This window comes from Acidobacterium sp. S8 (genome assembly GCF_009765985.1).
In the GTDB taxonomy this organism is placed as follows: Bacteria; Acidobacteriota; Terriglobia; order Terriglobales; family Acidobacteriaceae; genus Alloacidobacterium.
Genome location: NZ_LMUM01000018.1, coordinates 30333 through 121577, shown reverse-complemented (window position 1 = coordinate 121577; position 91245 = coordinate 30333). Strand labels below are relative to the sequence as shown.

The window sequence follows — 91245 nt, the reverse complement described above, 5'->3', positions numbered from 1 at the left end:
TTGAAACTCCAGCGAGTAAACTCCAAGCCAGTGTTGCGTCCATCGGTTGAGACCGCCCGGCGTTTTCGGTAACTACAACCTGATAGAGATTTCAAATTGACACACTACTGAATTTGCCGCTGAGCGTGAACGCATATGGTGGCATAATAGCTGCAGCAAGCGCTTATCGCGCGGAGCCGCCTGAAGCGCTCCCAGTGAAAGAACCGCCAACACACTGCGAAACTCGGATTTAGGCAGCGACGCGCGGACAGAAAAGCCCTGAAGCGGTTCAGTAAAGAAAGGGAAAGCTGGGAAAGATCTCCCACAAAATCCCCCACATCTTGCCTTTTGAGCCCGATGTCGAAAATCTGGAAGCTACCGAAAGAATTGGAGGCGCGGGTCGGAATCGAACCGACGCATAAAGGTTTTGCAGACCTCTCCCTTACCGCTTGGGTACCGCGCCTTGGACAGATGATCTTACTTCAGCAGGCGGTGATGATGCCAATCTGCGTTGGCGGCTTTGAAATGCGCCGGGACCGCAGCTGACTGGAGCGGGAGACGGGATTTGAACCCGCGACCCTCGCCTTGGCAAGGCGATGCTCTACCACTGAGCTACTCCCGCAATTACTTGATTAGTATATCGGGTGGCGTGCAGGGGGTCAACGCGGGGCGGGGAATGATCTGCGGAGCCGAAAATCCCCGTTTCGTCCCTCGAATGCCCGGATCTGTCCCATAGCCGTTGCGGAAGGCGGACGGCACCTCCAGGATGAGTGCATGAAGACCTTCTTCCTTGCACTCTTTTTTCTTGCTGCCGGTTTGCCTGCGCTGCCGCAAGCCGGTGCTGTCCCGTCCTCGGACTGGTCGAGTTACGGCAATGATCCGGGTGGCATGCGGTATTCGAAGCTGACTGAGATCAATGCTGCCAATGTGAGCCAGCTGAAGGTGGCATGGGAGTTTCACACTGGTGATATCTCCGATGGAAAGGACGGCAGAAGGCGCAGCGGTCTTGAGACGACTCCGCTGATGGTGGATGGAACTCTCTACCTGACAACGGCATTCAATCGCGTGATTGCGCTCGATCCGGAGAGCGGGAAGCAGCGCTGGGCTTACGATCCGCATATCGATCAGGAGTGGGAGTCGGGAGATGGGCTCATCAATCGCGGTGCGGCGATATGGATCGATTCCAAGAGCGAGGGACAAGCGCCGTGCCACAGGCGAGTTTTTGAAGCAACGATTGATGCGCAGCTGGTTGCAGTAGATGCGGGAAGCGGAGCGCCGTGTGCCGGCTTTGGCAAAGATGGCAAGATCGGGCTGCGCGATGTTCCGGGATTTCGATCGGGGTGGTATCACATCACCTCGCCGCCTGCGGTGATTGACGACCTGGTGATTGTCGGCTCTGCGATTGACGACAACGGCCGCGCGGATATGCCGAGTGGGGTGGTGCGCGCCTTTGACGCACGGTCGGGGCAGCTGCGCTGGAGCTGGGACCCGATTCCGCCCAGCCGTTCGGCAGATCAGAAATGGCTTACGGGCGCGGCGAATGCGTGGTCGGTCATGGTGGTGGATCGAGAGCGCGACCTGGTGTTTGTTCCGACGGGAAGCGCCAGCCCTGATTATTATGGCGGCCTGCGTCCCGGAGACAACAAGTGGGCAAACTCGGTGGTGGCTTTGCATGCGAAGACGGGCGAAGTGGCGTGGGGCTTTCAGCTTGTGCATCACGATCTGTGGGATTACGACTCGGCCGCGCCGCCGCTGCTGGCAACGCTGCCGCATGAAGGCAGGAATGTTCCGGTTGTGATTCAGGGCAACAAGACGGGCTTCCTTTATGTGTTGAATCGAGATACGGGCAAGCCGGTTTTCCCGGTTGAGGAACGTCCTGTTCCGCAGAGCGATGTTCCGGGAGAAGTGACCTCGCCGACGCAGCCGATTCCTGTGGCTCCGCCGCCGCTGGCTCCGCAGCATGTGTCGGCAGACGATGCGTGGGGACTTACGCCGGAAGATCGCGATGCGTGCCGCACGTGGATACATGAGTTGCGTAATGAAGGCATCTTTACGCCGCCCAGCCTAAAGGGAACGCTCGCGATCCCGGGCAATGTTGGTGGCATGACATGGAGCGGCTACGCTTTCGATCCGGAACAGAATCTGCTGTTCGTGAATACAAATAATTTTCCGACGAAGGTGAAGTTGATTCCTCGCGCGGAATTTGTGCAGGAGATGCACAAAGGCGAGAAGGGCGAATACACCGCGCAGACAGGCGCGCCTTATGGAATGTTCCGGCGTCCGTTTCTTTCGCCGCAGGCACATCTGCCGTGTGTTCTTCCGCCATGGGGAATGCTGACGGCGGTCGACATGGCGAAGGGGACGATACGCTGGCAGGTTCCGCTTGGCAGCTTTGGCGGGCCTGCTCCGGCGGGAGCCCTGAGCCTTGGCGGCCCTATCGTAACGGCGGGCGGCCTCGTGTTCGTGGCGGGAACGTATGATCCTTACATTCGCGCATTCGATGCAAAGACGGGAAAGAAACTATGGGAGGCGAAGCTGCCGGCGAGCGGACACGCTATGCCGATGACCTACAGCGTGCACGGGAAGCAGTACCTGGTGATTGCCGCCGGAGGCCATGCGCATATTGATGAAGAGCCGCAGGGAGACGCGATTCTGGCGTTTGCCTTGCCATAATTGGTGCTGAAATGAAGCGCATTCGCCTTTACATCCTGCTGTATTTCACCTGCGTGCTTTGCATCAATGTGGCGTATCGCTCGCTCGACAATGTGGCGCGCGGCCGTGCGCCGCAGTGGACCGTGATCTCTATTGAGCAGGCGACGGGCGTTTATGGAATTGTGCTGTTGCTGCCGCTGGTCTTCTGGGGCGCGCGTCGCTTTCCGCTGCGGTTTTCGCCGCTGCGAATTTCCCAGCACGTCGCGGTGTTACTGGTTTTCTCGACGGTACACACGCTCTGGAATTGGGGATCGCGCGAGGTGGTTTTTCTGCTGCTTGGCATGGGGCACTATGACTATGGGCTAATGCGGGTTCGATTTTTCATGGAGTTTCCGAGCGATCTGCTTGTGTATGCGCTGTGCGTTTCCGGCTACATGATTTATCAGGACTGGCTGCGCAGCAGAGATGTGGAGCAGCAGCTGGCGGCTGCGCGACTTGAGAACCTGAGCCGTCAACTGCAGCCGCACTTTCTGTTCAATGCGCTCAATGCGGTTTCAGGCGTGATGTATGAAGATGTGGCGCGGGCTGATGAGATGCTGGCGCGCATCAGCGATTTTCTTCGGGCCACGCTGCGCCTGCCCGAGTCCCCGCTGATTGCCGTTTCATCGGAGCTGGATTTTACGCGGCGCTATCTCGATGTGATGCAGACGCGGCTTGAGAGTCGATTGCGCTTTGCTATCTCATGCGACCCGCAAGCAGAGGCGGTGCGCGTGCCTGCGCTCATTCTGCAGCCGCTGGTGGAGAATGCAGTGGAGCACGGAACGGAGCCGGAGTCGGGAAATCTGAATATTGAGATTGTTATTCAAAAAGCGGACGGGCTTGTCCGCATTACGATTCGCGATCATGGACCTGGCCCGGCGCGGAGCACTGGCGGACACGGCCTCGCGAATACAAGGCAGAGGCTGGCGACGGCTTATCGCGGAGAGGCGAGCCTGCGACTGGAGCGCCATCCTCTTGGCGGCGCAGTTGCGGAGATTCTGATACCGGCATGATGCGCGTTTTTCTTGTCGAAGACGAACCACCGGCGATGCGCAAGCTGCAGAGACTTGTGGCGGCGCAGCCTTCTCTCACTGTGTGCGGAACAGCGTCGACGTATCAGGAAGCTGTTGCTGGAATTGCGCAGGCTAAGCCGGACCTGCTGATTCTGGATATTCGGTTGCCGGACGGAACTGGTTTTGAAATTTTGCAGGCAGTGCCTGAAGGCAGCCGTATTCAGGTGATCTTTCTCACGGCTTATGACGACTATGCTCTTGCAGCCTTTGACGTTGCGGCTTTGGACTATCTGGTAAAGCCGGTGACGGAAGAACGCTTTGCCCAGGCGATTGAACGCGCGCGCGAACGGTTCACTCATTCGGTGGCGGCAGAAAACAGATATGCGAAGCGTTTTCTGGTGGAGAGGCTGCGAGCAGCCTTTCTACTGCCGGTGGAATCGATTGACTGGATTGCCGCCGAACGGAATTATGCGCTTCTCTACAGCGGGATGGGTGAGTTTGCTTTGCGTTCGACGATGGATTCGCTCGAACAGAGTTTAGATCCTGAACAATTCATCCGCCTCAGCCGAAGCGCGATTGTGCGTATTACGGCGATAGACCATATCGAGAACGATGGAGACGGCAACAGAGTGATTGTTCTTTCCTCGGGAGCGAGGATTGCAGCGTCGAAGCGTTACTGGTCGACGGCGCTTGCACGGTTGTTGTGAAGGTACGATCTCGATTTTCAGCGGGCAGCGTCTGCCAAGGGCGATCTTCCTTTGCCCTCTTCCACCCTTACGATTTCGCCGTCGCGCATGTGCAGAATGCGGTCTGCAATGGCTGCGGCTTCCGGGTTGTGGGTAATCATCAGCACTGTCTGTTTCAACTCGCGATTCGAGCGCAACAGCATGTCGAGGACAGCATCGGCATTCTTGCTGTCAAGATTTCCGGTTGGCTCATCCGCCAGAATGATGGCGGGATGCGTGATCAAAGCCCGGGCCATGGCTACGCGCTGCTGCTCGCCGCCGGAAAGCTCGGATGGGCGATGATTCAGGCGTCCGAAAATGCCGAGGAGGCGTGTGAGGTGCTCGAGGTAAGCCCGGTCCATGGGCTCTTTGCGGCCGGAGATCTCATACGCGATCTCGATATTCTGCATGGCAGTAAGGGTCGGGAGCAGGTTAAATCGCTGGAAAACAAAGCCGATCTTGCTTTTGCGCATGGCCGTGCGCTCGCTGTCGCTTAGAGCGCTGAAGTCTGTTCCACCGATCACAACGCGGCCTGATGTCGGACGGGTGAGCCCACCGAGAATATAGAAGAGAGTGGATTTGCCGCTGCCGGAGGGACCTACGATACTGACGAACTCGCCAGATTCGATGGTGAACGAAGCATTGGTCAGCGCCGGGACGTCGATCTTTCCAGTGCGATAAACCTTCGAGAGATGCTCTGCGATGATGATGGGCTGCACCCTTTGATTGTAAATGCAGCCTATACGCAGATGGTTACGCTATGGCGGCAGCAGGATGGCTGTCGGGAATGGGATGGTAGGGGCGCAGCACTTTCTTCGGTCCGCGCTTGCGGGCGATCATGATGCGGATGCGTTCGAGCAGTTCGAGCGGAGCGCATGCGCCCTTGGGCAGGAATGCATCGGCGTGGCTGGCGCGATCGAAAGCCTTGACGGTGCCGCTGAGAAGCAGCATGGGCACTTCGGGCGTGATCTCTTTCATGCGCCGCACCAATTCGTTTCCATCCAGTTGCGGCATCAGCAGATCGCTGACCACGAGGTCAATACCGCCGCTGCGGAAGGCTTCCAGTGCTTCTTCTCCGGAGAGCGCGGTAAGCACGCGGTAGCCGCGGGTTTCGAGAAGGAATTTGCGAACGGAGAGTGCTTGTTCGTTGTCGTCTACGCAAAGAATAACTTTTCTGGGCCTCATGGGTTCCTTAACGGCTTCGCACATTAGGGCGAAGCGGATGAGGGCAGACACACTTCAAGCGTGCGAGCCCGTGGGGGTGGTCGGGCCGCTGTCCGAATCGAAACGTGGCTCGGCTGTCCGCGCGGCGTGGAGGCTCTTTTTAGAAAAAGTATTGTCCTCCACGCTAGAAGCGCGGCGCCGCAGCTCCCGTTTCAACGCGGGATGCGGTTGAGCCAGAAGGCGGCATGGTTGCCGGCGCAACAACCAGGCAGCTTCTGCGATGCTTGCGCGTTTCTCGGGGAAAATTCCGGAAGGTGGCAGGCTTTGCAAAAGCGGCCGCAAGCGCACATGCCTGCGCACTCTGGCTCTCATTCAGTTGTCAGTAATCGGCGAAAGTCGCGTTTCACAATTCCGAAACGCTTGCCAAGAGTACGAAGGGCTGAGCCGCGTGTAAACGGGGAAGATGAAGCGAAGGAGACGTGAATTTTTCACTAGCGATTCACCGGATTTTGATTTGACGGCGTGGTTATTGGCGATTCGCGTGAACAGGCCTGTTGAAAGCATGTGAATCATTCAAGGAAAAAGCGTCCCTTTGCTACGAAAACAGTGCTGCCGGAGACACGCACTTCCCGAATTGAAACTCCATCACGTTTCGCGCGCACGCCGATATCGCTTGCACGACCCATTTCAATGCCCTGACGGATGTGCAACATCTCGTCTGAGCCGGCTACGCCGTGGTGCACAAGATAGGCGATAGCGCAGCCGGCCGCCGAACCGGTTGCAGGATCTTCGCCGTTGTAGAACTGCATGCGTGCTCTCCAGACGCCTCTGACTTCCGGCGCGACGCAATAAAAAAATTTCGCATCGCGATTTTCCAGATAATCGCTCGCAGTCGCAGCAGAGATGCGCAGCGTAGCCAGTCGATCCACAGAGCGAAACGGAACGATGCAGAACGGCAGGCCAGTGGATACTGTCTGAATTGGCATATCGGCGGACAAGTCGTCTACATGAATACCGATCGCGCGGGCGACGGCATCGCGATCGTGGATTTGTCCGAAAACGGGATCCGGCTGCGTCATCTCGCCATGGGGTGCTGCCTGGGGCGATCCGGAAAAGCGAACTTCGACTGCGCCTACATTCAATTCGAGGCGAATGAGTTCGTGATTGGCGTATTCGGGCAGAAACTGGCGGATGAAGCTGCTGGTGCCAAGCGTCGGATGCCCGGCGAAGGGCAGTTCTTCTTCGGTGGTGAAGATGCGAACGCGCACGCCGCGGAGACGCTCCATCTCCGACGCACGGCGAATGATGAAAGTGGTCTCGGAGAGATTCGTTTCACTTGCGAGCCGCTGCATCTCGGCAGGCGACAAATCTCCGGCATTCTCGAAAACCGCAAGCTGGTTGCCCTGAAAGGGTGTGCTCGTGAAAACATCGCAGAGGTGATAATCGAGTTCGCGCATAGTGATAAGTTTCGCAGAGTGGCAGCGTTATGGATGAGGGATTCGGTGTCGAACCTGCTCGTGCCAATGGTGGAAATTGGTTGCTATTCGCCGATAGCTGTTTGACACGCCTGCGGTCACGGACTATGCTTCTTTTTGAAGATGAATCACACCGCTCCAACCTGCATGTGTCTGTGCTGCTGCTGTCGCTGCTGCACTATGCGGGTGTGTTCCTAGAGCGAAGTCCAGAAGAAACAAGCTCAATCACCCACCCGCAAATGCCGAGGTGGGTTTTTCATTTACAGGAAGGATCGCGAATTAAAATGTCACTCCGCATCAACGATATTGCGCCGGATTTCACGGCTGAGACTACCCACGGGACGATTCATTTCCACGAGTGGATCGGTGATAACTGGGCGGTGCTCTTCTCCCACCCGAAGGATTTCACCCCTGTCTGCACCACCGAGCTGGGCGCTGTTGCCGGCCTCGAAAAGGATTTTGCCGCGCGGGGAGCCAAGGTGATTGGACTCAGTGTGGACAAGGTAAGCGATCACAGCAAGTGGCTCACGGACATTCAGGATGTGAGCGGCCATGCCGTCAACTACCCCATCATTGGAGACCCGGACCTGAAGATCGCCAAGTTGTATGACATGCTGGCGGCGGATGCGGGCGAGTCCTGCGAAGGGCGGACACCTGCGTTGAACGCGCCTGTGCGGACTGTCTTCGTCATCGGTCCTGACAAGCGCATCAAGCTGACACTGGCTTATCCCATGACGACGGGTCGCAACTTCGACGAGATCATCCGCGTGCTCGATTCGATTCAGCTCACGGCGAAGCATCGTGTGGCGACTCCGGCAAACTGGAAGCAGGGCGGCGACGTCATCATAACCGGGGCGGTTTCGAATGATGAAGCCGATAAGATTTTTCCCGGATACAAGACAGTGAAGCCTTATCTGCGTACTGTGTCGCAGCCTGAATAACGTATTCTTGAGATCATCCGCCGCGCACCTCGCATGGCGCGGCGGACAAAGAGCACCGGTGGCGAAGTGGCTAACGCGCTGGTCTGCAAAACCAGTATTCGCGGGTTCAATTCCCGCCCGGTGCTCCAATTGCGTCTGTTACCATCCGTCTTCAATGCCCATCCTGGAAACTCCCCAATATTCCGCAGGTCGTCGGTAGCGATCTGGATTCTGCCTCAAATTTCTGCGGACGGGCAGGCTACCAAAATCCTGAAATTGAATCTAACCATGCGTTGATCGAGTCGCCACTGGCATTGATGCAGCGGTTTGACAGCTGAATTTCGCTGGTGATACATCTTTTTCCTGTGCACAATCGGTTGCGCTAACTGATTGCAAATATAAAAACAGTACAGATCAGTAACTCTTGGAGGCAGTATGCAAGGACTCACCATTGGGCAAAAACATGTTGTTTTAGCGCCCAAATCACGCACTTTCGAGCGGTTTTTGTGCCTTTTCGCGGTCATTCTGATGCTCGGATTTGCGGGTACGGCGCAGGCGCAATACCGGGCGTCCATTCGCGGAAACGTGACCGATCCGTCGGGCGCAGTGATTCCGGGCGCGAAGGTCACGCTGACCAATACGGACACCGGCCAGAAACTGGTAAGCACGAGCGACGCGAGCGGCATTTACAACTTCAATGCCCTTCCGCCGGCGCACTTTTCGATGACGATCGAGAAGGACGGCTTCACGACCAAAGATCTGTCGCAGGTGCAGATCATCCCTGAGCAGCTGAATGCGATCAATGTTCAACTGGAACCGGGCGCGGTTCAAACGACGGTGACGGTATCGACCACTACTCTCGGGCTCGATTCGGAGACGGCTACGGTCAGCTCGACGATCAGCAGCAATCAGATTCAGCACCTGCCGTCGTTTAACCGCGATATCTTTCAGCTGGCGCAGCTGACGCCGGGAGTGTTCGGCGATGGCTCGCAGTCGGGCGGCGGCGGCGCACAAGCCCTGCCGGGGAACCAGGGCCCTGGTGGAACCGGCGGCGGTTCCGGCGGCATCTTCCAGACGGAGAATGGACCGCAGATTCAGACCCGTGGCGGCCAGTATGAGACGAACAGCATCACGGTCGACGGCATCAGCACGGTAAGCGCAGTGTGGGGCGGCACGTCGGTCATTACTCCGAGCGAAGATTCAGTCGATAACCTGAAGGTGACATCGAACAGCTATGACTCTGAGAATGGACGCTTCAGCGGCGCGCAAATCCAGGTCACATCGAAGAGCGGCACGAATAATTTCCATGGAAGTGCCTTCTTCAAAGCATCGCGACCGGGATTGAATGCGTATCAGCGGTGGAACGGTCCAGGTTCCAATATCTCGGGCACAGCGGCAGAGCGCGGAGTCAACAGGGACAATAACCGCTTCAACCAGTACGGTGGCAGCCTCGGCGGCCCGATCTGGAAGAACCGGCTCTTCGCATTCTTTAACTGGGAGACCAGCCCGCTCGATGCCACTTCTACTACGCAGGGCTGGTATGAGACTTCGCAGTTCGATTCGCTGGCAGGTATAGCGCCGATCGCAGCGACGTATCTTGCATTTCCGGGAGCTGCCGTAGCTGCCAACGGCATCGTTCAACGCACCTGCGCCTCGATTGGACTGAAGGAAGGCGTGAACTGCAATACCACTGGTCAGGGCCTTGATGTCGGATCGCCTCTCCGTAATGGAGTCGGGTTTCAGGATCCGACATATGGCGGAAGCATCAACAATCCGGGTGTAGGCAATGGCCTGGATGGCGTGGCCGATATGGCCTACTTCAATACGATTAACCCGACCACTACTTCGCAGTCGCAGTACAACGGCCGTCTGGACGCACAGGCGACGCAGAACGACCACATCAGCTTTACGATTTACTGGGTTCCCGTCAGCACCACCAACTTCCAGGGACCGGTTCGCACGGCGAATTTCTGGCATCACTCACAGGTCAACGATGCGATTTCGGTGATCTGGAACCATACTTTCTCACCCACGCTGTTGAACCAGGCGCGTGCTAACGCCGCTGGATGGCGCTGGAATGAAGTTTCCACCAATCCGCAAGCTGCTTTCGGTTTGCCGCAGGGCAATCTTGACAGCATTGGAACCATCGCCAATGACAATGGCTTTCAATACTTCGGTGCTCCGGGACCAAGCGATCTGAATCAGTGGACGTATAGCTACAACGACGTGCTGACAAAGATTCTCGGACGTCACAGTATCAAAGTAGGTGGCGAACTTACTCGTCTGTACTACCTAAACAATCCTGTTTACGCGGCGCGTCCGCAGTTCTTCTTCAATAACCTGTGGGATTTTGCGAATGACGCTCCTTACAAGGAAACCGGGTTCTTCGCTTCCGCCACTGGCGTTCCTTTCTCTAACCGGCAGGATGACCGCCAAAACCTGTGGGGCGCTTTTGTGCAGGACGATTTCAAGATTCGTCCGAACCTGACCTTAAACCTGGGCCTGCGCTGGTCTTATTTTGAATCGTTGTATGCGAAGCAGGACAACATGGATGTCTTCCGTTTTGGAACGAATGCGAGCAATCCGCTCGACGGGATCAACATCCGGGTTGGCGGCAGTCTCTACGAGCCGGGCAAGAACAACTGGGGACCGCAGGTAGGTTTTGCGTGGCTGCCAATGCAGAGCAATGGCAACCTCGTGATTCGCGGCGGTTTTGGAATGAACTACAACCAGAATGAAATCGCCATCACGGCCAACGTGAACAACAATCCTCCGAATGGCGTGAATGCGAACTTCGTTTGCGCTTATCCGTACACGACAAATCCGAACTGCGCCGGGACGGGCATTCAGTATGAAACCGCGAGTGATCCTCATTCCATCTTCGGGTATGCGCCCAATCCGAACGCCATTACCACCTTCGGAAGCGACAATCTTCCGGTCAGCGGATCCCCGATTGGTGTGACGTCTTATGAATCACACCCCAAAACGATTACCAACTACCACTACTCGCTCGACATGCAGTATCAAATGCCGTTCGACATCGTAGCGACGCTGGGATATCAGGGAAGCGAGACGCGGCACCTCTACATTCAGAACAACTGGAATGCAGTAGCTGCGGCGCGGGGACTTCCACTCGACCCCAGAATTCAGAGCCTGGATTTTTATCAAAACTCCGGCAATGGAAATTTCAACACGATGATCGCGACACTCGCGCATAACTTCAGCCACGGCTTCCAGACGCAGGTGCAGTACACCTGGGCAAAGGCGATGGATGAGAACTCCGGACCTTATTCAGAGGATCTATATCCATACGATACGCATGCGGCATATGGGCGCTCAGACTACAACGTGCAGGATGCGGTGAAGGTATTCGGTTTGTGGCAGCCGGTTTTTTTCCGCGGCGGCCATAACTGGGTTGAAAAGGTAGCAGGCGGATGGTCGGTGAGCGGCATCTGGAACTGGCATACAGGCTTCCCGTGGAACCCGGTCTATAACACCAACGGAAATACGTACTTCTCAGGCAGCGGTTATAGCCAGCTGCGGCCGACAACGATTGTGCAGGGGTACGGCAGGAACACCGGTAACAAGTCGTTCGAGTCCAGCAACCCGAACTTCGGTGGAGATGGAACGCAGTATTTCCTGCCTCCGTCGTATGTTCAGGGAGCGCCTTTTCCGGCTGCTTCGCCCGCTCCAGCGCCGGGGATCAAGCGCAACACTCTAAACAGCCCGGGTTACAACGATCTGGACGCAAGCTTGACGAAGGCTTTCGGGCTGCCGAAGATGCCGGTACTTGGCGAGAATGCCAGGTTCGAAATTCGCGCCGATTCTTACAATCTATTCAATAAGACGAATATCAAAACGAGCTCGATTGATAACGTCTTAGGCTCGGTTGCACCTGATGGCACGGCGAGTCCGAACGGGGACTTTGGAGTCGCTGCGAATGCTCTGGGCAGCAGGACGATTCAGCTGCAGGCGCGCTTCAGCTTCTAATTTTGCCTCCCTTGAGAGGGTGCGCTCTTCCACGGCGTACCCTCTTTTCTTTCGGATTGAGCGTCTGCGCTCGTAAAAAATTCTCGTGATCTTATTTCTGATATACGTGCCTTCTTAACCAGGAGTTCTCATTTTGCGATTGAAATACTTTTCCGCTGTGGTTCTTGCCTTCATGGGTTTCTGCTTACCCGACATTGCGCAACAACAGAAGATTGAAATTAATGCTCAGGGAGAGATGACGCCTTTTCCTCATTTCTGGGAGGAGATGTTCGGGTCGGGGCGCGCGAATCTTACTTTGCGCGAGAGCTACCGCAATGATCTGCGCGCGGTAAAGCAGGTTACGGACTTCCGATATGTGCGCTTCCACGGCATTCTTCACGACGAGAACGGCGTTTATAACGAAGATGAGCACGGCAATGCGGTTTACAACTTTGCTTATGTGGACCAGATTTACGATGGGCTGCTGAAGAACGGCGTTCGACCGGTAGTGGAAATCAGCTTCATGCCGAAGAAGCTCGCCTTCAATCCGGATGCGCTGCATCCCTTCTGGTACAAGCAGAATGTTTCGCCGCCGAAGAGCCTGGAGCGGTGGGATGACCTGATGACCCACTTCGCGCAGCACCTGGTGGATCGCTACGGCATTGAGGAAGTGTCGCAGTGGTACTTCGAAGTGTGGAACGAGCCGAATATCGATTTCTGGAATGGCATTCCTAGAGAGCAAAGCTATTTTGAGCTGTATGCGCATACGGCCCGCGATCTGAAGAGTGTGAGTCCGCGCCTGCGTGTGGGAGGGCCTGCGACGGCTGCGGCTTCATGGGTGGATGAGTTTTTGAAATATGCTGCTGATAACCATGTGCCGGTGGATTTCGTGACGAGCCACGGTTATGCGGATGACACACCGGAGAATCTGTTTGGGACAAAGGAAGATATTCCGATGGATGACCGCGTGTGCGGCGCGATTGGAAAGGTGAGAAAGCAGATTCAAGCGTCAGCGATGCCGAAGCTGCCGCTTTTCTGGACGGAGTGGAATGTGCAGGGCATGAACGAGTCGCGCGATACGGCGTTTGTGGGAACAGGGCTGGCGAATACGATTCGCGAATGCGATGGGCTGGTGGACATGATGTCGTTCTGGACCTTCTCCGATGTGTTTGAAGAGGGCGGCCCGATTGCGAAGCCTTTTGACGGCGAGTTTGGATTGCGGGCGAAGGGCGGCATCAACAAGCCCAGCTATTATGACTTTGCCTTGCTGCACCAGCTTGGCGACCGGCGTATTGCGAATCCTTCATCGGACGCGATCGTGACGAAGAGTGTGGATGGAAGCCTCGCGATTGCGCTGTGGAATATTGTCGATCCGGATAAGACGGGGACGACGAAGCGGGTGGAGCTTGATCTGCACGGCCTGGCTGGGGATGCTGCGGTTACGATCAGCCGTGTAGATGAGACGCACAGCAATACGCTGGCTGCTTATAAGAAAATGGGCAGCCCGCTTGATCCGACGGATGCGCAGGTGGAGCAGCTGAATCGCGAGACGGCGTTGGGTGATCCAGAGCAGCGGAAGTTAGAGAATGGCAAGCTGGATTTGACGTTGGGACCGAACGCTCTTTTGCTGATCAAGGTTGGCCGATGATGAGGCGGCATAGCGTTTGTTGCCGAAGTGCTTTTTGTCTGCTGGCGGCATTACTGATTTTGTCGTGCCATGCATTTGCCGATCAGAATTATTCTCAGCAGGTTTTCTTTGAGAACAGCCTCTCGCCTGGATTTTATTTTTACAGCTCGGGAACAGTCTCGAATCCGAGTGCGCTCAAGCTGGTGGACGGAAAATTACCGGTGGAAACGGCGGAGTTCGTCAGCGGACCCAATGCGCTTGCGCTTGAGTGGCAATCGATGGCTGGCGGTGGATGGGATGCGGAGATCGATCTTTATGCCTGGCGTAATCGCGATATCGATTTTCCCGGCGACAGCCTTTTTCTCTGGCTGTATTCGAAAGAAGGCATTCGCGCGCAGGACCTTCCGAAGATAGCGCTGCGCGATGTCGCGCGGAATTTTACTGGGCAGATTGCTCTCGGAGCATTCACGAGTGATCTGGCACCCGGTAGGTGGACTCGCGTTCGTATCCCACTGGATCGGTTTTCGACGGCGTCGCTGCATGCTTTCGAGCCGCGGCATTTAGGCGCCATTATTTTTGCGCAAGGCGCAGCCGATGGCGTTTCGCACGATCTTTTTATCGATGATGTGCGCATTGAGAGTGCTGAGAAGAGCAAGCATGTGCCGTCGACGCCGAAGCTGCTTGAGGCGAAAGGTTATGAGCGGCATGTCGATCTCAGATGGGAAGCATCGCCTGATCCAACGGTGGCGCAGTATGTAATTTATCGCTCGATGCAGGGCGGGCCGTATCGCGCTATTGGGGTGCAGCGATATGGGGTGAACCGTTATGCGGATTTTATTGGTGATCCGCATGCGACGGCTTCCTATAAGGTTTCTGCGCGAACTTCTTCGCTGCGGGAATCACCTCAGTCAGCGGCGATGACGGCTTCCACACGTCCGATGACGGATGATGAGCTGCTGACGATGGTGCAGGAGGCGTCGTTCCGTTACTACTGGGAGGCGGACGAGCCGAATTCTGGGATGGCGAGGGAGAATACTCCCGGCGACGATGATGTGATTGCGCTGGGGGCGAGCGGATTCGGAATCATGGCGATGGTGGTGGGCGCGGAGCGAGGCTTTGCACCGCGTGAGCAGGTGGCGGATCGCATGCTTCGCATCACCGAGTTTCTGGCGCGCGCAGATCGCTTTCACGGTGTGTGGCCGCACTTCCTTAGCGGCAAGACGGGGCATACGCTTCCTGTCTTCGGAATGTATGACGACGGCGCGGATCTGGTGGAGACCTCGTTCCTGATGCAGGGTCTGCTTACGGCGAGGCAGTACTTCAAGGAAGACAATGAGCAGGAGCGCAAGCTGCGCGATAACATCACGAACCTCTGGCAGGGAGTGGAGTGGGATTGGTTCAGAGCTACGCCGAATAAGGATGCGCTCTACTGGCACTGGTCGCCTGACTATGCTTTTCACATCGCCAATCGGCTGCAAGGCTGGAATGAGGTGATGATTACGTATCTGCTGGCGATTGCTTCGCCGACGCATTCGGTGCCTGCGAGTCTTTATCACACCGGCTACACGGCAGAGGGAACGGAGCACGCATATGGCGAGAAGCATACGTACTTCGGCATTCCGCTGAATATGAGTTACACGGCGGGGTCACCGGGGCCGCTCTTCTTCACGCAATATTCTTACCTGGGCTATGACCCTCACGGATGGCGCGACAAGTATGCTGACTACTTCGAGAACAATCGCAACGAAGCGCGGATCAGCCAGGCTTACAGCATCGCGAATCCTCTGCATATGAAGGGTTACGGCGCGGACTCATGGGGATTGACTGCTGTCGATGGGCCGAAGGGTTATCACGAATACAAACCATTCACTGGAGATGACGGCACGATTGCGCCGACGGGGGCTATCAGCAGCTACGCATATACACCGGAGGCGTCGATGCTGGCTCTCAAGCACTTCTATCGCGATCTGGGCGCACAGCTTTGGGATATCTATGGCTTTCGCGATGCCTTCAACCAGCAGGAGAACTGGTATGCGGGAATTACCATGGGATTGAACCAGGCACCGATGGCAGTGATGATTGAGAACGGCCGCAGCGGGCTGATCTGGAAGTGTTTCATGTCCAATCCGGAGCTGGCACGCGTGCAGCAGGAGATTGGACTGGAGAAGGTTGGAAGCAGATAGACGGCGCGATCCGCTGGCCTATTGAGCCGAGTTTGGAAAGGGAAAATCATGAGCGCGGAGGACGGAGAAGGCTCCTCGCACCAGAAGAATGTCAGGCCGGATTTGAAGGAATTGGCAAGGCATCTGGGTGTGTCGCAGACGACAGTTTCGCGCGTGCTAAATGGATCAGCAAAGCACTATCGCATTTCAGCGGAGACGCAGGAAAGAGTTTTAGAAGAAGCAGCCAAGCTGAATTACAAGGCGAACGTGCTGGCTCGCAGTTTGAGGAGCAAGCGGAGTCATACGATTGGCGTGATGGTGCCTGAGATCAGCGAAGGGTATTCGACGGCTGTGTTGGGGGGCATTGAGGATGTGCTGCTGCTTTCCGGATATTTTTACTTTGTGGTGAGCCATCGGCATCACGACGACAGGCTGCGCGAATATCCCTCGCTGCTGCTGTCGCGTGCCGTCGAGGGGATTATCGCTGTCGATACGCCGCTGCACGAAGACCTGCCGGTGCCCGTGGTCGCGGTTTCGGATCATCATCACCGGCCTGCGGTGGTCAATATCGAGCTGGATCATGTGCTGGCTGCGCGATATGCGCTGGAACATCTGCATGGATTGGGGCATCGGCAGATTGCTTTTATCAAGGGACAGAGTTTCAGCTCGGATACGCGGGCGCGGTGGCGTGCGATCTGTAAGGTGGCTGCTGATATGGATATTGAAGTGAATCCGAATTTAGTGACGCAGCTTGATGGCGATGGGCCTGGCATTGAGACGGGCAGGGTGGCTACTGCCACTTTGCTGGATCGTGGTGTGCCTTTCACTGCTATCTTTGCCTTCAACGATCTTGCCGCTATCGGCGCGATTACTGTTCTGCGCGAGGCGGGGATACAGGTGCCGGAGCAGGTTTCGGTTGTGGGATTCGATGATATTTTGAGCGCTGCGACCAATAACCCTCCGCTGACAACAGTGCGCCAGCCGCTGCATGAGATGGGTCGCGCGGCTGCGAGCACTTTGCTCGAGATGATCCACAAAGAGAAGTCAGAGTGGCCGAAACATCCTATTCGCATGCTCCCGGCGTTTGTGGAGCGGCAATCTACCCAGGAGAACCATGTTGTTTCTTAAAGTATGTGCTTCCTCTTCTGCAGCATCCACCGCCAGAAAGATGGCCGGGGTCGGCATCACCTTTGTTTTTCTCGCTGCTTCCGCAGTTGCACAAAAAGCTGCTGCGCCTTCGAATAAGCAGCTTGCGTCAGCTGCTATTGAGCGTAAGGTCGATTCATTGCTGAAGCAGATGACGCTGGAGGAGAAGATTGGCCAGCTGGTGCAGTACAACGACAGCGGCTACGCAGGCGCTGCCGATGCCGCACAGCTGGCGGCGAACCCCGAGGCTCGTAATGGGGTGAACTCCATGGAACTGGCGGCTTCCGGAAAGCTCGGCTCGATGCTGAACACGGTTGGTGCAGAGAAGACCAATGCCTTTCAGCACGCGGCTGTCGATAAAAGCCGGTTGCACATTCCGCTGCTGTTCGGGGCTGACATTATTCACGGCTATCGCACGATCTATCCGCAGCCGCTCGGACTTGGAGCCACTTTTGATCCGGAGCTGGTGAAGGATGTCGCTCACATGTCCGCGGTGGAGGCGACGACTGCTGGCGTGCGCTGGTTCTACTCGCCGATGGTGGACATTTCGCGCGATGCGCGGTGGGGCCGCACGACGGAAGGCGCGGGAGAAGACGCCTATCTAGGCGCAGCGATGGCGCGGGCTTACATACAGGGCTACCAGGGAGATGATCTTTCGAATCCGGAGAGCGTGGCCGCATCAGTGAAACATTTTGCCGCCTATGGCGCAGCCGAGGCCGGGCGCGAATACAACACGACGGACATGTCGGAGATTCGGCTGCGGCAGGATTATCTGCCGCCCTACAAGGCTGCCGTCGAAGCAGGCGCCGCGACGATTATGAGTGCGTTCAATGCGCTGAATGGCGTTCCGGCGACGGCGAATCCGTTTTTATTGCAGAAGGTTCTCCGCGACGAATGGGGCTTTGATGGGTTCGTGGTCAGCGATTACACGGCCATTATGGAACTGACGCATCACGGCATTGCTCTCGATCCCGCGACAGCGACGCGCAAGGCGTTTCTGGCCGGCGTGGATGTGGATATGATGTCGCACTACTACGACACGGAGCTTCCGGGGCTGATTCGCAGCGGGCAGGTTCCGATGAGCGTGGTGGATGAATCGGTACGAAGAGTGCTGCGGGTGAAGTTTGCGCTGGGACTTTTTGAGCATCCGTATGCGCGCGGCACGGAGATTACAGCAGCAGTTTCTGAGCATCGTCCGCTGGTGAGGAAGGCAGCAGAAGAATCGTTTGTGCTGCTCAAGAATGATGCTGTTCAAGGGAATCCTGTTCTCCCGTTATCATCGGGAGCGAAGAAGATTGCTCTGATTGGTCCGCTCGGCGATAACCCGGGCGAGATGCTGGGCTCGTGGAGTGGCGGACCGCAATTATCTGACGTTGTGACCATCAAAGCTGCGCTGGAAAGCCGCGCGAAGAAGAACGACGGATCGGTGGTTTTTGAAAAGGGCACGGAGTTTACCGGAACTTCCGACAGCGGTTTCGCAGGAGCGGTGCAGGCGGCGAAGCAGGCGGATGTTGCGGTTCTCGCGCTGGGCGAATCCGGCGTGATGAGCGGTGAAGCGGGCTCGCGGGCGCATCTTGATCTGCCAGGTAACCAGGAACAGCTTCTTGAAGCAGTTGCTGCTACCGGCAAGCCGATTGTGCTGCTGGTTTTCTCGGGACGTCCCCTGGTATTGACCTGGGCGGCGCAGCATGTAGCGGCGATTATGGAAGTCTGGTTCCCGGGAACGGAAGCCGGCTCTGCAATTGCGGATGTTCTTTACGGCGACGTTTCGCCGAGCGGCAAGCTGCCGATGAGCTTTCCCTGGGCTGTGGGACAGGAGCCACTTTACTACAACCAGTTTCCTACCGGGCGTCCGGCGACCGGGATTGATCTCATGCAGCCGCCGGGTGGAGATTCGCGATTCTTTTCGCGTTACATCGACGTGCCGAATCGAGCGCTCTTTCCTTTCGGGTTCGGCCTGACCTATACGCAGTTTTCTTATGGGAAGGTAAGTCTTTCGAGGACTGCCGTGCCGCTTCGCGAGGCGAATGTGCAGGGGGCGCGAAATCTGATGACGGCAACCGCGACGGTTACGAATGCAGGCAGCCGTGCAGCGACGGAGGTGGTGCAGTGTTATGTGGGAAACTTGGGAGCGAGTGTGGAGCAGCCGATTCGCAGCCTGCAGGGCTTTGCGAGGGTCACGCTGAAGCCGGGCGAGTCTCGACAGGTGTCATTTCCGCTGGGATTCGATGAGTTGTCGTTCTACAACAGTGAGAACCGAGCCGTGGTTGAGCCGACTCAATATACGGTGTGGGTCGGCGATAGTTCATTGGCGACGGATTCCGCAGAATTCAAGGTAAATCCTTAATAACCAATAATTTGAGGCGAAAAAGCGACGGGTGTCGATTTTGCGAAACTAGATTGACACCTGCCGGGTTCAATAAAAGGCAAATAGAATATAGATAGGCCTCCTGGAATCGTGACCATGGGGGCTGTTTTGTCCGAAATTGGCTTTTGGACCCACTTTCACGCGCGCATCTAAGGATTACGGCGAAAGAAATCTCTTCGCCTGCCAGAAAACATATGTGGAAACGATCTCGCCTTATAGCTGCTGTCCTGTTCTCGGTTACTCTGCTTGCCTTTGCAGATCCGGCCCCGTTTGATCTTGCTGGACCGACGATAGAAGTCCGCGTTTCGCGGAACGGCAAGACGCTGCCGATCTCGAAGGTGCCGAATCTTGTAGTGGGGGACAGGCTGTGGATTCACCCGGTCATGCCTCCGGGACAGTCCATCAAATACTTGCTGATTGTGGCCTTTCTGCGCGGATCCACGAATCCTCCGCCGGAAAGCTGGTTCACGAAGGCCGAAGCCTGGGACAAGAAAGTTCAGCAGGAAGGCATTTTTGTAAATGTGCCGAAGGATGCGCAGCAGGCGATCGTCTTTCTTGCTCCGTCTACCGGTGGCGATTACGGAGCGGTCCGGGACGCAGTGCATTCCCGTCCGGGCTCGTTTGTGCGCTCCTCGCAGGATCTGAATCAATTAAGTCTCGATAAGGCTCGCCTGGATGCTTATCTGGAAGCGGTTCGCGTGGTGAATGAAACGAATCCCGACAAGCTGAAAGAGGTTTCTCCACTGCTGGCGCGCAGCCTGAGCATCAAGCTGGACCAGGATTGTTTGCAGAAAGTGGTGGAAGAGCAGGCGTCGTGCCTGGTGCAGAAACAGAACGAGCTGGTGATGGACGATGGACACACTCTTTCTGTGACAGACGCACTGACGACGGGCGCGACCAGCGACCTCGCCATGCAGCTGAGCTATACCGCGCGAGCGGGCGCAGGGTACTACAGCCCATACATTGCTTCGGTGATTGACATTGCACACATCCTGGAGACGGTACATACAGCGCAGTACCAGTACATTCCGGCGCTGAATGCTTTCCACAATGACGAAATTAATCTGAAGCTGAATACGCCTCCCTCGTTTCGCAATCCGAAATCAGTGGTTGTAATGGCGCTTCCAGCTATTGATAACGGACACCAACCTCCGCTGCGGCTGGTGGATGAAAAGCAGGAATTCTGTATTGCGAAGGACAAGCTGGTGCTGCCCGTAGAGGGAGCGCCGCTGGCGTTTGCCACCAGCTATGCGCACGATATGGTGCTGCGCGTGAAAGATAAGAACGGCAAGGATGTCGATATTCCGGTGAAGGCCGATCCTTCGCAGGGCGGCTTTGTTGCGGATACACAGCCCTCGGTCATTGCCAATTTGAACAGCAGCATGACTGGCAGCCTGCACGGCATGTGGGGATTTGAAGCTTACAAGGGGCCGACATTCCACCTGCAAAATGTGCAATCGACAAAGTGGGAACTAGCTGCCACGGATACGCATGGCCTGGTGGTGGGACGCGAAGATACGCTGCACCTGACATCGGGAAATGCCACCTGCGTCGATTCGATTACGGTGAAGAATGACGCGGGCAAAGAGATCAAGACGGAGTGGAAGGCCAACCAGCCGGACCAGCTGGAAGTAAAAGTTCCGTTGAAGGACGAAAGCCCGGGCGCCCTGACTCTGCAGATCAAACAGGCCGGCGCAAAAGAGCCGCAGACGATTGCGCTGCACAGCTTATCGGAAGCGGGTAAGTATGTCAGCTTCAATGTCAACGCGGGCGATTCACAGGGCGTACTCGAAGGCAATCGTCTTGATGAGGTTGCAAGCCTGGAGCTGAAAGGCATTCAGTTCAAGCCGGGCAAGCTGAGTAATACGTCGAGCGGAGATGCGCTTACGCTGACTGCTGACGATACGAAAGCGACGGCACAACTGCATGCAGGAGACAAGGCGACAGCGCATGTGCAGCTCAAAGACGGCAGGACGCTCGATGTGGCAGCAAGTGTTGTCCAGTCGCGGCCCAAGGTGCAGTTGTTGAGCAAGAGCGTGCAGCTTTCAGAAGAGGCTCAGAATACGCACATCGCGTTGAGCGATACCAATGAAGTGCCACTGAACAGCAAGCTGGTGTTCTCAGTGAAGGCGGTTGTTCCCGAGACCTTCTCTCACGACCAGAAGATAGAAGTCGCGACGGAAGACGGGTCGTTCCATACTACGCTGAGTGTTGCGGACGGCAGCCTGACGCTGCAGGACGCGAAGATTGCACTGGGCACGATTGATCTGGCGAGAAGCTTTGGAACGTCGGCTTTTGGTCCGCTGCGTTTTCGCCCGGTCGAATCGGAGGGTGCGGCAGGAGACTGGCAGCCGCTGGCGAATCTGGTGCGCCTGCCGATGCTCGAGAGCCTGCAATGTGGTCGAAATAACGCGCAGCCCTGCACGCTGACGGGAACCAATCTCTTTCTGCTGGATGCGGTGGCTTCCGATGCGGGCTTTGGCCAGAGCATGCAGGTGCCGGATGGATTTGCAGGCAATACCTTGCAGGTTCCGCATCCTGTGGGCGGCTCGCTATTTGTGAAGCTGCGGGATGATCCTTCTGCGGTGAATACAGTAGTGCTGCCGGCGAAGGTGTTGCCGCAGCAGGCATCCGCACACGCTCCGACGCAGCCGGCTAAGCCTGCGGCTGGTGACGATACGCCGCCTGCTGCGACGCAGCCGGCAGCAGCGCAGCCAGCACCGGACCAGCCGCACTAATTCGCCGATTTCGACTTCAGAGAATTTTTTTCCCGAATGCTGACGAGATCAACTCGACGGCGAGATCTGCGGTGCGGTTGTGTTCGTCGATGACGGGATTCACTTCGACGACTTCGAGGCTAAGCATGCGTCCGTGGTCAGCGATGATTTCCATGGCCAGGTGTGCTTCGCGATACGTTGAGCCTCCACGTACGGGCGTGCCTACGCCGGGTGCATCTTCGGGATCGATCCAATCCATGTCGAGAGAGACGTGGTAGCCAGCCGTGCCGCGTCCGGCGGCGCGTAAAGCTTCTTCCATAACAGTGCGCATGCCACGCTCATCAATGTCACGCATGGTGTACACCTCGGTGAGACCGGCGCGCTTGATGTTTTCTTTTTCTGTAGCGTCGATATCGCGCACGCCAATGATGACGGTGTTCTCGGGCAGAACTTTCGGAGAGAAGTCGCAGATATTTTTCAGAGCATCCGGACCGAGGCCGAGCAGGGCGGCGAGCGGCATGCCGTGGACATTGCCGCTGGGCGAGGTCTCAGGCGTATTGAAGTCGGAGTGTGCGTCGATCCAGATGAGCCCGATCTTCTGATTCTGGCGGCGGTAGTACTCGGCGACTCCAGAGACACTGCCTGCGGCGACGGAGTGATCGCCGCCAAGGATGACGGGCGTCATGCCTTCTTCGAGAGCAGCGATGACTTCGTCAGCTGCACGTGCGCAAGTCTCGGTAATTTCTTTCAGGTAGCGGGCGTTTTCTTCGCCGAGGTGCTTGGTTTCGGCAATGGCTACGTTGATGTTGCCGCCGTCGGTGACATTATGGCCGAGAGCTTCGAGACGCGCTTCGAGTCCGGCGACGCGGACTGCGGATGGTCCCATGTCCACACCGCGACGGGCGGCGCCGAGATCGAGAGGCACGCCGATGATGCGGATTTTGCGCGGCGGGAGTGATTGCACTCCGCTCTTAATGGGTCCGACGTTGGAGCCGGTGATGGCGGATTTTTCGTTGGCTAGCGTTTCGCTGATCTTCGACATAGGAGCTTCCGATTACCTTGTTCTGTTCATGAAAATGCGCGGGTTGAAGAGAGTGTTGAAAAGTCCGAGCATTTTGCAGGAAACATACCTCATGGGCTAAAGCATTTTCGGCATGAGCGTGAGCAAAGCCGTTGTGCGATCCCACCCTTCGCTATGCTCAGAATGGGGCACCCAGTGTACGGGCTTAATTCGAAATGCTCTAAAAACCAATGATTTTGCATTCTTTATGGCACGGCTGAAGCCGTGCCCGTTCAAAACATTTCTTACGGTCCTACGGATAAATGCGGTTCAGCGTGCGGGCGAACGGGATTGTTTCGCGCACATGCTCAAGTCCGCAGATCCAGGCGACGGCGCGTTCAATACCCATGCCGAAGCCCGAGTGCGGAACAGAACCGTACTGCCGTAGATCGAGATACCACTTGAAGGCATCGAGTGGCAAGTTGTGTTCTTCAATGCGCTTCTTGAGCAGATCGTAGGAGGCGATACGCTGCGAGCCACCGATGATCTCGCCGTAGCCTTCTGGCGCAAGCACATCGACGCAGAGTGCGTATTTTGGGTTATCCGGGTCCGGCTCCATGTAGAAGGCTTTTACGGCAGCTGGATAGCGATGCACCATGACGGGGCGGTCGAACTGCGATGAGATATAAGTCTCATCGGGCGAGCCGAAGTCGTTTCCATATTCGAAGGGCTGTTCAAGCAGGCCTTTGGCATGCGCGTCGTTTAGCATCTGCACGGCTTCGTCGTAGCTGATGCGCGGGAAGGGCGCTTTGATCGCTTCGAGTTTGGCTGCATCGCGATTGATGACTTTCAAGTCGGCGGCACGTTTGGTGAGCACACGCTCGACGATGAAGCTGATGAACTGCTCGGCAAGCCCCATCAGGTCGTCGAGTCCGGCGTAGGCCCATTCGGGCTCGACCATCCAGAACTCGGTGAGATGACGGCGCGTCTTTGATTTTTCCGCGCGGAAGGTCGGGCCGAAGCTGTAGACCTTGCCAAGAGCGAGCGCGGTGCTCTCGATGTAAAGCTGGCCGCTCTGCGTGAGGTAGGCTTCATCGCCAAAGTATTCGACGGGAAATAATGTGCTGGTGCCTTCGCAGGCGGCGGGCGTCAGGATCGGCGGATCGGTGAGGATAAAGCCGTTGTCATCGAGGAAATCGCGCGCAGCTTTGATGATCTCGGCGCGAATGCGCAGGATGGCTGACTGGCGCGGCGTGCGAATCCAGAGATGGCGATGCTCCATCAGAAAATCGGTGCCATGCTCCTTGAGCGAGATGGGGAACGGATCGTCTTCTGGGACACGCTGGATGACTTCGACGTTTTCTACATCAAGCTCATAGCCGCCGGGAGCGCGCTTGTCGGCGCGGACTTTGCCGGTGACGATGATGCTCGATTCCTGCGTCAGCCCTTTGATGGTCTCGAAGACTTCAGGCGGTACGGCGGCCTTGGGCACGATGCCCTGGATGGTTCCGGAACCATCGCGAAAGATGGGAAAGAGCAGCTTGCCGCTCTCGCGCAGATTGTAGAGCCAGCCCTTAAGGGTGACGGATTTACCCTCGTGCTCGCCGATACGGGCGATGGTGGTTACGGGCGTTTCAGTTGCTGTTGTTACGGTTTCTTCTGACATAGAAATCTTTTCCAATTTCGGTCGATGGAATTGTTTTTCTGCACTGCCCGTCATTCTGACGACCGTAGGGAGGAAGAATCTCAGAGATACCAGCATCTCTGAGATTCTTCGCTGCGCTCAGAATGACGGACGTTTCTCTGTGCGCCCAAGACAAAAACAGAATAGTGTACTGCGGAATTCTGTTCATCTGCTTTAGGGGGCATTCTACAATCCGAACTTCTCGAAGGCGGCCTGGGCTTTGCTGATAACACTTTCCGGCGTTTCTTCGAGTGCGTAGTGAATCTCAAGCACTCCGGCCGGGGTTTGCGGCGCGGCTTTCAGCTCGGTGATGGTCTCGTCCCATGCTATGGTGCCTTCGCCGGGCCAGAGGTGCGAATCGCGATCGCCCTTGTTGTCGTGGATATGGCTGGAGCGGATGTGCGGGCGCAGCTCGGAGAATACGGTCGCTACGCCATCGCCCAAGTGAGCGTGGCCGGTATCGAAGCAGACGCCAATGTCTTTGAAGTGGCCAACGTTGAGAATCTCGAGGATGTTCCGCGGCCGCGTCACATCGTTTTGAATGTTTTCGACCAAAAGCTTTACGCCTAGCGGATTGGCGAAGGCGCGCAGGTGTTCGAGCGCGGTCAGCGAATTTTCGAGAGAGCGTGGGCTCCATGTGTCTTCGCGATCGCCCAGGTGCATGATGAGATAACGGAACGGGAGCTGCTCGGCGACTTCGAGGGCGCGCTTGATCTCGTCCATGGCGTCGATTCGCCGCGATTTTTCAGGGTGAATAACGTTGACCGCAGGTGCTCCGGCACGGCCCATTTCAAGGTCGGGAAACATGGGCGCGTGCATGGAAAATGCTTCGATGGAATTTGAGGTGAACCACTCGGCAATTTCGCGGATGTGGGGACGGCTGGTGTAGTCGAAGTGCTGGCGCGCAGCAAAAAGTTCAACACCTTGTGCACCGGTTTTGGCGAAGATATCGAGAAGACCGGGATGCAGACGGCTGCGCAGAAATACGTGAGTCGAAATGACTTTGAGCATAGATGGTTGGAACGAGTCCTGCTCTATCTTCTCATCCGGACTGGCGATCCGGGGAACGGGGCTTCGTGACCGGGATTCTTCTCGCTCTTTCCTTTGCCTCAAAGATGCTGTTCCTCATTTTTTGTGACACGACGAACAAGCTGAAAATGCAACGATCTGCTGACATTGCGATGACAACAGCCATGGATGGCCGCGCCTAGGATCACCTCGCACGACCGATTTACCCCCATTTTGAGGTGCATATGAAAAATCAGGAAAGCGTAATGAATCGTTCAGTGAATCGCCGCTCTTTTTTAAGGAGCAGCGCACTGGCAGGAGGCGCAGCAGCGATTGGCAGTGGATTGCTGGGCAGCAGACCGGTCCAGGCACAGGATGACGATGACCGGGATCGTAACAGGGGAGGACTTACTCGCGGCGACGTCGCAATTCTGCGATTTCTTGCCGCTGCCGAATTGATTGAGAGCGATCTATGGCAGCAGTACACCGAGCTGGGCGGCGTCAGCAGCGATGGATCCACCAATCCCTATCAGGCCGCGTTCGAGGTCCTTGATGGAGACGGCCCGCAGTACATCACCAGCAATACCACCGACGAAATCAGCCACGAAACCTTTCTGAATGCTTATCTTGAATCGAAGGGTGAAGAACCCGTCAATCTCGACGAGTTCCGTACCTTGCAGGGCAGTCAGGCAACCGGTGCTCAAAATATAGGGCGGCTGACCAATCTCATGAACCTTACAGTCGATACGAGCTGGTATATCCGGTATCGGAGCACCACAAATCCCGACTTCGGCGCAACCTATCCTCAGGCAATCACGCTCGCACACGTCACAGCGATTCCGAGAAACGACAATGATTTCAACAACCAGCAGCACATCCAGGCCATTGCAAACACGGCGGCCTTTCACTTTGGCATGATTGAGCAGGCTGGTTCCAGCCTGTATTCCGCTCTGGGGCAGAAGGCGACCAGCGCTGAAGTATTGGAGATCATCTTTGCTATCGGCGGAGATGAGGTGGCCCATTTCCTGGAATGGGTCGATTTTGCCGGGAACGGCGTCCAGCAGCCAGTCGCGCCATTTACTGATCCCACCAACGGGTTGACCTTCCCTGACTTCAATGCGAAGGGCGATCCCCTCTTTCAGACCAATTTGATCTTTCCCGTTCCCTGCGAATTCATCAGCCCAAAGCTCCCGAAGTGTGCCGTCATCCGCCCAGTCACTGACAGATTCGGGGGCGCCTTGGCGGCGGCCAACGGTCTGATCGGGTCAAACCTGTTCATGGGCCAATCGAAGAGATTTCTCAACACACTGAAGTTGATGGCGCTGGAAGCCGACGCAGCGCGGCGAGGACACTTTTAAGTAGATGGACCGTTCCCTATGAAATGCGTGTTGCGTGCGGGCCTGCCATTGCCATCGACAGGCCCGTAGAAGTCTTATGCCGCTTAATAGCCCGCGGCCTTTCCAAAGCTGTGCCGATGATCCTGTCCGCCTTCGAGATCGCCGGTCTGGGGATCGACCGCGATGCACTCGCCATCGCTCCAGTGACCTTTGCTGATTTTGACCTGATAGCCGAAAGCGCGTAGGCCCTCGACTGTGGAGTCAGGAAAGCCGGGTTCCAGCAGGAGAACATCAGGCAGGTACTGATGATGGAAACGAGGCGCGTCGACTGCGGCTTGAATATTGAGTCCCTGATCGGCAGCACTTATGAAGATATTGGCTACCGTGCTGATGATCATTCCGCCGCCGGGTGAGCCGAGGACCATGTTGACTTTGCCGTCTTTGAGCACGATCGTCGGCGTCATGCTTGAAAGCGGACGCTTGCCGGGTGCGATGGAGTTGGCCGGACCCTGGATCAGGCCGAACATATTCGGCGCTCCCTGCTTTGAGGAGAAGTCGTCCATTTCGTCATTGAGCAGGAAGCCGAGCTTTTCCGCAGTCACGTCTGAGCCAAAGCCGTTGTTCAGCGTGGTGGTGACGGCAACGGCGTTACCATCTGCATCGAGAACCGAGTAGTGCGTGGTCTGAGCCGATTCGTGGCGCACATCGGCCATGGTTGGCGGCGGTGGCAAAAAACCTTCCGGGCGCTTGAGGTCAGCCGAAGGCGTGGCCTGATCCTGCTTGATGCTGGAGCGCCAGGCGGCGGCATATTTCTTGTCGGCAAGCTGATTGATCGGAATCTTCACATAGTCCGGATCGCCCAGGTAATCGGAGCGGTCCATGTAGGCGCGGCGATAGGCTTCGGTGATGAGGTGCATCTCCGCGGGAGTGCGATCGCCGAGACGGCCAAGGTTATAGCCATCCAGAATATTGAGCGCCTCGATCAAGGCGATTCCGCCGGAGGACGGCGGGGGAGCGGCGATGATGCTGTAGTCCTTGTAAGTACTGGAGAGCGGCTCGCGCTCCTTCACGACGTAGGAGGCGAGGTCTTTCTCGGTGATAAGGCCGCCGCCCTTTTGCACGTCTTCAGCGAGCTGCTTCGCAATCTGCCCGTGATAGAAATCGTCGGGATCCCTGGCGATGCGGCGCAGGGTCTGCGCCAGTTCAGGCTGCTTGAAGAGATCTCCAGTCTGGTAGTAATTTCCATCGCGTTGAAAGATGTGCTTCGACTCGGGAAAACGTGCCAAGTCGGAATCATGCAGCTCTTTGGCTTCCTCTTCCGTCAGAACGAAGCCCTCGGATGCGAGGCGAATGGCAGGCTCCATGACCTTGGCCAGCGTCAGCTTGCCATATTTTTTCTCGGCATAGGCCATGCCGGCGACCGATCCGGGAACGCCGACGGCTTTGAATCCCACGATGCTCTGGTTGGGAATGACATTGCCCTTGTCGTCGAGATACATGTTGGCGGTGGCGGCCAGCGGGGCTTTTTCACGGTAGTCGATGAATGTGGATTTGCCGCTGTGCAGATGGATGAGCATGAATCCGCCGCCGCCGATATTGCCCGCGACCGGATGCACGACGGCTAACGCGAAGCCTGTGGCTACTGCCGCGTCTACGGCGTTGCCGCCTTCTTTCAGAGTTTCGACCCCGGCATCGGTTGCCAGATGCTGGATGCTGACGACCATGGCATGCCTGGTGCGGACGGGAGTTTCATTCTGTATCGCCAGCGAAGGGTTGACTGTCTGCTGGGCTGGCAGAGTGAGACAGGCAGAAAGGCAGAGAGTTGATGAAAAGGAAATTGACCGGAAAGTCATGGTTGGCGGTAGTTTAACCCGGTTCCCGGAAATCTCGATGAGACTTTACGGATGACCGCCCCAACACTGTAACGCTTGATGTTACACTGGCCACGTGATCAAGAGCTTCCGGCATCGCGGAGTCGAGAAGTTCTTTAAAACGGGTTCAAAGGCGGGAATTCAGCCAAAACATGCGCAGAAACTGCAGCTATTACTCACTGTACTGAATGCGGCAACCGAACCGGAGCAGATGAATGTTCCGGGTTGGGATGGGCATTCTCTGAAGGGTGAGTTGGTGAGACATTGGGCGGTGAAAGTGAATGGTAACTGGCGGTTAACTTTTACCTTTGAAGGTGCCGATGCCGTGTTGGTCGATTATCAGGATTACCACTGAAGAGGTTGCATCATGTATTCGCAAATGCACAACCCGGCGCATCCTGGCATGCTGGTGCGAGAGTATATTGGAGAGCGCTCCATCGGGGCGGTTGCAAAACATATTGGAGTAGCGCGAGCGACGCTGTCGCGCATTGTGAATGGAAGCTCTTCCATCACTGCCGATATGTCAATCCGTCTGTCGGAGGCATTTGGCGTTTCACCGGATTTGCTGCTTCGTATGCAGGCTCAGTACGACCTCTGGCAGGAATCGCAACGGACGCGCAGAAAGATCAAGCCGCTCGATCACGCGGCTTAGCTACAATCCATTCTGCATGTCTACGCGTATACGTTCGTTTTCGAAGATTAATTTAGGGTTGGCAATCGGTCCTTCGCGGCCGGATGGTTTCCATGGGCTGACGACCCTTTATCAGACGCTTGCTGCGCATGATCTGGTAACGGTTGAGGCGAGGCGAATTTCGGGCGGCAAGAGCCGCATCGTGCTTTCGACCAATGACGAGCGTGTGCCTACCGATAACCGCAATACGGTCTGGAAGATGCTTGAGCCGGCGATTGCGCTGAGCAAGTGGTCGGTTGAGGTGCATGCTCACATCGAAAAGCGCTTACCGGTGCAGGGCGGGATGGGCGCGGGTTCGGCGAATGCCGCCGCGGCGCTGATTGGTCTCCAACATGAGCTGGGAGAACGACTTGCGGCTGCGGATGGCCTGAAAATCGCGAGCGGAGTAGGCTCGGATGTGCCGCTTTTTCTGGTTGGCGGAGCAGTTCTGGGACTGGGACGTGGTGAGGCCGTATATCCGATGCCCGATTTACCCGAAACCCATTGCGTGGTGGCGCTGCCGGAGGTTGGTGTATCGACGCCGCAGGCCTTCCGCGACTGGGACGTTCTTTACGCAGAAAAATTGACCCACGGTCCATCCTCCGATAGACTTGAAGAGTTGAGTCGGGCTCTCTCTGCGTGTCTTTGCGAGCCACACTCCTCCGGTGTCTTCTCTTCAAGAGAAGACCGGCCCGGGAATCCACTTCTCGCGCTTGTCCGAACCGGGATAGAAAACGACTTTGAAGAGGTCGTCTTTCGTCAGCATCCCTCACTCGGTGACATCAAGCGTATTTTAGTGTGTTCTGCCCAGCCGGAGCAGTCGGCTCTTTATGCTGCGCTATCTGGTTCTGGATCGGCCGTTTTCGGTCTGTACGGATCAGAAAAGGCGGCAGAGGCAGCCGAAGAGCGTTTATCGGCCAAGGGTATTGCTTCTCTGCGGACAAAAACCTTGCCGCGTGGGGCATATTGGCGGACGATGATCGAGGGTCCACGAAGCAGCAGTAGTTATTGGGCGATCGACTAATGGTAGGTCAAGTGCCTTTGGAGCACTTTGTCTAGGTTCGAATCCTAGTCGCCCAGCCAGATTTAAGCTGTGTCATCTATAGGTAACGTCTTGTGATGGCATGGATGATGATCGAAGTTGCTGGCTATGCAGTCAGGCCAGCATAAGTGACAACCAACGCAAACCAGCTTGGGGGTTTCTTGTGAAAACAGAGACGATGACGGAAGTATTGACGCCGGAAGCAGCAACCGACGGGCGCGGCAAGCCAGCACCCGAGCGCAAACGGCAGCAGAGACTTAGCGAAGACAGGCGCTTCAAGATTTTCTCCGGAACGGCAAATCGCGTATTAGCGCAGGAGATTTGCAGGCACATTGGAGTGCCGCTGGGAGAAACCAAAACACAGCGCTTCGCTGATGGCGAGATTTACTTCCAGCTGCTTGAGAATGTTCGCGGCGTGGATGTTTTTATTGTGCAGCCGACCTGCAACCCGGTCGACCAGCACCTGGTGGAACTGCTGATTATGATTGACGCGCTGAAGCGCGCATCGGCCGGCAGGATCACCGTGGTTGTACCGTATTACGGCTACGCGCGGCAGGACAGAAAAGACCGTCCGCGTGTTGCGATTTCGTCGAAGCTGGTTGCAGATTTGCTGACGACGGCTGGCGCGAATCGCGCGTTGTTTATGGATTTGCACGCGGCGCAGATTCAGGGGTTCTTCAACATCCCGGTAGATCACCTGTTCGCAAGTCCAGTGATGGTGAGCTACTTCAGGGAGTTGAATCTTCCCAATCTGACCGTGGTTTCACCCGATGCGGGAGGCGTGGAAAGAGCGCGCTTCTTTGCAACAAAGATGGGAGCGCCGCTGGCGATTGTCGACAAGCGCCGGACGGACATTAACGTGACGGAAGTGATGCACGTGATCGGCGATGTGCAGGGTCAGACTTGCCTCATCATCGACGACATCATCGACACGGCCGGCACGTTGGTAAAGACAGTCGACGCGCTGCTTGAAAAGGGCGCCAAAAAAATTTATGCGGGAGCGTCGCATGCGGTGCTCTCGGGGCCGGCAGTCGAGCGTATTCGCAATTCGCGGCTGGAGGAGCTGATTGTTACCGACTCCATTCCGTTGAGCGAAGAGGCGCAGAAGCTGTCGAAGATTAAGGTGCGGTCGATTGCCGGCCTGTTAGGCGCGGCCATCGAAAGCATTCACATGGAGACGAGCGTCAGCACGCTGTTCAGCTGAAGCGGGTCTGTTTCATAAGTTCGCGATTAAGCCAGCTTGGTCGCCAAGCAAAGGGAGCGGAACGATCCGTGCCCGAAGGAAAAGGACAGAATGATTACTCAGGAAGTAGTAGCAGCAACACCTCGCGAAGGTAAGTTCAACAAGAACGCAGCGCGCCGCGTGCGCGTCGGCGGCAAAATTCCCGCCGTGGTTTATGGCGCGAATGAGCCTTCCGTGGCGGTCGAAGTCGATCCCAAGCAGATTCTCCGCATTCTGCACTCGGATGCAGGCCACAACTCGATCTTCGATCTCGAAGTGGGCGATGCCAAGGCAAAAGCCATGATCGTGGACTGGCAGTATGAGCCGATCAAGGGTTCGTTGTTGCACATCGATCTGAAGCGCATCGCGCTCGACAAGGCGATCAAGGTCGAAGTACCGATTCAGCTGCTGGGCATCGCGGTGGGCGTCAAGACGCAGGGCGGTATTCTCGATCAGGTGCTGCGCGAAGTCGAAATCGAGTGCTTGCCGGGCGATATCCCGAGCCACATTGACGTCGATGTTTCGAATCTAGAATTCGGTCAGGTGCTGCGCGTCTCTGACCTGCCGCATACCGGCAAGCTGAAGTTCCTGACGGACGAGAACAGCACTGTCGCGCACGTCGTCGCTATCAAGGAAGAAGCAGCACCGACGGTCGATGCCACTGCTGCAGCAGCGACGGCGACTCCGTCTGAGCCCGAGGTCGTCAAGAAGGGCAAGCAGGATGCACCTGAGGCCGCTCCGGCGAAGAAATAACGCTTGGCGGACGAAGCAAACAATCGCGGCGTGTTTCTGGTCGTCGGACTCGGCAACCCGGGAATCGAATATCAGTTCACGCCGCACAATGCGGGCTTTCTTGCGATTGACCGCATCGCCGATGACTACGGCGTGCAGGTAGCGAATCGCAGATGCCGGTCAGCAACGGCAACGATTCGGATGGCGGGCCGTGAAGTGGTTCTGGCCAAGCCGGAAACGTACATGAACCTCAGCGGGATTTCGGTCGAGGCTCTGGTGAACGAGTTCGAGGCTGATCCGGAACGGGACCTTGTAATTCTGTACGACGAGCTGGCCCTGCCGCTGGGCTCGCTTCGGGTAAGAACGGGCGGCAGCTCCGGAGGACATAACGGAGCGAAGTCGATCAACGGCGCGCTGCGGACGGAAGAATGGGCGCGCATCAGGATCGGCGTAGGACCGCAGCCGAGCGAGATGAGCGGACGGCGCGGAAAAGATTATCTGCTGGCGCAGATGCGCAAGGCAGACCTGGCCGAGCTGGATCCGGTGCTCGATAAAACGGCCAAGGCAGTAGAGATGATTGTGTCGCAGGGCATCAAGGCTGCGATGAACGAGTTTAACCGTCGTGAGCAAAACGGCCTGGCGGACTAAAGAATCTGTAACGGTCACGGGTGCAAACGGCAGCCGCGATGCGAGAGAAGAGAGAAGCGAATGCAACGTTTTTACGAAGTAATGTTTATCGTTCGTCCTGACACGCAGGATGAAGATGTGGACAAGCTGATCGCCGGCTTTGAGGCCACCGTGACCAACGGCGGCGGCAATATCCGTTCAACCGAGAAGCTGGGTCGCCGCAAGCTCGCCTACTTGGTGCGAAAGTTCAGCGAAGGCAACTACATTCTGATGACCATCGATGCCGACGGCAAGCTGGTTGCGGAACTCGAGCGCCGTCTGCGCGTCTCTGAGCCTGTGATCAAGTTCATCACGGTGCGCATGGATGAAGAGCAGAAGCGCATCGACAAGATCAAGGCGATCCGCGCCACGCGCAAGAAGCTGAGCGCGCAGCCCGTCGCAGCGCCCGTGGAAGCTCCTGTCGAAGCACCTGCAGAAGCGACGCCGGCAAGCGCATAACAGATTTCGAATCAAGAATGATGCCGCCGGCATGGTCTGGCGGAGAAGGAAAAAGAAATGGCTGACGAAACAACAACACCCCGAGCGCCCGAAGGCGCAGCTCCCTCAGGCGGACCCGGTGGCCCGCGTGGTCCCCGCAGTGGCGGACCCGGTGGCCCTGGCGGTCCCGGCGGACGCAAGTTCTTCCGCCGCAAGAAGGTCTGCAAGTTCTGCACGGAAAAGATCGATGCGATTCCGTACCGCGACGTGCGTTTGCTGCAGGGCTTTGTGGCCGAGCGTGGCAAGATCGTTCCCCGCCGCCTGACCGGCGTGTGCACGACTCACCAGCGCCGTTTGACGCGCGCGATCAAGCAGGCCCGCAATATCGCCCTGCTGCCGTTCGCTGCGCGCTACTAACCGACCGCTGTCATCCTGAGCGGAGCGCGTAGCGCGAAGTGGAAGGATCTGCTGTATCTATGTTTGGAAGATGGCGCGAAGCGCCCTTATTTGGAGATTGGCAATGGAAGTCATTCTGAAAGAAGACGTAAACAACCTGGGACACCGCGGCGACGTGGTGAAGGTGGCGGACGGCTACGGCCGCAACTACCTGCTGCCCAAAAAGCTCGCCATGGAAGCGACTGCAGCCAACAAGGCCGTCATCGAGCAGATGAAGGCGTCGGCTGTGCGCCGCTCGGCGAAGGAGAAGGGCGAAGCAGAACAGCTGGTCGCGCAGCTCAACGACGTAGCGCTGGTATTCGAGCGCAAGGTCGGCGAGAACGATCACCTCTTCGGCTCTGTCACCTCGGCAGACATCGCCCACGGACTCGAGTCCAAGGGCTTCAACATCGATCGCCGCAAGGTGAGCCTCGACGAGCCTCTGAAGTCGCTCGGCGAGTTTCTCATCCCTGTCAAGCTGCATCGCGAAGTCACCGCCCATATTAAGGTCACGGTGAAGGGCGAAGAAGCAGCAGCCTAGTCAGCGGTAGCAGCTTAAAAGCAAAAAACAATGCCTCCGGCGGCGGACTCCCCCGTCCGGGGTAAATGAAAAGCCCCAGTGTCTACTGGGGCCTTTTCATTTTGTAGGATATTCCCGCCCACCTGGAGAATTTCGGGATAGGCTCTCGAGATATAGCACAGTGCGCGCATAAAGCGGCCAGCTCGCACGCGCATATCCCGCTCGCCCTACTCTTCTTCATCCAGAAAATCCTCGAGACGGTCGAGTCTCCGTTCCCATGAGGAGCGATGATCGTTGATCCACTGCTGTAGCGCGGCGAAGCCTGCTGTGCCGATGCGGCAGGTGCGGACACGGCCCACCTTCTCGGTGTGTACCAGTCCGCACTCTTCCAATATCTGCAGGTGTTGCGCAACGGCGGTCACGGTGATGTTAAGCGGCGCCGCCAGACGCGAGACCGAGGCTGGGCCTTCGCTCAGCCGGTCGACAATGGCCCGGCGCGTAGCGTCACCGAGGGCGTGAAAGACGCGCTTGATGCTGACTTCTTTTCCGGCGCCCTCGCTCACTTTTCGTCCAGCTCCTTTGCCAGATGGTCGAACAGCGTGCGCCAGCCCTGTTCGCGAATCTGCGGACCGTCGGATCCTTCAAAAAAGGCGCCCTGATGGGTGCAGATCAGGTCGGTTCCCGTTTCTGTTGGCAACAGCTCAATCGTAACCAGGGCGACCGAGATGTGCCTGCCGCCGAATGTCATGGTCGAAGCCGTCACAATACGCTGGTTCGGCACGATGTCCTGAAAGCTTCCTTCCGTGGAGAGCTCGACGCCTGCGAATTGCGTATTTTCCTTAAAGCGATACCGGGTTCTCTCCACTCCTCCAACCCGGAAATCCATCTCGAAGGCTTCGATTTCGTGATGTTCGCCCTCAGCAAACCAGCGGCGTTTCTTGCCGGAATCAGCAAAAGCGGTGAAAACGCGCTCGACCGGCTTGGAAAAGCTGCGCTCAACAATGAAGGTGTTGTGAATAACAGATGGTTCGGTCATCGGAGTGTTCCTCTCTCGCTTAGTGAAGCGATGACTTCAGTATTAGACTATCCGAGTTAATTGTCAAGTGAATACTTCAGTATTGAGTGAAATGTGGAGAATCCCGCAATCCGAGCGAAATGAGTCCTCATACAGATAAAGGCAATTACCTCTTTTCCGTCTTAAATTCTGACTTCCGCGCTATGATTTGTTCGCTTCATATTCACTTTTGCCGCAACGATTGAGCGCTCTCCGATCCCTATTTCGGCAAAAACCCTGTGCGGAGTCTCGCTTATGTACCGGCAATTCGGTAATTCTGCACTCCTGTTGTTGCTCATAACCTCTGCGCTGTCCCATGTGGCGGGACCGGGGCGGTGGGGCGCGGTGAAAGATATGGCCCCTGGCGTTGCGAGCACGGCCTCTCCACCATCTGTGATTGAGACCGAGGAGCGAGCCTGCTACGTATTTGAGGCATTGCGGCATTTTCTAGGAGGCGCGCCGGCACCCGCTGGGGTCAGCGGAGGATCGGACTGCTCAGAAGCAAATTTCAACGCAATCTTTCCCTCCGGAATTGAAGGAATCGATGCTGCAAACAGCCAGGTGTTGATGGCTACGGTGCCGGATCCTCTGCAGTCGTCCGAGGCTCTCCAATTCGACCGCGACATAGCAGCTCTGCAGGAGGCGGCTTCAACCGCCGGATACGATTTCCAATGGATGAATGCGCCCTGGTACGCTTCCGATCTTGCGGCCGCGAAGGATTTCAAAGATGCGCGCGAGGTCGATCAGTATCGCGAGATTTTCGGTGACAAGCCCGGCGCCCTGCTCTTTCGTAAACGAACCCCCGCAGCGCAAGTACAGGAGGCAGGTTCACCGAGTGTCTTGCTGATTGTCCTGGTGCCGGAGTCTCCGGTGTACGGCTTGAATCTTGCCGCGGCGCGGGAAGGTTTGAATGCTGTTCGCACGCTGCTGAAGTATCACTTTCGGAGTGCGCCGGTAGGCGATGTGGACGATGCCGGGCGCGTGCGATGGATTGGGCCGAGCTATTCTGCGTCTGCTCCCGGGCTGCGACAGCTTAAGGCCGAGAGCCAGCCGCATCTCGCCTTTGACGCTCTCAGCGGAAGCATCAGTACCCCAGCAGCCAACAATTTTCTTTTACAACGTCACCCATTGGACAAGGAAAACGACGCCAAAGCCACGCTTAACGAAATGGATACAGATGCTTTGTGCTCGTTTCTAGGGCAGGAAACGCGGTCGAGCGTTCGATCTGACGTGCCAGTCGCCGTGGTGCAGGAAGATGAAACTGCATACGGCGGGAATATCGGGGATCCGTCAGGTTTCACCAGTCCGTGCAGCTCTCTGGGAGCGTCAGTGAGGCGCTTCAGCTTTCCGCGCGGCATCTCGCATGTACGCCGGATGTATGGCGAGACGCTTAAGAACGCGACGTCGGGCCAGCAGCAACCGCAGGCGCACACCGGCGACAGTACGAATATTCCGTTCAGCTTCCAAGATGAGCTGGACGACCCGGAGGACAGGGCGCCGGAGTTTGCACCACAATCTCCAGTCTCAAATGAGAGCGTTCTTGCCGCCATTGCTTCCGATATCAAAGGAATTCTTGCGCGGTCGATTATCATCCGCGCCAGCGACCCGCTGGATGAACTTTTTCTCGCCCGCTATTTCCGCAAGGAGTGTCCGGATAGCCGACTCGTCCTCTTCCATGCTGAACGATTGCTCACGCGTCTGCGGGGTGATTTCAATCTGGATGGCGTGCTGGTTGTTACGCGCTTTCCTCTTTTTCAGGCCGCGTACCTGCAGACACCGTTCCGTCGTGAATCGCGCCATCAACTCACGTTCACGAACAGTCGCGAAGAAGCGATTTTTCTCGCGGCACTCCTCCAGATCAAGCCCGGGCACCTGTCGATACTGCAATCTCCTTTTGGAGAAGAGCGATTCGAGATGGCTCCGTGGATTGGAGTGACAGCAGGAGGAGCGTTCTGGCCGGTTGCATATTTAGGAAAAAATCAGATTGGCGCCGGTGCGGCGAAGCAGAATAACGTGCTGCTTTTGACGGATCTGCCGCCGCAGCCATTGTCGGAGCTATGGACGCTGATTGCACTCGCAGTGCTTGTGATTTCCGTGCTTCACTTTCTTTTCTTTCTGGCAGGCACGCCGACCGGAGACGCCTGGCTGCGCGATAACCGAAGGGAGTGGGCTCGCAGGATTGCGCGTCATCGCATGCTCAGTTTCTACATCATGCCGATATCTCCGACATCGGAGCAGTTGCGCTTGTACACGGGGCAATGCTGGTGGCTGTTAAATGCGAGCACGCAACTGGTTTTGCTGCTCTCCTATCTGCTCTTTCCTGTTATCGCGTATCAAATCAAGGTGCAGCAAGTGCCCACGCGAACAGCCATCTTCGCCGGATCGACCTTCGTGGTACTCATGCTGCAGTGCTGCATGGCAGGGATTCTTTTTCTCCGGCTCATCAGACATTGTGTGCGACTGAGGCAGGGTTTTTTCGGGCGATTCGAGAATGGATTGTTACCCATCCTCTCGCTGTCGTGGGTCTTCCTCTCGCTCGGACTTTTATTGCGCCAGCTTACTGATGCGCAGACGGGATTTGCTTTTGCGTCACGCTGCCTGCGGATTTCTTCCGGGGTCTGTCCTGTTTTGCCCCTGATGCTGGGATCGCTCAGCTTCCTGATTGCCGCGGCGGTGAACCTGAACGCCCTGAGCATGGCTATCACGCGCAATCCCGGCCTGCCGATGCTTCGCTGGCCCTATCTCGATCTGGCCTCCTGGGAGGAAAAGCTCGGGGGCTACACCGAACTCTGGTATGGACTGCCCGGCGCGGACGGGAAGCTGCTTGCGATCGCAATCTTTCTAGGCTGTTTCCTGCTGCATCCACGGCGGCTCTTTGCGACATTCGACATGTCGATCATGAGCTGGCTCTACACGTTGAATTTTGTATTCGCTCTCTGGACGGTGCTCTGGCTTTGGGTTCGATTTATTCGTATCTGGGGAGCATTGCGCAGTGGGCTTGATAGCCTGGAAGGATCGCCGCTGCGCTTTGCATTCTCCCGTCTTCCTGCTGTTTTCTCGATCGATCCAATATGGTCGTACGCAGGGCTGCGCCGCGTGGTTGTGTTGCCGATGCGGTGGTTTGAATATTTCAAGATTTCTCCCAAGGCGTTATCGGTGGAACCCAGTGCGGTAGGCGATGCGATGCAGGCTTTGCGCATCATCCTGCAGGAGACGCGCGATGCGAAGTGGCTCGATAATGAGACCTATATAAGATTTAGCAAGATACAGAACGATGCGGCGGTCAAGCTATCGGAGACGACAGAGATTCAGCCGCATGGATGCGAGGCGGGCCGGACTGCAATCCATCCTGCGCTTCTTCTTCGGATGAGTCTGCTTCAGCAGAAGAGAAGGATGGCGGCAAAGGGAAGGCTGCATGCTCTCAATCTCGTGGGGACGTGCCTTCCCCATGCGGGACGGTATTTGGAAAAGATAATTGCATGGTGGAACTGGGCGACGAATTTATAGCGATGCGGATAGCTGCCTACATCCGCTACATCACATTGCAGATGAAAAATCTGATGACTTTCATGTCATTGGGCTTTCTTTTTATGCTGCTGGCAGCGATCAGCTATCCCTTTGACGAGCCGCAGATCATTGCTTGGTCGGCTACGCTTCTTCTGGCGGCGCTGCTCTTTTCTGTAGGTACTGTGCTGGCGCAAATGGATCGTGATGCCATCCTGAGCAGGATGAGCAACACGACTCCTGGCCAAGTGCGCTATACCGCGTTTTTGAAGCACATGGCCGCTGTGGGTGGATTGCCGCTGGTTACGATACTGGCGACGCTTTTTCCTTCGATCGGCAGCTTTCTTTTCTCGTGGGCGACGCCGATTCTGGAGAGCCTGCACTGAGAATCGCTATGATGCTCACATGAGTGCCCTGCTTGAGCTCGACCAGCTTTCGATTGCCTTTCAGAACCGCAACGCAGTGAACGAGCTTACGCTGCGCATTGAGCCAGGCGAATCTCTCGGACTGGTCGGCGAATCGGGATCGGGAAAATCAGTCACAGCGCTGGCAATACTTCGCTTGCTTGATCCGGCGGCGCGCATGCATGGCTCGATACGATTTGCCGGCCGCGATCTGCTCTCGCTATCGAGCGACGAGATGCGAAAGATTCGCGGGCGCGAAATCTCGATGATTTTTCAGGAACCGATGACGGCGCTGAATCCAGTGATGCCGATTGGGGAGCAGATTGCGGAAGCGATCCGGACGCATCAGCCTGAGCGATCGAGGCGCGAGGTGCGGGATGCGGTGATTGAAGCGATGACGGCGGTTGCGCTGCCCGAACCGGAAAGACGGTTGGGGGATTATCCGCACCAGTTTTCCGGCGGCCAGCGTCAGCGCATTCTTATTGCCATGGCGATCGTCAATCGTCCGCGACTGCTGATCGCCGATGAGCCAACCACGGCACTCGATGTAACGGTGCAGGCGCAGATTCTGGACCTGCTGGCTGATTTGCGCGAGCGCTATTCGCTGGCGATGCTATTCATCTCACATGATCTGGCTGTGGTGTCACAGGTTGCGGATCGTGTTGCTGTAATGCGGCATGGCCTGCTGCTCGAAGAAGGGCCGAAGACTGCTATTTTTCAGTCGCCGCAGCATGCGTATACGCGCAGTTTGCTGGGCGCGATTCCGACGCTGCGGACGGACAAAGATCGTCCGCTGGCTACGCTTGCCGGCGCTGCTCAGACCGATGGCGGCGAGTGGCGGCAATATGCCGACGGCCACTGGGTGCGCGGTTGAATCGCGACACTTGGAATCTGCGTCTTATAAGACTAGATTGAGAATTGGCTTTTTATGCGGGCGCTCGTACTTTCTGATATCCATGCCAATCTGGACGCACTGGACGCGGTGCTGGCTGCGGCGCCTGAGTACGACGTGGTGTGGAATCTTGGGGACGTTGTAGGCTACGGCGCGAATCCGAACGAAGTCATTGACCGGGCGCGCTCGTTGGGAAGCATCTTCGTTCGCGGCAACCATGACCGCGTGTGCAGCGGGCTGGGCAGTATGGAGGATTTCAATCCCATTGCCAGCAGGGCGGCGCGCTGGACGCAGTGTGTGCTTTCGGCCGAGCATATCTCCTGGCTTCGGCACATGGCGGTTGGGCCGATCATGCCGGATGGTCCGCAGGTGAGTTGCACGCATGGCTCGCCGCTCGATGAGGATGAATACATTCTCTCGATGCGAGACGCGTGGCAGCCTCTGCAGCGGGTCGCGACGGCTATTAATTTTTTCGGCCATACGCATCTGCAGGGTGGATTCGCCACGAACGGCGATGAGTCGTTCAAGATCGTTCCCGATTATGCAACGCACAACGAGCCGGAGGAGTATGAAGTCGTGCTGTGCGAGGGCGTGCGCTATTTGCTTAATCCGGGATCGGTCGGTCAGCCGCGGGATGGCGACTGGCGCTCGGCGTTTGCGATTTATGACGACGTGAAGCGGCTGGTTACGTTTTACCGCGTGCCTTACGATGTGCGGCTGGCGCAGATGCGCATCATTCGCGCCGGGTTACCGGATCGTCTGGCTACGCGGTTGAGGGATGGGCGCTGAGTTTGTCATTCTGAGCGCAGCGAAGAATCCACGGGGAGCTTCCGCCACAATCGTAGCTCAACTCTTTTCCGAGAGTCTTTGCGGAAAACCTGAAAAGTTCATTAGCTATTGAAGCTCTATCTGGATCCTTTGCTTTGCTCAGGATGACATCCTTAAAAACTAAACAGCCTTCATCACCTGTGCGGCGAAGCGCTCCATCTCTTCTAGTTGCGGGCTGCTTTGCAATAAGACCAGATCTACGCCGACTGCTGTGAACTCTTCCATACGTTCCGCGACTTGTTCCGGCGTGCCGACGAATCCGCTTCTCAGACCCCGGTTGGATACGGAGTAGTCTTCAAGAGAAATTTTTTGCTCGAGATTTGAGCCGGTGATCCATTGCTGGTAGTTGGCGTAACCGCGCGCGGATTGCTGTACGTCTGTAATGCGGGCCACTTCTTTTTTTGCTTCAGCTTTAGAGTCGCGCACGATGGCGTATCCGGCGACCCCGAAGGTCATGGGCGGCAGTCCGGCGGCCTCGCGGCGCTGGCGCATGTCGGCGATCTTTTTGCCTACGATCTCCGGTGGGTCACCGTGCATGAGGTAGGAATCGCATTTTGTTGCGATGAGATTTTTTGCCGTCTCGGATTCGCCACCTGCGTAGAGGGTTGGGCGCGGCTTGCTTACCGGCTTGGGCGAAAGGACGTTGTCAGCTACGCGATAATATTTGCCTTCGTAGGAGAAGCCCTGCTGGTTCCAGCAGCCGTTGACGACGTCGAGCCACTCGGAGGTGCGGGCATAGCGGTCGTCGTGCTGGTCGAACTGGATGCCGTATTTTGTCGCCTCGTCGGCCCACCAGCTGGAGACGACGTTCAGTGTGAGGCGGCCATTCGAGATGTGGTCGATGTTTGCGGCCTGCTTAGCGAGGAGCGCCGGGTTGTGAAAGGTAGGCCGGACGGCGACCATCAACTCCAGCTTCTTCGTGACGGCGGCGAGTGCTGCGGTGGTCGACCAGGCATCGAGCGACGGCGCATCGACGCCCTTGATGTCGTTGAGATTCAGCTCAGCGATCAAAGTGAGGTCGTAGCCGATCTCTTCTGCACGCTGGGCCAGCTTGCTCACATATTCCCAGCTTGGGGCCATCTGCTCATCTTCGACATTGCGCAGCCATCCGCCGAAAACGGGCAGCCAGAAACCGTAGCGCATCAGCGGACACCTACCGCTTCGGTTTCGTTTACCTTTGCTGCTTCTGCTTCGAGCCAGTCCACCAGCTTGGCGAAGGGATCGAAACCGATGACGCGCGGGCCATCGGCGACGAAATTGGAGAGGGCGTTGATGTCGTAGTAGAGGCGCTGACCGTCGCGGTCGTCGGTGATGTACTCGATGCCGCCGAGCTCGATGCCGGATTCGCGCATGATGCGTTCGACGTCGGCGACGACTTCCTGCGGGGGCTCGAATGCTTCGACGCTGATGCCGGATTTCGGCGCGTCGACGGGACAGGCTGCGCGGTTGAGCTCGACACCTGTCGGAGTGCGGCAGATATCTGCGGGGCAGAGGTCGAAGGTTTCGCCGGTGATGTGAACCTTGATGGCGTAGAGGAATTTGCCGTTCAACACTTCGCAGCGGACGATGTGGGAGTCGCGCGCGGGGATGAATTCCTGCACTAAAGCTGTGGAGTCGAGACCGAAGGCCAACTCGCCTGCGTCGGCCGCGGTCTGCAATGCTTCCTGCGTGTCGAAGCGTTTGACGCCTGCGCCGGAACCGCCGATGTTGGGCTTGACAACGATGGGCCAACGCAGTCCTTCGGTAGCGGGCACGGCCTGCGATGCGCGGTGGATGACGCGGGCCTTGGGATAGGGCAGGCCGAGCTCGTCGAGAAGCGAGAGCTGCGCTGCTTTCGACAGCTCGGTACGGAAGGCTTTGAGACCGTTAATGACGCGGACGCCGCGGCGTTCAAGATGATCGAGGAAGCCGAGGGTGTAGAAGATAGCGTCGCCGTGCTCGCGATTCCATGCCGATGGACTCATGCGGTTGATGACGAGCGCCCAGTGGGGCTCAGGATGCTCTTCGATGGCGTAGGCGTGGCCTATCGCGTCCAGTTTGACGTAATCGACGCCGCGGCGGTCGAGCTCGGCGAAGAGCGGCTTGAACCAGTGCTGCTGTTCGTAATAAATCGCGATGGGCTTGGGCATACCGATTTTCCCCTGCAACTTTACTGAGACGACCGGCGACGCATCTTCGATGCGTGGACACGCGGTTTCTTCAGTAAATATTTATGTTTCCGTTCTCTTGAAGGATATCAAGACGCAGTGACTGAACGTTACTCGCCGGACGGAGCTGCGGCTCCGGAAAGAATGATCGGCAAGGTAGGCGCGGTAGCGCCTTCGGCCTTTTCGACCGTGACGCCAAAGGCCTTTGCGGGAATGCCTTTAGGAAGCGGCGGTAACACTACGCTTGCGCTGCCGCTCGCATCAGGACGGAAGAGTCCTGCCGGAACGGGGCTCGTGCCGTTGGCGGGGATGATCCAAAGCTCATAGGTCTTGTCCGGATCAAGGCGGGCAAGGTCGTTCGCCTGGAAGATGAGGGCGCCACGCTCAGCCAGATACACTGCGCGTCCAGTGGGCACAGGCGGAGTCTTCGCGGGTGTCAGCACTACTCGTTGTGCGGCCGGCGCCGTGAGCACATCGAGCACTTCCTGCGCGTGTGCGTTGGCCATCGTCAATTCCGCGGCCCGATTGGATTCATCCTGCAGCTTTTCATTGAGCACATTGATCTTTGCGCCAAGCCATGCGGACACAATGATCAGCGCGGCGACCGCGGCCCAGGGAAGCCACGCAGCAGAGCGACGAGCCGTGGACGGAGGAACTGCGGTCAGCGGCAGGGGCGGCTTTGCGGCCGTCGATGGCAGTGTGGACACCGCATCCGCTGCAATCCTGTCGATGAAGCGCTTCCTGGCGCCTTCCGGCAGGGGATGTTGCTCGACACTGAGGGCCAGGAGCGCCATATCGCCGGAAAGTTCGGCGACTTCAGCGCGGCAGATGGCACACTCTTCCAGGTGCTGGCGTACCGTGGCAGACTCCTCGGCGGAGAGGTCCCGCATCGCATACAGGGCCAAGTCTTCCGGCGAAATGTGGATGCGGTCTGTCATGCCCGAATGGCCTTTCGTAAGCTGATCAACGCCAACCTGATCCTGGTTTTCACGGTCCCTAAGGGGTCGCCTGTTTGAGCCGCGATCTCTGAATGACTCAAACCTTCAAAAAATGCCAGTTCTACCGACTTCCGTTGTTCCGATGGCAGGTCATTCATCACTCCCCGGACCTTTTCCATCATCGTGTTCCGTTCCACCTCGGAGGCTAGATTTGTGCTCGAAAACAATACAACATCATCAGTTGAAGAGGTCGGCTTTCTGCGCCGGAGCGAATCGATCGCACGGTGTCTGGTGATGACGGCCAGCCATGCACCCAGCGATCCGCGCTCTCGCGCGAAGGCATAGGGTGATTTCCAGAGCTGGAAGAATATTTCCTGCATTACGTCTTCCGCCTGGCCCGAATCCTTGAGAACGCGCAGAGCGACGGAGTATACCGTGCTCCCGTAACGACCGAAGATTTCCGCCATGGCCTTCTGGTCACCGCCCTGTACGCGATTCAGTAACAGCTCATCGCTGGCGGGGGCCGCTGAGGTGCCGGAGGAAATTGGGTCTTCGTTGGGAGAACGATGCGGCGGCCTTATCGGATTGGAGGGATTTTCGGTCATCGATCAAGGCCAGCCCGTAATTTACCGACCGGGCCGCGCAAGCACAAGGGCTAAGATGAATGATTCATGGATTTAGTTGGGCATCAGCGATGAACGAGTGATGTGAAGTTCAGCCGCGATCGAATCACCTTATGAATAAACGTCCACTCATAGTTACGATCGTCAGCTGGATCTTCCTCGTTACAGGCGCGATCAGCGTTGTTTACCACTTCATGACGTTTCATCTCCATCAGGCATTTCTGGGAGAGAATGCTCTTCTCTCAGTCCGGCTCCTGGCAATTGTCTGTGGAGCGTTCATGTTTATGGGACGAAACTGGGCTCGTTGGCTCGCGCTGGCGTGGATGGCATTTCACGTTGCTCTGAGCTTCTTTCACTCCTTGCAGGAAGCGCTGGTGCATAGCGTGATTTTCCTGCTGATTGCCTATGCGCTGTTCCGTCCCGAAGCGAGGGCCTACTTTCGCCCTGCGTCCACGAGAGATGCTTAGACGAAATCTTAGATTTGTCGATTTTGAGCCGGATCTTCCCCTTGTCGAAATGCAGAAGTAAACCGATTCCGTGTAGAATTTCGCCGACTCGATTTTTATCTCAGAGGAGCATCCTTGCGCAGCTACCGGAACGCCATTCGCCTGTCTTCATTCCTCGTTCTATTGTTTTCATTCGCCTCACTCAGCCGTGCGCAGGATAGCCTGGTGGCACCGGCGCCCCACGCAAAGACAACCCACGTCAAGCACGTCCTGGTTATCGGCGAGACCAAGGGTTTCGAGCACGATTCCGTTCCCGACGCGATGGCGGCCATCTTTGAAATGGGCCAGCAGAGCGGTCTCTGGGACACGACGATACGCACCGACACCGAACTGCTGACCAAGAAGAAGCTCGACCGCAACGCTAAAAATCTCGACTACTTTGACGCCATCGTTTTTGCCAGCACCACCGGCGAGCTCGACATGGACGACAGCCAGAAGGCAGACATGATGTCTGCCATCAAGGAAGACGGCAAAGGCTTCGTGGGTATCCACGCCGCGCTCGACACGAATTACAAATGGCCCGAGTACGGCGAGATGATCGGCGGCTGGTTCGACCAGCACCCGTGGATGACCTTCAATGCGCCCATCATCAACGAAGACCCGAGCTTTCCGGCCGTCAGCCACTTTCCGCATGAGTTCGTGAAGTACGATGAGATCTATCAGCCGAAAGAATGGTCACGCGACAAGGTCCACGTGCTGCTCAGCCTTAATCCCTCGAAGCTCAATTACGAGAACAACCCGCGCATCCACCGTGAAGACCATGACTTCGCCGTTGCGTGGTCGAAAACGTACGGCAAAGGTCGCGTCTTTTACTCGACGCTGGGACATACGGAAGAAGCGTGGAGCGATCCGGACATTCGCAAAATGTACTTTGAAGCGATCAAGTGGGTCTTAGGCATGACCGAAGGCAGCACGGCATCGCATCCGCGTGTTTCGCAGCCATAATCGCGATCAGGACGAACCGGTTGCCCCATCCTTTTGCGTCGGTGCAAAAGGGTGGGGGCAACTGCCTGCCTGAACTTTTCTCAGTGGCGATCTGTTTCTTTCCTACATGAAACAGAGCATTCTAAGTACAGATATGCCGCCTCCCACCCCATCCACACTGTCAGTCCCATCCCACGGCGGTAAATATTTCACTGACAGTTACATTTTTCAGTGGCAGAACCAGACGTTCCGGGAAGATCTGTTCCTTCTGCTGCCGATCGCCTTTTGTCTCGGAACCGGCATCTGGCTCGGACATCCAGCGGCGGGAATGATCGCCGCGGGCGGAGCTGTCACTGTCGGCTTTGGCCGCAAGCAGAGCATCGACGAGTCACCGCTACTGCCCATGCTTTTCGTTCCCTTCGGCATGGCGCTCGCAGCCTTCCTCGGCGTTTTCATCGGCTACACAAATTTTCTGCTGGTGGGTATGGCTGCGCTTTTGGGCTTCGGCTACGGCATGCTGACTACGCGCGAGGCCGGATACAGCTGGGTCGGGCAACAATGCGTAATCACCTTCCTGGTTGCTTCCGCTTTTCCCGCTTCGTTGAAGGCGGCAGGAGACCGCGCGTTGTTGATCCTTGCCGGCGGGATCCTGCAACTTCTTTCGTGCGCCATTCTGCTTCACCTCTTCCATCAGCTCCGCGAGCATCTCGTTTCTCTTGCCCGATATGTTCGCGAAGAGGAGGCAGCACTGCGCGCCGCTGTACTTGAGACCACGCAATCTGTCCGGCAGCGACGCTTTCTGAATTCCGCATTACCCTACTCTCTGCGGCTCGCCTTTACACTTGGCCTGACCACGGAAATATATCGCCGCCTTCACTTCGCCAGCGGTTACTGGATTCCGATGACAGCCCTGCTGGTTCTGAAGCCCGGCATTACCGATACGGCGAACCGCGCCATAGCCCGCATGGTGGGTACGCTCGCCGGAGCCATCCTGGCCAGCTACTTCATTGCGCACATCAGCCTTTCTCCAATTACGCTTGCCGGATTAACTCTGCTCTTCGCATGGCTTGCCTATGGCACCGTCAACGTCAACTACGCGCTCTTCACCGTCTGCATCACCGGATACATCGTCTTCCTGCTTTCTCTCGCCAATACTCCCGGCCCGCTTATCGCACGGCGCCGGGCGACGTGTACCGTCATCGGCGGTTTTATCGCGCTGGCGGTGCGTCTCGTCGTGATCTCATATCGCAGGACTCAGCGCGAAAAGAGCGGAACTGCCACGGCGTTCACACCCTGATGACGAAGCGGTTCGCCTTTCCGGGTCATCGGCTCACAGCACAATGGCTTAGAACCCGCTTCAAACCGGTCGCAGCGACGGTATAATGGAAGGTTCAGAAGGAAAGGAGCACGCGCTTCACATGCCCATCGAGCCCACCAGCAAAATCTGGCACAACGGCAACCTCATCCCCTGGGATAAAGCCCAACTTCACGTCATGAGCCACGTGGTCCACTACGGCTCGTCCGTCTTCGAAGGCATCCGGTGCTACGGTCAGCCCCAGGGAGCCGCCGTTTTCCGGCTGCCCGAGCACATGCAGCGCCTTATTGACTCCGGCAAGATCTACCGCATGACGCTGCCCTATTCGCTCGATCAGCTGACCTCCGCTGTTGTCGAGCTGGTTGAGGCCAATGGCGTGGCACCGTGCTACATTCGCCCCATTGCGCTGCGCGGATACGGTGAAGTGGGCGTCAATCCCAAGAACTCGCCTATAGAGATCTACATCGCCAATTATCCCTGGGGCAAGTATGTCCCCGGAGATGACGGCGCTGATGTCTGCATCTCTTCGTGGAACCGTCTTGCGCCCAACACCATGCCGTCGCTGGCAAAGGCAGGCGCCAATTACATGAACTCGCAGCTTATCCGCATGGAAGCCGATATCAACGGCTACTCCGAGGGCATTGCGCTCGACGTCAACGGTTATCTGTCTGAGGGCTCTGGGGAAAATCTGTTTATCGTGCGGAACGGAGTCGTCTACACCTCGCCTCTGGCAAACTCGGTGCTCTCCGGCATTACGCGCGATTCGGTACTCACGCTGGCCCGGCATCTCGGTATTCCGGTTGTCGAGCAGTCGCTACCGCGTGAGTTGCTCTATATTGCCGACGAGGTTTTCTTCACCGGAACCGCGGCTGAAGTTACACCGATCCGCTCGGTCGATCGCATTACGGTAGCCGACGGAAAGACAGGCCCCATTACCAAGCAGCTGGCTGACGAGTTCTTCGGAATCGCCAATGGCCTGCGCCCTGACCGTTTCGGCTGGCTTACCCCGGTCAACGTCAACGTGGAGCAGACGGTCACGGTGTAAGTACAGATAAGCCTCCGCTTAGGCGGGCTGTCCGTAGAAACAAAAGCCCCAGGAAAACCTGGGGCTTTTTGTTTCTCTAAATCTCCTCGTCGCTTGTGTGATGGATGCCACTTCTCCGGATTTAAAGCCAGAAGCCGAGGAGGTGGAGGCTGAGCGGATCGGCCAGGCAGACAGCCATACTGTCTTTCCAGATTTTTTGATAATGAGCATCGGCGCCGTGCTGGGTTTCGCGATCGTAATGATGTTGCAATAAGCCCGCTCGAGTCACAAAGTGAAGCTGGATCGCCGCGTCATGAGCCTGCTGCAGGGCGGCGGCAGTCGGAGCGCGCAGCGCCATCAGAGATCGCGCGAGTGCGCGACCTGTAACAATGCCCACATCGTAGTGGAACTGCTCATGCGACAACAGGCCAGCGGTTTGGGGAGCGGACTGGAAGATCTCGGCGTTCGGCGTAATGATAATCGTCGCCGTGCCGGTGTATGCAAGCTGCCCGTCAACCGTACTGTAATCAAGGTCAGGAACGTCGTAGCTGAATGTCGTAAAGGCATCGACGGATGTCCCGTCACCTGGATCGACCGGTTTCGTCGCTGTCAGTCTGAAATCAGCCCAGGTCAGTAAATCGGGTTTGGCTGCAAGAGTGATTGCCATCTTCGAACTCTATTTCATAGTGCGAATGGCAATCCTGCCGTAGCACCATTTCCAGCCTTCGCGCGAAATTTCCGGGTCGGTCAGCCGATTGGACAAAGCGCGGCCCCATCGTAGCATCACCCGGGATCTGCTCGTGCTCGACACAGCCGCAACTCTGCCCTGCTCCAACCCTATGCACACATCGTGCATTTCTAAGACGTCGCGGCAGATCGGCGGAAAGCCGATATTAGAATGGCCACAGACTCGTTGAAGCCCATAAAACTCTTGCGGAGGAAGCAGCCCTGAATGGAGAAGCATGGAATTGCGGTGCGACTCGAGCGGTTCTGGCAACGCGTGACCGAAGGCATGCAGCTCAACGAGCTCTGGTCGCAGTTTCGCAGAGATGCGAATTCCAGCTATCGTTTGTATTCCAAAGAGGTCGATTCCACAAGGGTTGCGGGAATACCCCAGACGAAACACTTCTTCGGCGTGGCACGGCAATTTTTCTGGGCGATCATAGAGAAGCTCACGCCCGCTCGCCGCGTCCTGTTGCTTGTTGCCCTGGTGCTGGTTCTCGTTCCCGGTGGTGAATGGACATTGACCACACGCTCAAGCCAGATAAAAGTATTTGCACTGGACTTTCATTTTTTCGGCGGCCTGTTGATGTTCGCGCTGCTTATTCTGGAAATTGCCGACCGGGTGGTCATGAAACGCGATTTGCAGATTGCGAAAGAGATTCAGGAGTGGCTTCTTCCGGCCAATCCGCCAGAGGTGCCGGGTATCGATCTCGCATTCGCTACAAGGCCTGCGAACACGGTTGCCGGAGATTATTATGACGTGTTCGCGCGACCACGCTTAGATTCGGAAGCCGCCACATTTCTGATTGCAATCGCTGATGTCGCCGGCAAAAGTGTGCCGGCCGCCATGCTGATGGCGACGTTTCAGGCGAGCCTGAAGACTCTGAGCAGCACACCCGGATCGCTGCCCGAGTTAGTCAGCCGAATGAACCGTTACGCCTGCAGCAACAGCCAGAATGGCCGACGGTTTACCACCGCTTTTATTGCCGAATTCGATCCCGCATCGCGCCGGTTAACCTATGTCAACGCCGGGCACAACAATCCGATACTTCGCCGCCATTTAGGTCTGATCGAGCGGCTGGAAGCAGGAGGAATGCCGCTCGGCGTCATGGAAGATGCTCACTACCAGTCGGGCGAGGTGATGATGGAGACTGGTGATTGGCTGGTGGCGTTCACGGATGGGGTGGTCGAGGCCGAGAACAGTTTTCAGCAGGAGTACGGAGAAGAACGCTTCCTTATGATGTTGCATTCCGGCGTGATGCTGTCTCCTGAGATGCTGCTGAACAGCATCCTGCTGGACCTCGATCGATTTGTGGGGGACGCTCCGCAGCACGACGATGTTACTTGCATGCTGTTGCGCGCGGTTTAACCGTCCAGAGGCCTGCATCGCCATCCAACGTTAGCTCTTCGAGCTCGTCGGGATTTTCATTCTCTGGCTTTTGGTGCGTAGCTGTTGCTGCTGTTCCATTTGCTGCAGATGCAGGATGGGAGATGCCAGAGGCAGCGGATCGATTGTGCGTTCCACGTGCACCGACCAATCTTCCGGCATTGGCCACTCCTCATCTGTCTGTGGGGGAGTGTCATGTGCGGTCACCTGCACGTTCACTCGTAATTCACTCGATGTAATGCCTCGATAGACTCCGCGATTCGGAGGCACGTCATCGTAATCGCGACCCAGCGCCGTACGGATGTGAGACTCGTGAGCAAGCAGATCGTTCGTCGGATCAAAACCCACCCATCCCAGACGCGGTAGAAAAGCGTCTACCCATGCGTGAGTTGCGCTTGCCGTCGAACGCACATGATCGGTGGGCCGATGGTAGAGATAGCCGCTGACGTAGCGGCAGGGAATGCCCAGATGACGCACGAGGGCGATCATGATGTGAGAAAAGTCCTGGCAGACCCCGGCACGGCTCTCCAAAGCCTCATCGATAGGAGAGTCGACGCGTGTGCTTCGCGGAACATAGGCAATCGCATCATGCAGGCGGGTATTGATCTCTCGTAAAACGGTCAAGGGATCGTCGCGGCGCACTGCGCCGAATTCAGTGGCAAGTTTCAAGAGCGCCGGCGTTGGCTTTGCGAACTTGCTCGGCAGCAACATTTCCCAGTAGTCGCCATCACTGACGATGTCGTCGAGCTCCTGCCATGCAGATGGAGAAAGCGCGTCGGGAATGTCCGCAAGTTCCTGCAATTCGACCAGCGCGCGACCGACGATCATCAGTTCGCCGTGGCGTCCGGGAATATTAAAGTGATGAACATTGTTGCCGATGAAATCGCGATAGGAGAACACGCGGCATCGCGGGCTGACCGAAAGAGAGAATGTGAAGCATCGCTGGTTCGTATCCGTTCGCGGATGGATGCGCACCTCCATAAGCGATTCGTTGATCGGTAGATCATATTCAAATCGCGTCATGTGTCTTATGGAATAGAACTTCATTGCCCATCTCCCATCAAACTGCTAAGGCCGTATCTACGGAGTAGCTGATATACAGCCGATAAATCAGCTCCTGAATCATGCGGGACTGTTCGAGAACGTCGCGAAGATAACCTGCAGTATCCTGCTCCAGAATTTCATCAATTTGTGCGAAGCTCAGTGACGCCTGAAGCTTTCCAGCGCGCCGTGCCAGCTCGTCGGACGGATACCTTCTTCGTTCAGTTTGTATTCCGGAGAGCGCATCGAAGAGGCAGTTCACTGAGTACCGCAGCGAATGAGGAAAGAGCGGATTCAGCAGGAGAAATTCCAGCACTCGCTCTGGCGTGATGTCGGTTGTGTAGACAGTGCAGAAGGCCTCAAATGCTGTGCAGCAGCGCAGTAATCCGACCCACTCAAGGTATTGTGTGGATTCGATTACCCCTCCCGGGATGTTGAACGCATGCGGATAGTAGAGGACAAGCAGGGTGGCGATTGCCGTAGAGCGCTCCATATATCGCCCGGCCCGAATGAAGTGCCAGCCTTCCCCATGCAGCATGGTGGTATCGGTTACGCCCTCAAATAAGTGGAGACCATCATGCAGCGTCTGCAGCAGATCAGAAACCGTAGCGTAGCTTTGCTCTGAGCGCATCTCCATCATGTTGTGGTAGAGCTGATTTAATTTCTGCCATTGCTCGCTGCTGATTTCATCGCGGACCTGGCGCGCGTTTTCGCGTGCGGCACCGATGCACGCTGCGATGGAGGCGGAGTTGGCCACGTCGAAGCACATCATATCGACAAGATCGTCCGGCTCGCCGCGCTGGAGGATCTTCGGAACCATCAGGATGTGCATGAGTCTGTGCGAGCGTCCCTCCGGCCTGGTTTCCGGCCTTTCGAGCATCAGATTCAAAGAGACGTCCAATACGCGAATGGAATGCTCTGCGCGTTCGAGATATCGGCCGATCCAGTACAGGCTGTCTGCTACTCGAGAAAGCATTCTTGCATGCTCCTTTCCTCAGGAGATTGATTCTGTTTACGACTCCAGTACCCAGGTATCTTTGCTTCCGCCACCCTGCGAGGAGTTCACGACAAGCGAGCCTCTCTGCAGAGCCACCCGCGTTAATCCGCCCGGAACAATATTGATCTGATCTCCAAATAAGATGTAAGGGCGCAGGTCCACATGTCGAGGTTCGATGTGGTCTCCTATGAGACAAGGAGCGCGAGAGAAATTGAGCACCGGCTGAGCGATGAAATTTCGTGGATCAGCCTGAATCAGATCCTTAAATTTTTCGCGTTCTTCGCTCGTGCTGGCCGGGCCGACGAGCATGCCGTATCCTCCCGATTCACCGACAGGCTTCACGACCATTTTTTCCAGGTTTTCGATGACATGCTGTCGTTTTCTGGCATCCGTGAGCAGATAGGTTTCTACGTTATTCAGAATCGGGTCTTCGTGGAGATAGTAGCGAATGATCTGCGGCACCCAGGCATAGATTGCTTTATCGTCCGCCAGCCCGGTGCCAAACGCGTTTGCCAATGTAACGTTGCCCGCTCGATACGCGTTGAGAAGGCCGGCTACACCGAGTATGGAATCGGAGCGGAAGGCGAGGGGATCGCAGAAATCATCATCGACACGACGATAAATTACGTCGACGCGACGTAATCCAGCAGTCGTTCTCATATAGACAATGTTGTCGTGTACGAGGAGATCGCGGCCCTGTACAAGCTCCACGCCCATCTGGCGCGCCAGATACGTGTGCTCGAAATAAGCGGAGTTGTAAACTCCCGGCGTCAGCAGGACGATGGTCGGTTCGGGCCTGCCCTCAGGAGCGAGAGAGCGAAGCGTGCTTAAGAGCAGTTGCGAATAATGATCGATGGGGCGGATGCGATAACTGAGGAAGAGATTTGGGAGGGTGCGCTTCATGGCACGGCGGTTGGTGAGCATATACGAGACGCCGCTGGGGACGCGCAGATTGTCCTCCAGAACCACGAATTCTCCGTTATCCAGCCGAAGAAGATCGGTCCCGGTAATCGCGATATAGATATTGCGTGGAACCTGCAAGCCGCGCATCTCGCGCCGGAAATGTTTGCAGGTATAGACGACCTCGCGGGGAACAACATTGTCGCTGAAGATTTTCCCCTCGTGGTAGACGTCATGGAGAAAGAGATTCAGTGCAGTGATTCGCTGCATGAGCCCCTTTTCAATCTGCTCCCATTCCTTGCCCGTGATGAGACGGGGAAGAAGATCGTAGGGAAAGATTCTTTCCGTGCCTTCTTCACGCCCATAGACGGTGAAGGTGACGCCCTGCGTCATGAACGACGCGTCAGAGGAAAGCTTGCGCGCCTGCAACTCGTCAGCAGGCATATCAAGAAAGGCCTGCAGCAGCTTCTCATACTCAGGCCGCACGCGGCCGTCCGCCCCGAACATTTCATCATAGGCGCCATCGATATGATAATCCGGAAGCGCCGCGTCATATGGAGGCGGCAGCCTGGTTGTCGCCACATCAACTCCTGTCTGTGATCTCGTCGCTGATTACCGTAAAGCCGGTAAGCTTTGAGGGGCCAAAGGTCGTAGTGATTGCCGCATCTACGGCGTCGCGGCCTGTTGCCATCAGGATACGTCCGACGCGTGGGAAGTTATGGCGCGCATCGAAGGTCCACCAGCGATCTCCCAGCCATACTTCAAACCAGGCGCTGAAATCCATGGGAGACGGCGTAGGCGGGATACAAATGTCTCCAAGGTATCCGGCAGCGTAGCGCGCCGGAATGTTGAGGGCGCGGCAAAAGGTGATGGCAAGGTGCTGAAAATCGCGACACACGCCTGTTCGCTCGGTGTAGACGTCCAGCGCCGTCTTGGTTGCGCGAGCCTTGGCATAGTCAAACATGATGTGAGCATGCACCCAGTTGCAGACCGCCTGGACGCGTGACCATCCCGGGTGAAGAGCACCGAAAAGATCAAACGCGATGGGAGACATAAGATCGACTTCGCAATAGCGGCTGGCTGTCAGAAATGGCAACGTCTCGGGTGGAAGATCGACCACCGGTATTTCCGGGGCATTCCAGTTCACAGCATCGGGTTGGCCTGAATCCTCGATGATGCTTTCGCTGTAAAGCCGCAACTCGCCCGGCATTGCCAGAAAGCGGCTGCAAATATTTCCAAAGGCGTCCTGATACTCCTCTACAGGAATTTCAGGCGTTGTGAGAATGGGGTCAGGACTGCGTAAATCGGCCTGACGAGAGGGGTGAACGCGGAGGAGCGAAAGGAACGGGACCTCCTGCGTCAGCTCGAAATGAATATCGTAGCCAATGCGAATCAGCATTCGCGGTATCCTGTGAGAACCAAACTTGTCGTGCCAAGGTGTGATGCTGGAAATCGGTGAGGCGGTTGAACTCTAAGGTGCAGCACAACCAGGCAAACTGCAAGGAATTTCTGGAAAAACAGGAAAAATGACATACTGCGTCGGGATCAAGACACATGAAGGCCTTGTGCTGGCATCGGACTCGCGAAGCAATGCGGGACACGACCAGGTAAATATATGCCGCAAAATGCATACTTTCGCGGTGCCCGGAGAGCGCGTTTTCGCCGTCATGGCGAGCGGAAGCCTGTCTCTCACGCAATCTGTCATCACGCTGCTTCGACAGGACTTCGATGCCGGAAAAGGTCTCGCAACCGCAGAGACTTTTTATGATGCTGTTCGCATGGTGGGGCAGTATGTCCGTCGAGTTTCTGATATGGACCGTGAGGCTCTCGAGAAGGATGAGTATAACTTCAACATTCATCTGTTGATCGGCGGACAGATCAGAGGCGAGGCTTCACAGCTTTACCTTGTCTATCCGCAGGGGAATCCTCTCAAAGTCACCCACGAGACTCCATTTCTTCAGATCGGCGAATACAAATACGGACGGCCCATTCTCGAAAGAGGGCTTGTCTATTCGAAAACCACACTCGAATCCGCAGCCCTGTATGTGCTGCTGTCGTTCGATGCGACGATGCGATCCAATGTAACGGTGGGGCCGCCGATCGAGATCATGATTTACCGCAACGACCAGCTTGAATTCGGTCAATACTGCTCCTTCAGCGCCGACGATCCGCAAATGCTCGGTATCCACAAGCAGTGGGAAATCGCCTTGCGAGACGCGGTTGAAGCGCTCCCTCCCATCGAATTCGGTGCGTGCTTGTCGAATGCCTAGCTTCGGGTACCGCTCGATACATCCATACGATTCATCGTCTGAGTTATGCGACATCTTATGAAACTACTGTCGTTCTTCTTTTGCCTTCTGATCGTCACAGGTTCAGGTGTGACGGCTTCCGCTCAGACTTCTGCTTCCCAGCGTGATCCACTTGCGCAGTCAACGCAGATGATCGTGGTCACAACATCGGGATGGAACGCGGTGAATGGACGACTACAACGTTATGAGCGCGCCACTCCAGATGACGCATGGCGCCCTGCAGGCGATGGAACTCCGATCGTCGTGGGAAAGAATGGTCTTGGTTGGGGGATCGGTGTAACGGGCACCAACGATGCCAACCTTCGGCTCGCCGCAGATCCTGTAAAGAAAGAAGGAGACGGCAAATCTCCGGCAGGCATATTCAGCCTGGGGACTGCGTTTGGTGATGCACCCACTCCCTTGACTGGAGTGAAGCTGGCTTACCTCAGCCTCACTCCATCGATCGAATGCGTCGATGACACGAGATCGAAATACTATAACCGCGTCATAGACCGCTCTACCGTTTCGGCTGACTGGAAGAGTTCAGAACATATGCGGGATGTTGGAGAAGCCTATCGCTGGGGCATCGTTGTAAATCACAACAATACGGTTGCCGGGAACAACGCAGAAAATCCAAGACCGGGAGCGGGCTCCTGCGTTTTTCTTCATATCTGGGGCGGCCCTGATCATGGGACAGCCGGTTGTACGGCAATGGCAACTCCAAAGCTGGAGACGCTGCTCCAATGGCTCGATCCCAAAAGAAATCCTCTGCTGGTACAACTGCCGGTTGACGAATATAAGCGGCTGGCGAGCCAGTGGAAATTGCCGCCCATGCCCGCGGATTGATGTCTTATGACGAAGCGCCGACAGCGGGAACCGCTACATTTTTCCTGACCATCGGTGCAACGCGGGCGCCTATGAGTTCAATGGCGTGCAGGACTTTAGCATGTGGAAGTGAGCCGGGAGTGAGCTGAATCGAGATGCGCGAGACTCCTCCAAGCGCTTCATCGATGGCGAGTATCTTCTCGGCAGTGGCTTCCGGGCTGCCTACCAGCAGCGCGCCCCTGGAGGTTCGGGTGGCGTCGAATTGCGCTCGGGTAACAGGCGGCCATCCGCGCTCCCTTCCGATTCGACTGAAGGTGTAGGCATAAGCCGGAAAAAGATCATCGGCTGCCTGCGCGGTGGTGTCGGCAACGAAGCCGATCGTGTGAACGCCTATGGCGAGTTGCTCCGGAGAATGGCCTGCGCGACGACCGGCTTCGCGATATAGATCAACCAGCGGTCGAAAACGGTGGAACTCACCGCCAATAATGGCGACAGCGAGAGGAAGACCGAGTGCACCGGCACGGGCGAAAGATGCGGGTGTTCCGCCGACTCCGATCCACACCGGCAGCGGGTTTTGTAATGGACGCGGATAGACGCCCTGCCCGGTAAGCCCGGAACGATGCTTTCCAGACCAGTGAACACGAATGTTCTCGCGAACCTTCAGCAGGAGATCGAGCTTTTCTGCAAAGATCTCGTCGTAGTCGTTGAGGTCGAAGCCGAAGAGCGGATAGGATTCGATGAAAGAGCCGCGACCGATGGTGATTTCAGCGCGTCCCTGCGAAATCAGATCGACCGTAGCGAAGTCCTGAAAGACGCGTACGGGATCGTCGGAACTGAGAACGGTAACTGCGCTGGTGAGTCGGATGCGTTTCGTGCGGGCGGCTGCGGCGGCAAGCAAGATGGCGGGCGCGGAAGAGATGTACTCCTGCCGATGGTGTTCTCCGATGCCATAGACGTCGAGACCGGCCTGGTCGGCCAGCACGATTTCTTCGAGCAGATCGTGCACCCGTTCGGCAGGACTGACGGCGACACCCTTTACGGGATCTGGCGTATTTTCAACAAAGCTGTCGATGCCTATTTCCATTGGCGGGCCTCCTCTCGCGAACCCTGTTTGCACAGTTACACAATTATGAACAGGCGCACATCCACTTTCTCGCGAAAGGTATCAGCGCCTGTCCGCGCTTATCGGTCAATTTATGCCGCTGCTGTGCGCACGGCTTCCAGGGCAGGCTTCAGGAAAGTCTCACGATCCACCGCACCCGTCATTAGCTGGGCTGCTCCACCTGCAGTTACGAATTTCACATCGGTGACACCGACGAAACCGAGGACGGCCTTCAGGTAAGGATCGATAAAGTTCATTCCGCTTGCCGGTGTGCCCGCGTCATAGACTCCGCCGCTGGCGGCAAGAATTGTAGCCTTCTTGCCATGGAGCAATCCCTGCGGTCCGCTTTCGGCATAGACGAAAGTACGTCCGCTGCGAACGACCTGATCGATCCACAGCTTGAGCACGGAAGGAATCGAGAAGTTATGCATCGCAACACCGATCACGTATTCATCTGCGCTCTCCAGATCGGCGATGAACTGGTCGGATAGAGCTAACGCTGCTTTTTGTTCCGGTGTGCGTGAATCTTCCGGCGTGAACGAGGAGTGGATCCATGCTGTATCTAACGGCTTTGGTGGCTCGGCTGAAAGGTCGCGATAGATCACCCTGCCATTGGGATGTGCGTTTTGCCAGGTTTTCACGAATTCACGCGTCAGTTCCCGGCTGATAGAGTTCTCAAGCGGGCTCGAATCGATATGTAAGAGGGTTGGCATCTTCGATCTCCTTTAGGCGACATAAGATGTTTAGACAACTTATGTCGTTTATATAGACGACACATGCTGTTTTATGGATTCTTTTTTCTGTTTGCTACCCTCTAAAGGAAGAACCATGCCAATTTCCGACTGTGAAGTACGCGACCCACGAATGCGCCGAACGAGGCAGCTGCTTCAGGGCGCCCTGCGTACTCTCATGCAATCGAAGAGCTTCGACGAGATTGCCGTGCAGGACATTACCGAGGCCGCCACCGTCAATCGGGCTACGTTCTATGACCATTACACGGACAAGTATGCACTGCTGGAATCCATGGTGGCGGGCGGCTTTCATCAGCTCCTGCACGAACGGAATGTCAGCTATGACGGGAGCTGTCCGGCTGCGGTGAGCGCCGTGATCCTGGCGACGTGCGACTATCTGACCGGGACAAAAGCCGGCGACACAGCATGTCAGCGCCAGAGCGCCTTTGAGCCGCTGGTGGAAGCGGCGGTGACCGCAGCGATTCGCAGGGTGTTGATGGCAGGCATGCCGAAATCAGCTTCTGTTGCAGATTTACCGCCAGAGGTGATCGCTACGGCTGCCAGTTGGGCCATTTATGGCGCGGTCAAGGAATGGTTCAACACCCCGGAACGGCCTTCCGCAGAATATGTGGTGCCGCGCATCATGCAATTAGTCCTCCCCATGCTTCCGTCCGCGACTTCCATAGAGGCCTCAGTCTCAGGGCATCGATGAACGAATAGCCTGAATGGTAAGGCTGGATTACGCCTGAATTGCGGATGGTTTATGAGTTGTCGGCTGGTCGGATTCTTTCGGTTTCCAGCAATGGGCGAATTCTTTGTGGGTATGGCTTGTTCCCATGACGTTGAAGGAGCGGGTGTGTTTCGAGTAGAGCACCTGTTGAATTCCGCCATGGATGGAATTCACGTTATTGTAATGGCCGATGCCCGTTCCAGCGTATTCCCGGTTCATCCTGATATAGCTATGCCATTCCGGGTGACCAGTTGAGTGAAAGCCAGAGACGTCGAGTAAGCCATCCCTGGGCTGCCATGTGATTTCCACGATTCCGCCAGTAGGCTCATGCCGTCCATCGTCCAGGATGCGGTAATTCAGGTACTGTCCGGCAAGAGAACCATACTCCCTGGTAAGCGCGCGCAGTTCCAAACGCTTGCGAAATCGGGTGCCAAGCTGCCAATCCGCCAGCACGCCCAGAATCACGCCTAATACGGACACCGCAACCAGAATCGGCCAATGGAATGTCATTTCGTACTCCTAACGCAGCAAAGACGAAGCTCTTCGTAGACTGTACGCTTGTTCTACCCTTCCAGTTCCCTCAGGTTTTTGAAACGGGGAAGTGGGATTAGTCAGGCAGGAAGAGAGATTTTGAAAATTGTGCCGCTTTTGCCGGGACGTACGCTGCTTCTCATACGAATCCTACCCTTATGACGCTCGACTATGTTCTTTGAAAGAGCCAGGCCGAGGCCGGTCCCACGCCCTTCCTTGGTGGTAAAAAAGGGTTTAAAGATTTCCGAGGAATGCTCCTTGGGAATGCCGTGGCCATTGTCGGCGATCACAAAATGAACCTCACCATCGCGTTTCCGCACTCGCAAAGAGAGGATGCCTTCCTCAGGTAAGGCGTCAACTGCATTGAGAATTAAATTCGATACGACCTGAAGCATCTGTCCTGTATGTACTTCGGCAACTATGCGTTCCGGTAGTTCCTTCAGAAGACGGATCTTCTTGGCGGCGATCGCTCTTTGATGGATGCGCAACGCGGCTTCCGCCAGTCCTACAAGATCGATGGGACGAGGCACTTGGGAGGTGCGAGCGAAGGAAAGTGTCTGATTCGCGATCTGGTTGAGCGACGCCATCTGCTCTTCAGCCAGATGCATGTAGTTCCGCACTTCCGCCGGATCATCTGCACATTCCCGTGTGAGATAAGTGATGTTCCCCAGAGCTTCCAAGGGGTTTCTGATCTCATGCATGACTTCGAGGGCGAGCTGGCCTGCGGTAGACCGTTCTTCGGACTTCCGCAAAGCCTCCGCAGCCATCGCCAATCTGGCTTCCAACTCGGCAATTTCATTTTCAGCCATTCGCTTCGCCCCAAAGCGGTACTTCTGGAGAGAACGCGAGTCAGCGTCAACTACTGGGGGTAATTCCCCACAGACCAGTCTATATACGATGCAATTTCCACAACTTCTGTCGTCTCCGGCATGTTCTGAGAATTTCGTTTGTCAGAAGACCTCGTTTGCATTCCGACAGACTCTTTTTGTATCGATCTCTTTAGTGAAATATACGCTCGCATCTGAAACTCCATATCTGAAGCGATGGAGATATCGGGAAAGACGCGTATAAATACACTATTGAAGTCTGATTATCTCGGAGCACAACATGAGCCGGGTGCTGTTGATTGGCAATCAAGCCCAAGTGAGCCGCGAGATCGGCGAGGCGCTTCTGGCTGCCGGTTTTCCTATGGATTACGCGGCAGGCCACGCCGATGCCCTTCAGCGATTACGTGCTCTGGCATTTGGAGTCGTCATTACCAGTCCCGACAGCTTTGTCGACGAGGACCTGGCGCTGCTGGAAGAGATGCGCGGCATCCGGCCCGGGGTAAAGTGCATCGTCCTGGCGCACAGCAGCACTCCGGACGAAGTGATCGCTGCCCTGCGTGCGCGGATCTTCGCCTGCTTCACTCCTCCATTTGACTCCCATGAGATTGCGACTCTGGCCATGAGCGCCGCCTCTGACAATGAATGGCGAGATGACATTCAAGTGTTGTCAGCCAAGCCCGGCTGGGTGTCGGTTCGTCTTAATTGCCGTCTCATCACGGCTGAACGTCTGATGACTTTTGCCAAGGAGCTTAGCGTTCAACTGCCCGAGAACACGCGGGATGAGATGATGCAGGCGCTGCGAGAGATTTTGCTGAATGCCATGGAACACGGAGCAGCGTTTAATCCTGAACAGGTAGTTGAAGTGACAGCCGTTCGCACCGCACGATCCATGGTGTTTTACGTACGTGATCCGGGGGCCGGCTTCCGCCGCGAATCGCTGACTCATGCGGCCATCGCAAATCCGTCTGATGATCCCGCGGCCCACATTGCGCAGCGCGAAAAAGTAGGAATGCGTTCCGGCGGCTACGGCCTTCTGCTGGCGGCTGGCACTGTGGATGAGCTGATCTATAGCGAGATCGGCAATGAAGTGCTGCTGATCAAATATGTTTCAGCGCCTGAGATCACACCGTCTGATATGTCGCAATAAATAATGGAACGACAGGCGCTCCAGCTTTCACCTGACTGCGGGCTGCAACAGATCGTCCGCTTATGTTACATTCGCGCTCAATGCGAAATCTCAGATTATTCGGTCGTCTGTTGCCGGGGCTTTGCCTGGGTGCTGCTTCAATGGTATTGATGGCGCAAAGCGCGCCGCGGGCTGTTCTGCTGGTCGCGAATCAGAAGGATCAAAGCCTGAGTGTGATCGATCCAGAGACGAACAAACAAATTGCTGCGGTTCCCGAAAATGCATATACGGGACACGAAGTTGCTGCCTCTCCGGATGGAAAGACGGCATACGTGCCGATCTATGGAAATTCAGGTGTGGGTAAGCCGGGCACGGATGGAAGCACGATGGACATCATCGATATCGCCAGCCATAAAGTCACACACACTCTCGACTTCGGCCGTGGCGTGCGGCCGCATTGCGCGAAGTATGACAAAGCCAGCGGACTGCTGTATGTAACGACGGAGCTGGATCATTCTGTAACAGCGATTGATCTGAATACGGGCAAGATTGCTGGAACGATTCCGACTGGACAGGCCGAGTCGCACATGCTGGCGATTACGCGTGACGGACATTACGGGTATACGGCGAATGTGGGACCGGGAACGGTCTCGGTGCTTGATCTGAAAGCGCGCAAAAACGTGACCGTAATTCCGGTTGCGACGCATGTGCAGCGCATCTCGCTATCGAATGATGACAAATCAGTTTTTACGGTCGACTATACGAAGCCGCGGCTCGCTGTGATCGACACGGCGACAAACAAAGTCAAGACGTGGGTGGAGTTGCCTTCCATCGGCTACGGAACGGCGTCGACGAAAGACGGGCACTGGTTGCTGGTGGCGCTGACTTCAGCGAATAAAGTGGCAGTCGTGGATCTCACCACGTTGAAAGTGGCACGCACTATCGATGTTCCCGAAGATCCCACGGAAATCCTTGTTCGGCCCGATGGCGCGATGGCATATGTTTCCTGCGGAGCAAGCGGCAAGGTGGCAGCGCTCGATATTCCACAGTGGAAAGTGACGGCCACCATCGACGCAGGAAAGGGCGCTGATGGCCTGGCCTGGGCGCATTTCTAATATGTGCCTGTAGTGATTACAATTTTCCCGTATAGATCTGGCGAAGCGTTTCCGGTAGAAGAGTCACATCGCGCGAAAGGATGGCATCGCCAGTGAGTCCGAATGTACGGAGATTGGCGTCGGCAAGATATCCGATGAACTGGCTTGCATCGAGACGCTTAATGCGAAGCGCGGAAGCAGTAGCTGGCTCGATGGAGTCAGGACGTGAAACCTCAAACAGGACGATCTCCGGCCTGAGGCTTGGCCATACTTGCTCGAGCTGTTGGTAGCTGCTGGCCAAATCAACGTGGAATCCGCCTTTACGCAGGACATCGCGTATGGGGGAGGCCAGCAAATAATCGTCACTGCTAAATAAGATCCGAGGCGAAGACGAAGTATCCATTTTTTAGAACTTCCATTCTCCTGTCTTCCATGTCGCCGATGATTTTCTCTGCTTCGGCATCACTTCGAAGTGCCCAACCCGGACTTTAAACAAAAAACCAGCGTGTCCGGTGGGCGCAGCTATTAGGGCAGTTGCAATGCCAAACGTGAAATTCACTAAGTAACTGATAACGGGAGCTATTCAGAGAGGCCGCGCGGGCAACCTTTTGCGTGTCGGCAAACTGTTCCGGTTATCGAGAAGTTTTGACACCACTTAGCAGGATTAGCGCTAAGATACTGCTGAACGCCGGTTAATAAAGGTTAAGTTAACCCTGGAAAAGTCTTTCGCCGCAGGCGACTGGATGAGATAACTTCATTGATATGTACGGTCCGGCGAATACGGCGCTTCATGAATTGCAGCACTCGACCTACGTGCGCTTTTCGCTTCTGGCCTTCAGCTCGATCTTTTTCCTTGTAGATCCGTTCGCGGCGATCGGTTCCTTTCTGGCCATCACTGCCGGCGCCGACGGGCCGCGCCGCAAGCGCATGGCCTTCAAGGCTTCGCTGACGTGTTTTATTGTGCTGACGGCGTTTGCCTTTGCCGGGCAGTTTATCTTCAGCCTTTTCGGCATTAAGCTGCCGGCGTTTGAAATTGCGGGTGGGTTGATTCTGCTTTTAATCGGCATCGACATGCTGGAGGCGAAGCGGTCGCCTACGCAGGAGTCCTCTGACGAAACGATTGAGGCGACGGCCAAAGAAGATGCGGGGATTGTGCCACTGGGAATTCCAATGCTTGCCGGGCCGGGTGCGATTTCAAGCGTAATGGTCCTGGTGGGGCAGGCTCCGAACTACTGGCAGATGTTCGCTATTGTTGGCTCGATTGCGATTACAGCCGTAGCCAGCTATGGCGTACTAAACGGCGCAAGTCGAGTCCAGAAGCTGCTGGGCGAGACCGGAATTCGAATACTGGTGCGCATTATGGGACTGCTGCTGGTGGCGCTGGCGGTGCAGTTCTTTGTCAATGGATTGACGGACCTGGGCGTGATCGCCAAGCAGGTCTAGCCCTCCAGGCACACGCGCTTCGCGCTGTTTGGCGAATTTACTGCATCGCTCCGCAAAATGTGTATGACGAGAATAAAAACCCATTGCATTGTTGCTCTTCTGCTGACAACCGTTTTAGCGGTTCCTGCCCACGCACGTTTTGTGCAGCCGGCGCCCTGCAAGAATTCATTTACTCAGGATCGCGAGATTGCCGAAGGAAAGAAGGCCGCGGCACTGGTTTACAAGGAGATGCCAGTGCTGCCGGATTCGAGTCCGGTAACGCAGTATGTGCAGCAGCTTGGGGCGAAGCTGGTGCAGTTTGCGCCGGGGTATCAATGGCCTTTTTCATTCCATGTGGTGAATCAAGCCGATATCAATGCCTTTGCGCTGCCCGGTGGGCCAATTTTCGTGAACCTGGGAACGATTCAGGCGGCGGAGACCGAGGCGCAGCTTGCGGGCGTGATGGCGCATGAGATTTCGCATGTGGTGATGCGGCATGCGACCTGCAACATCACCAAGCAACAGGGCCAGGCCCCATGGTGGGCGCTGGGACAGCTGGCGGCTGGTGTCCTGTTGCCAGGTGCGGGAGGCGCGCTGGCGGCGGAAGGAGTAGGCGCGGCAGCGGGTATGACCTTTCTGAAGATGGGCCGCGATGCGGAGAAGCAGGCCGACCTCATGGGCGCAGATATGGCTTATGACGCCGGGTACGATCCACGCGGCATGGTGCAGTTTTTCGAAATCATTCAGGGGAAATATGGCGAAGGCGGGTCGCAGTTCCTGAGCGACCATCCCAACCCCGGGAACCGGACGGAGTATGTAAATGCCGAGATTGCCACGTTGCCGCCGCGTGAGCACTGGATAATGACGACGCCCGAGTTCCAGAAGATTCACAAGCTGGTGAGCGGGATGCATGCGTACTCGGCCAAAGAGATCGCGAGCGGCGCGTGGAAAAAACATGGCGCAAATGCAGCTCCGGGAGGATCGCAGCCGGTGGATCTTCGCCCCTCCGGCGGCTGGAAAACGCTCGATAGCAGTGGGTTTTCGGTCCAATATCCGGGAAGCTGGCAGGCTTTAGAGAAGGCGGGTGCGGGAGCGACGATTGCGCCGGCGAACGGTGTGGTCGCGGCGGATACAGATAACAGCACAGTGATTTACGGCGTCATCATCGATAATTTTCAACCGCAGCAGGGCGCCGATCTGGAGGCGGCTACCAATCAGCTGATCGCCGGCATTCAGAAGGGAAACCCCGGAGTGAAGGCGGCGACAGAAATGGAAGACGTGCGGGTGAACCAGCTGCCTGCAAAGAGTGTCGAGTTCCTGAACCAGAGCACTTCAGCCGGAGGAACGGAGCGGGATTGGCTGGTGACTATTGCGCGCGGAGATGGATCGCTGAGTTATCTGGTATTTGTGGCGCCGCAGAAAGATTTCGAAGCATTACGGCCTACATTTGAGCAGATTTTGCGAACATTTCGTATGAACAGGTAGGAATAATCCCGAGCTATAGGCCTTTGTGGCTCGCGATCAGACTCCCGTTTTCGCGCCTTCAGCACGAAAACCAAGATGGCCGAAGGGCTTATCCGGGGCTGTGTACCTGTAAATCGCCGCTGAAATTACGAATTGCGAAGCGGTGGCAGCCGCATGAACACTGTGTAAACGTCGCTTTTCAACAAGCATTCACAGTTTTCAACAGTTGCAATGAGGCTCCCCGGTTGCTAATATTCATCTTGTCGCAACGATGTGAGCGAGACGCTGAGAGGCGGACGCGAGCAAAGACGCGGTCGAAGTTGCAAAATGCAACAGGCTGCGGTAAGATAAAAAACGACACAGAAGAGCAGTGGCAAGGATCGCTTCGCACCCGGGATAGAGTCCTGAGTAGATTGCGAAGCCGAAGTGAGAGTTCGACAGACGCTGAGAGCGTCACTAAGAGCGAACAATCCATTGCAGGTTGAGGGTTTTTACCCTTCAGGGCTGAGTGCCCGATCGCAGAGTATGCTCTGCGGTTGATCTTTCAAAGTTTAGCGCTGTGCGGAACTGAACGGGGCAACCCGGAAGGCGATGCGAAGAAGACGTTGCGAGACGCGGATGCTATAAGTGCTCCTCTCGCTACAGAAGTTCGAAGATGGGGCGGAATGGCTGAACTAGAAAGTTCAGAAAAGCCTTGACGGACGCAAGAATCTTCGATAGTCTTAGAAAGTTCGCGCAAAAACGGCGCAACAAGTTCGAGGACGCGTGACGCAGTCACGCTCTCGATCCAAAGCAGCCCGCTTAGGCGGTCACTGTGAGGATCTTTGACAATCAGGTTGAACATGCCAGTCGTGAGAATGGAAGAAGAATTGGTTTGATCATTCTCACTATATTATGCTCTGCAATCTTTCGAGCATTGCAGGGCGATTGCCTTAGCTGACCTCCGTCAGTTAAGTGCAGTCATCAGGTTTCAAACGAGAGTTTGATCCTGGCTCAGAATCAACGCTGGCGGCGTGCCTAACACATGCAAGTCGAACGAGAAAGGGACTTCGGTCCTGAGTAAAGTGGCGCACGGGTGAGTAACACGTGACTAACCTACCCTTGAGTGGGGAATAACTTCGGGAAACCGAGGCTAATACCGCATAACACCTACGGGTCAAAGGAGCAATTCGCTTAAGGAGGGGGTCGCGGCAGATTAGTTAGTTGGCGGGGTAATGGCCCACCAAGACAGTGATCTGTATCCGGCCTGAGAGGGCGCACGGACACACTGGAACTGAAACACGGTCCAGACTCCTACGGGAGGCAGCAGTGGGGAATTTTGCGCAATGGGGGAAACCCTGACGCAGCAACGCCGCGTGGAGGATGAAGTCTCTTGGGACGTAAACTCCTTTCGATCGGGACGATAATGACGGTACCGAGAGAAGAAGCCCCGGCTAACTTCGTGCCAGCAGCCGCGGTAATACGAGGGGGGCGAGCGTTGTTCGGAATTATTGGGCGTAAAGGGTGCGTAGGCGGTTCGGTAAGTCTTATGTGAAATCTTCGGGCTCAACTCGAAGTCTGCATGAGAAACTGCCGGGCTTGAGTGTGGGAGAGGTGAGTGGAATTTCCGGTGTAGCGGTGAAATGCGTAGATATCGGAAGGAACACCTGTGGCGAAAGCGGCTCACTGGACCACAACTGACGCTGAGGCACGAAAGCTAGGGGAGCAAACAGGATTAGATACCCTGGTAGTCCTAGCCCTAAACGATGATCGCTTGGTGTGACGGGTACCCAATCCCGCCGTGCCGAAGCTAACGCGTTAAGCGATCCGCCTGGGGAGTACGGTCGCAAGGCTGAAACTCAAAGGAATTGACGGGGGCCCGCACAAGCGGTGGAGCATGTGGTTTAATTCGACGCAACGCGAAGAACCTTACCTGGGCTCGAAATGTAGTGGACCGGGGTAGAAATATCCCTTCCTAGCAATAGGCTGCTATATAGGTGCTGCATGGCTGTCGTCAGCTCGTGTCGTGAGATGTTGGGTTAAGTCCCGCAACGAGCGCAACCCTTATTACCAGTTGCCATCATTTAGTTGGGCACTCTGGTGAGACCGCCTCGGATAACGGGGAGGAAGGCGGGGATGACGTCAAGTCCTCATGGCCTTTATGTCCAGGGCTACACACGTGCTACAATGGCCGGTACAAACCGTCGCAAACCCGCGAGGGGGAGCTAATCGGAAAAAGCCGGCCTCAGTTCGGATTGGAGTCTGCAACTCGACTCCATGAAGCTGGAATCGCTAGTAATCGCGGATCAGAACGCCGCGGTGAATACGTTCCCGGGCCTTGTACACACCGCCCGTCACATCACGAAAGTGGGTTGCACTAGAAGCAGGTGAGCCAACCGCAAGGAGGCAGCCTTCCAAGGTGTAATTCATGATTGGGGTGAAGTCGTAACAAGGTAGCCGTAGGAGAACCTGCGGCTGGATCACCTCCTTTCTAAGAGAGAACGTCATGGCAGTCTTATGTATCCGCGATAGCGGACGGCGAAAGCCGCTCATGAGATGTGCCATACACCCCTCAGATGAGTCCCTGACTCAAATGAGGGAGCCTGAATCAAGCCTTCTCTGCTTCTTCCTGCTTTTTACGATGGTCATCGACGGCGTAGCTGTCGAGCTGTTCAGCCTGGTCCTCGAAAACTTTCTCGAGTACGTGAATACGAGCATCGGGCTCAGCCTGGCGCCTTGCGTTTAGAATAAGGCGTGAGTCGTCTGGGCGGAATGCGGGCCTGTAGCTCAGTTGGTTAGAGCGCACCCCTGATAAGGGTGAGGTCGGTAGTTCGAATCTACCCAGGCCCACCATAACTTAAGATGGGGCTGTAGCTCAGCTGGGAGAGCACCTGCTTTGCAAGCAGGGGGTCAGGAGTTCGATCCTCCTCAGCTCCACCAACTCCGTATAAGAGACTGCCTGAAGGTGGATATCTTCAAAGATATCGATCTTTGGGCAGACCGAACGCAAGTAGATTCGGTATGTTCGATTCGCCTGAGGGCGAGCGTCAGCGAAAGCTGTTGCCTGGATGTTTGACAACGAAATCGATTGGGTAATTTATTACAAGGCTGAGCAAGGCTTTGTTTCACGGATCTAGATTTGAAGTTCTAGATAAGACTGTGGGGCTAAGTCATGTTCAAGTTGAGTGTCTTTAGAATATTTAAGAAGTTTAACTAATTAGTAGTGACGTGACTGTCGGCATACGTAAGTTGTTATGCAGATAAGACGGCACTCAGGCGGCAATACAAGACATAGTTTTATTCCTGCATGGAATTAATTCTATGGTCAAGCTACTAAGGGCGCACGGTGGATGCCTTGGCAGAAACAGGCGATGAAGGACGTGGCAAGCTGCGAAAAGCTTCGGGGAGCCGCACACAGGCGTTATATCCGAAGATGTCCGAATGGGGAAACCCTCCTGAGCAAACCTCAGGAACGGCCCGCTGAATACATAGGCGGGCACGAGCGAACCCAGGGAAGTGAACCATCTCAGTACCTGGAGGAAAAGAAAGAAATCTCGATTCCGAAAGTAGTGGCGAGCGAAATCGGAATAGCCCAAACCCGTTGCATTTCGGTGTATCGGGGGTTGTAGGACCAGCAACAGTAGAGTTACCAATCCGGTAGTTAGTCGAATCCTCTGGAAAGGGGATCCACAGAGGGTGACAGACCCGTAGACGAAAACTATCCGGACTCGAAGCTGGCACCTGAGTAAGGCGGGGCACGTGAAACCCTGCTTGAATCCACGGAGACCATTCCGTAAGGCTAAATACTCGTTTCTGACCGATAGTGAACCAGTACCGTGAGGGAAAGGCGAAAAGAACCCCTGTTAGGGGAGTGAAAAGTACCTGAAACCGTGTGCCTACAAGCAGTGGGAGGGCTATGCGCGCAAGCGAATGCCTGACCGCGTGCCTATTGCATAATGAGCCGGCTAGTTATTCTTGTCAGCAAGGTTAAGCGTAAGCGAGCCGAAGCGAAAGCGAGTCTTAATAGGGCGATTTAGTTGGCAGGAATAGACGCGAAGCGGGATGATCTACCCTTGGCCAGGTTGAAGGTGAGGTAACACTCACTGGAGGACCGAACCGGTGTTTGTTGAAAAAAGCTCGGATGAGCTGAGGGTAGGGGTGAAAGGCTAATCAAATTCCGTGATAGCTCGTTCTCTCCGAAATAGCTTTAGGGCTAGCCTCGGATGATTTGCTGTGGTGGTAGAGACCTGGATGGACTAGGGGGCTTTCCGGCTTACTGAATCCAACCAAACTGCGAATGCCACAGACAACCAGTCCGGGAGTCAGACAGTGGGGGCTAAGCTCCATTGTCGAGAGGGAAACAGCCCAGACCGCCTGCTAAGGTCCCCAAGTTACAGTTAAGTGGGAAAGGAAGTCGGAACGCCCAGACAGCCAGGAGGTTGGCTTAGAAGCAGCCATCCTTTAAAGAAAGCGTAATAGCTCACTGGTCAAGCGGTCCGGTGCCGACAATATAACGGGGCTAAAACTGTACACCGAAGCAGCGGATGCACACCTATGGTGTGCGTGGTAGGAGAGCATTCTCAACAGCGGTGAAGCCAGACTGAGAAGACTGGTGGAGCGTTGAGAAGAGACCCTGCCGGCATAAGTAGCGATAATGAATGTGAGAACCATTCACGCCGAAAGTCTAAGGTTTCCTGAGGAAGGTTAATCCGCTCAGGGTTAGGCGGTCCCTAAGGCGAGGCCGAAAGGCGTAGCTGATGGACATCCGGTTAATATTCCGGACCTCCCAACTCTCGTTTGACGATGGGGAGACGCAGAAGGATAAGCAGGGCCTCCTATGGCTATGGGGCTTGATGCGCGTAAGCTGGTTCCGATAGGCAAATCCGTCGGAGCTTAACAGTGAGGCGCAAAACAGTAGGGTGTATACCCGAAAGCTGCTGAGTTCACGCTGCCGAGAAAATCCTCTAAGGAGAGTAGTTGGGAACCGTACCCCAAACCGACACAGGTAGACGAGGAGAATATCCAAAGGCGCTCGAGTGAAAGCTTGTTAAGGAACTCGGCAAATTAGACCCGTAACTTCGGGAGAAGGGTCGCCCACCTCTGGTGGGCCGCAGTGAAACGCATACGGCGACTGTTTAACAAAAACACAGGTCTCTGCAAAGTCTAAAACGACGTATAGGGGCTGACGCCTGCCCGGTGCCGGAAGGTTAAAAGGAGAGGTTAGCCGCAAGGCGAAGCTTTGAATTGAAGCCCCGGTGAACGGCGGCCGTAACTATAACGGTCCTAAGGTAGCGAAATTCCTTGTCGGGTAAGTTCCGACCTGCACGAATGGCGTAACGATCGTATGACTGTCTTAACGAGTTGCTCGGCGAACTTGTAGTACCGGTGAAGATGCCGGTTACCCGCAGCTAGACGGAAAGACCCCGTGCACCTTTACTACACCTTAACTATGAATTATGACTCTTACTGCGCAGGATAGGTGGGAGGCTTTGATCCCAGACTCTCGGGTTTGGAGGAGCCACCGGTGAGATACCACCCTGTGAGTGTTGTGATTCTAACCTACTCCCGTGATCCGGGAGAGGGACATAGTTAGGCGGGTAGTTTGACTGGGGCGGTCGCCTCCTAAATTGTATCGGAGGCGCGCGAAGCTACTCTCAGACTGTTTGGAAATCAGTCGTCGAGTGCAAAGGCATAAGAGTGGTTAACTGTGAGACCTACAAGTCGAGCAGATGCGAAAGCAGGCCTTAGTGATCCGGTGGTTCTGTATGGAAGGGCCATCGCTCAACGGATAAAAGGTACGCCGGGGATAACAGGCTGATCATTGCCAAGAGTTCATATCGACGCAATGGTTTGGCACCTCGATGTCGGCTCATCGCATCCTGGAGCTGTAGAAGGTTCCAAGGGTTAGGCTGTTCGCCTATTAAAGCGGTACGTGAGCTGGGTTCAGAACGTCGCGAGACAGTTCGGTCCCTATCTGCTGTGGGCGTAGGAGATTTGAAGAGGGCTGTCCTTAGTACGAGAGGACCGGGATGGACGAACCTCTTGTGTTCCAGTTGTCATGCCAATGGCACGGCTGGGTAGCGAAGTTCGGTTGTGATAACCGCTGAATGCATATAAGCGGGAAGCACGCTCTAAGATGAGATCTCCCTGAAGGGTCCAGGAAGACCACCTGGTTGATAGGCTGGATGTGGAAGCGCAGTAATGCGTGTAGCTTACCAGTACTAATCGCCCGTTCGGCTTGTCCATAGAATTAATTCTGTGCAGTAATGCCGCACTGAAGATATTCAACAAGCCTTGTAAAATACGCTTGGTCAAAGTAACAAGATTCAAGGGAAATATTCCCGATCGATTTCGTTGTGAGATATTAGGTTGGATAATGGCGCCAGTTTGCCGTTTTCGCGTCCGGGAGAAACAGCCCGTTTTTAGACGCTACTGGCTGCGGGAGAAACAGCCCGCCAAGCGCCGCCCAAGTTTTTAAGGCGTCGAGACCTAGCAAGTAACGCTTAGGCTCGGCTCAAGGCTCAAATGCTTTGAAAACGCCTCAATTTGCCGGTGACCATACCGCGAGGGTCACACCCGTTCCCATCCCGAACACGGAAGTTAAGCCTCGCTGGGCCGATGGTACTGCACGGGTAACTGTGTGGGAGATTAGGTGATCGCCGGCATAAGTCTTAAAGAAAGCCCGCTCTTCGGAGCGGGCTTTTGTTTTTGTCTCTGCGTCTCGAAGGGCTTACCATCTCGAAGGGCTTACTTTCTTAATCTCAAACACGGAATGTCCGGTCTGCCTGAAAGTTCAGGTCAGCTGCCGATGCAGCAGCGATAACACCAATCCCTTACATTGGTATTCGAGTTCTGGATCGTAGCGGTAACCCTCATCGCGCATAAACGCGTGCGCACCGTTCACTTCGAACCATTGGTAGTTTGCACTCGCCTCATCCAGCCTCGCCTTGATCTTCATGCGCCCGTCGAGTGGGACATGAGGATCCTGGCGTCCCCAGATGTGTAACAGCTCACCCTTGATTTCTTCTGCGCGTTTCAAAGAATCGTCGTTCTTGCCCTTGCCCAGCGTTCCGCAATGAATATCTGTCGCGTAGAAACACGCGGCTGCGCGAATCTCCGGGTTCATCGCTGCCCGAAAAGCCAGATGGCCGCCGAGGCAGATGCCAATCGCGCCGAGCCGTCCATTGCATTGCTTCATCGTGGGCAGATATTCGATCAACGCACGAGCATCCGCGTCGTACGAGGCTAGCTCTTTCGCATATTTGTCATCATTGCCCTTGTCGGCGCCAGCCTGGTCGTAAGCCAGCACTGTCCCAGCTGGCTCAAGCTCGTGATAGACCTCGGGCACGGCAACCACGTATCCATGCCCGGCAATAAACGACGCGAATCGGCGGATCGGTCCGGTAAGCTGAAAAATTTCAGAGTAGAGAATCACGCCGGGATAACGTCCCTCAGCCGCGGGGTGAAAGAAGTACGTGCGCATGGGTCCGGTGGCTGTAGGAATATCAACGACGAGATCGTCTTTAAGAACCATTGCTCACACTTTCTTCAGCGCTCGATGCCCGATATCGCGCCGATAGTACATGCCGTCAAAGCGAATTTTGCCGATGCCTTCATATGCCAGCCTGAGCGCGTCTTCGAGCGTATTCGACGCAGCCGTCACCGCCAGCACGCGCCCGCCGTTCGTCAGGTATTGACCGTCAAGCAGCGACGTACCAGCGTGAAAAACCTCAACGCCAGAAATCTTCGCGGCTTCCTCCAGCCCTGTGATGGGCTGTCCTGTCGTGTAACTTCCCGGATACCCTTGCGAAGCCGCCACCACGCAGGCTGAAGCTCCTTTGCGCCAGCGGAACTCCGTCTCGCTCAAGCGCCCGGCAACGCAAGCCTCCAGCCCATCCAGCAAATCTGACTCGAGCCGCACCAGGATCGCCTGTGTCTCCGGATCGCCGAAGCGCGTGTTGTACTCAAGCACCATTGGACCGCGAGCCGTCATCATCAGCCCGCAATAGAGGATGCCGACAAATGGTGTGTCCTCGGTCGCCATGCCATCGATCGTGGGCTGCACAATGTGGTGCATGATCCACTCACTCATCTGCGGATCGAGGATGGAATCAGTAGAGTAGACACCCATGCCGCCCGTATTCGGGCCTGTATCGCCTTCGCCAATGCGTTTATGATCCTGCGCGGGCACCAGTGGCGCGCCATGCTTGCCGTCGCTCAGAACGAGAAACGAGACTTCCTCGCCCTCGAGAAATTCCTCTATGACGACGCTTGTCTCCACTGTTCCAAGCAGCTTGCCGCTGAACAATCCGGCAATGCCATCCTGCGCTTCTTTCTTTGTATTGCAGATCAGCACGCCTTTGCCTGCGGCCAACCCATCGGCCTTAATTACTACCGGCAGATGAAAAAGATCGAGCGAGCTCAGAGCCTCTTCCGCCGTGGTGCACACCGCATAATTCGCTGTCGGAATCTGATGCCGCTGCATGAACCGCTTCGCAAATGACTTGCTCGTCTCAAGCATCGCTGCCGCGCGCGTGGGACCGAAGACGGCAAGGCTTCTCCGCTGCATCTCGTCGACCAGCCCCAGCGCCAGCGGCACTTCCGGCCCAATCACAGTTAAGTCCGGATTCTCTGCTACCACGACGCGCAGAATATCGTTTACGTCTTTCTGATTGGCGTTGACCAGCCGCGCCACCTGCGCCATGCCGCCATTTCCCGGCGCGCAAACTACTTCAGTCACACGCGATGATTTTCGAATTGCCCATGCCAGGGCGTGCTCGCGGCCGCCTGAGCCAATTACTAGAACTTTCATGCCTGCCAAATCTCTCCCTGTTTTCTTAACAAAGGCTATCGCACAGCAGGAAACTCGCCAAGTTCAGCACCAAACGGCCAGCGTCAGGACATCGGTGGTATGCTTCCTCCCACTTGCTGTACCTCTAAAGGAGAGCTACCCTATGCGCTCGAATCTCGGTTTAGCGCAGTCCCGAACCATCGCATTCACTACCCTGCTGGCCATCGGCCTTATGGGTTCAACCACCATCCTGGCGCAATCGTCATCCAACTCGCCCAGCGTGGGCTCGTCCCTCGTGGCAACCGCCGACCCGCCGGTCGCGCGCCCACATACAAAGCACTGCGAAGTTACGCTTCTTACCAATCAAGCTTTTGACGACTTCAACAATAAAGACTTCAGCTTTACTCCGCCAGCCGGTTGCCCCGGCCCATGGTCCAAAGTCATTTTCACCGGAGATTTCTCCATCCAGCCCGGCGTACAGTACGACCGCACGGGGCAAATCTTCTTTGGGGGCGTGAACATCTACTTCGGCACCACTGCCGAGCCGCTGCAATCGCAGACCGATACGTGGCATGTCGAGCGCGATCTCACCGATTACAGCTCGCTCTTCGAAACGGCGCAGACCGGCTACGCGAGCCTGGGAAACATTGTCGGTTGCTGTGGCCTGAACTCGATCATCTTCGGCACATTCAAGCTTGAGTTCTATCAGTCAGACTTCACGAATCCAGCTCCGCGCACCGCCGATGCAGTTCTGCCTGTAGAGGACAGCGGGAATCCCTCTTTCCAGATCACATCTTCCACGCCGGAAGTGGTGCAGAGCTTCACGCTGCCGCAGAATACCGAGTCCGCCTATCTCGACGTGATCGCGCAGAGTCAGAACGCGGAAGAACAGTGGTTTTTCTGTGTTCCGAATGACATTGCAGGGCCGCTTTTCGACTGCGGAAACACCGCCTTCCGCGAAGTCCGGATCAGCATTGACGGAAAACCTGCAGGCGCGGCTCCCGTTTATCCGTGGATTTATACCGGCGGTCTCGATCCCGGTCTCTGGATACCGATCCCCGGCGTGCAGACATTGAATCTGCTGCCCTACCGTGTCGATCTCACACCATTCGCCGGTACTTTGAATGATGGCCAGCAGCATACGGTTGGCGTGAGTGTCTTCAATGCCTACAGTTACTTCACCGTCACCGCGCAGCTGCTCCTCTACGAAGACCATGGCCGCAAGCAGGTCACAGGTGCGCTCACCGAAGATACGCTTGCGCCGCCGAATCCGTCTGTAACCAACACGGTTACGCTTGATGCGAATGGTCTCGGATCGGGCGTCGTAACTGTAACCAATACCGATAATTTCACCATCGCCGGATATGTAAATACCTCGCATGGTCGTGTGAATACGAAGGTAGAGCAGCAGCTTAATTTCAAGAGCGTCGCGAATATCACGAATTCCGCGTCGGCCTACATTCAGAACAACGTAAACACTTCGACGACGCACGCCAAAACAACAACGTCGGAAGGTCCGCTCTTCACTACTAAAGAGACGGACTTCTCCTATCCCATCACCGTGAACTACAACCAGCAATTGCAGGGGAATGGTGACATCACCATTCAGACCAGCGTCGATCAAAAATATCAACGCGATGAAACCGACACGCTCGAAGGCTTCCCGGTCTTTCACAGCAGCACTTCGAATGAAGTGACGCCAACGGACACGGCTCTGCTCGTACCCACTCCCACTGGCTACGGACTGAGTCAAAATTCCAACCAGAGCAGCAAGCAGAGCTACGTGTATCAGGATTCACTCGGCGCCTGCTACAGCCGCACGCTCACCGCTGCCAGCAACGTTCTGACTGGCGTCGAAGACGGAGCAGCATGCCATCAGCACGGCTTTCACTGGTAAATAAAAAGGACAAGGCCCGGTCTTCACGCCGGGCTTTTCTTTATTTCGTTGTCCCTGAAGTCGCTATCGGTTGAGAAGCAGGCTGTGGCTGCGCTGGCGGATCATACAAGCCCGCATGCACTGCCTTCAACAAAAGCCCGTCGCTCGAATCCTCGCCAAGCTCCCACACCATTACTCCGCCCAGATGATGCTGCTGCGCATAGGCGCTCTTAAAGCGTGCCGATACCGGATCTTCATAAGTCCAGAACGTGTTGCCATCGTACAGCCATGGAGCCTGTGCGGTCGCATCGCGATACACGGTGGAAGCTCCTACGATTGTCTGGATGTAGCGGTACGGCCGATCCTCATGTACGGATTCTCCCGGCTGGAATAACCCATGGTTCTCCGCGCCGACCGACTTCCACGAATAGCCATAAAACGGAACGCCGAGCAGCAGCTTGTCCGCCGGAACGCCTGCATCTTCATATTCGCGGACAGTTCCATCGGCATTGCCGCCGTGGTCGCTGTAGAGCGGCGCGTGGAATCCTGTCTGGCTGCGCCATGGGCCGCTGTAGTCATAATTCATCAACCCGACCAGATCGACCACCTTGGCGACTGCGGCGAAATCGACGCCGTGATACATGCGTGGACTCGGTCCCGCCGCGATGGTCAGCTTCAATCCCGGGCGGTCTGCGTCGAGCTGTCTGCGAAATTCCTGCAATAGTGCCAGGTAATTCACCACGTCTTCCGGGTGCGGATACTCCCAGTCCAGATCGAATCCGTCGAAAAGATTTGCCGCGTCTGTGCCGTGGGCTAGGTGTCCGTGCACAAACATATCGATGCAGGAGGCAACAAAGGCCACGCGATTCTGGGGCTGCGCGGCTTCCGCAAACGCGGATGCTTTGCCTTCGAGCGAGATCAGAATTTTCATCTGCGGATAAAGCCGCTTCAGCTCCTGCAACTGGTGGAAGCTGCCGTGCAGTGTGGATAGGGGATTGTCCGTCGAGCCGTCAACACTGTCGGCAGCGGTGTAAGTCCGATTCAGATCAGCATTCGGGTCAGCAACCGCGCAGCGCCGATCCACGATAAAGCCCTGCGCATAATTCAGCTGATCGAGCAGTTGCGCGGAGCCACTCGATATGAGGTCTTTTACGAAATACGGCGGGTCGTTATAGATCCCCCACTGCGGAAAATAACCCACCAGAAGCGGGCGCTGAGCTTTTTCCGCCGCCCTCGATGGTTGCAGGCAGGGAAACAGGAACAGCAGCAGGAGAAGCGAAGAAAAGGAAAATCGGCGCATCATTGCAGTTGTTTCCCTTCAAAAGAAGTATGCGTACCGAAAGTTGAATTCTCTGCAGTACCTCCCGCAAAGATGCTTATCCAAGAGACGCTTTTCCTCTATCGGCGGTTGCAGAAGTTCAGTGTCGCCCGAATCCCATTTCATTCCGGTAAAAATGCCGGTAAGCCTGCAACCGTCGCGCTAAAATAACTTCAGGACCATGAACAGCCTCGTCCCACCCCGCCTCAAGCGCTTTCGTTACGGCCATCCGGACCGTGGACGAATCCTCTGCATCTGATTAAGCTTTTCTGTTGATTACTTCCGCGCCTTTATTCGCAGTCTGCGCGGATGAGAAGACCCGTGCCACCCAGATCGCCTCAGCACAAAAGGAAGGATCCAATGAGTCAACTTGGAAACAGTTTTGGCAGCCAGTCCCAATTGAAGACCGGCAATCGCACCTACGAAATTTTCCGCCTCAACGTACTGGAACAGAAGGGCATCAACCTCACCCGCCTGCCCTTCAGCCTGCGCATACTGCTTGAAAACCTCCTGCGCCAGGAAGACGGCAAGAGCGTCACCGCCGACGATATCGAATTCCTCGGCAAGTGGGACCCCAAGGCCGAGCCTTCGCGCGAAATCGCCTACATGCCTGCGCGCGTCCTCATGCAGGACTTCACCGGCGTTCCGGCCATCGTTGACCTCGCTGCGATGCGCGACGCCATGAAGCAGCTCGGCGGCAATCCCGAGAAGATCAATCCGCTACAGCCTGCCGAGCTGGTCATCGACCACTCCGTGCAGGTGGATGAGTACGGCACCGACAATTCCTACTCGCTCAACGCGATGCTTGAGTTCCAGCGCAACCGTGAGCGCTACGCATTTCTGAAGTGGGGGCAGTCGGCCTTCCGTAACTTCTCCGCTGTGCCACCGGGCATGGGCATCTGCCATCAGGTGAATCTTGAATACCTCGCCCGCGTCGTCTTCACGACAGACGGCGAAACTCCGCGCGCCTATCCTGACACGCTGGTTGGCACCGACTCGCACACGACCATGATCAACGGCCTCGGCGTTCTCGGATGGGGCGTCGGCGGTATTGAAGCCGAAGCCGCCATGCTCGGCCAGCCTGTCTCGATGCTGGTGCCGCAGGTTGTCGGCTTCAAACTCACCGGCAAGCTGCGCGAAGGCGCAACCGCCACCGATCTCGTGCTCACCGTTACCGAGATGCTGCGCAAGCTCGGCGTCGTCGGCAAATTTGTCGAGTTCTACGGCTCCGGCATCAGCGAGCTTTCGCTTGCCGACCGCGCCACCATCGCCAACATGGCCCCGGAATACGGCGCAACCTGCGGCATCTTCCCGGTTGACGCGGAAACCCTGCGTTATCTGCGGCTCACCGGCCGCAGCGAGGAGCAGATCCAGCTCGTCGAGGCCTACTACAAGGAGCAGGGCCTCTTCCACACCGCAGATTCGCCGGAAGCCGAATACTCGCAGACCATCTCGCTCGATCTCGCCACCGTCGAGCCCAGCGTTGCTGGACCGAAGCGCCCGCAGGACCGCGTGCTGCTCAAGGAAGCGGGAGCCAGCTTCAAGAAGCAGCTTCCCAACCTGCTCGGCCCCAACGCCAACAAGAACGGCGTGCGCCAGGTGGTTCGCTGGGAAGGCGAGGGCGGCCATCCCGCCGAAACTCCGGAATCTACGCACGGAGTGCACGAATCCGGCCCGACTTCCTCGATAAAAGAGCGCTTCGGCGTCGATGTCGATAAGTATCTCGACAATGGCTCCATCGTCATCGCCGCGATTACCAGCTGCACCAATACGTCGAACCCTTCGGTGATGGTAGCCGCGGGAATTCTGGCAAAAAAGGCCGTCGAAAAGGGTCTCGCCGTCCCACCGTGGGTTAAGACATCGCTTGCCCCCGGCTCGCGCGTCGTTACCGACTACTACGAAAAGGCTGGCCTGCTGCAATATCTCGACAAGCTGCGCTTCAACGTTGTCGGCTACGGCTGCACGACCTGCATCGGGAACTCTGGTCCGCTGCCGACCGATGTCTCGAAGTCGATTGAGGACCACGGCCTCGTGGCCGTCTCCGTACTCAGCGGCAATCGCAACTTTGAAGGCCGCATCAACTCCGACGTGCGCGCTAACTACCTCATGTCGCCGCCGCTCGTCGTCGCCTACGCCCTCGCAGGCCGCATCGATCACGACCTCACCAACGATCCTATCGGCAAGGGCAAAGATGGTCAGCCTGTCTATCTGAAAGACATCTGGCCGACGCAGAAGGAAGTCTCCGACGTCGTTGCTTCTTCCATCGATTCCGAGATTTTCCGGAAGGAATATGCGACCGTCTCCGACGGCGACAGCAACTGGCAGGGACTCAAGTTTCCCACCGGTGATGTCTACCAGTGGGAGGGCGATTCGACCTACATCCGCAAGGCTCCGTATTTCGACGGCATGCCCGCAAAGCCTGCGCCGGTGGAGGATATTCACGGCGCCCGCGTTCTCGCCGTCCTTGGCGACAGCGTGACCACCGATCACATTTCTCCCGCTGGCTCCATCAAGCAGAACGGCCCGGCCGGAAAATACCTGACGGAGAACGGCGTCAAGCCAGCCGATTTCAACTCCTACGGCTCACGCCGCGGCAACCATGAAGTCATGGTGCGCGGAACCTTCGCCAACGTGCGCCTGCGCAACAAGCTCGCGCCTGGAACCGAAGGCGGTGTTACTCGCCTGCTGCCCGAGGGCGAGCAGATGAGCATCTTCGACGCCAGCGTGAAGTATGCCGAGCGCAAAACGCCGCTCGTCATTCTCGCCGGAAAAGAATACGGCTCCGGCTCCTCGCGCGACTGGGCGGCAAAAGGCCCGCGTCTGCTGGGAGTGCGCGCCGTCATCGCGGAAAGCTACGAGCGCATCCATCGTTCTAACCTGGTTGGAATGGGCATTCTGCCGCTGCAATTTGCAGAGGGCCAGAACGTCGAAAGCCTTGGCCTGACCGGCGAAGAAGTCTTCGACTTTCCCGGCCTCAAGTCGCTGCTCGACGCAAAATTCGCCAACGGAAAGACTCTGAAGGTGAAAGCTACTACTCCCGACGGCAAGACAAAGGAGTTCGAGACCAAAGTCCGCATCGACACGCCGCAGGAAATCCTCTACTACGAAAACGGAGGCATCCTGCAATACGTCCTGCGCCAACTGGCCGCGAAGAACTAAGTCGCGGTTGTCAAACTGCCGTCATTCTTAGCGAAGCGAAGAATCTCCAAAGCAGGCTGGATGAAGAAAAGCCCCGGTTCAAACCGGGGCTTTTCTTTTCATCAGATTGTCATCCAGAGACTGACGAAGAGAAGCGGAAGGATCCTGCTTTTCACTTCGTGCGGCTCAAATCTCTTATGAGGAACTAAATCCCCATCCCATACTCAGCTGACTGCATCTCGTCCCCGGCATGCGAGTACAAATCATAGGGAGTGCGGCGGTTGAACTTATACCGAAGCCGCAGCTCTCGGCCCACATATATCCCCAGCGCAACAACACCGAGCGCTACCGAACTCCAGCCGATCGCCTTCAGCGCAACGGCGGCATCTTCCCTTTTCCTTAGACCCGGCAGAACAATCACGACAGCCTTCTTTCCCGACTGAAAAATCTTGCGCTTTAAGAGCGGCTTCATGCCGACATGATAGCGCAAATCAGCCGCGTTTTGCCCGCTATGGTCCACATCGGGTGACCATGCGCATATCTTTAGACGCACCTTTCAATCTGATGCAACCAATGAACTTTTTGTTCCGGTGAAAGAAAACTTGCCTCGATCGAATTCGCCGCCAGCTCCCGCAGGTGTTCCTGGGTGAATTCGAAAGTCTTCTGCATCAGGCGGTACTCGCCTTCCAAGTCGCTGCCGAACATCGCTGGATCGTCGGAATTGATCGTCACCATGAATCCCGCGTCAAAATATCGCCGTACCGGATGCTCCTCCAGCTTCACGCAACAGCCCGTTTTCAGGTTGGAAGTCACACAGATTTCCAGCGGAACCTGCCGCTCGGCCAGCACATGTATCAACTCTTCGTCATGAATCGCTGTCAGCGCATGGCCCAGCCGCTCTGCGCCGATATTCAGTGCACCCCAGATGCTTTCCGGCCCCATCGCCTCTCCCGCGTGTGCCGTCAGCCGTAAACCGGCATCCCGCGCTTCGGCATATAGATCGCGAAACATCTCCGCCGGTCCCTTGCGCTCATCGCCACCAATCCCAATGCCGATGATGCTCGGATGCTCCTGCCGCATCTCCGCGGCTTTACGGAAGACCCGGGCTGCTGGCTCAACCCCGAAATGTCGTACCGCATCGAAAATCCAGAGCATCGTGGTGCCGAAATCGCGTTCCGCTCGCAGGCGTCCGCGCTCCATCCCGGCAAAAAGCGGCTCTATCTCCGATCGCCCCCAGAAATAAACCACCCCCACAGCCACATACACTTCGGCGTGCACCACGCCCTGCGCGGCCAGCTTCTCCAGCATCCTATAGGTGATGAGCTCGTAATCCTCCGCCGTGCGCAGCCGCTCGGTGACGGCCTTGAAAGCCATCAGGAAGCCATGAAAATCTATGTACTGATAAAGAGCCTCTGCCTGAGCCAGCGTCAGCGGTTCTGCATCTTGGCGGCAGCTCAGCTCAACCAGCGTTTCCGGCGAGACCGCGCCTTCCACATGCAGATGCAACTCGGCCTTGGGCAGGCGGCGGATAAATTCCTGAGAATTTCTACTCACATCTGAGATGTACAGCAAAAGGTTGGCTTTACGAAAGTCCCGCGCACCCGGCAAAGACATTTCTGCACCCGGATGCGGGATATCAGCAGTCTTCTATTCGAACTCCACGCCACTGAATGACCGGATTTCGCATCTTTCTCTATAAGGAGGCGAGTTTCATGGCGACTGCCCCAAAGAAAAAATGGGTAAAAACGGTAAAGACGGATTCCACCCATCCTCCGGAGGGACTCTTCAAGAAAAGCCCTGAGACAATTGCCCGGACACTGGCGTCAAAGAAGGTGTCTCCCAAAGGGCCGGGATCGGGAATGCGCATGCTGACTTACTTCATCAATCGTGCGGGCAAAGGATTAAGCGCAGCAGACCACGCCCGGCTTGCAAAGGCCAAGGAGCTGCTTTCCAGTCGCGTAGAGAGGGCACGCGAAAAGGAAAAGAAACGAGCCGCATAGAGTTTCACTCATGCGAAACGCAAAGCTCTCGCGAAGCACCATCGGGCAATGAGTTTCACTTTCTGATGGTATTGTTATTTCCGGCACAAACGTTGAACAAATACCAATCGCAAGGTTGAGGTGATCTATGGCTCCTCGTACAGTTCTTGAAAAAAGCGAACGCAGAGCGCCCGTAAATGCCACTCAAATCGGTCCCACATCGCCCGATCAGACACTGAGCGTCTCGGTGATCGTTCGCCGAAAAAACGCTTTGAAATTGAGCGACCTGAAAGGGCGCAGGCTCTCGCACGAAGAATTCAACGCGCAATATGCAGCCGATCCAGCTGACTTCGATCGCATCCGCGCCTTCGCGCAACAGCACGGGCTCAGTGTGAATGAAGAAGCGTCAAGCCTGCCGCGCCGCACCATCGTGTTGACGGGAAGCGCAGCAAATATGGAGAAGGCTTTCGGCGTGCAGCTCCAAAGCTACGAAGACACAAGCCGCAAGAAGCGCTTCCATGGGTTTGAAGGAAAAATTTCCCTTCCAGACGACCATGCCGAGCCGATTGAAGCAGTCCTTGGTCTCGATTCGCGTCCCATTGCCACTCCGCACTTTCGCAAGCGGAACGCTGCCGTCAGCCGGCAGGCTGCTGCCGCCTCATCGCCGCAGTCATTCAGCGCTGTGCAGGTCGCGCAGCTTTACAACTTCCCGACCAACGTCAATGGCAGCGGGCAGACGATCGGCATTCTCGAGTTGGGCGGGGGCTACGACGAAAGCGATCTCAATACCTATTTTCAGGGCCTCGGACTGAACACGCCGAGTGTCGTCGCGGTCAGCGTAGACGGTGGCACCAACTCTCCCGGCGATCCGAATGGCGCCGACGGAGAAGTGGAACTCGATATCCAGGTATCCGGAGCAGTAGCGAATGCGGCTAACATCGCCGTCTACTTCGCCCCGAACACCGATCAGGGCTTCATCGACGCGATCACCACCGCCGTGCACGATACAACGAACAAGCCTTCAGTGTTATCCATCAGCTGGGGCGGCCCTGAAACCAGCTGGTCGCAGTCTTCCGTCACGGCACTCGATAATGCCTGCCAGTCGGCGGCGGCTCTCGGCGTCACCATTACAGTTGCCTCCGGCGACAGCGGTTCGAGCGATGGCACAAACGGCACCACCGTCGACTTCCCCGCATCCAGTCCACACGTTCTTGCATGCGGAGGAACAGAGCTTTTCGCCAACGGCACGCAGATCTCACAGGAAGTCGTGTGGGACGATCAACCCGAAGGAGGAGGCGCAAGCGGCGGCGGATTCAGCACCAGCTTCGCCGTTCCCACATGGCAGACAAGCGCACTTCCATCTGGCAGCTCCGGTCGCGGCGTTCCCGACGTTTCCGCTGATGCCAGCCCTGAGAGCGGTTATAACGTTGTCGTCGATGGCCAGCAGGAAGTAGTTGGCGGTACCAGCGCTGTCGCTCCGCTTTACGCCGGGTTGATTGCACTCGTAAACCAGCAGCTTGCGCAGACAAGCAAGCCCACCGCTGGATTCGTCAATCCGCTCCTCTACCAGAATGCGAATGCGTTTAATGACATCACGCAGGGAAACAACGGTACGTATTCGGCGGGAACAGGCTGGGATGCCTGCACAGGGCTTGGCTCACCGAAAGGTGAAACGATTTTTACCGTACTCACCGGCGCGAATGGCGGCTCGGTTTACTAACAACGGCTACATCAATTGACGTAAAAAGCCCCGGAAATCCGGGGCTTTTCTATTGCAGTGCAGGCTTGCCTTTTTCGTTGAGCGCAATGCGGCCGAACGGCACATGATGATCGTGCGTAAAAAGCACGAGCCACTCTTCCGGAATCGCCCGCGCATAAAATCGTTTGCGCTCTTCGATACACGTCAGCGGATCGAGATCGTATCCCATCACCCATGTAGCGTCGAGGTGTGCGCTCGTAGGTATCAGGTCTGAGATATAACAGGCCCGCTTCCCGCCGGAATCCACATGCACAGCCATCAGCTGCGAAGTATGTCCGGGGAAAGCCTCGACAGAAATTCCCGGCACAATCTCCTGCGTCTCGCCGCGTTTGATATCGAGCAGCGTCATCTGCCCACTCTCTACCAGCGGATCGTAATTGTCGCTGATGTAGCTGACGGCGTCGCGCTCAAGTTGCAGATGCCCATGCTCCACTTCACCGCGATGCGCAAAATATCGAGCATTCGGAAAGGTAGGCACTACAGTGCCATCAGGCCTGCGAGTCGTATTCCATCCGCAGTGATCGAAATGCAGATGGGAGTTGATGACGATATCGACTTCTTCCGGCTCGATCCCCGCTGCGGCAAAAGCCAGAGGCAATTTTTCCTGCACTCCGTAGATTGACTTTAATTTGTCACTGAGCTTGTTACCAATTCCAGTCTCGATCGCAACCGTGTGCTTCCCGGTGCGAACGATGACCGTATTAAGCCCAAGTAGAATGCGGTTCTGCTCATCGGCAGGAGCGCGCTTCTCCCACAATGGTTTCGGTACAACGCCAAACATCGCGCCGCCATCGAGGAAGTAGAATCCGTCGCTTAAAACAGTCAGCTCGAAATCCCCTACTGTGGTGCGCCCGCGAATCAGATCATGAGAATCGGCACGCTCTGCCGGATGACTCACTGCGCGGCTCCCGTCGGCTTCAGGTAAGTTTCAAACTGCCAGACGATGCGCTCAAACAGATGCGTATGCGCTACCGGCCCGGCAATCGAATGCGTCTTGCGCGGATAAGGCTGGAAGTCGTAAGCGACCTTCGCGTCAATCAGCTTCTGAATGTATTGGATCGAATTGGCGAAGTGCACATTGTCGTCGCCTGTTCCATGCACCAGCAGCAGTCGGCCTTTCAAATTCTTCGCCGATTCCTGCACCGACGCATCCTTGTAGGCGTCCGCATTTTCCGCAGGCAGGCCAAGATAGCGCTCCGTATAGATCGAATCGTAATTCCGGAAATCAGTCACCGGAGCCACAGAAACGCCGGTGCGAAAACGGTCAGAATGTGAAAGCGCATTGAGCGTGAACGTGCCGCCCCAGCTCCAGCCCCACCAACCCAGCCGATTCTTATCAAGCTGCGGATACTTTTCCAAAACCTGATCAATCGCCGCCATCTGATCGCTCAACTGTACCGGCCCGAAGTTCCGATACGCAGCCTGTTCAAAATCGCGTCCGCGACCGCCCATGCCGCGATTGTCCACATGCAGCACCGCAAAGCCATGCTGCGTCAGCAGCATGTCGAAGTAGTAGCCAGCGCCGCCCCAGCTATCGCGCACCGTCTGAGCATGCGGTCCGCCATAAGGATTATTGATCAGCGGCACGCTCGCCGGTGACGTCGCTCCCGGAGGCAGAAGTAGCGACGCATAGATCGTCGTCTTACCATCCGCAGCCTTCAGCTCCAGCATCTCCGGCCTCACCATCTCGTAGCCTTCCGGCAGATGCCCATGCCATATCTGCTGGCATACAGTTCCCGCGTGACAGATATCCATCGCAGGTGGCGTCGCCTGATCGGAGTAGTGATCGAAATAAGTTGACGTGCCCTCAGCAAAATCCGGATCGTGCATCCCATCTGTCTTCGAGATGCGCCGCTTGCTGGTGCCGTCCAGGTTCACGGCCCACAGCAGCTGTTGTCTCGGATCGCTCTCGTTCGAAAGGTAATAAACGGTATGCCCCGGCACATCGATGGACTTGATGGAGCCAACCTCGTAGTCGCCATTCTCAAGCTGACCGACCGGCTGTGCCGGTCCATCCAAAGGATTCGCCGCGTTGTATTTGTAGTTGTAGATATGCGTATGTCCATCGCGCCAACTGGTAATGAGAAATTCACCCGGCGCGAAAAAGTTCACATCATAAGCCTCGTCAAAAAACTTATCGTCATTCTGCGCCAGCGCAAGTTTCACGTCGCCAGTGCGCGCATCGGCAAAGTACAGGTTCAGGTGCTTGTGATCACGCGTCAGTACTTCGACCCACACCATCCCCGGGCTGAGCCAGCCGAAGCGCGGAATATAATCCTGCCCCGGCTCCATTGGAACCTTCAGCCATGTTGTCTTGCTGCCGTTCGCACTCACCACGCCGACACGCACGCCGGGGTTGGCATCGCCTGGTTGCGGATAGCGTTGTTCATCCACACCCGCATGCGTCGGAATCCAATCCACAATCGGATACAGCGACACCGCTGCTTCATTCATCTGCAGGTAAGCGAGCTGCTTCGAATCAGGCGACCAGAAGTAGTTGCTGCGCACGTCCAGCTCTTCCAGGTAAACCCAGTCCACCTCGCCATTCAGCAGCGTAGGCTCATGCGTGTTGGTAACAGCAGCTGCCGCAGCTGATGGGTGGCCTACGTAGAGATTGTGATCGTGCAGGTAGGAAATATACTGGCCATTCGGTGAGAACTTTGGATCATCGCCGCTGCCTTGGCCCGTGTGGCCTACTTCAGTGCCCGTGCTGTTCTTCAGGTCATAAATCCAAAGCGTGCCGTTGGTGTCGAAGAGCAGGTGCTGTGAATCCGGAGCCCAGATGTAATCCGGCTCGCTATAACGTGCGCGGTGATCGCGGTCTTTTTCATTGAGCTGCGTGTTCATAATCGGCGCAAGCTTCTCGTGACTCAGCACCTTTTTCGATTTCGCCGTCGCGCTGCTGATCTCCATCAGGTCGCCATCGTCGCCGATATAGATCGCTCTGCTGCCGTTTGGAGCCCACGTCATCTCGCCCGGCGAATGGCCGGTCAATCCGCCCTTGCCGTAAATGTCCGCCACGGTCCATTGTTTTTGCGCGTAGGCATGGAGTGTGGAAACCAATACACACGTTGAGATACAAGCAAGCAAACGACGCACGTCGAACCCCCGAAAATGTAAGCTAACGCCGCTCGGGAAGATTTCACAGCGCGGCGAAACTTCATTCTAGTGCATCTCCCATCCGCGTCCGTTCAACGTTTTACCATGGAACAGAACAAGAAAAACGAACCGGGGAGTTTACATGCAGGAATGGACGCGCCGCGCCTTGCTTCAATCAGCGGCCAAATCAGCAGGTGCTGCAGCCATCGCAGCCGCCTTGCCTTCAGGTCTTCGAGCGGATACAGCCACATCGAAACGGCCCAGCCTATCCGACCGCCGCTTCCGCAGCACCGCCGTCGAAGCCTTCATAGAACAGACACAGAAGCGCATCGGCGACGCAGAAATCGCCTCCATGTTCGCCAACTGCTTCCCCAACACGCTCGACACGACCGTCGAGCCGGGACAGTTTGAAGGCAAGCCCGACACCGCAGTCATCACCGGCGACATCGCCGCCATGTGGCTGCGCGATTCCTCTGCGCAGATCTGGCCCTATCTTCCGCTCGCGGCAAAAGACGAATCGCTTCGCGCCCTCCTCGAAGGCGTCATCCGCCGTCAGTCTCGCTGCATCCTCATCGATCCCTACGCCAATGCCTTCATGGCCGATCTCAACGCGCCCGCGCTCAAATGGAGCCGCGAAGACAAGACCGACCTGAAGCAAGGCGTAGGCGAGCGCAAGTGGGAGCTGGATTCGCTCTGCTATCCCATCCGTCTTGCTTACGGATACTGGAAGCAGACCGGCGACACGCGCCCCTTTGACGCGCGCTGGCAGCAGGCCATGACACTCGCCGTCGATACCATGATCGTGCAGCAGCGCAAGCATGGCGCAGGCCCCTACCACTTTCAGCGTGATTCGTTCATCTCGACAGAAACGCTGCCCGCCGATGGATACGGCAATCCCGTCAATCCCGTTGGTCTCATCGCATCCGGCTTCAGACCATCCGACGACGCCTGCATCTTTCCTTTCCTCGTGCCCTCAAATCTTTTCGCGGTAACATCTCTACGCCACCTCGCAGAGATGGCGAACGCCATCCTTCACGACGCAGCTCTCGCCAACAAGGCAAGCGCTTTGGCTGCGGAAGTCGAGACGGCACTGCGCCAGCATGCCGTTGCGCAAACGTCAGAAGGAAGCATCTGGGCCTATGAAGTCGATGGCTTCGGCAGCCAGCTCTTGATGGACGACGCCAACGTGCCCAGCCTTCTCGGGCTTCCGTATCTAGCCAGCTCGCCCGATGCAGCTCTCTATGCCCGCACCAGAAAATTCATCTGGAGCGAGAAGAACCCCTGGTTCTTTCGCGGCACAGCAGGCGAGGGCATCGGAGGCCCGCACGAAGGCAAGGACATGATCTGGCCCATGGCGCAGATCATCTACGCGCTCACCAGCCAGTCCGATGCAGAAATCCGCAATGCTCTCGCTATGGTGAAAGTTTCCTCCGCCGGCAGCGGGTTCATCCACGAAAGCTACTTCAAAGACGATCCAAAGAAATTTACCCGCGAATGGTTCGCCTGGGCGAACACTCTCTTCGGCGAATGGATCGCCACGCTCGCCGCCAACAAGCCTCACTTGCTCCGGTAAGGTGCATGGCCAGTTTTGATTGCGACTCGATCGTCACATGAGATCAGTCTTGAGATTGCTGTGTCATCCTGACGACCAACGGGAGGAAGGATCTCCCACAAATCCGGCAGAGTCGAGATCCAAAACAATCTACAAAACGCCATCCCACAGCCGCAGATCTGCCTCCTGCGGCTGTTGCTCCACACGGCTCTGCGTGTCCAGAATCATTGTCGGACGAGTGTCGCTGCGATATTCCGGCCACGCAGGCAAGCCATCCGCTGCAGGCGTCTCTCCGCGAATGAAAGCGCACCACGCCGTAAACATCTGTGTCGCCATCGCAGCCTCGGCTGCAGCGTTCTCGGCTTCAGGATGCGGCTTATCCCACGCCAGCCAGACATCCAGTGAGTGATAAGACTCGCCCTTAAAACGCCCGTTGGTCTCGGAAAAATCCATCCTGTACATCCAGGCCTTCCCGCCGCCATGCACATGCGCATCCACTACGCGCATCGAAGGAATCCAGTATTCCTCCGCCGTCACGGCGCGAATGCGCAATTGTTCAACCGACATCTGCGGATAGATTTTCTTGTATTGCTCAAAAACTTCGTTAAATCGTGCCAGCGGCAGATTCCCAAGATTCGCAGGCGCCACTTCCTTCGCCGGATGTGGCCCAAGAAAGAACGCGCTCTCATCACGGTTGGTCCCAATCAGCAGGCGCTTCCCGCGCGTCGAGCCTTCGCCGATCGTCTTGACCGGCAGCTGCGGTATCAGCGTCGAATCCATTTCCGTGCGCAGAGGAAAATGCCGTGGCCACTCCTTCATAAATTTCTTCTGCGTCGCAATCAGTTCTGCGGCAGGGACGGCAAGCATGCTGGCAGCATTGTTTCCGGTTTGGGTTTGCCACAACTCACCAAATCCCTTTGCGACTGTTGCCGCATCCGGCTGCGGCCATATGCGCTCCGCGCCGCCGCTCTCAGAAATCATCTGGTGAAACAACGGCTGCGCCGACGGCACGCCCATAAGAATATCTGTCAGCTTCGCGCCGGCAGATTCGCCTCCAACCGTTACGCGAGCCGGATCGCCACCGAAGGCCTCGATGTTGTCCTTTACCCATGAGAGCGCCGCGATGAGGTCACGTACGGCGTTGTTCCCGCTCCCCGCGTATTCCGCACCCAGCAGCGGTTCCATATCCAGAAATCCAAACACGCCCAGCCTGTAGGCAACGGTGACGCAGACGATGCCTTCCCGCGCAAACTTTGCACCATCCTGCACGGTATCGAACGATGTTCCTGCGGTAAATCCGCCGCCGTGAATCCAAACATACACAGGAAATGGCCCCTTGCCCTCCGGAGCCCACACATTCAGATACAGACAGTCTTCGCTCTGTTGAAGCCGTGGACGCTTCGGCTGCATGGCTGCCGCGGCAAACCTGGTCGCATCGCGCTCACCCTTCCATGGACGCGCCTTCATCGTTGGCTTGAAACGAAGCGCCCCCACCGGCGGCTCGGCAAACGGCACCCCACGAAAGATGCGGACTCCATCGCTACTCTCGCCGCGCAGTGTTCCGCAAGGCGCTTGCAAAACTGCCGGAGTCGCCGCCGCGAACAGACCCCGGCCAGACCAACTGAGAGCCGCTAGTGACGAGTAAGTGAGAAATTCCCTGCGCGAAGTTTTTCCTGATTGCACCCTTCCTGCTTATCGCGAAGCCCGCAGAAACGCAAGCCCACCCTCAGCCTTCGGCGCAGAATGGGACACCCGGATGTTCTAAGTTTTTAATTCAGGATGAGTATCGCTACTTCGGGTAAGCGCTCTCTGCCGGGTGCCCCATT

The 91245-nt window shown here is 56.3% G+C and carries 73 protein-coding genes, 6 tRNA genes and 3 rRNA genes; 49 read left to right on the top strand and 33 right to left on the bottom strand.

Annotated elements, in window-relative coordinates:
• Positions 1 to 367 precede the first annotated feature (367 nt).
• Positions 368 to 442, bottom strand: a tRNA-Cys gene (locus GSQ86_RS06610).
• 84 nt (positions 443 to 526) lie between these two features.
• Positions 527 to 601, bottom strand: a tRNA-Gly gene (locus GSQ86_RS06605).
• A gap of 152 nt (positions 602 to 753) precedes the next feature.
• Here GSQ86_RS06605 and GSQ86_RS06600 point away from each other — a divergent pair.
• The 3 genes from GSQ86_RS06600 to GSQ86_RS06590 are packed head-to-tail and all read left to right on the top strand — an operon-like array spanning position 754 to position 4390.
• A complete protein-coding gene (locus GSQ86_RS06600) occupies positions 754 to 2652 on the top strand; it encodes a pyrroloquinoline quinone-dependent dehydrogenase (protein ID WP_158749162.1) in 1899 nt (632 codons plus the stop codon).
• Positions 2653 to 2663: 11 nt separating this feature from the next.
• Positions 2664 to 3683: a sensor histidine kinase gene (locus GSQ86_RS06595; protein WP_158749161.1), complete on the top strand. Its 1020-nt coding sequence runs from the start codon at positions 2664 to 2666 to the stop codon at positions 3681 to 3683.
• Entirely contained in the window at positions 3680 to 4390 is a 711-nt protein-coding gene (locus tag GSQ86_RS06590; RefSeq protein WP_158749160.1) for a LytTR family DNA-binding domain-containing protein, read from the top strand. Before GSQ86_RS06595 ends, GSQ86_RS06590 begins: the two co-directional genes overlap by 4 nt.
• Before the next feature lie 17 nt (positions 4391 to 4407).
• Here the strand turns inward: GSQ86_RS06590 and GSQ86_RS06585 are convergent, their stop codons facing one another.
• The 3 genes from GSQ86_RS06585 to GSQ86_RS06575 form a co-directional block, all read right to left on the bottom strand.
• Positions 4408 to 5127, bottom strand: coding sequence for an ABC transporter ATP-binding protein (locus GSQ86_RS06585; RefSeq protein WP_158749159.1), 720 nt, complete (start codon positions 5125 to 5127; stop codon positions 4408 to 4410).
• Between the two features lie 34 nt (positions 5128 to 5161).
• The gene (locus GSQ86_RS06580) at positions 5162 to 5593 is read right to left on the bottom strand and encodes a response regulator (RefSeq protein WP_158749158.1); all 432 of its coding nucleotides are present in this window, start codon (positions 5591 to 5593) and stop codon (positions 5162 to 5164) included.
• Positions 5594 to 6141: 548 nt separating this feature from the next.
• Positions 6142 to 7029 (bottom strand): PhzF family phenazine biosynthesis protein, encoded by an 888-nt coding sequence (locus GSQ86_RS06575; RefSeq protein ID WP_158749157.1) that lies wholly within the window; start codon positions 7027 to 7029, stop codon positions 6142 to 6144.
• Between the two features lie 302 nt (positions 7030 to 7331).
• Between GSQ86_RS06575 and GSQ86_RS06570 the strand changes: the two genes are divergently transcribed.
• The 8 genes from GSQ86_RS06570 to GSQ86_RS06535 all read left to right on the top strand — a co-directional run bounded on the left by GSQ86_RS06570 (position 7332) and on the right by GSQ86_RS06535 (position 21977).
• A complete protein-coding gene (locus tag GSQ86_RS06570) occupies positions 7332 to 7988 on the top strand; it encodes a peroxiredoxin (protein WP_158749156.1) in 657 nt (218 codons plus the stop codon).
• 52 nt (positions 7989 to 8040) lie between these two features.
• A tRNA-Cys gene (locus tag GSQ86_RS06565) sits at positions 8041 to 8116 on the top strand.
• 286 nt (positions 8117 to 8402) lie between these two features.
• Positions 8403 to 11957: a TonB-dependent receptor gene (locus tag GSQ86_RS06560; protein ID WP_158749155.1), complete on the top strand. Its 3555-nt coding sequence runs from the start codon at positions 8403 to 8405 to the stop codon at positions 11955 to 11957.
• A 133-nt stretch (positions 11958 to 12090) separates the two neighbouring features.
• Complete coding sequence (locus GSQ86_RS06555; protein WP_254062197.1) at positions 12091 to 13584, top strand: glycosyl hydrolase family 39; 1494 nt, start codon at positions 12091 to 12093, stop codon at positions 13582 to 13584.
• Positions 13585 to 13643: 59 nt separating this feature from the next.
• On the top strand, positions 13644 to 15746 hold the full coding sequence (locus GSQ86_RS06550) for a glucoamylase family protein (protein WP_254062196.1): 2103 nt from the start codon (positions 13644 to 13646) through the stop codon (positions 15744 to 15746).
• A gap of 48 nt (positions 15747 to 15794) precedes the next feature.
• A complete protein-coding gene (locus tag GSQ86_RS06545) occupies positions 15795 to 16853 on the top strand; it encodes a LacI family DNA-binding transcriptional regulator (protein WP_158749154.1) in 1059 nt (352 codons plus the stop codon).
• Positions 16840 to 19218 (top strand): glycoside hydrolase family 3 N-terminal domain-containing protein, encoded by a 2379-nt coding sequence (locus GSQ86_RS06540; RefSeq protein ID WP_158749153.1) that lies wholly within the window; start codon positions 16840 to 16842, stop codon positions 19216 to 19218. Before GSQ86_RS06545 ends, GSQ86_RS06540 begins: the two co-directional genes overlap by 14 nt.
• A 215-nt stretch (positions 19219 to 19433) precedes the next feature.
• Positions 19434 to 21977 (top strand): hypothetical protein, encoded by a 2544-nt coding sequence (locus tag GSQ86_RS06535; RefSeq protein ID WP_158749152.1) that lies wholly within the window; start codon positions 19434 to 19436, stop codon positions 21975 to 21977.
• Positions 21978 to 21993: 16 nt separating this feature from the next.
• Here GSQ86_RS06535 and rocF read toward each other — a convergent pair whose 3' ends face one another.
• From rocF to GSQ86_RS06520, 3 genes are all read right to left on the bottom strand, one after another.
• Positions 21994 to 22998: an arginase gene (gene rocF, locus GSQ86_RS06530; protein ID WP_158749151.1), complete on the bottom strand. Its 1005-nt coding sequence runs from the start codon at positions 22996 to 22998 to the stop codon at positions 21994 to 21996.
• 271 nt (positions 22999 to 23269) lie between these two features.
• Positions 23270 to 24622, bottom strand: a complete 1353-nt coding sequence (gene asnS / locus GSQ86_RS06525; RefSeq protein WP_158749150.1) for an asparagine--tRNA ligase — start codon at positions 24620 to 24622, stop codon at positions 23270 to 23272.
• Between the two features lie 204 nt (positions 24623 to 24826).
• A complete protein-coding gene (locus GSQ86_RS06520; RefSeq protein WP_158749149.1) occupies positions 24827 to 25651 on the bottom strand; it encodes a sugar phosphate isomerase/epimerase in 825 nt (274 codons plus the stop codon).
• 263 nt (positions 25652 to 25914) lie between these two features.
• On the opposite strand from GSQ86_RS06520, the gene GSQ86_RS06515 reads away from it, so the two are divergent.
• Complete coding sequence (locus GSQ86_RS06515) at positions 25915 to 27006, top strand: twin-arginine translocation signal domain-containing protein (protein ID WP_254062195.1); 1092 nt, start codon at positions 25915 to 25917, stop codon at positions 27004 to 27006.
• Positions 27007 to 27089: 83 nt separating this feature from the next.
• Here GSQ86_RS06515 and ggt read toward each other — a convergent pair whose 3' ends face one another.
• Positions 27090 to 28838 (bottom strand): gamma-glutamyltransferase, encoded by a 1749-nt coding sequence (gene ggt, locus GSQ86_RS06510; protein WP_158749147.1) that lies wholly within the window; start codon positions 28836 to 28838, stop codon positions 27090 to 27092.
• 94 nt (positions 28839 to 28932) lie between these two features.
• On the opposite strand from ggt, the gene GSQ86_RS06505 reads away from it, so the two are divergent.
• The 10 genes from GSQ86_RS06505 (at position 28933) to rplI (ending at position 34602) form a co-directional block, all read left to right on the top strand.
• Positions 28933 to 29211 (top strand): type II toxin-antitoxin system RelE/ParE family toxin, encoded by a 279-nt coding sequence (locus GSQ86_RS06505; RefSeq protein ID WP_158749146.1) that lies wholly within the window; start codon positions 28933 to 28935, stop codon positions 29209 to 29211.
• Between the two features lie 12 nt (positions 29212 to 29223).
• Positions 29224 to 29508: a HigA family addiction module antitoxin gene (locus tag GSQ86_RS06500; protein WP_216841034.1), complete on the top strand. Its 285-nt coding sequence runs from the start codon at positions 29224 to 29226 to the stop codon at positions 29506 to 29508.
• A 16-nt stretch (positions 29509 to 29524) separates the two neighbouring features.
• Positions 29525 to 30550, top strand: coding sequence for a 4-(cytidine 5'-diphospho)-2-C-methyl-D-erythritol kinase (gene ispE / locus GSQ86_RS06495; RefSeq protein ID WP_158749145.1), 1026 nt, complete (start codon positions 29525 to 29527; stop codon positions 30548 to 30550).
• Positions 30536 to 30609, top strand: a tRNA-Gln gene (locus GSQ86_RS06490). Before ispE ends, GSQ86_RS06490 begins: the two co-directional genes overlap by 15 nt.
• Before the next feature lie 122 nt (positions 30610 to 30731).
• Positions 30732 to 31772 carry a ribose-phosphate diphosphokinase gene (locus GSQ86_RS06485; protein WP_371720320.1) on the top strand — a complete coding sequence of 347 codons (1041 nt, stop codon included), beginning with the start codon at positions 30732 to 30734 and terminating at the stop codon, positions 31770 to 31772.
• 90 nt (positions 31773 to 31862) lie between these two features.
• Positions 31863 to 32543, top strand: a complete 681-nt coding sequence (locus GSQ86_RS06480) for a 50S ribosomal protein L25 (RefSeq protein ID WP_158749143.1) — start codon at positions 31863 to 31865, stop codon at positions 32541 to 32543.
• A gap of 3 nt (positions 32544 to 32546) precedes the next feature.
• Entirely contained in the window at positions 32547 to 33170 is a 624-nt protein-coding gene (gene pth / locus GSQ86_RS06475; RefSeq protein ID WP_254062194.1) for an aminoacyl-tRNA hydrolase, read from the top strand.
• A 60-nt stretch (positions 33171 to 33230) separates the two neighbouring features.
• A complete protein-coding gene (gene rpsF, locus GSQ86_RS06470) occupies positions 33231 to 33647 on the top strand; it encodes a 30S ribosomal protein S6 (protein WP_158749142.1) in 417 nt (138 codons plus the stop codon).
• Positions 33648 to 33704: 57 nt separating this feature from the next.
• Positions 33705 to 34043 carry a 30S ribosomal protein S18 gene (gene rpsR / locus GSQ86_RS06465; RefSeq protein WP_158749141.1) on the top strand — a complete coding sequence of 113 codons (339 nt, stop codon included), beginning with the start codon at positions 33705 to 33707 and terminating at the stop codon, positions 34041 to 34043.
• A gap of 103 nt (positions 34044 to 34146) precedes the next feature.
• Entirely contained in the window at positions 34147 to 34602 is a 456-nt protein-coding gene (rplI, locus tag GSQ86_RS06460; RefSeq protein ID WP_158749140.1) for a 50S ribosomal protein L9, read from the top strand.
• A 206-nt stretch (positions 34603 to 34808) separates the two neighbouring features.
• Here rplI and GSQ86_RS06455 read toward each other — a convergent pair whose 3' ends face one another.
• Together GSQ86_RS06455 and GSQ86_RS06450 are read right to left on the bottom strand one after the other, a co-directional pair.
• Entirely contained in the window at positions 34809 to 35144 is a 336-nt protein-coding gene (locus GSQ86_RS06455) for a helix-turn-helix transcriptional regulator (protein WP_158749139.1), read from the bottom strand.
• A complete protein-coding gene (locus GSQ86_RS06450; protein WP_158749138.1) occupies positions 35141 to 35617 on the bottom strand; it encodes an SRPBCC family protein in 477 nt (158 codons plus the stop codon). The genes GSQ86_RS06455 and GSQ86_RS06450 overlap by 4 nt, the downstream gene beginning before the upstream one ends.
• A gap of 273 nt (positions 35618 to 35890) precedes the next feature.
• Between GSQ86_RS06450 and GSQ86_RS06445 the strand changes: the two genes are divergently transcribed.
• Genes GSQ86_RS06445 through GSQ86_RS06430 form a run of 4 tightly spaced genes read left to right on the top strand, consistent with a single transcriptional unit; the run spans position 35891 to position 41224 of the window.
• The gene (locus GSQ86_RS06445; RefSeq protein ID WP_158749137.1) at positions 35891 to 39142 is read left to right on the top strand and encodes a hypothetical protein; all 3252 of its coding nucleotides are present in this window, start codon (positions 35891 to 35893) and stop codon (positions 39140 to 39142) included.
• A complete protein-coding gene (locus GSQ86_RS06440; protein WP_158749136.1) occupies positions 39115 to 39525 on the top strand; it encodes a hypothetical protein in 411 nt (136 codons plus the stop codon). Before GSQ86_RS06445 ends, GSQ86_RS06440 begins: the two co-directional genes overlap by 28 nt.
• Before the next feature lie 19 nt (positions 39526 to 39544).
• On the top strand, positions 39545 to 40417 hold the full coding sequence (locus tag GSQ86_RS06435) for an ABC transporter ATP-binding protein (protein WP_158749135.1): 873 nt from the start codon (positions 39545 to 39547) through the stop codon (positions 40415 to 40417).
• 54 nt (positions 40418 to 40471) lie between these two features.
• The gene (locus GSQ86_RS06430; protein WP_158749134.1) at positions 40472 to 41224 is read left to right on the top strand and encodes a metallophosphoesterase; all 753 of its coding nucleotides are present in this window, start codon (positions 40472 to 40474) and stop codon (positions 41222 to 41224) included.
• Positions 41225 to 41383: 159 nt separating this feature from the next.
• On the opposite strand, the gene GSQ86_RS06425 is transcribed toward GSQ86_RS06430, so the two are convergent.
• From GSQ86_RS06425 to GSQ86_RS06410, 4 genes are all read right to left on the bottom strand, one after another.
• Positions 41384 to 42406 carry an LLM class flavin-dependent oxidoreductase gene (locus GSQ86_RS06425; RefSeq protein ID WP_158749133.1) on the bottom strand — a complete coding sequence of 341 codons (1023 nt, stop codon included), beginning with the start codon at positions 42404 to 42406 and terminating at the stop codon, positions 41384 to 41386.
• Positions 42406 to 43392 carry a RimK family alpha-L-glutamate ligase gene (locus GSQ86_RS06420; protein WP_158749132.1) on the bottom strand — a complete coding sequence of 329 codons (987 nt, stop codon included), beginning with the start codon at positions 43390 to 43392 and terminating at the stop codon, positions 42406 to 42408. The genes GSQ86_RS06425 and GSQ86_RS06420 overlap by 1 nt, the downstream gene beginning before the upstream one ends.
• A 128-nt stretch (positions 43393 to 43520) precedes the next feature.
• The gene (locus GSQ86_RS06415) at positions 43521 to 44348 is read right to left on the bottom strand and encodes an anti-sigma factor domain-containing protein (RefSeq protein WP_158749131.1); all 828 of its coding nucleotides are present in this window, start codon (positions 44346 to 44348) and stop codon (positions 43521 to 43523) included.
• Positions 44345 to 44953, bottom strand: coding sequence for an RNA polymerase sigma factor (locus tag GSQ86_RS06410; protein WP_158749130.1), 609 nt, complete (start codon positions 44951 to 44953; stop codon positions 44345 to 44347). The genes GSQ86_RS06415 and GSQ86_RS06410 overlap by 4 nt, the downstream gene beginning before the upstream one ends.
• A 131-nt stretch (positions 44954 to 45084) precedes the next feature.
• Between GSQ86_RS06410 and GSQ86_RS06405 the strand changes: the two genes are divergently transcribed.
• From GSQ86_RS06405 to GSQ86_RS06390, 4 genes are all read left to right on the top strand, one after another.
• Complete coding sequence (locus GSQ86_RS06405; protein ID WP_158749129.1) at positions 45085 to 45438, top strand: hypothetical protein; 354 nt, start codon at positions 45085 to 45087, stop codon at positions 45436 to 45438.
• A 114-nt stretch (positions 45439 to 45552) separates the two neighbouring features.
• The gene (locus GSQ86_RS06400; RefSeq protein ID WP_254062193.1) at positions 45553 to 46422 is read left to right on the top strand and encodes a ThuA domain-containing protein; all 870 of its coding nucleotides are present in this window, start codon (positions 45553 to 45555) and stop codon (positions 46420 to 46422) included.
• Between the two features lie 106 nt (positions 46423 to 46528).
• Complete coding sequence (locus tag GSQ86_RS06395; RefSeq protein ID WP_158749128.1) at positions 46529 to 47698, top strand: FUSC family protein; 1170 nt, start codon at positions 46529 to 46531, stop codon at positions 47696 to 47698.
• 121 nt (positions 47699 to 47819) lie between these two features.
• Positions 47820 to 48761, top strand: a complete 942-nt coding sequence (locus GSQ86_RS06390; RefSeq protein ID WP_158749127.1) for a branched-chain amino acid transaminase — start codon at positions 47820 to 47822, stop codon at positions 48759 to 48761.
• Between the two features lie 121 nt (positions 48762 to 48882).
• On the opposite strand, the gene GSQ86_RS06385 is transcribed toward GSQ86_RS06390, so the two are convergent.
• Positions 48883 to 49407 (bottom strand): hypothetical protein, encoded by a 525-nt coding sequence (locus tag GSQ86_RS06385; protein ID WP_158749126.1) that lies wholly within the window; start codon positions 49405 to 49407, stop codon positions 48883 to 48885.
• A gap of 285 nt (positions 49408 to 49692) precedes the next feature.
• Between GSQ86_RS06385 and GSQ86_RS06380 the strand changes: the two genes are divergently transcribed.
• Positions 49693 to 50832: a PP2C family protein-serine/threonine phosphatase gene (locus tag GSQ86_RS06380; RefSeq protein WP_158749125.1), complete on the top strand. Its 1140-nt coding sequence runs from the start codon at positions 49693 to 49695 to the stop codon at positions 50830 to 50832.
• A 30-nt stretch (positions 50833 to 50862) separates the two neighbouring features.
• On the opposite strand, the gene GSQ86_RS06375 is transcribed toward GSQ86_RS06380, so the two are convergent.
• From GSQ86_RS06375 to GSQ86_RS06360, 4 genes are all read right to left on the bottom strand, one after another.
• Positions 50863 to 51897: a transglutaminase family protein gene (locus tag GSQ86_RS06375; protein WP_158749124.1), complete on the bottom strand. Its 1035-nt coding sequence runs from the start codon at positions 51895 to 51897 to the stop codon at positions 50863 to 50865.
• Between the two features lie 13 nt (positions 51898 to 51910).
• The gene (locus GSQ86_RS06370; RefSeq protein ID WP_158749123.1) at positions 51911 to 52867 is read right to left on the bottom strand and encodes an alpha-E domain-containing protein; all 957 of its coding nucleotides are present in this window, start codon (positions 52865 to 52867) and stop codon (positions 51911 to 51913) included.
• Between the two features lie 36 nt (positions 52868 to 52903).
• Entirely contained in the window at positions 52904 to 54295 is a 1392-nt protein-coding gene (locus GSQ86_RS06365) for a circularly permuted type 2 ATP-grasp protein (RefSeq protein WP_158749168.1), read from the bottom strand.
• A gap of 76 nt (positions 54296 to 54371) precedes the next feature.
• A complete protein-coding gene (locus GSQ86_RS06360; RefSeq protein WP_158749122.1) occupies positions 54372 to 55187 on the bottom strand; it encodes a transglutaminase family protein in 816 nt (271 codons plus the stop codon).
• A 127-nt stretch (positions 55188 to 55314) separates the two neighbouring features.
• Here GSQ86_RS06360 and GSQ86_RS06355 point away from each other — a divergent pair, with 127 nt between their 5' ends.
• Together GSQ86_RS06355 and GSQ86_RS06350 are read left to right on the top strand one after the other, a co-directional pair.
• Positions 55315 to 56058 carry a peptidase gene (locus tag GSQ86_RS06355; RefSeq protein WP_158749121.1) on the top strand — a complete coding sequence of 248 codons (744 nt, stop codon included), beginning with the start codon at positions 55315 to 55317 and terminating at the stop codon, positions 56056 to 56058.
• Between the two features lie 57 nt (positions 56059 to 56115).
• Positions 56116 to 56922 (top strand): L,D-transpeptidase, encoded by an 807-nt coding sequence (locus GSQ86_RS06350; RefSeq protein WP_216841033.1) that lies wholly within the window; start codon positions 56116 to 56118, stop codon positions 56920 to 56922.
• A gap of 4 nt (positions 56923 to 56926) precedes the next feature.
• On the opposite strand, the gene GSQ86_RS06345 is transcribed toward GSQ86_RS06350, so the two are convergent.
• Together GSQ86_RS06345 and GSQ86_RS06340 are read right to left on the bottom strand one after the other, a co-directional pair.
• The gene (locus GSQ86_RS06345; RefSeq protein WP_158749119.1) at positions 56927 to 57985 is read right to left on the bottom strand and encodes an LLM class flavin-dependent oxidoreductase; all 1059 of its coding nucleotides are present in this window, start codon (positions 57983 to 57985) and stop codon (positions 56927 to 56929) included.
• A 110-nt stretch (positions 57986 to 58095) separates the two neighbouring features.
• Positions 58096 to 58716 carry an FMN-dependent NADH-azoreductase gene (locus tag GSQ86_RS06340; protein WP_158749118.1) on the bottom strand — a complete coding sequence of 207 codons (621 nt, stop codon included), beginning with the start codon at positions 58714 to 58716 and terminating at the stop codon, positions 58096 to 58098.
• A gap of 151 nt (positions 58717 to 58867) precedes the next feature.
• Here GSQ86_RS06340 and GSQ86_RS06335 point away from each other — a divergent pair, with 151 nt between their 5' ends.
• Positions 58868 to 59446, top strand: coding sequence for a TetR/AcrR family transcriptional regulator (locus GSQ86_RS06335; RefSeq protein WP_254062192.1), 579 nt, complete (start codon positions 58868 to 58870; stop codon positions 59444 to 59446).
• Positions 59447 to 59473: 27 nt separating this feature from the next.
• On the opposite strand, the gene GSQ86_RS06330 is transcribed toward GSQ86_RS06335, so the two are convergent.
• Positions 59474 to 59974, bottom strand: a complete 501-nt coding sequence (locus GSQ86_RS06330; protein WP_158749116.1) for a LapA family protein — start codon at positions 59972 to 59974, stop codon at positions 59474 to 59476.
• 101 nt (positions 59975 to 60075) lie between these two features.
• Entirely contained in the window at positions 60076 to 60804 is a 729-nt protein-coding gene (locus GSQ86_RS06325; RefSeq protein ID WP_158749115.1) for a sensor histidine kinase, read from the bottom strand.
• A 298-nt stretch (positions 60805 to 61102) separates the two neighbouring features.
• Here GSQ86_RS06325 and GSQ86_RS06320 point away from each other — a divergent pair, with 298 nt between their 5' ends.
• Together GSQ86_RS06320 and GSQ86_RS06315 are read left to right on the top strand one after the other, a co-directional pair.
• On the top strand, positions 61103 to 61969 hold the full coding sequence (locus tag GSQ86_RS06320; RefSeq protein ID WP_158749114.1) for an ATP-binding protein: 867 nt from the start codon (positions 61103 to 61105) through the stop codon (positions 61967 to 61969).
• Between the two features lie 80 nt (positions 61970 to 62049).
• A complete protein-coding gene (locus GSQ86_RS06315; protein ID WP_158749113.1) occupies positions 62050 to 63063 on the top strand; it encodes a cytochrome D1 domain-containing protein in 1014 nt (337 codons plus the stop codon).
• A 16-nt stretch (positions 63064 to 63079) separates the two neighbouring features.
• Here the strand turns inward: GSQ86_RS06315 and GSQ86_RS06310 are convergent, their stop codons facing one another.
• Complete coding sequence (locus GSQ86_RS06310) at positions 63080 to 63397, bottom strand: hypothetical protein (RefSeq protein ID WP_158749112.1); 318 nt, start codon at positions 63395 to 63397, stop codon at positions 63080 to 63082.
• 407 nt (positions 63398 to 63804) lie between these two features.
• Here GSQ86_RS06310 and GSQ86_RS06305 point away from each other — a divergent pair, with 407 nt between their 5' ends.
• The 8 genes from GSQ86_RS06305 to rrf all read left to right on the top strand — a co-directional run bounded on the left by GSQ86_RS06305 (position 63805) and on the right by rrf (position 72572).
• Positions 63805 to 64485, top strand: a complete 681-nt coding sequence (locus GSQ86_RS06305; RefSeq protein WP_158749111.1) for a MarC family protein — start codon at positions 63805 to 63807, stop codon at positions 64483 to 64485.
• Positions 64486 to 64548: 63 nt separating this feature from the next.
• On the top strand, positions 64549 to 65949 hold the full coding sequence (locus tag GSQ86_RS06300) for a M48 family metallopeptidase (RefSeq protein WP_254062191.1): 1401 nt from the start codon (positions 64549 to 64551) through the stop codon (positions 65947 to 65949).
• Positions 65950 to 66898: 949 nt separating this feature from the next.
• Positions 66899 to 68398 (top strand): 16S ribosomal RNA (locus tag GSQ86_RS06295).
• A 102-nt stretch (positions 68399 to 68500) separates the two neighbouring features.
• Positions 68501 to 68653 carry a hypothetical protein gene (locus GSQ86_RS06290; RefSeq protein WP_158749109.1) on the top strand — a complete coding sequence of 51 codons (153 nt, stop codon included), beginning with the start codon at positions 68501 to 68503 and terminating at the stop codon, positions 68651 to 68653.
• Between the two features lie 30 nt (positions 68654 to 68683).
• A tRNA-Ile gene (locus GSQ86_RS06285) sits at positions 68684 to 68760 on the top strand.
• Between the two features lie 11 nt (positions 68761 to 68771).
• A tRNA-Ala gene (locus tag GSQ86_RS06280) sits at positions 68772 to 68847 on the top strand.
• A gap of 383 nt (positions 68848 to 69230) precedes the next feature.
• Positions 69231 to 72153: ribosomal RNA gene (locus GSQ86_RS06275) — 23S ribosomal RNA — on the top strand.
• Positions 72154 to 72455: 302 nt separating this feature from the next.
• A 5S ribosomal RNA gene (gene rrf / locus GSQ86_RS06270) occupies positions 72456 to 72572 on the top strand.
• Together the 16S, 23S and 5S rRNA genes with 2 tRNA genes alongside form the textbook arrangement of a ribosomal RNA operon.
• Positions 72573 to 72700: 128 nt before the next feature.
• Here the strand turns inward: rrf and GSQ86_RS06265 are convergent.
• Entirely contained in the window at positions 72701 to 73441 is a 741-nt protein-coding gene (locus GSQ86_RS06265) for a dienelactone hydrolase family protein (protein WP_158749108.1), read from the bottom strand.
• Between the two features lie 3 nt (positions 73442 to 73444).
• On the bottom strand, positions 73445 to 74719 hold the full coding sequence (gene purD / locus GSQ86_RS06260) for a phosphoribosylamine--glycine ligase (protein ID WP_158749107.1): 1275 nt from the start codon (positions 74717 to 74719) through the stop codon (positions 73445 to 73447).
• Positions 74720 to 74861: 142 nt separating this feature from the next.
• Between purD and GSQ86_RS06255 the strand changes: the two genes are divergently transcribed.
• Positions 74862 to 76595 (top strand): peptide-N4-asparagine amidase, encoded by a 1734-nt coding sequence (locus GSQ86_RS06255; protein WP_158749106.1) that lies wholly within the window; start codon positions 74862 to 74864, stop codon positions 76593 to 76595.
• Positions 76596 to 76635: 40 nt separating this feature from the next.
• On the opposite strand, the gene GSQ86_RS06250 is transcribed toward GSQ86_RS06255, so the two are convergent.
• Positions 76636 to 77877, bottom strand: a complete 1242-nt coding sequence (locus GSQ86_RS06250) for a glycoside hydrolase family 18 protein (protein ID WP_158749105.1) — start codon at positions 77875 to 77877, stop codon at positions 76636 to 76638.
• Positions 77878 to 78252: 375 nt separating this feature from the next.
• Between GSQ86_RS06250 and acnA the strand changes: the two genes are divergently transcribed.
• Entirely contained in the window at positions 78253 to 81051 is a 2799-nt protein-coding gene (acnA, locus tag GSQ86_RS06245) for an aconitate hydratase AcnA (protein ID WP_158749104.1), read from the top strand.
• A 184-nt stretch (positions 81052 to 81235) separates the two neighbouring features.
• Here acnA and GSQ86_RS23330 read toward each other — a convergent pair whose 3' ends face one another.
• Both GSQ86_RS23330 and add read right to left on the bottom strand, forming a co-directional pair.
• The gene (locus GSQ86_RS23330; RefSeq protein WP_254062190.1) at positions 81236 to 81583 is read right to left on the bottom strand and encodes a hypothetical protein; all 348 of its coding nucleotides are present in this window, start codon (positions 81581 to 81583) and stop codon (positions 81236 to 81238) included.
• Positions 81574 to 82638, bottom strand: a complete 1065-nt coding sequence (gene add / locus GSQ86_RS06235; protein WP_371720300.1) for an adenosine deaminase — start codon at positions 82636 to 82638, stop codon at positions 81574 to 81576. The genes GSQ86_RS23330 and add overlap by 10 nt, the downstream gene beginning before the upstream one ends.
• Positions 82639 to 82742: 104 nt before the next feature.
• On the opposite strand from add, the gene GSQ86_RS06230 reads away from it, so the two are divergent.
• Complete coding sequence (locus GSQ86_RS06230; protein WP_254062189.1) at positions 82743 to 83030, top strand: DUF3175 domain-containing protein; 288 nt, start codon at positions 82743 to 82745, stop codon at positions 83028 to 83030.
• A 127-nt stretch (positions 83031 to 83157) separates the two neighbouring features.
• Positions 83158 to 84729 (top strand): protease pro-enzyme activation domain-containing protein, encoded by a 1572-nt coding sequence (locus tag GSQ86_RS06225; protein ID WP_158749101.1) that lies wholly within the window; start codon positions 83158 to 83160, stop codon positions 84727 to 84729.
• Positions 84730 to 84778: 49 nt separating this feature from the next.
• Here GSQ86_RS06225 and GSQ86_RS06220 read toward each other — a convergent pair whose 3' ends face one another.
• Both GSQ86_RS06220 and GSQ86_RS06215 read right to left on the bottom strand, forming a co-directional pair.
• Positions 84779 to 85666 (bottom strand): MBL fold metallo-hydrolase, encoded by an 888-nt coding sequence (locus GSQ86_RS06220; protein ID WP_158749100.1) that lies wholly within the window; start codon positions 85664 to 85666, stop codon positions 84779 to 84781.
• Complete coding sequence (locus tag GSQ86_RS06215) at positions 85663 to 87867, bottom strand: DPP IV N-terminal domain-containing protein (RefSeq protein ID WP_158749099.1); 2205 nt, start codon at positions 87865 to 87867, stop codon at positions 85663 to 85665. The genes GSQ86_RS06220 and GSQ86_RS06215 overlap by 4 nt, the downstream gene beginning before the upstream one ends.
• A gap of 142 nt (positions 87868 to 88009) precedes the next feature.
• Between GSQ86_RS06215 and GSQ86_RS06210 the strand changes: the two genes are divergently transcribed.
• Complete coding sequence (locus GSQ86_RS06210; protein WP_158749098.1) at positions 88010 to 89440, top strand: glycoside hydrolase family 125 protein; 1431 nt, start codon at positions 88010 to 88012, stop codon at positions 89438 to 89440.
• 129 nt (positions 89441 to 89569) lie between these two features.
• On the opposite strand, the gene GSQ86_RS06205 is transcribed toward GSQ86_RS06210, so the two are convergent.
• Positions 89570 to 91102, bottom strand: a complete 1533-nt coding sequence (locus GSQ86_RS06205; RefSeq protein ID WP_158749097.1) for a carboxylesterase/lipase family protein — start codon at positions 91100 to 91102, stop codon at positions 89570 to 89572.
• Between the last annotated feature and the right edge of the window lie 143 nt (positions 91103 to 91245).

Bases quoted from the DNA above. Each gene is read 5' to 3' on its own strand.
- GSQ86_RS06600 (WP_158749162.1), top strand. From the start codon at position 754: ATGAAGACCTTCTTCCTTGCACTCTTTTTTCTTGCTGCCGGTTTGCCT.
- GSQ86_RS06595 (WP_158749161.1), top strand. From the start codon at position 2,664: ATGAAGCGCATTCGCCTTTACATCCTGCTGTATTTCACCTGCGTGCTT.
- GSQ86_RS06590 (WP_158749160.1), top strand. From the start codon at position 3,680: ATGATGCGCGTTTTTCTTGTCGAAGACGAACCACCGGCGATGCGCAAG.
- GSQ86_RS06580 (WP_158749158.1), bottom strand. From the start codon at position 5,593: ATGAGGCCCAGAAAAGTTATTCTTTGCGTAGACGACAACGAACAAGCA.
- GSQ86_RS06575 (WP_158749157.1), bottom strand. From the start codon at position 7,029: ATGCGCGAACTCGATTATCACCTCTGCGATGTTTTCACGAGCACACCC.
- GSQ86_RS06570 (WP_158749156.1), top strand. From the start codon at position 7,332: ATGTCACTCCGCATCAACGATATTGCGCCGGATTTCACGGCTGAGACT.
- GSQ86_RS06560 (WP_158749155.1), top strand. From the start codon at position 8,403: ATGCAAGGACTCACCATTGGGCAAAAACATGTTGTTTTAGCGCCCAAA.
- GSQ86_RS06545 (WP_158749154.1), top strand. From the start codon at position 15,795: ATGAGCGCGGAGGACGGAGAAGGCTCCTCGCACCAGAAGAATGTCAGG.
- GSQ86_RS06540 (WP_158749153.1), top strand. From the start codon at position 16,840: ATGTTGTTTCTTAAAGTATGTGCTTCCTCTTCTGCAGCATCCACCGCC.
- GSQ86_RS06535 (WP_158749152.1), top strand. From the start codon at position 19,434: ATGTGGAAACGATCTCGCCTTATAGCTGCTGTCCTGTTCTCGGTTACT.
- rocF (WP_158749151.1), bottom strand. From the start codon at position 22,998: ATGTCGAAGATCAGCGAAACGCTAGCCAACGAAAAATCCGCCATCACC.
- asnS (WP_158749150.1), bottom strand. From the start codon at position 24,622: ATGTCAGAAGAAACCGTAACAACAGCAACTGAAACGCCCGTAACCACC.
- GSQ86_RS06520 (WP_158749149.1), bottom strand. From the start codon at position 25,651: ATGCTCAAAGTCATTTCGACTCACGTATTTCTGCGCAGCCGTCTGCAT.
- GSQ86_RS06515 (WP_254062195.1), top strand. From the start codon at position 25,915: ATGAATCGTTCAGTGAATCGCCGCTCTTTTTTAAGGAGCAGCGCACTG.
- ggt (WP_158749147.1), bottom strand. From the start codon at position 28,838: ATGACTTTCCGGTCAATTTCCTTTTCATCAACTCTCTGCCTTTCTGCC.
- GSQ86_RS06500 (WP_216841034.1), top strand. From the start codon at position 29,224: ATGTATTCGCAAATGCACAACCCGGCGCATCCTGGCATGCTGGTGCGA.
- ispE (WP_158749145.1), top strand. From the start codon at position 29,525: ATGTCTACGCGTATACGTTCGTTTTCGAAGATTAATTTAGGGTTGGCA.
- GSQ86_RS06480 (WP_158749143.1), top strand. From the start codon at position 31,863: ATGATTACTCAGGAAGTAGTAGCAGCAACACCTCGCGAAGGTAAGTTC.
- rpsF (WP_158749142.1), top strand. From the start codon at position 33,231: ATGCAACGTTTTTACGAAGTAATGTTTATCGTTCGTCCTGACACGCAG.
- rpsR (WP_158749141.1), top strand. From the start codon at position 33,705: ATGGCTGACGAAACAACAACACCCCGAGCGCCCGAAGGCGCAGCTCCC.
- rplI (WP_158749140.1), top strand. From the start codon at position 34,147: ATGGAAGTCATTCTGAAAGAAGACGTAAACAACCTGGGACACCGCGGC.
- GSQ86_RS06450 (WP_158749138.1), bottom strand. From the start codon at position 35,617: ATGACCGAACCATCTGTTATTCACAACACCTTCATTGTTGAGCGCAGC.
- GSQ86_RS06445 (WP_158749137.1), top strand. From the start codon at position 35,891: ATGTACCGGCAATTCGGTAATTCTGCACTCCTGTTGTTGCTCATAACC.
- GSQ86_RS06440 (WP_158749136.1), top strand. From the start codon at position 39,115: ATGGTGGAACTGGGCGACGAATTTATAGCGATGCGGATAGCTGCCTAC.
- GSQ86_RS06435 (WP_158749135.1), top strand. From the start codon at position 39,545: ATGAGTGCCCTGCTTGAGCTCGACCAGCTTTCGATTGCCTTTCAGAAC.
- GSQ86_RS06430 (WP_158749134.1), top strand. From the start codon at position 40,472: ATGCGGGCGCTCGTACTTTCTGATATCCATGCCAATCTGGACGCACTG.
- GSQ86_RS06425 (WP_158749133.1), bottom strand. From the start codon at position 42,406: ATGCGCTACGGTTTCTGGCTGCCCGTTTTCGGCGGATGGCTGCGCAAT.
- GSQ86_RS06420 (WP_158749132.1), bottom strand. From the start codon at position 43,392: ATGCCCAAGCCCATCGCGATTTATTACGAACAGCAGCACTGGTTCAAG.
- GSQ86_RS06415 (WP_158749131.1), bottom strand. From the start codon at position 44,348: ATGACAGACCGCATCCACATTTCGCCGGAAGACTTGGCCCTGTATGCG.
- GSQ86_RS06410 (WP_158749130.1), bottom strand. From the start codon at position 44,953: ATGACCGAAAATCCCTCCAATCCGATAAGGCCGCCGCATCGTTCTCCC.
- GSQ86_RS06405 (WP_158749129.1), top strand. From the start codon at position 45,085: ATGAATAAACGTCCACTCATAGTTACGATCGTCAGCTGGATCTTCCTC.
- GSQ86_RS06395 (WP_158749128.1), top strand. From the start codon at position 46,529: ATGAAACAGAGCATTCTAAGTACAGATATGCCGCCTCCCACCCCATCC.
- GSQ86_RS06390 (WP_158749127.1), top strand. From the start codon at position 47,820: ATGCCCATCGAGCCCACCAGCAAAATCTGGCACAACGGCAACCTCATC.
- GSQ86_RS06385 (WP_158749126.1), bottom strand. From the start codon at position 49,407: ATGGCAATCACTCTTGCAGCCAAACCCGATTTACTGACCTGGGCTGAT.
- GSQ86_RS06380 (WP_158749125.1), top strand. From the start codon at position 49,693: ATGGAGAAGCATGGAATTGCGGTGCGACTCGAGCGGTTCTGGCAACGC.
- GSQ86_RS06375 (WP_158749124.1), bottom strand. From the start codon at position 51,897: ATGAAGTTCTATTCCATAAGACACATGACGCGATTTGAATATGATCTA.
- GSQ86_RS06370 (WP_158749123.1), bottom strand. From the start codon at position 52,867: ATGCTTTCTCGAGTAGCAGACAGCCTGTACTGGATCGGCCGATATCTC.
- GSQ86_RS06365 (WP_158749168.1), bottom strand. From the start codon at position 54,295: ATGTTCGGGGCGGACGGCCGCGTGCGGCCTGAGTATGAGAAGCTGCTG.
- GSQ86_RS06360 (WP_158749122.1), bottom strand. From the start codon at position 55,187: ATGCTGATTCGCATTGGCTACGATATTCATTTCGAGCTGACGCAGGAG.
- GSQ86_RS06355 (WP_158749121.1), top strand. From the start codon at position 55,315: ATGACATACTGCGTCGGGATCAAGACACATGAAGGCCTTGTGCTGGCA.
- GSQ86_RS06350 (WP_216841033.1), top strand. From the start codon at position 56,116: ATGAAACTACTGTCGTTCTTCTTTTGCCTTCTGATCGTCACAGGTTCA.
- GSQ86_RS06345 (WP_158749119.1), bottom strand. From the start codon at position 57,985: ATGGAAATAGGCATCGACAGCTTTGTTGAAAATACGCCAGATCCCGTA.
- GSQ86_RS06340 (WP_158749118.1), bottom strand. From the start codon at position 58,716: ATGCCAACCCTCTTACATATCGATTCGAGCCCGCTTGAGAACTCTATC.
- GSQ86_RS06335 (WP_254062192.1), top strand. From the start codon at position 58,868: ATGCGCCGAACGAGGCAGCTGCTTCAGGGCGCCCTGCGTACTCTCATG.
- GSQ86_RS06330 (WP_158749116.1), bottom strand. From the start codon at position 59,974: ATGACATTCCATTGGCCGATTCTGGTTGCGGTGTCCGTATTAGGCGTG.
- GSQ86_RS06325 (WP_158749115.1), bottom strand. From the start codon at position 60,804: ATGGCTGAAAATGAAATTGCCGAGTTGGAAGCCAGATTGGCGATGGCT.
- GSQ86_RS06320 (WP_158749114.1), top strand. From the start codon at position 61,103: ATGAGCCGGGTGCTGTTGATTGGCAATCAAGCCCAAGTGAGCCGCGAG.
- GSQ86_RS06315 (WP_158749113.1), top strand. From the start codon at position 62,050: ATGCGAAATCTCAGATTATTCGGTCGTCTGTTGCCGGGGCTTTGCCTG.
- GSQ86_RS06305 (WP_158749111.1), top strand. From the start codon at position 63,805: ATGTACGGTCCGGCGAATACGGCGCTTCATGAATTGCAGCACTCGACC.
- GSQ86_RS06300 (WP_254062191.1), top strand. From the start codon at position 64,549: ATGACGAGAATAAAAACCCATTGCATTGTTGCTCTTCTGCTGACAACC.
- GSQ86_RS06290 (WP_158749109.1), top strand. From the start codon at position 68,501: ATGAGGGAGCCTGAATCAAGCCTTCTCTGCTTCTTCCTGCTTTTTACG.
- GSQ86_RS06265 (WP_158749108.1), bottom strand. From the start codon at position 73,441: ATGGTTCTTAAAGACGATCTCGTCGTTGATATTCCTACAGCCACCGGA.
- purD (WP_158749107.1), bottom strand. From the start codon at position 74,719: ATGAAAGTTCTAGTAATTGGCTCAGGCGGCCGCGAGCACGCCCTGGCA.
- GSQ86_RS06255 (WP_158749106.1), top strand. From the start codon at position 74,862: ATGCGCTCGAATCTCGGTTTAGCGCAGTCCCGAACCATCGCATTCACT.
- GSQ86_RS06250 (WP_158749105.1), bottom strand. From the start codon at position 77,877: ATGATGCGCCGATTTTCCTTTTCTTCGCTTCTCCTGCTGCTGTTCCTG.
- acnA (WP_158749104.1), top strand. From the start codon at position 78,253: ATGAGTCAACTTGGAAACAGTTTTGGCAGCCAGTCCCAATTGAAGACC.
- GSQ86_RS06230 (WP_254062189.1), top strand. From the start codon at position 82,743: ATGGCGACTGCCCCAAAGAAAAAATGGGTAAAAACGGTAAAGACGGAT.
- GSQ86_RS06225 (WP_158749101.1), top strand. From the start codon at position 83,158: ATGGCTCCTCGTACAGTTCTTGAAAAAAGCGAACGCAGAGCGCCCGTA.
- GSQ86_RS06210 (WP_158749098.1), top strand. From the start codon at position 88,010: ATGCAGGAATGGACGCGCCGCGCCTTGCTTCAATCAGCGGCCAAATCA.